The organism is Curtobacterium sp. MCJR17_043 (assembly GCF_003224315.2).
In the GTDB taxonomy this organism is placed as follows: Bacteria; Actinomycetota; Actinomycetes; order Actinomycetales; family Microbacteriaceae; genus Curtobacterium.
The window spans coordinates 2,747,907-2,858,630 of sequence record NZ_CP126259.1; the positions used below are offsets into that span (position 1 = coordinate 2,747,907).

General features: G+C 73.2%; 100 protein-coding genes, 36 pseudogenes and 1 riboswitch (1 of these 137 cut by a window edge). Of the genes and pseudogenes, 55 read left to right on the top strand and 81 right to left on the bottom strand.

Annotated features, from left to right (window positions below):
* Window positions 1–84: 84 nt before the first annotated feature.
* From ribH to DEJ15_RS14205, 5 genes and pseudogenes are all read right to left on the bottom strand, one after another.
* On the bottom strand, window positions 85–564 hold the full coding sequence (ribH, locus tag DEJ15_RS14185; protein WP_110824669.1) for a 6,7-dimethyl-8-ribityllumazine synthase: 480 nt from the start codon (window positions 562–564) through the stop codon (window positions 85–87).
* Window positions 561–1,289 carry a 3,4-dihydroxy-2-butanone-4-phosphate synthase gene (gene ribB / locus DEJ15_RS14190; protein WP_110824670.1) on the bottom strand — a complete coding sequence of 243 codons (729 nt, stop codon included), beginning with the start codon at window positions 1,287–1,289 and terminating at the stop codon, window positions 561–563. Before ribB ends, ribH begins: the two co-directional genes overlap by 4 nt.
* Window positions 1,289–1,949 (bottom strand): annotated as a pseudogene (locus DEJ15_RS14195) (riboflavin synthase). The gene ribB and the pseudogene DEJ15_RS14195 overlap by 1 nt, the downstream one beginning before the upstream one ends.
* 87 nt (window positions 1,950–2,036) lie before the next feature.
* Window positions 2,037–2,170: riboswitch (FMN riboswitch) on the bottom strand.
* A 300-nt stretch (window positions 2,171–2,470) separates the two neighbouring features.
* Window positions 2,471–4,552, bottom strand: coding sequence for a chaplin family protein (locus DEJ15_RS14200; protein ID WP_110824672.1), 2,082 nt, complete (start codon window positions 4,550–4,552; stop codon window positions 2,471–2,473).
* 89 nt (window positions 4,553–4,641) lie between these two features.
* The gene (locus DEJ15_RS14205) at window positions 4,642–5,463 is read right to left on the bottom strand and encodes a hypothetical protein (RefSeq protein ID WP_284175156.1); all 822 of its coding nucleotides are present in this window, start codon (window positions 5,461–5,463) and stop codon (window positions 4,642–4,644) included.
* A gap of 931 nt (window positions 5,464–6,394) precedes the next feature.
* Between DEJ15_RS14205 and DEJ15_RS14210 the strand changes: the two are divergent.
* Window positions 6,395–6,628, top strand: a pseudogene (locus tag DEJ15_RS14210) (GNAT family N-acetyltransferase); the annotation flags it as partial.
* A gap of 138 nt (window positions 6,629–6,766) precedes the next feature.
* Here DEJ15_RS14210 and DEJ15_RS14215 read toward each other — a convergent pair.
* The 3 genes from DEJ15_RS14215 to DEJ15_RS14225 are packed head-to-tail and all read right to left on the bottom strand — an operon-like array spanning window position 6,767 to window position 8,252.
* The gene (locus tag DEJ15_RS14215; RefSeq protein ID WP_110824847.1) at window positions 6,767–7,297 is read right to left on the bottom strand and encodes an Lrp/AsnC family transcriptional regulator; all 531 of its coding nucleotides are present in this window, start codon (window positions 7,295–7,297) and stop codon (window positions 6,767–6,769) included.
* A gap of 58 nt (window positions 7,298–7,355) precedes the next feature.
* A complete protein-coding gene (locus DEJ15_RS14220; protein WP_110824674.1) occupies window positions 7,356–7,865 on the bottom strand; it encodes a hypothetical protein in 510 nt (169 codons plus the stop codon).
* A gap of 9 nt (window positions 7,866–7,874) precedes the next feature.
* On the bottom strand, window positions 7,875–8,252 hold the full coding sequence (locus DEJ15_RS14225) for a DUF5997 family protein (RefSeq protein ID WP_110824675.1): 378 nt from the start codon (window positions 8,250–8,252) through the stop codon (window positions 7,875–7,877).
* A gap of 85 nt (window positions 8,253–8,337) precedes the next feature.
* Between DEJ15_RS14225 and DEJ15_RS14230 the strand changes: the two genes are divergently transcribed.
* Window positions 8,338–9,552 (top strand): GNAT family N-acetyltransferase, encoded by a 1,215-nt coding sequence (locus DEJ15_RS14230; protein ID WP_284175157.1) that lies wholly within the window; start codon window positions 8,338–8,340, stop codon window positions 9,550–9,552.
* A 20-nt stretch (window positions 9,553–9,572) separates the two neighbouring features.
* On the opposite strand, the gene DEJ15_RS14235 is transcribed toward DEJ15_RS14230, so the two are convergent.
* Together DEJ15_RS14235 and DEJ15_RS14240 are read right to left on the bottom strand one after the other, a co-directional pair.
* On the bottom strand, window positions 9,573–10,169 hold the full coding sequence (locus tag DEJ15_RS14235; protein WP_110824678.1) for a DNA-3-methyladenine glycosylase I: 597 nt from the start codon (window positions 10,167–10,169) through the stop codon (window positions 9,573–9,575).
* A 36-nt stretch (window positions 10,170–10,205) separates the two neighbouring features.
* Window positions 10,206–10,622 (bottom strand): VOC family protein, encoded by a 417-nt coding sequence (locus DEJ15_RS14240; RefSeq protein WP_110824848.1) that lies wholly within the window; start codon window positions 10,620–10,622, stop codon window positions 10,206–10,208.
* A 102-nt stretch (window positions 10,623–10,724) separates the two neighbouring features.
* On the opposite strand from DEJ15_RS14240, the gene aroQ reads away from it, so the two are divergent.
* Window positions 10,725–11,159, top strand: coding sequence for a type II 3-dehydroquinate dehydratase (gene aroQ, locus DEJ15_RS14245; RefSeq protein WP_110824679.1), 435 nt, complete (start codon window positions 10,725–10,727; stop codon window positions 11,157–11,159).
* Window positions 11,160–11,296: 137 nt separating this feature from the next.
* Here the strand turns inward: aroQ and DEJ15_RS14250 are convergent, their stop codons facing one another.
* The gene (locus DEJ15_RS14250) at window positions 11,297–11,893 is read right to left on the bottom strand and encodes an NAD(P)H-dependent oxidoreductase (RefSeq protein WP_110824849.1); all 597 of its coding nucleotides are present in this window, start codon (window positions 11,891–11,893) and stop codon (window positions 11,297–11,299) included.
* 88 nt (window positions 11,894–11,981) lie between these two features.
* On the opposite strand from DEJ15_RS14250, the gene DEJ15_RS14255 reads away from it, so the two are divergent.
* Window positions 11,982–12,446 carry an MSMEG_6728 family protein gene (locus DEJ15_RS14255; protein ID WP_110824680.1) on the top strand — a complete coding sequence of 155 codons (465 nt, stop codon included), beginning with the start codon at window positions 11,982–11,984 and terminating at the stop codon, window positions 12,444–12,446.
* 191 nt (window positions 12,447–12,637) lie between these two features.
* Here DEJ15_RS14255 and DEJ15_RS14260 read toward each other — a convergent pair whose 3' ends face one another.
* The 9 genes and pseudogenes from DEJ15_RS14260 to DEJ15_RS14295 form a co-directional block, all read right to left on the bottom strand.
* Entirely contained in the window at window positions 12,638–12,901 is a 264-nt protein-coding gene (locus DEJ15_RS14260) for a hypothetical protein (RefSeq protein ID WP_110824681.1), read from the bottom strand.
* 83 nt (window positions 12,902–12,984) lie between these two features.
* A pseudogene (locus DEJ15_RS14265) lies at window positions 12,985–14,125 on the bottom strand (cysteine desulfurase family protein).
* 4 nt (window positions 14,126–14,129) lie between these two features.
* A pseudogene (gene nadC / locus DEJ15_RS14270) lies at window positions 14,130–14,973 on the bottom strand (carboxylating nicotinate-nucleotide diphosphorylase).
* A gap of 113 nt (window positions 14,974–15,086) precedes the next feature.
* Window positions 15,087–15,899 carry an FAD-binding protein gene (locus tag DEJ15_RS14275; protein WP_284175158.1) on the bottom strand — a complete coding sequence of 271 codons (813 nt, stop codon included), beginning with the start codon at window positions 15,897–15,899 and terminating at the stop codon, window positions 15,087–15,089.
* Window positions 15,900–15,975: 76 nt separating this feature from the next.
* Window positions 15,976–16,167: pseudogene (locus DEJ15_RS14280) on the bottom strand (FAD-binding protein); the annotation flags it as partial.
* Window positions 16,168–16,231: 64 nt separating this feature from the next.
* A pseudogene (locus DEJ15_RS18765) lies at window positions 16,232–16,634 on the bottom strand (FAD-binding protein); the annotation flags it as partial.
* A gap of 40 nt (window positions 16,635–16,674) precedes the next feature.
* A pseudogene (locus DEJ15_RS18770) lies at window positions 16,675–16,761 on the bottom strand (FAD-binding protein); the annotation flags it as partial.
* A pseudogene (gene nadA / locus DEJ15_RS14290) lies at window positions 16,761–18,048 on the bottom strand (quinolinate synthase NadA). The pseudogenes nadA and DEJ15_RS18770, both read right to left, overlap by 1 nt.
* 14 nt (window positions 18,049–18,062) lie before the next feature.
* Window positions 18,063–18,758, bottom strand: coding sequence for an NUDIX hydrolase (locus DEJ15_RS14295; RefSeq protein WP_110824686.1), 696 nt, complete (start codon window positions 18,756–18,758; stop codon window positions 18,063–18,065).
* A gap of 131 nt (window positions 18,759–18,889) precedes the next feature.
* Between DEJ15_RS14295 and DEJ15_RS14300 the strand changes: the two genes are divergently transcribed.
* The 4 genes and pseudogenes from DEJ15_RS14300 (at window position 18,890) to DEJ15_RS14315 (ending at window position 22,205) form a co-directional block, all read left to right on the top strand.
* Window positions 18,890–19,174, top strand: a complete 285-nt coding sequence (locus DEJ15_RS14300; RefSeq protein WP_110824687.1) for an acylphosphatase — start codon at window positions 18,890–18,892, stop codon at window positions 19,172–19,174.
* Window positions 19,175–19,298: 124 nt separating this feature from the next.
* Window positions 19,299–20,924, top strand: coding sequence for an MDR family MFS transporter (locus DEJ15_RS14305; protein ID WP_284175159.1), 1,626 nt, complete (start codon window positions 19,299–19,301; stop codon window positions 20,922–20,924).
* A 147-nt stretch (window positions 20,925–21,071) separates the two neighbouring features.
* A pseudogene (locus DEJ15_RS14310) lies at window positions 21,072–21,329 on the top strand (FAD-binding protein); the annotation flags it as partial.
* 111 nt (window positions 21,330–21,440) lie between these two features.
* Window positions 21,441–22,205: a D-arabinono-1,4-lactone oxidase gene (locus DEJ15_RS14315; RefSeq protein WP_284176219.1), complete on the top strand. Its 765-nt coding sequence runs from the start codon at window positions 21,441–21,443 to the stop codon at window positions 22,203–22,205.
* Between the two features lie 27 nt (window positions 22,206–22,232).
* On the opposite strand, the gene DEJ15_RS14320 is transcribed toward DEJ15_RS14315, so the two are convergent.
* Window positions 22,233–22,730 (bottom strand): 2'-5' RNA ligase family protein, encoded by a 498-nt coding sequence (locus tag DEJ15_RS14320; protein ID WP_110824690.1) that lies wholly within the window; start codon window positions 22,728–22,730, stop codon window positions 22,233–22,235.
* 169 nt (window positions 22,731–22,899) lie between these two features.
* On the opposite strand from DEJ15_RS14320, the gene DEJ15_RS14325 reads away from it, so the two are divergent.
* Genes DEJ15_RS14325 through DEJ15_RS14335 form a run of 3 tightly spaced genes read left to right on the top strand, consistent with a single transcriptional unit; the run spans window position 22,900 to window position 25,567 of the window.
* Window positions 22,900–23,862, top strand: coding sequence for a MetQ/NlpA family ABC transporter substrate-binding protein (locus DEJ15_RS14325; protein ID WP_110824691.1), 963 nt, complete (start codon window positions 22,900–22,902; stop codon window positions 23,860–23,862).
* Window positions 23,862–24,899, top strand: a complete 1,038-nt coding sequence (locus DEJ15_RS14330; RefSeq protein ID WP_110824692.1) for a methionine ABC transporter ATP-binding protein — start codon at window positions 23,862–23,864, stop codon at window positions 24,897–24,899. Before DEJ15_RS14325 ends, DEJ15_RS14330 begins: the two co-directional genes overlap by 1 nt.
* A complete protein-coding gene (locus tag DEJ15_RS14335; protein ID WP_110824693.1) occupies window positions 24,896–25,567 on the top strand; it encodes a methionine ABC transporter permease in 672 nt (223 codons plus the stop codon). Before DEJ15_RS14330 ends, DEJ15_RS14335 begins: the two co-directional genes overlap by 4 nt.
* Window positions 25,568–25,842: 275 nt before the next feature.
* Here DEJ15_RS14335 and DEJ15_RS14340 read toward each other — a convergent pair whose 3' ends face one another.
* On the bottom strand, window positions 25,843–26,619 hold the full coding sequence (locus DEJ15_RS14340) for an endonuclease/exonuclease/phosphatase family protein (RefSeq protein WP_110824694.1): 777 nt from the start codon (window positions 26,617–26,619) through the stop codon (window positions 25,843–25,845).
* A 441-nt stretch (window positions 26,620–27,060) separates the two neighbouring features.
* Window positions 27,061–28,332 carry an MFS transporter gene (locus DEJ15_RS14345; protein ID WP_284175160.1) on the bottom strand — a complete coding sequence of 424 codons (1,272 nt, stop codon included), beginning with the start codon at window positions 28,330–28,332 and terminating at the stop codon, window positions 27,061–27,063.
* Between the two features lie 23 nt (window positions 28,333–28,355).
* On the opposite strand from DEJ15_RS14345, the gene DEJ15_RS14350 reads away from it, so the two are divergent.
* On the top strand, window positions 28,356–29,597 hold the full coding sequence (locus tag DEJ15_RS14350; RefSeq protein WP_110824696.1) for a putative hexosyltransferase: 1,242 nt from the start codon (window positions 28,356–28,358) through the stop codon (window positions 29,595–29,597).
* Window positions 29,598–29,654: 57 nt separating this feature from the next.
* Here DEJ15_RS14350 and DEJ15_RS14355 read toward each other — a convergent pair whose 3' ends face one another.
* The 3 genes and pseudogenes from DEJ15_RS14355 to DEJ15_RS14365 all read right to left on the bottom strand — a co-directional run bounded on the left by DEJ15_RS14355 (window position 29,655) and on the right by DEJ15_RS14365 (window position 32,143).
* Window positions 29,655–30,146, bottom strand: a complete 492-nt coding sequence (locus DEJ15_RS14355; RefSeq protein ID WP_110824697.1) for a pyridoxamine 5'-phosphate oxidase family protein — start codon at window positions 30,144–30,146, stop codon at window positions 29,655–29,657.
* Window positions 30,143–30,943, bottom strand: coding sequence for a hypothetical protein (locus DEJ15_RS14360; protein WP_284175161.1), 801 nt, complete (start codon window positions 30,941–30,943; stop codon window positions 30,143–30,145). Before DEJ15_RS14360 ends, DEJ15_RS14355 begins: the two co-directional genes overlap by 4 nt.
* An 87-nt stretch (window positions 30,944–31,030) precedes the next feature.
* Window positions 31,031–32,143, bottom strand: a pseudogene (locus DEJ15_RS14365) (LLM class flavin-dependent oxidoreductase).
* A gap of 122 nt (window positions 32,144–32,265) precedes the next feature.
* On the opposite strand from DEJ15_RS14365, the gene DEJ15_RS14370 reads away from it, so the two are divergent.
* A complete protein-coding gene (locus tag DEJ15_RS14370) occupies window positions 32,266–33,183 on the top strand; it encodes an SDR family oxidoreductase (RefSeq protein ID WP_110824700.1) in 918 nt (305 codons plus the stop codon).
* A 447-nt stretch (window positions 33,184–33,630) separates the two neighbouring features.
* Here the strand turns inward: DEJ15_RS14370 and DEJ15_RS18775 are convergent.
* Window positions 33,631–34,068 (bottom strand): annotated as a pseudogene (locus DEJ15_RS18775) (NRDE family protein); the annotation flags it as partial.
* A gap of 187 nt (window positions 34,069–34,255) precedes the next feature.
* Between DEJ15_RS18775 and DEJ15_RS19685 the strand changes: the two are divergent.
* The 7 genes and pseudogenes from DEJ15_RS19685 (at window position 34,256) to DEJ15_RS19695 (ending at window position 39,890) form a co-directional block, all read left to right on the top strand.
* Window positions 34,256–35,514, top strand: a pseudogene (locus tag DEJ15_RS19685) (bifunctional phosphopantothenoylcysteine decarboxylase/phosphopantothenate synthase).
* Between the two features lie 97 nt (window positions 35,515–35,611).
* A complete protein-coding gene (locus DEJ15_RS14380; protein WP_110824702.1) occupies window positions 35,612–36,013 on the top strand; it encodes a DoxX family protein in 402 nt (133 codons plus the stop codon).
* Between the two features lie 62 nt (window positions 36,014–36,075).
* Window positions 36,076–37,287, top strand: coding sequence for a DUF1810 family protein (locus DEJ15_RS18790; RefSeq protein ID WP_349814722.1), 1,212 nt, complete (start codon window positions 36,076–36,078; stop codon window positions 37,285–37,287).
* A 69-nt stretch (window positions 37,288–37,356) separates the two neighbouring features.
* On the top strand, window positions 37,357–38,007 hold the full coding sequence (locus DEJ15_RS14395; protein WP_110824705.1) for a GntR family transcriptional regulator: 651 nt from the start codon (window positions 37,357–37,359) through the stop codon (window positions 38,005–38,007).
* 350 nt (window positions 38,008–38,357) lie between these two features.
* Window positions 38,358–38,651, top strand: a complete 294-nt coding sequence (locus DEJ15_RS14400; RefSeq protein ID WP_502866112.1) for a MarR family winged helix-turn-helix transcriptional regulator — start codon at window positions 38,358–38,360, stop codon at window positions 38,649–38,651.
* Window positions 38,652–39,613: 962 nt separating this feature from the next.
* Window positions 39,614–39,700 (top strand): annotated as a pseudogene (locus DEJ15_RS19690) (aggregation-promoting factor C-terminal-like domain-containing protein); the annotation flags it as partial.
* 58 nt (window positions 39,701–39,758) lie between these two features.
* Complete coding sequence (locus DEJ15_RS19695; protein WP_502866174.1) at window positions 39,759–39,890, top strand: aggregation-promoting factor C-terminal-like domain-containing protein; 132 nt, start codon at window positions 39,759–39,761, stop codon at window positions 39,888–39,890.
* 118 nt (window positions 39,891–40,008) lie between these two features.
* Here the strand turns inward: DEJ15_RS19695 and DEJ15_RS14410 are convergent, their stop codons facing one another.
* Window positions 40,009–40,152, bottom strand: coding sequence for a hypothetical protein (locus tag DEJ15_RS14410; protein WP_284175163.1), 144 nt, complete (start codon window positions 40,150–40,152; stop codon window positions 40,009–40,011).
* A gap of 225 nt (window positions 40,153–40,377) precedes the next feature.
* On the bottom strand, window positions 40,378–41,619 hold the full coding sequence (locus DEJ15_RS19700) for an RNA polymerase sigma factor (protein ID WP_502866113.1): 1,242 nt from the start codon (window positions 41,617–41,619) through the stop codon (window positions 40,378–40,380).
* Between the two features lie 163 nt (window positions 41,620–41,782).
* On the opposite strand from DEJ15_RS19700, the pseudogene DEJ15_RS18805 reads away from it, so the two are divergent.
* Together DEJ15_RS18805 and DEJ15_RS18810 are read left to right on the top strand one after the other, a co-directional pair.
* Window positions 41,783–42,073 (top strand): annotated as a pseudogene (locus tag DEJ15_RS18805) (MOSC domain-containing protein); the annotation flags it as partial.
* 88 nt (window positions 42,074–42,161) lie between these two features.
* Entirely contained in the window at window positions 42,162–42,419 is a 258-nt protein-coding gene (locus DEJ15_RS18810; RefSeq protein ID WP_349814723.1) for an MOSC domain-containing protein, read from the top strand.
* A 15-nt stretch (window positions 42,420–42,434) separates the two neighbouring features.
* Here DEJ15_RS18810 and DEJ15_RS14430 read toward each other — a convergent pair whose 3' ends face one another.
* Window positions 42,435–42,818: an MmcQ/YjbR family DNA-binding protein gene (locus DEJ15_RS14430; RefSeq protein WP_110824711.1), complete on the bottom strand. Its 384-nt coding sequence runs from the start codon at window positions 42,816–42,818 to the stop codon at window positions 42,435–42,437.
* A 167-nt stretch (window positions 42,819–42,985) separates the two neighbouring features.
* On the opposite strand from DEJ15_RS14430, the gene DEJ15_RS14435 reads away from it, so the two are divergent.
* Window positions 42,986–43,285: an excalibur calcium-binding domain-containing protein gene (locus DEJ15_RS14435; protein WP_110824712.1), complete on the top strand. Its 300-nt coding sequence runs from the start codon at window positions 42,986–42,988 to the stop codon at window positions 43,283–43,285.
* Window positions 43,286–43,324: 39 nt separating this feature from the next.
* On the opposite strand, the gene epsC is transcribed toward DEJ15_RS14435, so the two are convergent.
* The 5 genes and pseudogenes from epsC to DEJ15_RS14455 form a co-directional block, all read right to left on the bottom strand.
* Window positions 43,325–43,909, bottom strand: a complete 585-nt coding sequence (gene epsC, locus DEJ15_RS14440) for a serine O-acetyltransferase EpsC (protein WP_258365921.1) — start codon at window positions 43,907–43,909, stop codon at window positions 43,325–43,327.
* Window positions 43,906–44,845 (bottom strand): annotated as a pseudogene (cysK, locus tag DEJ15_RS14445) (cysteine synthase A). Before cysK ends, epsC begins: the two are co-directional and overlap by 4 nt.
* 152 nt (window positions 44,846–44,997) lie before the next feature.
* On the bottom strand, window positions 44,998–45,486 hold the full coding sequence (locus DEJ15_RS18815; RefSeq protein ID WP_349814724.1) for a dipeptidase: 489 nt from the start codon (window positions 45,484–45,486) through the stop codon (window positions 44,998–45,000).
* Window positions 45,487–45,553: 67 nt separating this feature from the next.
* Window positions 45,554–46,048 (bottom strand): annotated as a pseudogene (locus tag DEJ15_RS18820) (dipeptidase); the annotation flags it as partial.
* A 43-nt stretch (window positions 46,049–46,091) separates the two neighbouring features.
* A complete protein-coding gene (locus DEJ15_RS14455; RefSeq protein ID WP_110824715.1) occupies window positions 46,092–47,213 on the bottom strand; it encodes a YeiH family protein in 1,122 nt (373 codons plus the stop codon).
* Window positions 47,214–47,249: 36 nt separating this feature from the next.
* On the opposite strand from DEJ15_RS14455, the gene DEJ15_RS14460 reads away from it, so the two are divergent.
* Complete coding sequence (locus tag DEJ15_RS14460) at window positions 47,250–47,768, top strand: SRPBCC family protein (RefSeq protein ID WP_110824716.1); 519 nt, start codon at window positions 47,250–47,252, stop codon at window positions 47,766–47,768.
* Here the strand turns inward: DEJ15_RS14460 and DEJ15_RS14465 are convergent.
* From DEJ15_RS14465 to DEJ15_RS14520, 12 genes and pseudogenes are all read right to left on the bottom strand, one after another.
* Window positions 47,735–48,562 (bottom strand): MurR/RpiR family transcriptional regulator, encoded by an 828-nt coding sequence (locus DEJ15_RS14465; RefSeq protein ID WP_110824717.1) that lies wholly within the window; start codon window positions 48,560–48,562, stop codon window positions 47,735–47,737. The two genes, DEJ15_RS14460 and DEJ15_RS14465, sit on opposite strands and share 34 nt — an antisense overlap.
* Window positions 48,559–49,779, bottom strand: coding sequence for a hydantoinase/carbamoylase family amidase (locus DEJ15_RS14470; protein WP_349814903.1), 1,221 nt, complete (start codon window positions 49,777–49,779; stop codon window positions 48,559–48,561). The genes DEJ15_RS14465 and DEJ15_RS14470 overlap by 4 nt, the downstream gene beginning before the upstream one ends.
* A 385-nt stretch (window positions 49,780–50,164) precedes the next feature.
* Window positions 50,165–51,022 (bottom strand): annotated as a pseudogene (locus tag DEJ15_RS14475) (pyridoxal-phosphate-dependent aminotransferase family protein); the annotation flags it as partial.
* A 158-nt stretch (window positions 51,023–51,180) separates the two neighbouring features.
* Entirely contained in the window at window positions 51,181–52,401 is a 1,221-nt protein-coding gene (locus DEJ15_RS14480) for an amidase family protein (RefSeq protein ID WP_284175164.1), read from the bottom strand.
* Between the two features lie 169 nt (window positions 52,402–52,570).
* Window positions 52,571–52,744 (bottom strand): annotated as a pseudogene (locus DEJ15_RS14485) (AtzH-like domain-containing protein); the annotation flags it as partial.
* Complete coding sequence (locus DEJ15_RS14490; protein WP_284175165.1) at window positions 52,741–53,073, bottom strand: acetamidase/formamidase family protein; 333 nt, start codon at window positions 53,071–53,073, stop codon at window positions 52,741–52,743. The gene DEJ15_RS14490 and the pseudogene DEJ15_RS14485, both read right to left, overlap by 4 nt.
* An 85-nt stretch (window positions 53,074–53,158) precedes the next feature.
* Window positions 53,159–53,356, bottom strand: a pseudogene (locus DEJ15_RS18825) (acetamidase/formamidase family protein); the annotation flags it as partial.
* Entirely contained in the window at window positions 53,346–53,693 is a 348-nt protein-coding gene (locus DEJ15_RS14500; protein ID WP_284175166.1) for an acetamidase/formamidase family protein, read from the bottom strand. The gene DEJ15_RS14500 and the pseudogene DEJ15_RS18825, both read right to left, overlap by 11 nt.
* A gap of 188 nt (window positions 53,694–53,881) precedes the next feature.
* Window positions 53,882–55,187: pseudogene (gene allB / locus DEJ15_RS19705) on the bottom strand (allantoinase AllB); the annotation flags it as partial.
* A gap of 153 nt (window positions 55,188–55,340) precedes the next feature.
* A pseudogene (locus tag DEJ15_RS19710) lies at window positions 55,341–55,946 on the bottom strand (aspartate/glutamate racemase family protein); the annotation flags it as partial.
* 138 nt (window positions 55,947–56,084) lie between these two features.
* A complete protein-coding gene (locus DEJ15_RS14515) occupies window positions 56,085–56,735 on the bottom strand; it encodes a cytosine permease (RefSeq protein ID WP_284176221.1) in 651 nt (216 codons plus the stop codon).
* Window positions 56,731–57,762 (bottom strand): annotated as a pseudogene (locus DEJ15_RS14520) (cytosine permease); the annotation flags it as partial. The gene DEJ15_RS14515 and the pseudogene DEJ15_RS14520, both read right to left, overlap by 5 nt.
* Before the next feature lie 83 nt (window positions 57,763–57,845).
* On the opposite strand from DEJ15_RS14520, the gene DEJ15_RS14525 reads away from it, so the two are divergent.
* Complete coding sequence (locus DEJ15_RS14525) at window positions 57,846–58,775, top strand: ABC transporter ATP-binding protein (RefSeq protein WP_110824725.1); 930 nt, start codon at window positions 57,846–57,848, stop codon at window positions 58,773–58,775.
* Here the strand turns inward: DEJ15_RS14525 and DEJ15_RS14530 are convergent.
* Window positions 58,721–59,299 (bottom strand): hypothetical protein, encoded by a 579-nt coding sequence (locus DEJ15_RS14530; RefSeq protein WP_284175169.1) that lies wholly within the window; start codon window positions 59,297–59,299, stop codon window positions 58,721–58,723. The two genes, DEJ15_RS14525 and DEJ15_RS14530, sit on opposite strands and share 55 nt — an antisense overlap.
* Here DEJ15_RS14530 and DEJ15_RS14535 point away from each other — a divergent pair.
* The gene (locus tag DEJ15_RS14535) at window positions 59,298–59,681 is read left to right on the top strand and encodes a hypothetical protein (RefSeq protein ID WP_284175170.1); all 384 of its coding nucleotides are present in this window, start codon (window positions 59,298–59,300) and stop codon (window positions 59,679–59,681) included. The two genes, DEJ15_RS14530 and DEJ15_RS14535, sit on opposite strands and share 2 nt — an antisense overlap.
* On the opposite strand, the gene DEJ15_RS14540 is transcribed toward DEJ15_RS14535, so the two are convergent.
* Both DEJ15_RS14540 and DEJ15_RS14545 read right to left on the bottom strand, forming a co-directional pair.
* Window positions 59,638–60,087: a hypothetical protein gene (locus tag DEJ15_RS14540; RefSeq protein ID WP_284175171.1), complete on the bottom strand. Its 450-nt coding sequence runs from the start codon at window positions 60,085–60,087 to the stop codon at window positions 59,638–59,640. The genes DEJ15_RS14535 and DEJ15_RS14540 overlap by 44 nt on opposite strands.
* Before the next feature lie 7 nt (window positions 60,088–60,094).
* Window positions 60,095–60,766, bottom strand: a complete 672-nt coding sequence (locus tag DEJ15_RS14545) for a FadR/GntR family transcriptional regulator (RefSeq protein ID WP_284175172.1) — start codon at window positions 60,764–60,766, stop codon at window positions 60,095–60,097.
* Window positions 60,767–61,407: 641 nt separating this feature from the next.
* Here DEJ15_RS14545 and DEJ15_RS14550 point away from each other — a divergent pair.
* The 3 genes from DEJ15_RS14550 to DEJ15_RS14560 all read left to right on the top strand — a co-directional run bounded on the left by DEJ15_RS14550 (window position 61,408) and on the right by DEJ15_RS14560 (window position 64,435).
* Window positions 61,408–61,908: an alpha/beta fold hydrolase gene (locus tag DEJ15_RS14550; protein ID WP_284175173.1), complete on the top strand. Its 501-nt coding sequence runs from the start codon at window positions 61,408–61,410 to the stop codon at window positions 61,906–61,908.
* Window positions 61,909–62,306: 398 nt separating this feature from the next.
* Window positions 62,307–63,485, top strand: a complete 1,179-nt coding sequence (locus DEJ15_RS14555) for an APC family permease (RefSeq protein WP_284175174.1) — start codon at window positions 62,307–62,309, stop codon at window positions 63,483–63,485.
* The gene (locus DEJ15_RS14560) at window positions 63,482–64,435 is read left to right on the top strand and encodes an acetamidase/formamidase family protein (RefSeq protein ID WP_110824730.1); all 954 of its coding nucleotides are present in this window, start codon (window positions 63,482–63,484) and stop codon (window positions 64,433–64,435) included. The genes DEJ15_RS14555 and DEJ15_RS14560 overlap by 4 nt, the downstream gene beginning before the upstream one ends.
* Window positions 64,436–64,663: 228 nt before the next feature.
* On the opposite strand, the gene DEJ15_RS14565 is transcribed toward DEJ15_RS14560, so the two are convergent.
* Window positions 64,664–65,386, bottom strand: coding sequence for a VIT1/CCC1 transporter family protein (locus DEJ15_RS14565; protein WP_110824731.1), 723 nt, complete (start codon window positions 65,384–65,386; stop codon window positions 64,664–64,666).
* A gap of 164 nt (window positions 65,387–65,550) precedes the next feature.
* Here DEJ15_RS14565 and DEJ15_RS14570 point away from each other — a divergent pair, with 164 nt between their 5' ends.
* The gene (locus DEJ15_RS14570) at window positions 65,551–66,342 is read left to right on the top strand and encodes an SGNH/GDSL hydrolase family protein (RefSeq protein WP_110824732.1); all 792 of its coding nucleotides are present in this window, start codon (window positions 65,551–65,553) and stop codon (window positions 66,340–66,342) included.
* Window positions 66,343–66,372: 30 nt separating this feature from the next.
* On the opposite strand, the gene DEJ15_RS14575 is transcribed toward DEJ15_RS14570, so the two are convergent.
* The 4 genes from DEJ15_RS14575 to DEJ15_RS14590 all read right to left on the bottom strand — a co-directional run bounded on the left by DEJ15_RS14575 (window position 66,373) and on the right by DEJ15_RS14590 (window position 69,325).
* The gene (locus DEJ15_RS14575; RefSeq protein ID WP_110824733.1) at window positions 66,373–66,870 is read right to left on the bottom strand and encodes a GNAT family N-acetyltransferase; all 498 of its coding nucleotides are present in this window, start codon (window positions 66,868–66,870) and stop codon (window positions 66,373–66,375) included.
* A gap of 68 nt (window positions 66,871–66,938) precedes the next feature.
* Window positions 66,939–68,339: an LLM class flavin-dependent oxidoreductase gene (locus tag DEJ15_RS14580; RefSeq protein ID WP_258365919.1), complete on the bottom strand. Its 1,401-nt coding sequence runs from the start codon at window positions 68,337–68,339 to the stop codon at window positions 66,939–66,941.
* Between the two features lie 87 nt (window positions 68,340–68,426).
* On the bottom strand, window positions 68,427–68,795 hold the full coding sequence (locus DEJ15_RS14585) for a hypothetical protein (protein ID WP_284175175.1): 369 nt from the start codon (window positions 68,793–68,795) through the stop codon (window positions 68,427–68,429).
* A 161-nt stretch (window positions 68,796–68,956) separates the two neighbouring features.
* Window positions 68,957–69,325 carry a VOC family protein gene (locus tag DEJ15_RS14590; protein WP_110824735.1) on the bottom strand — a complete coding sequence of 123 codons (369 nt, stop codon included), beginning with the start codon at window positions 69,323–69,325 and terminating at the stop codon, window positions 68,957–68,959.
* A gap of 61 nt (window positions 69,326–69,386) precedes the next feature.
* Between DEJ15_RS14590 and DEJ15_RS14595 the strand changes: the two genes are divergently transcribed.
* Window positions 69,387–69,854 (top strand): MarR family winged helix-turn-helix transcriptional regulator, encoded by a 468-nt coding sequence (locus tag DEJ15_RS14595; protein ID WP_110824736.1) that lies wholly within the window; start codon window positions 69,387–69,389, stop codon window positions 69,852–69,854.
* A 33-nt stretch (window positions 69,855–69,887) separates the two neighbouring features.
* On the opposite strand, the gene DEJ15_RS14600 is transcribed toward DEJ15_RS14595, so the two are convergent.
* From DEJ15_RS14600 to DEJ15_RS14645, 12 genes and pseudogenes are all read right to left on the bottom strand, one after another.
* Window positions 69,888–70,232 (bottom strand): alpha/beta fold hydrolase, encoded by a 345-nt coding sequence (locus DEJ15_RS14600; RefSeq protein WP_284175176.1) that lies wholly within the window; start codon window positions 70,230–70,232, stop codon window positions 69,888–69,890.
* A gap of 468 nt (window positions 70,233–70,700) precedes the next feature.
* Window positions 70,701–70,916, bottom strand: coding sequence for an iron-sulfur cluster assembly scaffold protein (locus tag DEJ15_RS18830; protein ID WP_349814725.1), 216 nt, complete (start codon window positions 70,914–70,916; stop codon window positions 70,701–70,703).
* Window positions 70,883–71,080, bottom strand: coding sequence for an iron-sulfur cluster assembly scaffold protein (locus DEJ15_RS18835; RefSeq protein ID WP_349814904.1), 198 nt, complete (start codon window positions 71,078–71,080; stop codon window positions 70,883–70,885). Before DEJ15_RS18835 ends, DEJ15_RS18830 begins: the two co-directional genes overlap by 34 nt.
* Window positions 71,081–71,148: 68 nt before the next feature.
* Window positions 71,149–72,475 (bottom strand): annotated as a pseudogene (locus DEJ15_RS14610) (aminotransferase class V-fold PLP-dependent enzyme).
* A 93-nt stretch (window positions 72,476–72,568) separates the two neighbouring features.
* A complete protein-coding gene (locus tag DEJ15_RS14615; RefSeq protein ID WP_110824740.1) occupies window positions 72,569–72,781 on the bottom strand; it encodes an antitoxin in 213 nt (70 codons plus the stop codon).
* A gap of 220 nt (window positions 72,782–73,001) precedes the next feature.
* The gene (locus DEJ15_RS14620) at window positions 73,002–73,817 is read right to left on the bottom strand and encodes a chloride channel protein (RefSeq protein ID WP_284175177.1); all 816 of its coding nucleotides are present in this window, start codon (window positions 73,815–73,817) and stop codon (window positions 73,002–73,004) included.
* A gap of 7 nt (window positions 73,818–73,824) precedes the next feature.
* Window positions 73,825–73,986, bottom strand: a pseudogene (locus DEJ15_RS14625) (chloride channel protein); the annotation flags it as partial.
* A 468-nt stretch (window positions 73,987–74,454) separates the two neighbouring features.
* Window positions 74,455–75,774, bottom strand: coding sequence for an alpha-galactosidase (locus tag DEJ15_RS14630; RefSeq protein WP_284176222.1), 1,320 nt, complete (start codon window positions 75,772–75,774; stop codon window positions 74,455–74,457).
* A gap of 90 nt (window positions 75,775–75,864) precedes the next feature.
* A pseudogene (locus tag DEJ15_RS14635) lies at window positions 75,865–75,912 on the bottom strand (hypothetical protein); the annotation flags it as partial.
* A 91-nt stretch (window positions 75,913–76,003) separates the two neighbouring features.
* Window positions 76,004–76,273 (bottom strand): annotated as a pseudogene (locus DEJ15_RS19715) (glycoside hydrolase family 36 N-terminal domain-containing protein); the annotation flags it as partial.
* A gap of 124 nt (window positions 76,274–76,397) precedes the next feature.
* Window positions 76,398–76,607 (bottom strand): annotated as a pseudogene (locus DEJ15_RS19720) (hypothetical protein); the annotation flags it as partial.
* A gap of 140 nt (window positions 76,608–76,747) precedes the next feature.
* Window positions 76,748–77,732, bottom strand: a pseudogene (locus DEJ15_RS14645) (magnesium and cobalt transport protein CorA).
* A 260-nt stretch (window positions 77,733–77,992) separates the two neighbouring features.
* Between DEJ15_RS14645 and DEJ15_RS14650 the strand changes: the two are divergent.
* Window positions 77,993–78,625 carry a TspO-related membrane protein gene (locus DEJ15_RS14650; protein ID WP_349814905.1) on the top strand — a complete coding sequence of 211 codons (633 nt, stop codon included), beginning with the start codon at window positions 77,993–77,995 and terminating at the stop codon, window positions 78,623–78,625.
* Between the two features lie 132 nt (window positions 78,626–78,757).
* On the opposite strand, the pseudogene ald reads toward DEJ15_RS14650, so the two are convergent.
* From ald to DEJ15_RS14670, 4 genes and pseudogenes are all read right to left on the bottom strand, one after another.
* Window positions 78,758–79,856: pseudogene (gene ald, locus DEJ15_RS14655) on the bottom strand (alanine dehydrogenase).
* Window positions 79,857–80,084: 228 nt separating this feature from the next.
* Complete coding sequence (locus DEJ15_RS14660; RefSeq protein ID WP_284175178.1) at window positions 80,085–80,876, bottom strand: AraC family transcriptional regulator; 792 nt, start codon at window positions 80,874–80,876, stop codon at window positions 80,085–80,087.
* A 4-nt stretch (window positions 80,877–80,880) separates the two neighbouring features.
* Entirely contained in the window at window positions 80,881–81,087 is a 207-nt protein-coding gene (locus DEJ15_RS14665) for a hypothetical protein (RefSeq protein WP_284175179.1), read from the bottom strand.
* Window positions 81,088–81,167: 80 nt separating this feature from the next.
* On the bottom strand, window positions 81,168–82,130 hold the full coding sequence (locus tag DEJ15_RS14670; protein ID WP_110824855.1) for a sugar-binding transcriptional regulator: 963 nt from the start codon (window positions 82,128–82,130) through the stop codon (window positions 81,168–81,170).
* 193 nt (window positions 82,131–82,323) lie between these two features.
* On the opposite strand from DEJ15_RS14670, the pseudogene DEJ15_RS14675 reads away from it, so the two are divergent.
* Window positions 82,324–84,068, top strand: a pseudogene (locus DEJ15_RS14675) (glycerol-3-phosphate dehydrogenase/oxidase).
* Window positions 84,069–84,249: 181 nt separating this feature from the next.
* Here the strand turns inward: DEJ15_RS14675 and DEJ15_RS14680 are convergent.
* On the bottom strand, window positions 84,250–84,741 hold the full coding sequence (locus DEJ15_RS14680) for a histidine phosphatase family protein (RefSeq protein ID WP_349814726.1): 492 nt from the start codon (window positions 84,739–84,741) through the stop codon (window positions 84,250–84,252).
* 196 nt (window positions 84,742–84,937) lie between these two features.
* The gene (gene ykgO / locus DEJ15_RS14685; protein WP_110824747.1) at window positions 84,938–85,060 is read right to left on the bottom strand and encodes a type B 50S ribosomal protein L36; all 123 of its coding nucleotides are present in this window, start codon (window positions 85,058–85,060) and stop codon (window positions 84,938–84,940) included.
* A gap of 44 nt (window positions 85,061–85,104) precedes the next feature.
* On the opposite strand from ykgO, the gene DEJ15_RS14690 reads away from it, so the two are divergent.
* Entirely contained in the window at window positions 85,105–86,118 is a 1,014-nt protein-coding gene (locus DEJ15_RS14690; RefSeq protein ID WP_110824748.1) for a GTP-binding protein, read from the top strand.
* A gap of 59 nt (window positions 86,119–86,177) precedes the next feature.
* The gene (locus tag DEJ15_RS14695; RefSeq protein ID WP_110824749.1) at window positions 86,178–86,702 is read left to right on the top strand and encodes a DinB family protein; all 525 of its coding nucleotides are present in this window, start codon (window positions 86,178–86,180) and stop codon (window positions 86,700–86,702) included.
* A gap of 25 nt (window positions 86,703–86,727) precedes the next feature.
* Here DEJ15_RS14695 and DEJ15_RS14700 read toward each other — a convergent pair whose 3' ends face one another.
* The 3 genes and pseudogenes from DEJ15_RS14700 to DEJ15_RS14710 all read right to left on the bottom strand — a co-directional run bounded on the left by DEJ15_RS14700 (window position 86,728) and on the right by DEJ15_RS14710 (window position 88,674).
* Window positions 86,728–87,267 (bottom strand): sugar-binding domain-containing protein, encoded by a 540-nt coding sequence (locus tag DEJ15_RS14700; protein ID WP_284175180.1) that lies wholly within the window; start codon window positions 87,265–87,267, stop codon window positions 86,728–86,730.
* A 281-nt stretch (window positions 87,268–87,548) separates the two neighbouring features.
* Window positions 87,549–87,740 (bottom strand): annotated as a pseudogene (locus tag DEJ15_RS18840) (sigma factor-like helix-turn-helix DNA-binding protein); the annotation flags it as partial.
* 73 nt (window positions 87,741–87,813) lie between these two features.
* Entirely contained in the window at window positions 87,814–88,674 is an 861-nt protein-coding gene (locus DEJ15_RS14710; RefSeq protein ID WP_110824750.1) for a GolD/DthD family dehydrogenase, read from the bottom strand.
* Window positions 88,675–88,835: 161 nt separating this feature from the next.
* On the opposite strand from DEJ15_RS14710, the pseudogene DEJ15_RS18845 reads away from it, so the two are divergent.
* From DEJ15_RS18845 to DEJ15_RS14745, 7 genes and pseudogenes are all read left to right on the top strand, one after another.
* A pseudogene (locus DEJ15_RS18845) lies at window positions 88,836–89,354 on the top strand (MFS transporter); the annotation flags it as partial.
* A gap of 449 nt (window positions 89,355–89,803) precedes the next feature.
* Entirely contained in the window at window positions 89,804–90,031 is a 228-nt protein-coding gene (locus DEJ15_RS14720) for a hypothetical protein (protein ID WP_284175183.1), read from the top strand.
* A 51-nt stretch (window positions 90,032–90,082) separates the two neighbouring features.
* Window positions 90,083–91,858, top strand: a complete 1,776-nt coding sequence (locus DEJ15_RS14725; protein ID WP_110824752.1) for a dihydroxyacetone kinase family protein — start codon at window positions 90,083–90,085, stop codon at window positions 91,856–91,858.
* Complete coding sequence (locus DEJ15_RS14730) at window positions 91,855–92,316, top strand: ribose-5-phosphate isomerase (protein WP_110824753.1); 462 nt, start codon at window positions 91,855–91,857, stop codon at window positions 92,314–92,316. The genes DEJ15_RS14725 and DEJ15_RS14730 overlap by 4 nt, the downstream gene beginning before the upstream one ends.
* Window positions 92,317–92,387: 71 nt before the next feature.
* On the top strand, window positions 92,388–93,518 hold the full coding sequence (locus DEJ15_RS14735) for a LolA family protein (RefSeq protein WP_284175184.1): 1,131 nt from the start codon (window positions 92,388–92,390) through the stop codon (window positions 93,516–93,518).
* Window positions 93,515–94,504 (top strand): ABC transporter ATP-binding protein, encoded by a 990-nt coding sequence (locus DEJ15_RS14740; protein WP_110824755.1) that lies wholly within the window; start codon window positions 93,515–93,517, stop codon window positions 94,502–94,504. Before DEJ15_RS14735 ends, DEJ15_RS14740 begins: the two co-directional genes overlap by 4 nt.
* Window positions 94,491–95,378 carry an ABC transporter permease gene (locus tag DEJ15_RS14745; protein WP_110824756.1) on the top strand — a complete coding sequence of 296 codons (888 nt, stop codon included), beginning with the start codon at window positions 94,491–94,493 and terminating at the stop codon, window positions 95,376–95,378. Before DEJ15_RS14740 ends, DEJ15_RS14745 begins: the two co-directional genes overlap by 14 nt.
* A gap of 33 nt (window positions 95,379–95,411) precedes the next feature.
* Here DEJ15_RS14745 and DEJ15_RS14750 read toward each other — a convergent pair whose 3' ends face one another.
* Window positions 95,412–96,473 carry an NADP-dependent oxidoreductase gene (locus DEJ15_RS14750; protein WP_110824757.1) on the bottom strand — a complete coding sequence of 354 codons (1,062 nt, stop codon included), beginning with the start codon at window positions 96,471–96,473 and terminating at the stop codon, window positions 95,412–95,414.
* 31 nt (window positions 96,474–96,504) lie between these two features.
* Window positions 96,505–97,542, bottom strand: a complete 1,038-nt coding sequence (locus DEJ15_RS14755; RefSeq protein WP_284175185.1) for a metallophosphoesterase — start codon at window positions 97,540–97,542, stop codon at window positions 96,505–96,507.
* 60 nt (window positions 97,543–97,602) lie between these two features.
* Here DEJ15_RS14755 and DEJ15_RS14760 point away from each other — a divergent pair, with 60 nt between their 5' ends.
* Entirely contained in the window at window positions 97,603–98,814 is a 1,212-nt protein-coding gene (locus DEJ15_RS14760) for a threonine aldolase family protein (protein WP_284175186.1), read from the top strand.
* Here the strand turns inward: DEJ15_RS14760 and DEJ15_RS14765 are convergent.
* Both DEJ15_RS14765 and DEJ15_RS14770 read right to left on the bottom strand, forming a co-directional pair.
* Window positions 98,721–99,161, bottom strand: a complete 441-nt coding sequence (locus tag DEJ15_RS14765; protein ID WP_284175187.1) for an ROK family protein — start codon at window positions 99,159–99,161, stop codon at window positions 98,721–98,723. The genes DEJ15_RS14760 and DEJ15_RS14765 overlap by 94 nt on opposite strands.
* 246 nt (window positions 99,162–99,407) lie before the next feature.
* A complete protein-coding gene (locus DEJ15_RS14770) occupies window positions 99,408–99,839 on the bottom strand; it encodes a hypothetical protein (protein WP_284175188.1) in 432 nt (143 codons plus the stop codon).
* Window positions 99,840–100,511: 672 nt separating this feature from the next.
* On the opposite strand from DEJ15_RS14770, the gene DEJ15_RS18850 reads away from it, so the two are divergent.
* The 8 genes and pseudogenes from DEJ15_RS18850 (at window position 100,512) to DEJ15_RS14815 (ending at window position 107,176) form a co-directional block, all read left to right on the top strand.
* Window positions 100,512–101,273 carry an ABC transporter substrate-binding protein gene (locus DEJ15_RS18850; protein ID WP_349814727.1) on the top strand — a complete coding sequence of 254 codons (762 nt, stop codon included), beginning with the start codon at window positions 100,512–100,514 and terminating at the stop codon, window positions 101,271–101,273.
* Window positions 101,274–101,284: 11 nt separating this feature from the next.
* Window positions 101,285–102,217, top strand: a complete 933-nt coding sequence (locus tag DEJ15_RS14780) for a carbohydrate ABC transporter permease (RefSeq protein WP_181419553.1) — start codon at window positions 101,285–101,287, stop codon at window positions 102,215–102,217.
* A complete protein-coding gene (locus DEJ15_RS14785) occupies window positions 102,217–103,134 on the top strand; it encodes a carbohydrate ABC transporter permease (RefSeq protein ID WP_181419552.1) in 918 nt (305 codons plus the stop codon). Before DEJ15_RS14780 ends, DEJ15_RS14785 begins: the two co-directional genes overlap by 1 nt.
* A 162-nt stretch (window positions 103,135–103,296) precedes the next feature.
* Window positions 103,297–103,515 (top strand): annotated as a pseudogene (locus DEJ15_RS19725) (alpha-amylase family glycosyl hydrolase); the annotation flags it as partial.
* Between the two features lie 137 nt (window positions 103,516–103,652).
* Window positions 103,653–104,867, top strand: coding sequence for an alpha-amylase family glycosyl hydrolase (locus DEJ15_RS14790; protein ID WP_502866115.1), 1,215 nt, complete (start codon window positions 103,653–103,655; stop codon window positions 104,865–104,867).
* Between the two features lie 177 nt (window positions 104,868–105,044).
* Window positions 105,045–105,524 (top strand): annotated as a pseudogene (locus tag DEJ15_RS18855) (ABC transporter ATP-binding protein); the annotation flags it as partial.
* A gap of 622 nt (window positions 105,525–106,146) precedes the next feature.
* Window positions 106,147–106,917: pseudogene (locus tag DEJ15_RS18860) on the top strand (ABC transporter permease); the annotation flags it as partial.
* A 103-nt stretch (window positions 106,918–107,020) separates the two neighbouring features.
* A complete protein-coding gene (locus tag DEJ15_RS14815) occupies window positions 107,021–107,176 on the top strand; it encodes a hypothetical protein (protein ID WP_284175192.1) in 156 nt (51 codons plus the stop codon).
* Window positions 107,177–107,220: 44 nt separating this feature from the next.
* Here DEJ15_RS14815 and pnuC read toward each other — a convergent pair.
* A pseudogene (gene pnuC, locus DEJ15_RS14820) lies at window positions 107,221–107,887 on the bottom strand (nicotinamide riboside transporter PnuC).
* 316 nt (window positions 107,888–108,203) lie between these two features.
* Here pnuC and DEJ15_RS14825 point away from each other — a divergent pair.
* The 4 genes from DEJ15_RS14825 to DEJ15_RS14840 form a co-directional block, all read left to right on the top strand.
* Window positions 108,204–108,752 (top strand): alternate-type signal peptide domain-containing protein, encoded by a 549-nt coding sequence (locus DEJ15_RS14825; RefSeq protein WP_110824764.1) that lies wholly within the window; start codon window positions 108,204–108,206, stop codon window positions 108,750–108,752.
* A gap of 113 nt (window positions 108,753–108,865) precedes the next feature.
* Window positions 108,866–109,462 (top strand): TasA family protein, encoded by a 597-nt coding sequence (locus DEJ15_RS14830; protein ID WP_110824765.1) that lies wholly within the window; start codon window positions 108,866–108,868, stop codon window positions 109,460–109,462.
* Complete coding sequence (locus tag DEJ15_RS14835) at window positions 109,459–110,223, top strand: hypothetical protein (RefSeq protein ID WP_284175193.1); 765 nt, start codon at window positions 109,459–109,461, stop codon at window positions 110,221–110,223. Before DEJ15_RS14830 ends, DEJ15_RS14835 begins: the two co-directional genes overlap by 4 nt.
* A 112-nt stretch (window positions 110,224–110,335) precedes the next feature.
* Window positions 110,336–110,724: the 5' portion of a signal peptidase I gene (locus DEJ15_RS14840; RefSeq protein WP_110824861.1), read on the top strand. 307 nt of this gene lie beyond the right edge of the window; only the first 389 of its 696 coding nucleotides appear in the window; its start codon is at window positions 110,336–110,338; its stop codon lies beyond the right edge, outside the window.

Here is a 110,724-nt window from a genome sequence, read left to right on the forward strand (position 1 = left end):
CGCACCGGACGGTGCGGGGCCGTTCTGCGTCGTCCGGACCGGAGTCCAGGTCCGGAGTCAGGTCCGAGCCAGGACCCGGCGGCGTTACGCGGGCGTGCGCAGCCCGCGCAGCGTGACGGCCGTGGCGACCGCGGCGTGCGCGGCCTCGGCGCCCTTGTCCTCCTTGGACCCGGGCAGCCCGGCGCGGTCGATCCCCTGCTGCTCGTCGTCCAGGGTGAGCACCCCGAACCCGACGGGCTTGCCGGTGTCGATCGCCACCCGGGTCAGGCCGCTCGTCGCCGCGTCCGAGACGTACTCGAAGTGCGGGGTCCCGCCGCGGATGATCACGCCGAGGGCGACCGCCGCGTCGTAGCCGGCCTCGAGGGCGGCCTTCGCGACGACCGGCAGCTCGAAGCTCCCGGGGACGGGGAACACCTGACCGGTCGCTCCGAGCCGTTCGATCTCGCGCTGGGCGCCGTCGAGCAGCCCCGCCGCGATGACGTCGTGCCACTGGCCGGCGACGATCGCGACCCGGATGCCGCTGCCGTCGACGTGCTCGCGCTCGGCCGCTCCTGCTCCGCTCATGCGTGTGTCCCTTCGGTGTGGGCGGCGTCGTCCGCCGCCCGGTTGGCCGCGTCCAGCCAGGAGGCCAGCGCGGCGATGGTGATGACGGGGACGCCCTCGCGTTCCCCGAGTCCGACGAGCTGCGGCAGACGCATCATGTCCCCGCGCTCGTCGACGATCTCGCAGATCGCCGCGGCCGGCCGCAACCCCGCGGCGGTGACCAGGTCGATGGCTGCCTCGGTGTGCCCCGCGCGCTCCCGGACGCCGCCCGGTCGCGCACGCAGCGGGACGATGTGCCCCGGGCGGTGCAGGTCGTCCCGGACGGACGCCGGGTCGGCGAGCACCCGGAGCGTCCGTGCTCGGTCGTGGGCGCTGATGCCGGTGGTGACCCCGACGGCGGCGTCCACGGTCACGGTGTAGGCGGTCCCGCGGACGTCCTCGTTGTGCTCCACCATCGGCGGCAGGTCGAGGGTGTCGGCGATCGCGGCGCTGACCGGCGCGCAGATGAAGCCGGACGAGTGCGCCACGGTCCAGGCGATCCACTCCGGGGACGCGAGCTCGGCGGCGAGGACGACGTCGCCCTCGTTCTCGCGGCGCTCGTCGTCGGCCACGATGACCGGCCGGCCTGCGGCGATCGCGGCGAGGGCGTCCTCGACGGTCGACAGTCCCGGGTTCGGCCGGGATCTGGTCGGGCCCGCACCCGTGGTCGGCCCGGCGTTCGTGACGGGGGCGGTCTCGGCGGTCATCACCGGGCCTCCGCTCCGGCGCCGGCCACGCCTGGTGCCGCCGCGGCGGCGTCGAGGCGCAGCATGCGGCGGACGTGCCGTGCCAGGACGTCGGTCTCGATGTTGACCCGGTCGCCGGGCACCCGTGCGCCGAGGGTCGTCGCCGCGAGCGTCTCGGGGATGAGGCTGACCTCGAACCACGCGGCATCCGGGGCGGTCGACTCCAGGGACACGGCGCTGACGGTGAGCGAGACGCCGTCGATCGCGACCGATCCCTTGTCGACCACGAGCGGGCTCAGCTCCGGGGTCAGCGCGAAGCGCACCCGTCGCCACCCGTCGCCGTCGTCGGTCTCGAGCACGGTCGCGGTGCCGTCGATGTGTCCCTGCACGATGTGTCCACCGAGCCGGTCCCCCCACCGAGGCCGCTCGCTCCAGGTTGACGCGGTCGCCCGACCGCAAGGACCCGTGCGCGCTCATGTCGAGCGTCTGCTTCATGACGAACGCCGTGAAGGTCTCCGGGGTCTGCTCGACGACGGTCAGGCACACGCCCGAGACCGAGATCGAGTCGCCGTGCCGAGCGTCGGAGACGACGAGCGGACCGCGGACGGTCAGGGCGACGGAGTCGCCGCGTTCGTCGACGGCGGTGACGGTGCCGAGTTCCTCGATGATGCCGGTGAACACTGGTGTCCTCTCAACGGGACTCCGGGTGCGCGCGACGGTCGTCGGCGGACGGGAGGCTGGGGTCGCGGAACGACCGTCACCTTCCGTCAGCGCTTCCTCCCGTCCGGACTCTCACCGTCGGTCCTGGGATTGCACCAGGTCAACCCCACACCGGGCGGACCCGGCGCGGCGCTCGTGGACTGTCACCACCGGTTCGGACTTGCACCGACCCCGGAGCGCTTGCGTGCTCCCGACGATACCCCAGGCCTCCGACCGCTGCCTCCGGCGCTGCACCGGACGTCACACAGCGTCGCGGGCGGCGGCCGGATCTGCCGTCCTCGACGTGTGTCCCGCCTCACGTGCGCCGGTCCGAGCGACCGTCCTGGAGGCGCGACCCGCTGCCACGCACCCGGGTCGCGCCTCCGGACGACGTGACCCGGCGGCACGTTCGGTCGCGATGCACCGGACGCGGCATCGGCCGGAGCGCAGGTGGGTGCGGAGCGCCGGTCACCCGGCGCTCCGCACCCGCTCTCATCGGGCCGTCAGTGGCGGCGTCGCAGGGCGAGCGTCCCGAGGCCGGCGAGCAGCAGCAGGAGCGCCGCCAGTGCCGGGAACGCCGGGTCGTCCGCGCCCGTGTAGGCGAGGGCACCGTCGGCGTCCTCCGTCGCACGGTCGGCCGTCGCTGCCGGTGCCGCCTGACCTGCGGTGACCAGCGTCGCGGTCGACCGGAGCCCGTCGGTCACGAGCACCGGGGTGGTGCCGGCGTCCACGATCGGGACGGTGTCGGTGACCGGGGTGGTGCGGACGCCGGGAGTGGTGCCCACGACCGGGTCCGTGCCGACGTCGGGCGTGCTGCCCGTGCCGCCGGGGGTGGTGCCGGTGTTCGGCGTCGAACCCGGGACGGTACCCGGCGTCGTACCCGGGTCTGTGCCGGGCGTCGTGCCCGGGTCGGTGCCGGGCGTCGTGCCCGGGTCGGTGCCCGGCGTCGTGCCCGGGTCGGTGCCCGGCGCCGTCACGATCGGGGTCGTGGAGCCGTCGCCGATGATGCCGATGCCGTTGTCGCCGATCGTGATCGGGACGTCCACCACCGGGATCACCTGGGTGCCGGAACCGATGCCGTCCTCACCCGAGGTCGTCCCACCAGCCGCCGGAGCGGTACCCGTCGTCGGGGTCGAACCGGTCGTCGAGCCACCGGTGCTCGTGCCGTCACCGACGACACCGATCCCGTTGCCGCCGACCGTCACCGGGACCGACACCACCGGCGAGACCTGCGTACCGGAACCGATGCCGTCCTCACCCGAGGTCGTCCCACCAGCCGCCGGAGCAGTACCCGTCGTCGGGGTCGAACCGGTCGTCGAGCCACCGGTGCTCGTGCCGTCACCGACGACACCGATCCCGTTGCCACCGACCGTCACCGGGACCGACACCACCGGCGACACCTGCGTACCGGACCCGATGCCGTCCTCACCCGAGGTCGTCCCGCCAGCCGCCGGAGCAGTACCCGTCGACGGGGTCGAACCGGTCGTCGAGCCACCGGTGCTCGTGCCGTCACCGACGACACCGATGCCGTTGCCACCGACCGTCACCGGGACCGACACCACCGGCGAAACCTGCGTGCCGGAACCGATGCCGTCCTCACCCGAGGTCGTCCCACCAGCCGCCGGAGCGGTACCCGTCGTCGGGGTCGAGCCCGTCGAGCCACCGGTGCTCGTGCCGTCACCGACGACACCGATCCCGTTGCCCGTCACCGTGATCGGGACCGAGACGGTCCCGAGCAACTGCGTGCCGGAGATGAGCCCGTCCGACCCGGAGGTCGAGCCGCTCGTCGTGCCACCGGTCGGAGCTGCCGGGGCCGCGGAGGTCCCGGTGGCCGATCCGTCCCCGAGCACGCCGATCCCGTTGCCCGAGACCGTGACGGGGACCGTGATGTCCGGCAGGACCTGGGTGCCCGAGAGCACGCCGTCCTCCCCGGAGGTCGAGGCGGTCGTCGTGTCACCGGCCGGAGCTGCCGGAGCCGAGGACGACCCGGAGCGCGAGCTCGTGGCGGCAGCGTCACCGAGGACACCGACGGCGTTGCCGGTCGCCGTGACCGGCACGTCCACCGCACCGGCGACCTGGGTGCCCGAGAGCACGCCGTCCTCGCCGGATGTGGTGGGCGAGGAGGCCACCGGAGCAGCCGGCGCGGGAGCGGGAGCAGCCGGCGCGGGAGCCGGGGCAGCCGGCGCTGGGGCCGGTGCCGCCACCGCGTCCCCGACGACGGCGACCGCGTTGCCGGTCACGTCGACGGGAACGCTGACGTCGGGTACGACCTGGGTGCCGGACGCGACGCCGTCGGCCCCGCTGGTGGTGGGCGCTGGTGCTGCCTGCGCGGGGTCCGCGGGTGCCGGCGCAGGTGCCGCCGGCGCAGGTGCGGCCGGAGCGGTCGTGGAGACCGCGTCGCCGACGATGCCGAAGGCGTTGCGGGTGACGGAGACGGGCGCGTCGACGGTCGGCGCGACCTGGGTTCCGGAGACGGTGCCGTCCTCACCGGTGGTCGTCGCCGCGTTCGCCGCGACGGCTCCACCGAAGGTCAGCCCGCCCACACAGAGGGCGAACCACAGCCCTCGGGAGACGTTCTTGTTCATGGTCGTTCACTCCTGATCGAGATGGATGGTCGACCGCACACAGAGGCGGTCGGTGGCGCGTCCTGCCGTGACGGGCAGGTGCGCCGATCTCAATCGGGAGCGACGTCGTGGTCGCCGGTGACCGACGCTGGGAGGGCGTCGTCGGAGACCGAGCCGCCAAGGCCCGCGGCGAGGGGGGAGGTCGGGTTCGCGGCGCCCACGGTGCCGAGGACGTTCGCGCCGGCCGAGCCACCGGAGGCGGACCCGCCCGTGGAGCTGCCTGTGGCGCCGTCGAACGGGGCCCGCGTGGGTGCGCCGCCCTCGGGGAGGACGAGGGCCTCGCCGCCGAACGTCGCCGTCGCGGGAGCCGGGACGAGGACCTCGTCAGCGACCGTCCCGACCATCGACCGCGACGAATTTTCTGCTGCGACGGCGACGGCGGTCGCCGAGCGCTGTCCCGCAGCGGGTGTCACGGACGCATCGTCCGTCGTCCCCACCGACGGCACGACGGCCCCGACCTCGCCGCCGTCGCGGCCGACAGGACCCTCGCGGTCGACCGGGAGGGTCGGGGCCGAGGTCGGGGCCGGCCCGGGCCCGACGACCGGGGCCCCCGGCAGCGCACCGCCGGAGCCGGGGAGCACCGGGCGGACGGGGACGTCGACGACGGGGAGCGGGCCTCCAGGCAGGAGCCCATCGCCGACGGACGGGAGTCCGCCGACGACCCCGGGCACCCCGGCCACCACGTCCGGCACGACGGCGACGGTGTCGCCGACGATGCCGAGGGTTCCGTCGACGATGCCGGTCACGGGGTCGGTCACCCCGCCCAAGGCGTCGTCGCCGAGCAGCGTGCCGACGACCGGGAGGCTCCCGACCACCCGGTCGACGGTCGCCACGATGGAGGTCACCGGGCCGACGGCCGTCACGGTCTGCACCGTCCCGGTGACGGGGGGCCAGTGCCCCGGAGACGCCGTCCGCGACCGGCCGGGAGGCACTGGTCACGTCCGGCACGAGGCCGTCGACGAGCGACGTGCCCGGACGGTTCGTGTCCGGGCCGGTCGTGCCCGGACGGGTCGGGCTCGGACGGCTCGTGCCCGGACGGCTCGGGGTCTCCGCCGGAGTGCCGACGGCGGTGGTCGCGGGTGCCGCTGGCGCGGGCCCGGAATCGTCCCCGGCCGGCCGGGAGGTCGTCGGTGCTGCAGGCGTCGCCTCGGCCACGGGGGGTCGTGACGGGGGCAGCGGGGGGCCGGCGCGACGGGAGCCGGCGCAGGTGCCGCCGGGGCGGATGCGACGGGTGCCGGAGCGGCCGGCGCGACGGGGGGCCGGGGCCACAGGAGCCGGAGCGGCCGGTGCCGGGGCGACCGGGCGCGGAGCCGGCGGGACGGGGGCAGGAACGGCGCTGCGGACCGGTGCCACGGCGCGGTCGACGACGTCGCCGACCCCGCTCGTCACGCGCTGGGCAGCACTGCCGACGCCAGAGACCACTCCGCCGACCAGGCCGTCGGGCCGCGGTGCCGCCTGGGTCTGCGCCCCGCTCCCGAGCAGGGAACCACCGACAGCGGCAGCCGGTCGGGCGCCGAGGACGATCGAGAGCAGCACGACGGCTGCGACGATCCCGCAGGCCATGAGCGCCCATCGCAGGACCGTGCGCCAGGGTGCACGCATCGTCGCGTCCATGCGCTCACCTCCTGATCTCGGCTGCGCACGTAGAGTGGTTGACCGGCACGGTAGACCAGCACCGGTGCCCTGCTCCTCATTCACATCGAACAGTCAGGAACGGCGTGACCTCGACCTTCAGTGCCCCCCACTCGCAACCTCGACATCGTCACGCTGCACGAGATCCTCCGTCTGCGGCAGGACGTGTTCGTGGTCGAGCAGGAGTGCGCCTACCCGGACATCGACGGCCGCGACCTCGAGCCGGGCACGGTGCAGTTCTGGGCCGGGACCGGGTCCGTCGACGCCACCCTGCGACTCCTCCGCGAGCCTGACGGCACCGAGCGGATCGGCCGCGTCGCGACCGCGGCACACGCCCGCGGCAAGGGGCTCGGGGCGGCGCTGATGACGGCGGCGATCGCCGAGAGCCGGTCCCCCAGCATCGCGATCAACGCGCAGGCACACCTCGGCGAGTGGTACGCGCAGTTCGGCTTCGTGCGCTCGGGGGGAGGACTTCCTCGAGGACGCCATCCCGCACACCCCCCATGGTCCGCACGCGCTGACCCGGCCGGAGCGGCTGCGGCGCTAGGCCTGCCAGCGGCGCAGCTCGCCGTACGAGCGGGCCTGGTGCTCCCGGTCGGCGACCAACCGCTCGAACACGATCGAGGTCTGCGTCGTCGCGACCGAGGGGTCACCGCTCAGCTCGTCGGCGACGAAGTCCCGCAGTTGCTCGGTGGACGTGCACGCGATGTGCACGAGGAAGTCCTTGTCGCCGGCCAGGAACGACACGTCGAGCACCACCGGCACCCGGAGCAGGCGCTTCGCGAACTCCCGGAGCTCGTGGCGTGCGGCCGCGTGCACCCGCACGGACACCATCGCCTCGATCGAGAACCCGAGCCGGGCGATGTCCACCTCGGCCCGGTAGCCCGCGATGACGCCGGCGTCCTCGAGCGCACGGACCCGGACCAGGCACGTCGACGGAGCGATGCCGACCGCTGCTGCGAGTCGGTTGTTCGGGATCCGGGCATCGGCGGCCAGCACCCAGAGGATCCGCTCGTCGACCTCGTCGAGTCGGGGCGACGGAGCGTCGGGGCGGCGGACGATGCGGTCGGACACCACGCAACCGTAACGCGGTGCTCCCGTGACGCCGGGCAACCGCGTCGGCGGGACCGGGTCACATCGCCAGGGTCATCCCGACGACGGCGACGGTCATGGCGAACACCTCGCCGCTGCGGACGGCACGGCGGTCCTCCCGGGCCCACTCGTACCGGAGCAGCCAGCCGCTGAAGGCGCAGTACCCGATCACCCCGGCTCCGAGCACCGCCGTCAGGACGAGCGCGTGCGCGTGCACGGCACCGCCGACGAGTTCGGAGGCGTGACCCATGAACAGCATGCCGGCCATGACCACCGCCGAGAGCGCCCGGTGCACGTCCATCGGTTCCGCGCGACGGCCGTCACCCCGACGCCGTCGCACGACGGGCAGCGGCGCGAGGAACAGCAGCAGCGCCGCGGCGAGGATCGTCCACGACGGCCCGGCCTGGACCACGGGCATGAGCATGGCGACGAGCATGACCGCCGCGGGCACGATGACCCCGGGCCGCGGGCGGTACCGGTCCCCGACGATGCAGCAGACCGAGGCGAACTGCGGCACGACGAGCACCGCGTCGGCGACGGTCGCGTGCATCGGGGGGTGTCAGCCCTCGGTGCGGGCGGCGCGCTCCTGCTTCACGCGCACGTTCTCGGAGCGGACCGCGGCCTGGGTCGAGCGCTCGCGGACGAGCCACTCGGGCATCTCCTGCAGCAGCTGCTTGATCTGCTCGGTGGTGAGGACGTCGTCGACGCCGGCGCGGGCGAGTCCGGAGATCGAGACGCCGAGGCGCGCGGCCACGACCGGGCGGGGGTGCGGCCCGTCGCGACGGAGGTCCTGGAGCCACGTCGGCGGCTCGCTCTGCAATTCGTCGAACGTCGTGCGAGCGATCGGGCCCGCGCGGAACGACTCCGGGGTCGCCGAGAGGAGGACGCCGAGCTTCTTGGCAGCGGTCTCGGGCTTCATGGTCTGTTCCTGGGCCATGGTGACAAGGGTACGGCCCGTATGCTCGGGTGCATGACCGCGCTCGCCATCGCCTTCGTACCCGGGGTCTCCCCCCGCCAAGTGGGTGCGGGTGTGGCGGGAGCGTCGTCCGGACGTCGACCTGGTGCTCCTGCCCGTGGAGGCCGACGGCGTCACCGCGGCGATCGAGGGCGACGCGGACATGGTGTTCGCCCGGATGCCCGTGCCCGAGCAGCACCACGCGATCCCGCTCTGGACCGAGACCGCGGTCGTCGCTGCCCCGAAGGACTCCCCGCTCGCCGACCTCGACGAGGTGACCGAGGCGGACCTCGCCGACGTCACGGTCCTCGACGCCGGCCCGGTGCCGCCGGACGTGTCCGCTGCGCTCGACCTGGTCGAGGCGAACGTCGGCGTCGTCGTCCTACCGCAGTCGCTCTTCCGCGCGGCGAGCCGGAAGGACCTCGTGTCCCGACCGCTGGCCGGCTCCCCCCGGCACCCGCGTCGCCCTGGTCTGGCGCGACGAGGACGCCTCCGAGCTGACCGAGGAGTTCATCGGCGTGGTCCGCGGCCGCACCGCCAACAGCTCTCGGAACCAGGCGGACCAGCCGGGAGGCCCGGATCCCGACACCGCGGACCGTGCCCGCCCGGCGAAGGGCGGTGGCAAGGCCACGGCGTCCAACGCGAAGACCGTCGCCAAGCGGAGTGCGACGAAGGGCACCGGCGCGAAGAGCGGCGGCGGGAAGAACTCCACGGGACGCGGCCGGACGCCGCGCGGCATGTCCGGCAAGCCGAAGCGCGGCTCGAAGGGCAACCGGTGACGGCCCCGGACGACGGGCGAGCGGAGCGGCCGATGCGTGCCGTCCGCCTCGTGCCGATGCCCGCGGACCGACTCCCCGGGTGGCTCGACCGTTCCATGGCGGAGTACGTCGAGTCCCGCGTGCGGTCCGGTGAGAGCCGCGAGCAGGCCGACGCCAACAAGCAGCGCTCCCTCGACACCTGGTTCCCCGGCGGGTCACCCGCGGCGGGGCACCACGTGTGGGAGCTGACCGACCAGGACGACACGGTCGTCGGGCACCTCTGGATCGGCCCGTTCACCCCGGGCAGCAGCGACTGGTGGGTGTTCGACATCGAGGTCGACGTCGACCACCGCCGGCAGGGGCACGCGCGACGAGCGTTCGAGCTCGCCCACGAGGTCGCCCGCAGCGAGGGCGCGACGAGCATCGGTCTCAACGTCTTCGGCTACAACACCGGCGCGCGCGAGCTCTACGAACAGCTGGGGTACGAGGTCGCCTCGCTGCAGATGCGGCTCCCGCTCGACTGACGCCGGTGCGGACGGGCTCGTCAGTCGGGCCAGACGCCCGACGTCCCCCGGCGGTGGCTGCCGACGAGGTGCGTGTCGACGATCCCCAGCGCTTCCATGAGCGCGTGCATGGTGGTCGGTCCGACGAAGGCGAACCCCCGTTTCCGCAGCGCCTTCGACAGCGCGGTCGATTCGGGACTGGTGGTCGGGACCTCGGCGACGGTCCGTGGCCTCGGGGTGTCGGCGGGCCGGAAGGACCAGACGAAGTCCGCCAGCCCGCCGTCCGCCCGCAGCGCGATGGTCGCGCCGGCGTTCGTGATCGTCGCGGCGATCTTCGCCCGGTTCCGGACGATGCCCGCGTCACCGAGCAGCCGTGCGACGTCGTCCTCCCCGAACCCGGCGACGACGTCGGGGTCGAAGTCCGCGAAGGCCGCCCGGAACGCCGGGCGCTTGGCCAGGATCGTCCGCCACGACAGGCCGGACTGGAACGCCTCGAGCGACAGCCGCTCGAAGACGCCTCGTTCGTCCCGGACGGGCATGCCCCACTCGGTGTCGTAGTACTCCCGCAGCATCGGGTCGACCGATGCCCACAGCGGTCGGGCGCGGCCGTCCTCGCCGGTCACGAGATCCGTCGTCATCGTCCCATCCTGGCGGACGGCACGACCGGTGCGGCGTCAGTCGGCGTGCGGGCCGTCCTCGGCCGCGGCCGGGTCCATCCAGACGTACTCCCAGCGGTGGCCGTCCGGGTCGACGAAGCTGCGCTGGAACATGAACCCGAGGTCCATCTCCGGTCGGTCCTCGGTCCCGCCGGCCTCGACCGCGGCGTCGACGATCCGGTGGACCTCGTCCTTCGTCTCGGCGCTCAGGGAGTTGATGACCTCGATCGTGTCCGACGCGGCGATGGTCTTGTCCGTGAACTCGGAGAACTTCGCGTGCGTGAGGAGCATCACGTACACGGTGTCGCTGATGACGATGCTCGAAGCGGTGTCGTCACTGAACACCGGGTTCAGTGGGTAGCCGAGTGCCCGGTAGAACCCGGTCGCCCGGTCCAGGTCGGACACCGGCAGGTTGATGAACACCATGGTCGACATGTGCGGTCCCTTCGTCGAGACCAACCTGACCCCTCGTGCCCGCTCGCGCAACCGTTCCGTGGCGGAACCGCCCCGGCCACGGCCGCTCGCTAGGCTCGGAGCATGCGCATCCTCGTCCTCAACGGCCCGAACCTGGACATCCTCGGCCGCCGTGACCCGGAGCAGTACGGCACGGTGACGCTCGCCGAGATCGAGGCGATCGTCCACACCGAGGCCGCGGTGCACGAGCTCCAGGCCGACTTCCGACAGACGAACCGCGAGGGTGAACTCGTCGAGTGGCTGCACGAGGCGCTCGACGACTTCGCGGGCGTCGTCATCAACCCCGCGGCGTACGCGCACACCTCGATCGCACTGCACGACGCCGTGGAGGCACTGCGCGTCCCCGTCATCGAGGTGCACCTGTCGAACACGTGGAAGCGCGAGCCGTTCCGGCACGTCGACCACGTCGCCACCGCGGCGACCGCCGTCATCGCCGGCGCGGGCGCCGACGGGTACCGGCTGGCCGTCGCGCACCTCGCGTCGCTGCTGCCCCGCTGACGGCGGCGTCCCGCCGAGACGCCGAGAGCCGAGACGCCGCCACGTCGTCGCGGCGCCGCCGGATCCGGAGGCGTCTCGCGCCTCCCGGGGCGTCTCACCGTGACGGGGGGCGTCCGGCGAGCCGGCCGGGAGGCCCGTCAGAAGTCGGCCGGCCGCCGCACGTCGTCGACGCCGGCGGCGACGAAGCCGCCGCGGATGATCGGCAGCGCCCGACGGACGGCCTGGTCGATCCGCAGCTCGAGGTCGACGCTCGCGATGTCGTACCCGCCGGCCCGCTTCGTGAAGTCGCGCTCGTTCCCGAACACCGCGAGCGGGAGCGTCGTCGACTGGAAGAACCCGAACAGCGGTCGCATCTGGTGCTCGACGAGGAGCGCGTGGCGGTCGCTGCCGCCGGTCGCCGTGAGCAGCACCGGGGTGTCGACGAGGTCGTACTGGCCGATCCAGTCGAAGAACAGCTTGAACGCACCGGAGTACGCGGCGCGGAACGCCGGGCTCCCGACGACCAGCACGTCCGCCGCCTCCACCGCCGCCAGTGCGGCCTGGGTCTCGGCGGCCATCTGCTCCCGCCCGGCGGCGGCACCGAGGTCGGCCAGGAGCGGCCCGATCTCCACGGTGACGGACTCGGCGTCGGGCAGCTCGGCCACGAGCCGCTCCACCGTCGCCCCGACGAGCGTCGAGGTACGGGACGGGTCCGATGGGCTGCCGCTGACACCGACGACGAGGGTTCCGCTCATGCGCTCGATGCTCACACGTGCCCGCCGAGCAGGGTGTCGTTGTGACGACTTGTGTCGGTTCCCGGCCCGCCGGCGTACCGTCCGACAGATGCAGACCTTCCTGCCGTTCGCCGACTTCCGGGCCTCTGCCGAGGTGCTCGACGACAAGCGTCTCGGCAAGCAACGGGTCGAGACGCTGCAGGTCATGCGTGCGTTGACGCTGCCGGACTACGGCTGGCAGCACCACCCGGTCACCGCGATGTGGCGTGGCTTCCGGCCGGCGCTGATGGCGTACCAGGACGCGACGTGCCGGGTCTGGCTCGAGCGCGGCCACGCGGACACGTGCCTCGAGAAGACCCTCGCGGACCTGGCCCTCGTGCCGGAGGACCTCGTGGCGTACGAACGCGGGGACTTCGAGGTCCCGTCGTGGAACACGGACGAGCGGGTGCACCTGTCGCACCGGTCCAAGCTCGTGCAGAAGGCGCCCGAGCACTACCGACCGTTGTTCCCCGACGTCCCGGACGACCTGGACTACCACTGGCCCGGCACCGTGGCGCACCGCACCTCGGCCTGACGGGACCGGACCCGCCGCAGATCTCAGGGGGGAACGGGAGCGATCGTTCAGGGGTCGATCGTCCCGGATCCGCAGCGGGCCCGGTCGTTCCGGGAGCAGCACGGCAGGGGCCGGCGTCCCGGCCGGACGCGCATCAGGGGGGTGCGTCCGGTCCAGCGCACCGCCAGCACGGCGGTGCAGACCTCGGGTGGTCAGTGGTGGAGCCGGCCCTCCCGGTACCGGTCGGCCTCCGTCGGCGCCGCCATGGACCGTCCAGCCCGGTCCAGGTGCGCCGGCAGCAGGGCACTCGCGAGGGTGGCGAGGGCACCGACGACGGCGATGACGCCGAGGGGCAGCGCATCGAGGCCGTGCGTTGCGCCGACTGCCAGCGCGAGGACCGTGGCGGGCGCAGGCAGGAGCTGGACCGCTCGGAAGCGGTCGTCCTGCGTCGCCGGTCGGATCGTCACGTTGGCCATGTGACCACTCTGCCGGACACCTCCTGTCCGCAGAAGGGGGGGACACGGCCCCAGAGCTGGAGTAGAACGTCTAGTACACGGGGTCAGCCGAGCATCCGGACCGCCGCGACGGCCGCCACGACGGCGTCCACCACCTGCTCGCCGTCCGCCCGGGTCAGCGTCTCGTCGAAGGTCAACCGCACCGCCGAGCGGGCCACGTCCTCCGACAGGCCGAGCGCCGTCAGCACGTGCGACGCCTCGGTGCTGCCCGCGGCACAGGCGCTCCCTGACGACGACACGACGTCCCGGCGCTCGAGTTCGAGCAGCACCGTCTCGCCGAGCACGCCCGCGAAGCAGAACGACGCGTGTCCCGGCAGTCGGCGGTCCGGCGACCCGGTCAGCACGGCGCCGGGCACCCGGGCGAGCACCCCGGCGACGACGGCGTCCCGGACCGTGGTGGCCGTTCCCGCGGCTGCGTCCCGTCCGGCGAGGACACTCCCCCCACGCCGCCGCGAGACCGACCGCACCCGCGACGTCCTCCGTGCCCGAACGTCGGCCGCGCTCCTGTCCACCGCCGTGCAGGAGTGGCTCGAGCGCGACACCGGCCCGGACCGCCAGGGCCCCGATGCCCTTCGTCGCACCGAGCTTGTGCCCGGACACCGAGACCGCGTCGACCCCGAGCACGTCGAGCCCGACCGGCAGCCACGGTGCGGACTGCACGGCGTCGGTGTGGAACCGCGCACCCACGGCGTGCGCGACCTCTGCGAGTGCCCGCACGTCCTGCACCGTGCCGATCTCGTTGTCCGCGTGCGCGACGGTCACGAGCGTCGTGTCCGGGCGGAGTGCCGCGCGCAGGGTCTCGGGCAGGACGGTGCCGTCCGCCGTGACCGGCACGACCGTGACCGTGAAGCCGTGGTGCCGTTCGAGGTACCGGCAGCTCTCGAGGACGGCCTCGTGCTCGACGGCGCTCGTCACGACGTGCCGCCCGCGGGGTGCACCGAGCGCGATGCCCTTCACCGCGGTGTTCGCACCCTCGGTGCCGCCGCTCGTGAAGACGACCTCGCCGGGCCGACAGCCCAGGGCGCGGGCGACCGCCGAGCGCGCACCTGCCAGGCCCCGGGCCGCGGCGTCCCCGACCTCGTGCGTGGAGGACGGGTTGCCGAAGGTGCCGGTCAGGTACGGCCACATCGCCTCGAGGACCTCGCGGCGGACGGGCGTTGTCGCGGCCCGGTCGAGGTAGAACACGGCGTCAGACCGGGCGGACGTCGACGTCGAGCCCGAGGTCGAGCGCCCGCGCCGAGTGCGTGAGGGCGCCGACGGACACGAGGTCGACCCCGGTCGCGGCGATCGCGGCCACCGTGTCGAGCGAGACCCCGCCCGACGCCTCGACGAGCGCGCGGCCCGCCACGAGGGCCACGCCCTCCTCGAGCATCGGCACGGTGAAGTTGTCGAGCATGACCGTGTCGACGCCCGCGGCGACGACGGGTTCGATCTGGTCGATGCGGTCCACCTCGACCTCGAGGTGCACGGTGTGCCCGAGACGCCGTCGTGCGGCCCGGATCGCGTCGCCGATGTCCGTGCCGCCGGCCAGGAGCACCGCGAGGTGGTTGTCCTTCGCCAGGACCGCGTCCGACAGCGACGTCCGGTGGTTGTGGCCGCCGCCGCAGCGCACCGCGTGTCGTTCGAGCGCGCGGAGGCCGGGCGTGGTCTTCCGGGTGTCGACGACCCGGGTACCGGTCCCGGCGACGGCGGCGACGTACTGCGCGGTGAGGGTCGCGATCCCGGACATGCGCTGCACGAGGTTGAGGGCGACCCGCTCGGCACGGAGCACGGACCGGGCCGACCCGGTCACGCTCGCGATGACGTCCCCCCGCGGCGAAGACGTCCCCGTCGCGGAGTGCCACGGACACGGCGAGGTCGGGGTCGACGGCGTGCATCACGGCGACGAACACCTCGCCGCCGGCGAGCACGCCGGGCTCACGCGCCGCGAGGCTCGCGGCCGCGGCCGCCGTCGCGGGGATGAGGGTCTCGCTCGTGACGTCACCCCACGGCGCGTCCTCCTCGAGCGCGGTGTCGATCACCCGCCGGAGCACGTGCGGCGGGACCGTGCCGGGGTCGGTGACGGCGGGCACGGCCGGGGCGGTGGCAGCGGCCTGGGCGGCGGGAGCGGCCTGGGCGGTGGGAGCGGCCGGGGCGGCGGGAGCGGTCATGCGAGTACCTCCTGCAGGGCGGTGGGCGCGGCGTCGGACGGGCCGGCCGGTCGGGCCCGGACCCATGCGGTCGTCATCGGCGCGGTCGGGTCGGTGTCGGGGTGGTCGGTCCGGGCGTGGGCACCGCGGGACTCGGTCCGGGCCTCGGCGGCGAGCGCCGTCACCCGGGCGAGGTCGAGCAGCGCCCGGTCCTCGGCACGGCGCACGGTCGTCGGCAGCGGCGCCGGCACCACGGCGAGCACCCGCCGGGCCTCCGCCAAACCGGCGGCGTCGCGCAGCAGGCCGACGTGCTCGGTCATCACGGCCTGGACCGCGTCGCGGACGGCGGTGTCGGTGCCGACCCGGCCCGGGCCTCCCGGCCGGTCGCCGACCGACAGACGCACGCCGTCCACCGGACGGGAGGCCCGCCTGCCGTCCGGCGGATCGGCGACGACGGTCGGCGCGAGCGTCGCGTCGCCGCGCAGCCGCGGCCGGTCGGGGCGCGGGGACCCGAGTGCGTCGGCGGCGCGGACCGCGAACACCAGGCCCTCGAGCAGCGAGTTCGAGGCGAGGCGGTTGGCCCCGTGCACGCCGGTGCAGGCGACCTCCCCGACGGCGGAGAGCCCGGGCAGGCTGGTGCGGCCCTCGGTGTCGGTCGCGACGCCGCCCATGGCGTAGTGCGCGGCGGGTGCGACCGGGACGCCCTCCCGGGTCCAGTCGACGCCGACCGCCCGTGTGGCCCGGGTGAGGCCGGGGAACCTGGCGAGCAGGAACGCGGGGTCGAGCCCGGTCGCGTCGAGGAGCACGGGGCGCCCGCCCTGGGCACGCATGGCGCTCGCGATCCCCCCGCGCGACGACGTCCCGCGGCGCGAGCTCGGCGTCCGGGTGCACGTCGCGCATGAAGCGGTGCCCGCGCTCGTCCCGCAGGACGGCTCCCTCACCGCGGACGGCCTCGGAGACCAGCCCACCGCCGGGCACGGCGAGACGCGTCGGGTGGAACTGGACGAACTCGAGGTCGGCGAGCACGGCGCCGGCCCGCCAGGCCGCGGCGGCACCGTCCCCGGTGGCGACGAGCGGGTTGGTCGTCTCGCGGTACAGGTGGCCGGCTCCCCCCCGAGGCGAGCAGCACCGCGTCCGCGTCGATCCGCCGCGGTTCGCCGAGCAGGTCGAGGACGTCGACGCCGACGACCTGTCCGTGGCGGACGACGAGGTCGGTGAGGCAGGTCCGCTCGAGGATGGTGACGTGCCGGCGGTGCAGTGCGGCGACGAGGGTCCGTTCGACCGCGGCCCCGGTCGCGTCGCCGCCCGCGTGCAGGATGCGCCAGCGCCCGTGGGCGGCCTCGCGCCCCCCGCGCCAGGTCGTCGCCGTACCGGTCGAGTGCGGCCGGGTCCGGCGTCCGGTCGAACGGCACCCCGAGGGCGACCAGGTCGCGCACGCGGGCCGGACCGTCGGTGCAGAGGACGTCGACGGCGCGGGCGTCCGCCGTGCCCGCGGCTGCGACGTGCGTGTCGTGCTGGTGGAGGGCGGCGGTGTCGTCGGCCCCCCAGGGCGACCGCGATGCCACCCTGCGCGGACGCCGTGGCGCCGTCGGTCAGGGTGCCCTTCGTGACGAGGGTGACGTCGTGCTCGGTGCTCGCGCGGATCGCGGCGGTCAGGCCGGCGATCCCCGACCCGACGACGACGACGTGCATCAGGCCCGGGTCCCCAGCGGGCGGGGCTTCGCGGCGAGCATGCGTTCCAGCGCGACCTTCGCGTCGACTTGGACGTCGGCGGGGACCACGATCTCGTTGAGCACGACACCGTCCACGAGCGCCTCGAGCACCCACGCCAGGTAGCCGGGGTGGATGCGGTACATGGTCGAGCACGGGCACACCACCGGGTCGAGGCACGTGATCGTGTGCTGCGGGTACTCGGCGGCGAGCCGGTTGACCATGTTGACCTCGGTGCCGATCGCGAACGACGTCGGCTCGGTGGCCGCGGCGACGGTCTTCCGGATGAGGTCGGTGCTGCCGGCGACGTCCGCGGCGTCCACCACGGCCATCGGGCACTCCGGGTGCACGATCACGCGCACGTCGGGGTCCTCGCGGCGGGCCTGCTCGATCTGGTCGACCGTGAAGCGGCGGTGGACGGAGCAGAACCCGTGCCACAGGACCACCTGGGCGTCGAGCAGCTCGGCGGCGGTGTTGCCGCCCCCCGGCCAGGCGCGGGTTCCACATCGGCATCCGGTCGGTGCTGATCCCCATCGCCTTCGCGGTGTTCCGGCCCAGGTGCTGGTCGGGGAAGAACAGCACGCGCTGCCCCCGCTCGAACGCCCACTCGAGCACCGTCGCGGCGTTCGACGACGTGCACACGATCCCGCCGTTCCGACCGCAGAACGCCTTGAGGTCCGCGGCGGAGTTCATGTACGTGACCGGGATGACCGGGACACGGCCGTCGGCGTCGGGGTCGGAGCCGTACAGCGCGGTCAGCTCCGCCCAGGCGGCCTCGACGCTGTCGATGTCGGCCATGTCCGCCATCGAGCACCCGGCGGCCAGGTTCGGCAGGATGACGCGCTGGTCGTCCCGCGCCAGGATGTCCGCCGTCTCGGCCATGAAGTGCACACCGCAGAACACGATGGCCTCGGCGTCGGGCTTGGTCAGGGCGGCGTTCGCGAGCTGGAACGAGTCGCCGAGGAAGTCCGCGTGGCGCACGACCTCGTCCCGCTGGTAGAAGTGCCCGAGGACGACCACCCGGTCGCCGAGGGTCGCCTTCGCCCGCTCGATCCGCTCGTGCAGCTCCTCGTCGGGCGCGTGCTTGTACTCGTCCGGCAGCACACCCTGGCGGGGCGCCGTCGTCGGGATGACGTCGGACATCGACGACCCGGGGCCGTACCCGGGCACGGCGTCGAAGTCCCAGGTGGGAGCGGCGAGGTCGGGCGTGCAGGTGGTGCCGGCCGCCCGGCCGTTCGAGATCAGTTCGATGGTGGTCGCGATGGACACGGTTCCGTCCCCGTTCAGTGCGCGGTGGTGGGTCGGGTCGTCAGCGGGCCGTTGTCCGCGTACGACAGGTCGGGGTTCGAGCGGTACAGGCGGGCCGGTCGGTGCCGGTCGCCGCTCGTGGTCTCGTCGGTGGGCAGGACCGCGTTGCTCTGCGCGACCTGCCGCCGGAAGTTCGCCGGGTCGAGCGTCCGGCCGAGCACGGCCTCGTAGACACCGCGGAGCTCGGCGAGGGTGAACCGGTCGCCGAGGAACGCCTGCGCGATCCGCGAGTACGACACCTTGTTCCGGAGCCGCCAGAGGGCGTACTCCACGATGCGGTCGTGGTCGAACGCGAGCGGCGGGTGCTCGTCGGCGAGGAACCACCGCACGTTCCAGTCGTCGGGAACGACGTTCGCCTCGTCCGGGTGCACGAGCGCCCAGTAGACGACCGACACCACCCGGCTCGGGGAGCGGCCGACGTCCCCGAACGCGTAGAGCTGCTCGAGGTACCGCGGCTGCACCTTCGTCGTCTCGCGGAGGCGCGCGGCCGCGGAGTCGTCGAGGCCCTCGTCCGCGCCCACCCATCCGCCCGGCAGCGCCCACGAGCCCTCGTGCGGTTCGGTCACGCGGCGGACGAGCGGCATCCAGAGTGCGGGGACGCCGGTGTCGGGATGTGGGCGGAGCGCCACGATGACGGTCGAGACGGCGACGCGGATCCCGGGCTCGGACATCGCGATGCCCCCCTCTTGTTCAGGTCCTACTGACCCGATCTGTTCGGGTACTGATGACCGTATCACGAGGGTCACCGCACCGGAACGTAGCCGGAACGTTGGCGAAACACACCCCGCCTAGCATCGGCCGCATGGGCAGCACGACCACGAGGAAGCACGCCGTCGTCAGTGGCACGGTTCAGGGCGTCGGGTTCCGGTGGTGGACCGCGCGGAAGGCCGACGGACTCGAACTCGCCGGGTACGCCCGGAACCTGTTCGACGGCACCGTCGAGGTCGAGGCCGAGGGCCCCGCACCCGCGGTCGACGCGCTGGTCGTCATGCTCCGCTCCGGCCCGCCCTCGGCGAGCGTCACCGACGTGGCCGTGCGGGAGGTCGCGCCGCACGGCGACGAGGACGGCTTCCGCATCCTGCACTGACCGTCCACACGCCGTTCCACCCGACGTTCCCCGGCTCGGGAATGATCGGGACCCGTCAGTGCTTCCAGCCTCGGCACCCGTCCGTCCGGGTGCGCGCCACACCACGATCCTCCAGGAGCCCCCCTTGACCCAGGCCGTCGACTCCGCGCCCCGTACCGGGAGCCTCGAAGCCCCCTCCCCCGCCGGCACCCGACTCGTGATCGGGCTGCTGCTCGTCTCCGCGTTCGTCGTCATCCTCAACGAGACGATCATGGGTGTGGCGCTGCCGCGGCTCATGGACGACCTCGACATCAGCGCCGCGACCGGCCAGTGGCTCACCACCGGCTTCCTCCTGACGATGGCCGTGGTCATCCCGGTCACCGGCTACCTGCTGCAGCGGTTCGACACCCGCCCGGTGTTCGTCTGGGCGATGAGCCTGTTCTCGGCCGGCACCCTCGTCGCGGTGCTCGCGCAGGGCTTCACGATGCTGCTCGTCGGGCGCATCGTGCAGGCCAGCGGAACCGCGATCATGATGCCGCTGCTCATGACCACCGTCCTCACCCTCATCGAGCCCGCGCACCGCGGCCGCGTGATGGGCAACATCTCCATCGTCATCTCGGTCGCCCCGGCGATCGGGCCGACGATCTCCGGCCTCATCCTCAACGCCTTCTCGTGGCGCTGGCTGTTCGGCTTCGTGCTCCCGATCGCGCTCGCCGCGCTCGTGCTCGGCATGGTCAAGGTGCGCAACGTCTCGACACCCCGCAAGTCGGCCATCGACGTGGCCTCGGTCATCCTGTCCGCCTTCGCGTTCGGCGGGATCGTCTACGGCCTGTCGAGCATCGGCGAGAGCGGCACCACCGGTCCGGCGCTGCCGATCACCTCGCTCGTCGTCGGGTTCGCAGCCCTCGCGGTGTTCATCGTCCGCCAGACCCGACTGCAGCGTCGCGACGCCGCCCTCCTCGACCTCCGCACCTTCAGCACGAAGGGCTTCACGATCCCGATCGTCGCGATGGCGATCAGCTTCATGGCGATGTTCGGCACGCTCATCCTGCTGCCGATCTACCTGGAGCGCGTGCTCGGTCTCGAGGTCCTCAGCGTCGGCCTGCTGCTGCTCCCGGGTGGGCTGCTCATGGGCCTGCTGTCCCCGATCGTCGGTCGCATCTACGACCGCCACGGACCGCGCGTCCTGCTCGTCCCGGGCTCCGTCATCATCAGCGCCGTGCTCTGGGCGCTCTCGACCGTCACGGCGGACACCAGCGTCTGGTTCGTGCTCGGTGCCCACGTCGTGCTGAGCCTCGGCCTCGCGCTCACCTTCACGCCGCTGTTCACCTCGGCGCTCGGCGGACTCCCGCCGCGGCTGTACTCGCACGGCAGCGCAGTGCTCGGCACCGCCCAGCAGCTCGCGGGCGCCGCGGGCACGGCACTGTTCGTCACGCTCCTCACGATCGGGGCCACCAGCGCGGCCACGAGCGGTGACGCCGCGGACACGGCGACGGCCACCGCGTCCGGAGTGCACCTGGCCTTCCTGGTCGGCGCCGTGATCTCCCTGTTCGGGATCGTCGCCTCGTCGATGGTCCGGAAGCCCGTCACCCCCCGAGGGCGCCCCGGCACCCGTCATGCACTGACACTCTCCACCGCACACGAGGCGCACCACGCGCCCCGGCACGCACATCGCGCCCCGTCCCGACGGGGCGCGATGTGCGTCCGGGGGCGCGATGCCGGGTCACGCCGTGGCATCGTGGGCGCATGCGGTCGACGACGAGCGAGCTGAACTGGTCCGGCACGGTCACCTACACGGCCGAGCGCGTCGTCCGGCCGACCTCGCTGGACGACGTCGCCGACCTCGTCGCCCGGAGTCCGCGCGTCCACGGACTCGGCACACGGCACTCGTTCAACGACGTCGCGGACACCCCCCGGCGTCCTGCTCGACCTCACCGCCGTGCCCACCGACCTCGTCGTCGCCGAGGACCGCCGCACGGCCACCATGGGCGCCGGCACCCGGTACGGCGTCGTCGCACCCGACCTCGACGCCGCCGGCGTCGCCCTGCACAACGAGGGCTCGCTGCCGCACATCTCGCTCGGCGGTGCGGTCGCGACCGGGACGCACGGCTCCGGCACCGCGCTCGGGTCGCTCAGCACCGCGGTCGCCGCGCTCGAGGTCGTCGGACCGGACGGCACCACGAGCACGATCCGCCGCGGTGACCCGGCGATGCAGGGCGCCGCGATCCACCTCGGCCTGCTCGGCATCGTCACGCGGGTCACCGTCGACGTGCAGCCCTCGTACCGGATGCGGCAGGACACGTACGGCCCGATCGCCTGGGACACCTTCACGGCCGGTGCCGCCGAGGTCTTCGCCGCCGGGTACTCGGTCTGCGCGTACACGGTGTTCGGCGACACCGTCTCCGAGGTGCTCGTGAAGTCCCGCGTGCCGGACGGTGCCGACGACGTCGCGGTCCCCGCCGACCTCCTCGGTGCCCCACGTCTGCCGGGTGCCCCGGGCGACGGCCACCACACGGCGCGGGACGGCTCGGTCGGGCCGTGGTGGGACCGCCTGCCGCACTTCCCGATCGACGCCGTGCCCTCCGTCGGGTCCGAGGTGCAGAGCGAACACTTCGTCCCGCTCCGGCACGCCGCCGCCGCGCTCGACGCCCTGCGGGGGCTGGCCCACCGGATCCAGCCGCACCTGCACGTGTCGGAGCTCCGCACCATGGCCGCGGACGACCTCTGGCTCAGCCCGACACAGGGCGAGGACGTGCTCTGCATCGCGTTCACCTGGAAGAAGCACCCCGCGGAGGTCGCCGCCCTGCTGCCCGACCTGGAGGTGCGGCTCGCCCCGTTCGGCGGTCGCCCGCACTGGGGGGAAGATGAGCTCCCTCGACGCCACGGCGGTCGCGGCGCTGTACCCACGACTGCCGGACTTCCGCGCCCTGGTCGCGACCCGCGACCCGGACCGGAAGTTCGCGTCCGCGTTCGGCGAGCGGGTGCTCGGGACCTGAGCCGTGCCTCCCGGGAGGCCCGTGGCGCGGCCGGTGCGTCGGCTGCGGCGACCTGACGGAGCGCCTGCGACCGGTCGCCGACGTCAGCCGACGGTGGTGACCGTCTTCGTCTCCCCGTCCCAGTGACGCACCCCGGCGACGCCGAGTTCCTCGGGGAGCGGCACGGCCGCGAGCACCTCGAGCATCCGGGGCAGGTCGACGTCCCGTGGGTGCCGGGCGAGCGTCAGGTGCGGTGCCCACCGGCCGGGCAGCGAGGTGTCGACGCCACCGGGGGCCACGCGGTGCACCGCCTCGTGGAAGGCGGCGAGCGCGCGGTCGACCACGACGCCGACCCCGAGCACGTGCCGACCGGGGCCGGCCGGGAAGAGCAGGAGCCCGGCGGGGCGCACGGTCGACGGCAGCGCCACGTCGAAGCCGGGCGGCACGGGCAGGGTGTCCCCGGCCGCGAGCGTGACGTGCGGCGCGTTCGTCGCCGAGGTGTGGCGGCCCATGCTCGGCAGGTCGGCGTCGACCAGCGCATCCCAGAGGTCGCGCACGGCCCGCTCGGCGGCCGGGTCGAGGACGAGTTCGATGCTGCGCACACTCCGAGCCTGCCCGCCGGGGACGCCGCCCGTAACACGACGGAACGCGAATCGACCGTGTCCGCGTCGCCGTGCACACTCGTGGAGTCCCCGCCGGACGACACCGGACCGAGGACCCGACAGCACCCGTCCCTGCCACCAGGGCGACCCCCCCTCACGAGGAGCACCCATGACCGCCGCACCCGTCCTGCCCGACCGTCCGAAGCGCAAGCGCCCCATCGGGTGGATCGTCGCGGCCGCAGTCGTCGTCGTCGCGATCGTCGTCGCCCTCGTGGTCGTCGCCGTCCGCGGTGGCGGCTCCGAGCAGGCCGGAGCCGCCGGGTCCGGGTCCGACCGGAAGGCCCAGACCGTCACCATCGGCGTCGCGGACAAGGCGCTGCCCTACTGGAAGACCTACACGGAGCTCGCGAAGGAACGGTTGAACGTCACCGTCGAGCTGACGAACTTCGCCGACTACTCGCTGCCGAACCCCGCGCTCAAGGACGGGCAGGTCGACATCAACCAGTTCCAGCACATCCAGTACCTGGCGAACTACAACGTGACCTCGAAGGACGACCTGCAGCCGATCGGCTCCACCGCCGTCTACCCGCTCCCGCTGTACGCGACGAAGGTCGACGAGCCGTCCGAACTGCCCGAGGGCGCGAAGGTCGCCATCCCGAACGACGCCATCAACGAGGCCCGCGCCCTGCTCGTGCTGCAGGCCGCGAAGCTGCTCGAGTTGCAGGACGGCGGCAGCGCCTTCTCGACCACGGACGACATCGAGTCGGCCAAGGTCGACGTGCAGCCGCTCGACGCCTCGCAGACCGCCAACGCCCTGCAGCAGGGTTCCGTGCAGGCCGCCGTGGTCAACAACAACTTCGCGACCGCCGCCGGGCTCCCCGCGTCGGACAAGGTCTTCACCGACGACCCGACGAGCTCCTCCGCCGCCCCGTACGTGAACGTCTTCGCGGTCCGCAACGAGGACAAGACGAACAAGACGTACCTCGAACTGGCCGAGCTGTTCCAGGACGACGCCGTGCAGAAGGCGTTCAAGCAGGACTACCCGGACGCGGTCTCCCGCGACCAGGACGCCGCCGAGCTGCAGGACGAGCTCGCCACCGTCGAGCAGGACGCGAAGGCGGCAGCGGAGTAGTGGCCGCCCTCGTCGAACTCCGCGGCGTCACCAAGAGCTACCGCCGCGCCGACACCGGAGAGACCGTCACCGCGGTCGAGGGTGTCGACCTCGACGTCCACCAGGGAGAGGTCCTCGGCGTCATCGGCTACTCCGGTGCTGGCAAGTCCACCCTGGTCCGACTCGTCAACGCACTCGAGCTGCCCACCTCGGGCACGGTCACGGTCGCCGGTCAGGAACTCACCGCGATCCCCGAGCGCGACCGGCGCACCGCACGTCGCCGGATCGGGATGGTCTTCCAGCAGTTCAACCTGTTCCGCTCCCGCACGATCGCCGGGAACGTCGCGTACCCGCTCAAGGTCGCCGGCGTCGCCAAGGCCGAACGCGACCGCCGCGTCGCCGAGCTGCTCGACTTCGTCGGTCTGCTCGACCGTGCACACGCCTACCCGGAACAGCTGTCCGGCGGTCAGAAGCAGCGCGTGGGCATCGCCCGTGCCCTCGCCTCGAACCCCGAGCTGCTCCTCGCCGACGAAGCCACGAGCGCCCTCGACCCGGAGACCACGTCCGAGGTGCTCGCGCTCCTCCGCCGCGTGAACCGCGAGCTCGGTGTGACGATCATCGTCATCACGCACGAGATGGACGCCGTCCGCCGGATCGCCGACCGGGTCGCCGTGATGGAGCAGGGCCGGGTCGTCGAGGTCGGGGACGTGTACGACGTGTTCTCCGCCCCGACCACCGGCGCCGCCCAGCGCTTCGTGCGCACCGCACTCCACGACCGCCCGTCCGCCGAGACCGTCACCCGGTTGCGCGAGCGCCACCCGGGACGCCTCGTGTCCGTGCGGATCACCGACGAGACCGGTCTGCAGGCGCGCATCGACCAGGCGTTCCGCGATGCCGGGGTCACCGCGGAGCTCGTGTTCGGCGGGGTCACCGAGATCCGGGAGCGCCGGATCGGGTCGCTCACCTACGAACTGGGCGGGTCCGACACCGCCACCGACCGGGCCGTGGCAGCACTGCGAGCCGGCGGCATCACCGTCGACGAGGAGGCACGCGCATGAACAACTCGTTCCAGAGCGTCATCGACACCTTCGACGTGTTCCTCGCCGCGATCCGCGACACGATCGTCATGTCCCTCGTGTCACTCGTCATCGCCGGGGTCATCGGACTCGCGCTCGGCCTGCTGCTCTACGCCACCAGACCGGGCAACCTGCTCGGCAACCGCGGCGCGTACACGGTCATCAACCTGGTCGTGAACCTGGTGCGACCGATCCCGTTCGTGATCTTCCTGGCCGCGATCGCCCCGCTCTCCCGCGTGGTCGTGCAGACGACGATCGGTGTCCCCGCGGTGACGTTCGCGATCTCGCTCGCGGCGGCGTTCGCGGTGTCGCGCATCGTCGAGCAGAACCTGCTGGCGGTCGACCCCGGCGTCGTCGAGGCGGCACGGGCCTCCGGGGCGCACCCGGTGTCGATCCTGCTGACGGTGCTCATCCCCGAGGGCCTCGGGCCGCTCATCCTCGGCTACACGTTCATCTACATCGGCATCGTCGACATGACCGCGCAGGGTGCGCTCGTCGGTGGCGGTGGCCTCGGTGAGTACGCGATCACGTACGGGTCGCAGCGGTACGACTGGTGGGTCGTCTACGTGTCCGTGGCGGCGATCGTCGTGATCGTCCAGCTCGGCCAGTTCGTCGGCAACCGGTTGGCGCGGGCGACGCTCCGCCGCTGAGCCGACCCGCCGGCCCGCCAGGTTCCGCGATTCCGGCATCTCGCGCGCCGAGATGCCGGGATCCCGGAACCTCGGCGGCACGCGCGCGGCATGTCGTGCGACCCCGGCGGACGCTGACGCGGCCTGGAGGCCCTGCCTCCGCCACGGGACCGCCGTCGGCCCGCCAGATGGACCGGGTGGGGTCGCACGATGTGCCGCCGACCGGCAGGGGCAGCGGCAGGTCGTGCGACCCCGCGCAAGGTGCGCGGCGCGTCGTTCGGCTACGCGGCGGGCGGCTACGCGGCGGGCGCGTCCTCCGCGGCCGGGGCCTCCACCGCGGCGGGCTCCTCGTAGTCCGCGCGGACCAGGATCGGCCGGTGGTCGGAGATGCCCGCGGGCAGGGTCTCGACCCCGGCGATGTGCAGGCCGACACTCGTGGCGAAGTCGAAGTGGCCGGTGAACTTGCGGTAGCGCAGGTACGTCGGCTGGTCGGACAGGGACAGCGCGAAGCCGGACTCCTCGATCTTCCGACGCAGGTTCGTCTGGAACCACGGGTAGTTGAAGTCGCCGACCATGATCGCCGGGGCCTCGCTCGACAGGTCGCGGACGAAGTCGTGCGCGGCCTCGATCTGCTTGCGGCGCAACGAGTTCGTCGCCGTCAGGGGCGAGGCGTGGAAGGACGCGACGATGACCTCGGTGTCGGCTTCCCGGTCGTACAGGTGCATGGCGATGAGGCGCTCGTGCGCGGGTGACAGCACCCGGTCGTGCAGGGACTTCTGCAGCGAGTGGATGCCGAGGTCGCGGACGTCGAACCGGTCGTCGCGCTTGTAGATGGCGAGGCCGAGCCGGTTCGCCTGGGTGGACGCGGCGAGGGTCAGGCCGCCGACGGACGTGGCGAGGTCGGTGCTGTCGCACTCCTGCACGCAGAGCACGTCGGCCTGGGAGGACTCGGCGAGAGCCGCGAGCTCGCTGTTCGCGGTGTGCTCACGGAGGTTGTAGCTCACGACGCGCAGGGCGGTCTGCCGGACCTCGGTGGTCGAGTCTGTCGTTGCCTGTTCCTGTGGCGCCGCCATGCTGCCTTCCGTTCCGGGCCCGATCGGCCCTCTCTCCTGCGGCGGTCACGGTACTCGGACACCGCAGCAGGTTGCTGAGACTGTAGCGCGGTGCGGATCGCGGACACGTGACGTGGCGGTGGACGATCGGTGACGACCCGACCGCGTGCCGGTCGACCCCGCCGCTGGCGCCCCGCACCGCCCCGTCAGCGCCCCGCCGGCTCCCGTACGCGGCGGGTCGGACGGACGGTCTCCCCCCGCGGTCCGGCTCATGAGCAGCCCCTCGACGCAGGCGACGAGCAGCAGGACCGTGATCACGCCGAAGGCGACCTCGTACGGCGCCGTACCGGCGAGCCCCTCCCCCGCCGACGCCCGACGCGGCCCGGAGCACGACGGCGACGACGGCGACCCCGAACCCGGCCGCGGTCTGCTGCAGCGTCGAGGACAGCGTGTTCGCGGCGGTCATGTCCGGCTGCTCCACGTCCGCGAACGCGATCGTGTTGTACGCGGTGAAGCCCACCGACCGTGCGGCACCGCTGACGACGAGGAGGACCGCGAGCAGCCAGAACGGCGTCTCCGGTGTGAGGAACACCATCGCCAGGACGGACAGCGCCGCGAGGGCGGAGGACACGACGATGACCGGACGGTACCCCCCACCAGCGCAGGAACGGCGTGGTCGCGGGCTTGATGCCGAGGTTGCCGACGAAGACCCAGAGGACGGCGGACCCGGCCTCGAGTGCGGTCCACCCCCCAGGCGTCCTGGAAGAGCAGCGGCAGCACGAACGGCACCGCGGACACCGCCAGGCGGAACAGGCTGCCGCCTGCGTGTGAGACACGGAAGGTCTCGAGCCGGAACGCGTCGAGCCCCATGATCGGGTGCGGTGCCCGGCGGAAGTGCCGGATCGCGAGCCAGGTGCATCCCGCACCGACGACGCCGGCGACGACGGCCGGCACGACGGGCACGGTCTCGAGGGCGAGCAACGACGCCATGACGACGAGCGCGCCGAGCCCGAGGCAGGCGAGCACCGACCCGCGCCAGTCGAACGGCACCCGCTCCGGCGCACGCTCCTGCGGGACGAGGACGAGCGCCGCGACGACGGCCACCACCCCGAGCGGGATGTTGACGAGGAAGATCCAGTGCCAGGACAGCGTGTCGACGAGCACCCCGCCGAGGAACGGCGCGATGATCGGCGCCGCGAGCGCGGGCCACGTCAGGATCGCGATCGCCGTGACGAGCTGGTCGCGACCGGCGCTGCGGAGCACCACGAGCCTCCCGACCGGCACCATCAGCGCACCGCCGAGGCCCTGCAGGATCCGCCACAGCGTCAGCTCGACGAGTCCGGTCGAGGCGGCGCAGAGCGCCGAGGCGAGCGTGAACAGCGCGATCGCGCCCACGAAGACGGTCCGGGACCCGACGCGGTCGGTGATCCACCCGCTGACCGGGATGAACACGGCCAGGGTGACGAGGTAGGCGGTGATCGCGACACCGACGGCGGCGGAGTCGACGCCGAGGTCGCGCCCCATCGCCGGTGCCGCCGTGGCCAGGATCGTCCCGTCCAGGAGCTCCATGAAGAAGGTGCCCGCCACGAGCACGGCGACCGCCGTGCTGCTCGTCCGTCGTGTCGTCGTCGTCATCGCTCCGGATGCTAGTCGGACCGCTGCGTGATCCGTGACGCGAGGTGTCCCCCTTCCCCAGCGAGCGACGACTACCGTGGAGTTGTGCCGTCTGCCCACCCCGACCTCTGCGGACCGCGCGCATGAGCCGCCTGGACGGGGTCCTCACCGGCTCGGTCGCCGCGGGTCGTCGCCGCGTGGTCGACACGGTCGTCAGCCTGCCGGCGTGGTCGGCGGTCCTGCTGCTCTGGACCGTCGGGCGCCTGGTGTCGACGATGTGGCTGATGGTCGTGTACCCACTCGTCTCGCGCGTGCAGCCGGACAATGCCATCTGGGGCAACGACCACGGGTTCACGGCGTTCCTGACGTCGTGGGACGGGCAGTACTACGAGGCGATCTCGCTGCACGGGTACCCCTCGGTCCTGCCGATCGACGCCACCGGACACGTCGCCCAGAACGCCTGGGCGTTCCTGCCCGCGTTCCCGTTCACCATCCGGCTCCTCACCGTGTCGACCGGTCTGCCGTTCACCATCGGCGCCCCGACCGTCGCGATCGTCGCCGGCCTCGTCGCGACGTTCCTGCTGCACCGCCTCGTCCAGGAGCACGCCGGTGCGACCGCGGCACTGTGGGCGGTCTTCTTCTTCACGTGCGGTCCGCTGTCGTTCCTGCTGCAGGTCGGGTACGCCGAGACCGCCTTCCTGGCGCTGACCTTCGGGGCGCTGCTGGCGATGGAACGACGGCGGTACGGGCTGCTCACCGTCCTCGGGGTCGTCGCCGCGTTCACCCGTCCCGGTGCGCTCGCCATCCCGCTGACGCTCGGTGTGCTCGCGCTCCTCCGGTACTTCGCGGCGCGGCGGACGGGCGCCCGGTCGCTCGACGGGTTCCCGGTCGCGGAGCGGGTCAAGGTCGTCGTCGCCGGGCTCGTCATGGCGGCGGCGGGATCGGCGTGGCCGGTCATCGCGGCCTGGGCGACCGGTCGTCCGGACGCGTACCTCGCGACCGAGATGTCCTGGTGGGTGAACTTCATCGGCCGGGTGCACTTCGTGCCGCTGTCGCCGTGGTTCCTCACCACCGCGAAGTGGCTCGGCGTCGGCGGCGTGCTCCTCGTCGTGCTCCTGCTCGTCCTCTACCCGCTGTGGTTGTCGCGCCGCTCCACCCGGCAGCTCGGGACCACCACGGTGGTGTTCGCCGCGGGGTACGCGCTGTACGTCTTCGCGGTGTCGCTGCCGATGGCGTCCACGCCCCGGCTGCTCATGCCCCTCGCGCCGCTGATGGGGTCGCCGGAGCTGGTTGCGAAGCCGGGACTGCGGTGGACGCTGGTGGCCGGCGCCCTGGTGCTGCAGCCGGTGTTCGTCGCGCTCCTCTGGCTGCTCGGCCCGCCCTGACGGGACCGTCGCCGGCGCCCGGGCTCGTGTCGGACACGACCCGGGCGGCGACGTCCGTCAGACCTCGATCGTGCCGTGACTGCCGACGTCCGGCTGGGACTGGTGCCCGATCGCGGCCTTGAGGGTCTGCACGAGGCCTCCGACCGGACCGGCGTCCTGCGTCCAGTACTCGACCGAGACACCCTGCACCGTGAGCAGCCGGATCGACGGGTCGTCGCGCCCGTCCGGGAACCACGCCTCGGCGAACGGTGACCAGAGTTCGTCGACCACCGCGCGGTCCTCGGTGACGGTGGCCGTACCGGCGATGGAGAGGTACCCGCCCTGCGACTCGATGGCGACGTTGACGTGCGGGTTCCGGGCGATGTCCTCGACCTTCTCGCTGCCGTCCTGCACGAGGAACCGCAGCGTCCCGTGGAAGGACTTGTCCTGCACGGCGAGGGGTCGGGCGTGCAGCTGGCCGTCCGCGCTGACGGTCGTGAGGAGTGCCGTCCGTGCTCCGTGGACGATGTCGGAGATGGCGGCGCGGTGGTCGGTCTGGGTGTCGGTCATGATGCTCCTTTGCGTCGTGCGCCCCGACTGCCGGCACGAGGCCGGCTCCGTGACGCGAACCGTTCCCTCCAGTCTGCCCCGATCGGCTCGGGATGCGCGAGGGACATCTGCCGGGAGGCCCGTCCCACCCCCGCGACGCCGCTCCGGCCGCGTCGGCGCGGACGGCAGCGGTCAGGCGCGCTCGCGGATGGTCGTCTCGACGTCGACCACCTGCGGGATCCGCGGCAGCGACGCGAAGCCGAACCGCACCGGCGGGTCCAGGGGCGCGAGCTCCCCGAGGGGCTCCCCCCGCCCAGGTGCCACGGACACCCACCACGTCGTGCGCCCCGGTGACGCCGTAGTACTCGCGGCGGCCGCCCCCCCGCGGTGCCGGCGGTGCCCGCTCCGGGAGCGACGAGCTTCGCGACGGGGTCGATCACGGTGAGCCACCGCGGGTCGCGGGCGATGCGCTTCGGGACGATGCGGAGCACCCGACCGAGCGGGGAGATCGTGCCGACGTCGACCGAGGCGACGAGGGGCCCGGCGTCGAGTTCGAGTCCGCGCGCGGTGCGTCGGGCGCTGATGTCCACGACCGACACCGCGTCGAACCGGTAGGTGCCGGAGACGTAGGCGGCGACGATCTCGTCGGGAGCGAGGAGCACGCTCGACCCGTCGGGCAGCTCGACGAACACGTCGGTGAACGCGCCGAACGGGGACGACTCCCACATGCCGACGACGAACCGGACGCCGGAAGTGCTCCCGGCGCCGAGGATCCGTCCGCGGAACCGTCGTTCGGTGGTCTCGTTGCTCGGCGACATGCGGCAGACGGTACGCGGAGCAGCCCGGGAACCGCCGGGCGGACCGCTCAGCCCGTCCGGCGACGGGTCAGCCCGTCCGGTGGTGGATCAGGGGACGGGGACCGGCTCCGCGAGCAGCTCGCGGACGCGCGGCGCGACCCGCGTGCCGTACAGCTCGATCGACCGCATCATGTCCTCGTGCGGCAGGCGACCGGTCGCGTACCGCATGTCGAACCGGGTGACGCCGAGGATGCGCATGTTCCGCGCGATCTTGCGCGCGACGGTCTCCGGCGACCCGACGTACAGCGACCCGCCCGCGGAGAGCCCGGCGCGGTAACCCGCCTGGTCGAGGGGCGGCCAGCCACGCTCACGACCGAGCTGGTCGGTGACGGCCTTGTGGAACGGCCAGTACCGCTCGGCGGCCTCCTCGTCGGTCTCGGCGACGAACCCGGGCGAGTGCATCGCGATCGGCTGCTGCGGGAGCTCGAGCTGGTCGAGCGCCTGGCGGTAGAGCCGGGCGTACGGGGCGAACTGCGCCGGCTGCCCCCCCGATGATCGCGAGGAACAGCGGCATGCCGTAGGACGCGGCTCGGATGACCGACTGCGGGGACCCGCCGACGCCGATCCAGGTCGGGATGGGGCCGTGTTCGAGCTTCGGGAAGACGTCCTGCTCGACGAGCGAGGCGCGCTTCGTGCCCTGCCACGTGACGGTGTCGCCGCCACGGAGGGCGCTCCAGAGCTGCAGCTTCTCCTCGAAGAGCACCTCGTAGTCCTGCAGGTCGAAGCCGAACAGCGGGAAGGACTCGGTGAAGGACCCGCGGCCCAGGACGACTTCGGCGCGCCCGTTGGAGATCGCGTCGACGGTGGCGAAGCGCTCGTACACGCGGACCGGGTCGTCGGAGGACAGCACGGTCACGGCGGAACCGAGGTGGATGCGCTCGGTCCGAGCGGCGATCGCTGCGAGGACGACCTCGGGGGGCGCTCACGGAGTAGTCGGCGCGGTGGTGCTCGCCGACGCCGATGAAGTCGATGCCCACCTGGTCGGCGAGGACGGCCTCCTCGAGTAGGTTCCGCAGCGTCTGCGCGTGGGTGAGGGGGGCTACCGGCAGGACCGTCGGTGACGTCGCCGAACGTGTCGAGGCCGAGCTGCACCGGGCCGACCCGGTCGGGTGCGGGCGGCGGGACGTCCGAGGGTCGGTTCGTGCCGAAGGCGTTGCTCATGGGACCCTCCCGGATCTCGCAGTCGATCAATGCGAACGCATGAAAACTAGCACGATCGCCCGCCGACCGCACCCCCTGCCGCGGGCGAGCCGGGCACAGCGCCGCTGTGTACGGTCCACCCCATGGTGCAGTCCTCGACCCTCCCCGACCAGACCGGCCGACGCATCGTCGTCACCGGGTCCAACAGCGGCACCGGCAAGGAGGCCGCCCGCCGGCTCGCCGGGGCCGGCGCGAGCATCGTGCTCGCGGTCCGCACCCCGTCGAAGGGCGAGGACGCCGCCGCGGAGATCCGTCGTGAGCACCCGGACGCCGACCTCGAGGTCCGGGAGCTCGACCTCGCCGACCTGTCGAGCGTGCACCGCTTCGCCGACGGCGTCATCGCCGACGACCGACCGCTCGACGTCCTCGTCAACAACGCCGGCGTGATGGCCCCGCGGGAGCGCTTCGAGACCGTCGACGGGTTCGAGCTGCAGTTCGAAACCAACTTCCTCGGCCCCTTCGCCCTGACGAACCTGCTCCTGCCGACGCTCCTCCGCGCCGAGGCGCCCCGCGTGACGACCATGTCGAGCATCGCCGCGGTGCCGGGGAAGATCCACTTCGACGACCTGCAGTGGCAGCGCAGCTACCAGCCGTGGCTCGCCTACGCGCAGTCGAAGCTCGCCGACCTGCTCCTCGGGCTGCACCTGCACCAGGTCGCGATCACGCGGGAGTGGGGCCTCAGCTCGACGCTCGCGCACCCCGGCTTCACGCGGACGAACCTGCAGGCGGCGGGCCGCTCCCTGGGCCGCGACCGCCCCGTCCACGCGAGCGACCGGGCGTTCCCCTGGACGCAGGGCGTCGAGCAGGGGTCTGAGCCGCTCCTCTACGCCGCCGTGGGACCGGGTGCGGTGTCCGGCGCCTACTATGGACCGGCCGGGCCGCTCGGCCTCACCGGGCCGACGACGCTCGCGCCGATCCCGCGCTCGGCACGGGGCGTCGACCTCGCCCGCTCGCTCTGGGCGGTCGCCGAGGACCTCACCGGGACCCGCCTGCCGGACTGACGCCGGTCCGCGGGACCCGGGACGGGCCTCCCGGCGGACACCGCACCAGTCGCCCCCGCCGGGAGGCCCGTCCTGAGCCCTCGGAGGACGGTCGCCTACGCGTGGTCGTGCGTCAGCGGCCCGTGCAGGACCCCCCGGCTGTGCGAGCCGGGTGTGACGCAGCACCGTCCGCTCCGGTCCGACCGCCGCGGCGACGATCGACAGGGTCGCGAAGTGCCCCTCGGGTTCGACCGTGTCCCGCAGGATCGCGTCCGGGTCGTCGGCGGGCAGGACGGTCGAGCCGTCGAGCACGTCGAACCACGGACCCCAGCCGTCCTCGTCGGCAGCCGGCCCCGTGCGGCCCACCTCGTCGGAGGGGTCCCGAGCGGGCGGGCCCGTCGGCGCCGGCGCGGCGCGGAACGCGTCGAGCCACCGGCCGATCCGGGGCGCCGCCGGGTCGTCCGGCTCGCCGTGCGTGACCATGTGCACGCCGGGCCCGAGCACGGTCGTGCGGACGGCCGACCCGTCCCAGGTGACGACCTCGGCCCCGTCGGCCGTCGCGCGCACGAGGTTGAAGGCCCGGCTCGTCGGCGCGGTGCCGGCCGCGCCCGGCAGGACGCCGTCGACCACGGCGTCGAGCGGCAGCGTGCCACGGGTCGTCCAGGACCCGTCGACTCCCGGGGTGTCCTCCCACCGGTTGAGCACGACCGCGAGCCCGGCACGGTCCGACGCGGCCAGCCACGCACCCCCGGCCTGCTGGTCGCGGACGCCCCGGACCCCGGGATCGCGGTCCGGCCACCACGCCGCCGGCGGGTCCCACGGCCGGTCCGGCGACTCGTCCCGCAGCGCGAGCATGGTCACGGGCCAGGCCGCGGCGGGATCGACACGGACGACGACGGTGCACATGACGGTGATCCTGCCACCCGGCGTCGGCGTTCCCCGCCACCGCCGGCGCTCTCCGTGGTCGCTGCTCGCACGTTCCCCCCGCCGGTCGCCCGTGCGACGGCCGCACGCGTCCGCTCGGCGGGTAGCGTGAGCGCCGTGAACGAGGCAGCCCTGCAGACCGTCCGCCCCCCGCACCGTCGTCGTCGGGATCACCGGCGGGATCGCCGCCTACAAGGCCGTCGGCGTCGTCCGCGACCTCGTCAAGCGCGGCCACGACGTGCACGTCGTCCCGACCGAGGGCGCGCTGCGGTTCGTCGGGCTGCCGACCCTGGAGGCACTCAGCCGCAACCCCGTCTCCACGAGCGTCTGGGACGACGTCGCCGAGGTGCGGCACGTCGCACTCGGCCGTCGCGCCGACCTCGTCGTGATCGCCCCCGCCACCGCGGACAGCCTCGCGAAGATGGCCGCGGGCCTGGCCGGCGACCTGCTCGGCACGACCCTGCTCGCGACCGAGGCACCCGTCGTCGTCGCCCCCCGCGATGCACCCGCAGATGTGGGAGCACCCGGCCACCAGGGCGAACCTCGCGACACTCCGCGCCCGTGGCGTGCACGTCGTCGGTCCCGTCGTCGGCGCCCTGACCGGCGACGACGCCGGTATCGGCCGGATGTCCGAACCGGAGGACATCGTGCGGGCCGCACTCGCCGTGCTCGACGGGGACAGCGGGGACACCCACGGGGGGTGCCGACGGAACGGACGCGGTCCCGGGTCGCCACACCGGCGCCCGCGGCGAGCAGGGCGACCTGGCCGGCGTCCGCGTGGTGGTCAGCGCGGGCGGGACCCGCGAACCGCTCGACCCGGTGCGGTTCGTCGGCAACCGGTCGAGCGGCCGGCAGGGCATCGCGCTCGCCGCGGAGGCCGCGCGCCGGGGTGCGGACGTGACCCTCGTCGTCGCGAACACCGACCCCGGGCTCACCGCGGACCTGCCCGTCGAGGTCGTGCGCGTCGGGTCGGCGCAGGAGCTCGCCGCTGCCGTGCACGCCGCCGCGCCCGCAGCCGACGTCGTCGTGATGACCGCGGCGGTCGCCGACTACCGGCCGGCCGAGGTGCTCGAGTCGAAGCTCAAGAAGGAGCAGCAGGGCGACCGGATGACGCTCGAACTCGTGAAGAACCCGGACGTCCTGGCCGAACTCGTCGCCGCACGGCGGGTCGGGCAGGTCATCGTGGGGTTCGCCGCCGAGACCGAACCCGACCGCGAGGCGCGCATCGAGCTCGGGCGCGCGAAGATCGCCCGGAAGCCGGCCGACCTGCTCGTCGTCAACCACGTGGGCTGGTCGCACGGCTTCGAGCGCGAGGAGAACGCGATCGAGGTCCTGGTGCCCGGCGGCGAGGTCGTCCGCGAGACCTCCGGTTCGAAGGCCGACGTCGCCACGGCCGTCCTCGACCTGGTCGCGACCGCGCTGGCCTGACGCCGACGCCGTCCGGGCACACGCGCCCTCCCGACCCGCGATGCCGACCCCGGACCGACCTGGGCGTGCGCCGGGGCACGACGGGCACGATGGAGCGATGCGACGGCGGACCAGACGTGCACGGCGTGCGACGAGGACCGCCGGTGTCCTCGCCCTCATCCTCGGCGGTGCGGGCGTGACGCACTTCCTCCGGCCCCGCGGGTACGACCGCATCGTGCCGGACGCCCTCCCGCCACGGACGACCACCCTCGCGTCCGGCGTCGCCGAGCTCGGCATCGCCGCCGGGCTCCTCGTCCCGGCGACCCGACGCGGTGCCGGCTGGGCCGCTGCCGCGCTCTTCCTCGCCGTCTTCCCCGCGAACCTCAAGATGGCCGGGGACCTGCTCAACAGCCCCCGGTCCAGCCGGACCGCACGCCTGGTCGCCGTCCTCCGCCTGCCCCTGCAGGCCCCGCTCGTCGCGTGGGCCGTGCGGGTGGCCCGACACGCCCCACGCCGATGAGCGAGGCCGCGCCCACGCCGGCGCCGGGACGGGGTGCACCGCGGTCCCGGGCCTCTGTCGCGTTGCTCCACCGACCGGTCACGGTCCACGCCTGGGACGACATCGTGTTCGCGCACTGGCGCTGCGAACCCGAGACGCTCGCACGGCTGGTCCCGCGCGGCACCCGTCCGGACGTCGTCGACGGCAGCGCCTGGGTCGGGCTCGTCGCCTACGTGTTCCGTGAGACGCAGGTCCCACCGCTCCCGCCGTCCACCCGCCTCGGCAGGATGACCGAGGTCACGATCGAGATCCTCACGGTCGACGACGCCGGCCGCCGCGGGATCGCGTACCTGACCGTGGACACGCCGAACGTCCCCGCCATCGTCGCCGCCCACGCGCTGCTCGGCGTGCCGTACACGTTCGCCTGGGCACGCTCCCGTCGCCGCGGCGAGACCGTCGGCCACCGGTCCGTCAGGCACCCCGGGCGCGTGCGGCACCCGATCCGTGCGGTCCGCCTGGCCCGCGCGGCCCGCCGGACGCCAGGCCCGTCCACCGTCCGGCACGCCGCCTCGGTGCGCGCCGTCGCCGGCGAGGTCGACCGCTCACCGTTGGCCGCCGAGCTGACCACCCGTGCCGGCATCCACGCACGGCTGCTCGCGCAGACCCTGTTCTGGCAGCGCCAGCACCCGCCGCTCACCGTGCGGTCCGCCCGACTCGAACGGCTCGAGGGCGACCTGCCCGACGCGGTCGGCCTGCCGGGCCTGTTCGACCGGGCTCCCGACTCCGTGCTCGTCGTCGACGGCACCACCGTCCGCTACGCCTGGGGGGGACGTCGTCCGATGAGCACCGTGCACGACGGGTCGGACGGCGACGACCCGTTCGACCTCGACCGCTTCGTGACGGCCCAACACGGCGTGCACGAGACCGCGCTCGCCGAGCTCCGGTCCGGGCGGAAACGGTCGCACTGGATGTGGTTCGTGTTCCCGCAGGTCGCCGGCCTCGGTCGGAGCTCGACCGCCCGCCACTACGCGGTGACCGGCCTGCCGGAAGCCCGGGCGGTCCTCGCACACCCGGTGCTCGGACCGCGACTGCTCGACGCCGCGGCCGCGGCCGTCGACGCGCCGGCGGACTCGGCCGAGGACCTGTTCGGCGGCATCGACTCCGTGAAGGCCCGGTCGTCGATGACCCTGTTCGCCCGTGCCGCCGACGACCCGGCACCGTTCCGGGCCGTCCTGGAGCGGTGGTTCGACGGCCACGAGGACCCCGCGACGCTGCGCCTGCTCGACCTGGGCTGACCACATCCTGCCGGTAGCACATCAGGTACGGTGAGGAGGCCCCCGCCCCCCGATCCGGAAGGTCCTCGCATGCCGGTCCCCAGCACCGCCCCGACCGAGCACAAGCTGCTCCGCGACACCGTCCGGCAGAAGATCCACGAGGCGATCATGGACGGGACCCTCGAGCCCGGGGAGCGCCTGAACGACGAGGAGCTCATCGCCTGGCTCGGCGTCTCCCGGACCCCCATCCGCGAGGCCCTCAGCCAGCTCGCCCGGGCAGGGCTCATCGAGATGGCACCGAACCGGTACACGCGCGTGACGACGCCGGACCCGGCGCAGGTCGTCGAGGCCATGCAGACGCTCGGCGTGCTGTTCGGCGGCGTCGTCCGGCTGGCCGTGCCGCGTCTGTCGGTGGCCGCGCGGAAGCGGATCCTGTCGGCGCTCGACACGACCGTCACCGAGCTCGAGGCACACGACGTCCCGGCGGTGAACCGTGGCGCCCTCGGGGTGTTCGCGCTGTACGTCGACGAGTGCGGCAACGCGGACCTGCAGCGTGTCTGCCGCGACACGATGGACGGCCTGGCCTTCCGGCTGCGGTTGCCGGACCTCGACCGGCTCGTCGACTGGGACCGGATGACCGAGGACTTCCGGCGGCTCCGGACGGCCACGGCCGACGGGGACAACGTCGCCGCGGAGCTCGCCACCGAGGCCATCCACCTCCTCCCGGGCGAGAAGCGCTGACCCCGTAGCCGTCCATTCCCTGAACGTCCGCACAGGGTCGGAGTGGGCCGACCGGGAGCAGGGCCTGACCTCGTCACCGGACATGGTCCCGCCGATCCCGGCGGTCACGCTCGTGTCCCCCGATCTGCACCGCCCCGGCGACCGCTACGATCGTGCTCACCACCCGACCGATCCCCGCGGAGCAGCCATGACCGACCTCGACCCGGACCGCACCGAGGTCGCCGCACGACTCGCCGCGGCGGTCGGTCGGATCAACCGGCGGGCGCGCACCGACTCCGCGTCACTCGGCTACGGCATCGTGTCGGCACTCGCCTCCATCGTGCAGCACGGCCCCCCTCCGCCCCGGCGACTTGTCGCGGATCGAGGTCGTCACCAAGCCGACGATGACCCGCATCCTGACCGAGCTCGAGCAGCGCGGCTTCATCGAGCGCGACGCCGATCCGCGTGACGGCCGGGCCTTCATGGTGAGCGCGACACCCGCTGGCGTGGACGCCGTCGACGCGGCCCGTTCGGAGCGCACCGGCATCGTCGCCGGCCTCATCGCGGAACTGTCCCCCGACGACGTCGACGCGATCGCCCGCGCCCTCGACGCACTGGAGCGCGTCGCCCAGAGTCCGACCGCCCGGGCGGCCGGGTCTTCCTGACCGCTCGCGCCTCGTTACCGAACCGTTACCGGGCCTCCGGCCGGTCTCCGGTGCGCAGGTGCTGACGACACGTCCAGGATCACGGGTCATCGTGGCGGCTTCGCCCCGCGGGTGACCTGAGCGTCACCGCGCCGCGGCGGAACGGACGGGCCCCACACCACCGTCCGCTCCTCCCCCCGGCTCGCGGGTCCACGCGACGACGCGGACGGCAGGGTCTCCCGCCCCTGTCGTCTCCCCGGTGCGCCCGACCGTCCCCGACGCTCGGCCGCACCGGTGTCCGGCGTGCGCCCCACCCGCGCACCCGTCCGGACAGCCGTCCACCGAGGACCCGCACCACGAGCCGGCCGACCCCCCGGAAACCATGACGCGAACCACTCCCCGCACCGGTGCCCCGGCACCCGGCACCCGCCGCGCCGCCCTCGACACCCCCCTCCCGTCGCATGCGTCGGACCCTGCGCAAGCACGGCGTCCTCCTCGCCGGCGGGGCCGCGGTCGTCGCGATCGCCGGCGGCGCCCTCACCGTGACGCAGCCCGCGCTCGGCGACGCGCTCGGCGTGCCCAGCGCCTCCGCGACCCCCGGCCTGAGCGGCACCGACCTCGGCCGGGCCCAGGCCGCAGCGACGGTCGCGACCGCCCGCACCGTCGTGCAGGACGCCAACGACGAGACCGACACCGCCGAGCTCGAGCAGCACATCGCATCGCTGGCGGACATCCGTTCGCTGTCCGGCTCGGCGCTGACCGAACGCATCGCCGCGACCGTCGACACCACGCAGGAGGTCGCTCAGGCGAGCGCCGACCAGGACGCGCAGGACGCCGCCGACCGGCAGGCGGCAGCGCAGCGGGCTGCCGACCGGGCGGCCGCGGCGGAGGCAGCCGCCGCTCGTGCCGCGGCGGAACGGGCTGCCGCCGAAGCGCAGGCCCGCGCGAACACCCCCGCCGGGGCGAAGACCGTGGCGGCGTCGATGGCGGCGTCCGAGTACAGCTGGGGCGCGGACCAGTTCCAGTGCCTCGACAGCCTGTGGACGAAGGAGTCCGGCTGGGACTACCGGGCCGTCAACCCGGACGGCGGCGCAACCGGCATCCCGCAGGCGCTCCCCCGGCTCGAAGATGGCCTCGGTCGCCGCCGACTGGCAGACGAACGCCAGCACCCAGATCACCTGGGGCCTGCGCTACATCGACGCCTCCTACGGCACCCCGTGCAGCGCGTGGTCGCACTCGCAGGCGGTCAACTGGTACTGAGCCGGGCAGCCCGCTGACGCGACCGCCCGACGACCCGGGCCGACCGGGTGGCGAGCGAGCGACGCGACGGGCCGGTGTCGGGCCTCCCGTCCGGCGCAGCCCGGGCCGAGGACGACCGTCAGCCGATGCGCGCGACCCGCACGTCGATGCGGGTCGGTGTCCGGCCCGCGGCGGAAGCGACCGCGAGCGCGGCGTCGTGGACGGCATGTGCGACGACGGGTGCCGGCGCGCTCCCGTCCGTCCCGATCACCAGGTGGAGCACTGGACCGTCGACGCCGACGCGCGCACCGGCCGGGCCCGCACCGGCAGCGCCGGGGGGCGAGGCGCCGGACGGCCGCGACGGCGCTGCCGATGGTCGGCCGCGGCCGGTAGAGGTCGGTGACGCCGGGGACGGCGAGCACGGCGGCCTCGACCGCCAGGAGCGTCTCCGCGGTCCAGGGTGTGGCGGTCTCGTCGGTGACGTCGCCGCCGGTGGTGGTCTGGTCGGTCATCGCGAGGTCTCCTCGTCCGTGGTCCGCTCGTCCGTCGTCCGGGGTGTGATGAGGTCACGGACGACGACGTCCACCGCGACCACGGTCAGGTCGGTCTGCGTGGCGAGTGCCTCCTCGACGGCCAGCCGCACGGCGTCCGCGGTCGGGACGAGCCGGTGGCCGGCGACCACGGCGATCTCCACCGAGACCCGCACGGGTGCCGCGAGCGCCGTCACGTCACCGTCGAGCAGACAGCGGGAGACGACCACGCCGGGGACCTCGTCGCCGGCACGACGCACGAGTGACCGGACGGCGCCCTCGGTCAGGACCGGGCGCTCGGTCGGGGCCGCGGCGCGCAGCGGGATGTCCCGTCCGGCGCGGACCTCGAGCGAGATGTTCGCCAGGACGCCGCCGATCCAGGACTCGTCGGCGGGCGGCTCGGCCTCGGCCGCCTGGTCGAGCGACGCGAGCGAGGCGTGTCGCACCCGCAGGATGGCGGCGAGGGCGTTCTGGCACGCGGGGCTGTCGTCGATGGTGGGGTCCGCCGGCTGCATCCCGGCGTCGAGGTAGTCGGAGAGCTCGTCGATCGTGTGCCCGTCCAGGTCCTCGGGCTCGAGGGTCGCGAGGCCGGGCTCGTCCGGCACGGGCGCGCCGTCCGGTCCGGACGCGGCGGTCGGTTCGGGTGCGGCGGTCATCGCCATCCCTCCATGAGTCGGATCATGTTCTTCCGGGCGCGGGACAGGATCCCGCGGACGGTCGACGTCGGCAGGCCGAGCTCCTCGGCGATGTCCTCGTAGCGGTACTCGAGGACCTCCTTCATCACCCAGCACCGGCGTTGGTCGACGGGCAGTGCGCTGAGAGCGCGGTCGACGGCGTCCTCGCGGGAGTGCGCCTCGGCGACCCGCTCGGGGGGCCGCGTCGGACGGTGCAGCGACCTCGAGTTCGGTGACGTCGTCGTGGTCCCGGCGCGACCGGATGCGGTCCAGGCACTTCCGGCTGAGGATGCGCATCAGCCAGGCCTTGACCCGCCGGCGGTCCTCGAGCCCATCAAGTCGGTTCCAGGCGGTGATGAAGGTCTCCTGGACCACGTCGTCGAGTTCGTCCGTCGACCCGAGCGTGCGTCGCGCGTAGGCCCGGAGCAGCGGCGTGTGTCGTCGGATGAGGACCTCGAACGCCCGGACGTCACCGTCGGTGGCACGGTCGGCGAGCACCTCGTCGTCGAGGTCGACGAGATCCGTCCGGTGTTGCTGCGGCTGCACGGTTTCCTTCTACTGGGAGCGGTTGCGAACGGCCCGCGTGTCGGCGGACCGGAGCGCTCGGGCACCGATGAGACGCACGCCGGCGCCGGATCGTCACACCGGATCCGGCCGTGCCCGATGCCCACGGGTGCGCGCCCGGGCCGATGTACGGCAGGCTGTCCCCATGTCCGTCGTCACCGCCGTCTGCCGCGTCGACCAGCTGCTCCGGGACTCGGGCACGATCGGTGTCACCGCGATCGACAAGCGACCGGTGCCGGGTCCGGTCCGCGTCCGTCCCCTCGGCCTGCACGCCGACGTGCAGGCGGACCGGAAGCACCACGGCGGTGAGGACCAGGCCGTCTACGTGTACGCCGACGAGGACGCCGCGTACTTCGCCGGACAGCTCGACAGGCCGATCCCGCCCGGGCTCTTCGGCGAGAACCTGCGCACCTCCGGCATCGACGTCACCGGCCTCGTGATCGGCGAGCGGTGGCGGATCGGCGAGGTCCTGGAACTCGAGGCGACGATCCCGCGGACCCCCCTGCGGCACCTTCGCCCGGCGGATGGGGATCGACAAGTGGGTGAAGCGCTTCGCGGAGGAGGGCCGCCCCGGTGCGTACTTCCGCGTGAAGCGCTCCGGCCCCGTGGCCGCGGGCGACACCGTGACGGTGCTGGCGCGCCCCGAGCACGGCGTCACGATCGGGCAGATGTTCGCCGGACTCAGCGCGGACCAGGCAGCTGCGGTGCTCGCCTCGGGTGACGGGCTCGCTCCGAAGGTCGTCCGGGAGGCCCAGCTCGCGCTCCGGCGCTCCGCCGTCTGACCGGGGACGGCCGGGTCAAGGCTGCTGTGCACCGCGGGTCGGGTCGAGTGGACGACGGGCACGGGGCAGGCCCGCGACGACGAGGTCCCACGCGTTCGCGACGAGGTCCTCGACGAACGCCTCGTCGAGTCCGGGTCCCGGGGAGAGCGTGATCCAGTGGCGCTTGTCCATGTGCCAGCCCGGCGTGACCTCGGCGAGGTCCCGCACCAGCGCGGCACCGTGCGGCGGCGCGCACTTGAGGGTGACGATCGCGACGCCGCGGAGTTCGGTCGTCATCACGAACATCTTCTCGACGACCTTGTAGACGTCCGTGCCCTCGCCGAAGGGCTGCGTCTCGGTCACTGCCGGGAGGGCCATCGCCGTCCGTGCGGCGACCGACTGCAGGGTGCTGCCGTCCATGCACCCATGATGACGGGGACCAGGGACACCGACGGGACGGAACGGGTCGCGGTGTCGAGGCCGGGTCGGTGCATGCCTCGATCGGGGGGTGAAGATGCCTCATTGATTCGCAGTACCCTCGTCCTGCCTGCGTACCCGACGCCGGTCATCGCTCCGGAGGAACCGCCATGAAGACCACCCGCACCCTCGGCGTCACCGCCCTCGCGCTCGCGCTCACCGTCGGCGGCGTCGTCGGCACCGCGACCAGCGCCTCCGCGGCCCCGAAGACCTACGCGAACTGCACCGCCGTCCACAAGGTGTACTCGGGCGGCATCGCGAAGAAGTCGGTCACGAAGAACAAAGTGACCTCCGCCGGGAAGACGTCGTACCGCGCACTCAAGGGCACGGTGAAGAAGGACGACGCGCTCTACAACGCGAACAAGAAGATGGACCGCGACGCCGACGGGATCGCCTGCGAGAAGAGCTGACCGCTCCGACGCGCACCGGGGCCGGCCGGGCGGGACGGTTCAGAGTTCCGGCACGCCCTCGTGACCGGAACGTGGCCGGGCCGTCCCGGCGACGCCGGTGACGACGGAGCCGGGCGGCACGTCCTTCGTGACGACCGTGCCGGCTCCGACGACCGAGTCGTCGCCGACCGTGATCCCGCCGATGACGGCGGAGCCCGCCCCCAGGACGACCCGGTCGCCCACCGTCGGGTGGCGCTTGGAACCCAGCCCCGGGCCTCCGCCCCGACCCCCGAGCGTCACGCCGTGGAAGACGAGGACGTCGTCGCCGATCACGGCCGTCTCCCCGATCACCACGCCGATGCCGTGGTCGATGAAGAACCGCCGTCCGATCCGTGCGCCCGGGTGGATCTCGATCCCCGTCAGGGTCCGGGTGGCCTGCGCCAGGATGCGCGCCACCGTGCGGGAGCCGGGCAGGCCGCGCGCGTGCCACAGCCGGTGCGCGACGCGGTGCGACCAGACGGCGTGCAGGCCCGAGTAGACGATCGCGTTCTCGAGGTCCCCGCGCGCGGCGGGGTCACCGCGGCGTGCTGCGGCGAGGTCCTCCCGGACCGTCCGCAGCACGCCGCGGCGTGGAGCCGTCGTCACGCAGAGAGCCCCTCGAAGAGCACCGTCGACAGGTAGCGCTCCCCCCGTGTCGCAGACGATCGCGACGACGCGCTTGCCGGCGTTCTCCGGCCGCGCCGCGACCTGCAGGGCTGCGTGGATGATGGCACCCGAGGAGATGCCGGACAGGATGCCCTCCTCCGTGGCCAGCGCGCGGGCGACCCGCAGGGCGTCGTCGAGCTCGACGTCGATGACCTCGTCGATCACCGAACGGTCGAGCACCTCCGGGACGAAGTTCGCCCCGATGCCGGCGATCTTGTGCGGTCCGGCCGTGCCCTTGGTCAGGAGGGGCGAGTCGGCCGGTTCGACGGCGATGACCTGCACGCCGGGGACGCGCTCCTTGAGGACCTGCCCGACACCGGTGATGGTGCCGCCGGTCCCGACACCCGCGACGAACACGTCGACGTGCTCCTCGGTGTCGCGGAGGATCTCCTGCGCCGTGGTCCGGCGGTGGATCGCCGCGTTCGCGGTCGTCTCGAACTGGTGGGCGAGGATCGCGCCCGGGGTCTCGTCGACGATCTGACCGGCGCGTTCGACGGCGCCCTTCATGCCCTCGGAGCCCGGGGTCAGGACGATCTCCGCTCCGTACGCGCGCATCACGGCCCGGCGCTCGACGCTCATGGTCTCGGGCATCGTGATGACGACCTTGTACCCGCGGGCCGCACCGACGAGGGCGAGGGCGATGCCGGTGTTGCCCGACGAACCCTCGACGATCGTGCCGCCGGGCTTCAGCTCGCCGGACTCCTCGGCGGCGTCGATGATCGCGACACCCAGACGGTCCTTGACGCTCGCACCGGGGTTGTAGAACTCGAGCTTGGCGAGGACCTCGGCCCCGCCCTCCTGCGGCAGACGGTTCAGCCGCACGAGCGGGGTGTTGCCGAAGGCCTGGGAGATGTCGTCGTAGATGGTGCCGCTCATCGGTTCCGTCCTCACGTCGGTTGCCGCAGCCCCTCCCGTGGAGGCGCGGTGCGCTCGCGATCCTAGCGACCGCACCCAGGGCGGTCCTGTTCCGTGACGGAACGGTCCGCGGAGCGGTGCCGAGCGTGCCGGCGACCCGCGCCTCCCGTCCGTCAGCGCGGAGCGACCGCGAGGTGCGCCGTCCGCGCGAAGCGCTCGTCCGTGGCCTCGAGTACCCGCAGGACGTTGCCGCCGGCGAGTGCCCGGAGGTCCGCGTCGCCCCAACCGCGGCGGCGCAGCTCCTCGGCCAGCACCGGGTACCGGGACACGTCCCGCAGGTCCGGCGGCAGCACCGGGGTGCCGTCGTAGTCGCCACCGAGCCCGATGTGCGCGGCTCCTGCCACGTCCCGAGCGTGCTCGACGTGGTCGGCGACGTCAGCCACGGTCACGTGCGGCGGCTCCCCGACCGACCCGCTCTCCTCCCAGTCCGCCCACGCCCGCGAGACGAACGCCGGCACGAACGTCACCATGACCACGCCGCCGTTGTCCGCGAGGCGGGCGAGCACGTCGTCGGGGACGTTCCGCGGGTGGTCGGCGACCGCGACGGTCGACGAGTGGCTGAACACGACCGGTCGTGTGGCGACGTCGAGGGCGTCCCGCATCGTGGCGGGGGGCGGTGTGCGACAGGTCGACGAGCATGCCGATGCGTTCCATCTCGGCGACGACCTCTCGTCCACGATCGGTCAGTCCGTCGTGCGCCCGCGCTCCCGTGGCCGAGTCGGCCCACGGAGTGTCCTCGGTGTGCGTCAGGGTCATGTAGCGGACGCCGAGCCGGGCGAAGTCGCGGAGGACCGCGAGGTCGTCCCCGATGGAGTGGCCGCCCTCCGCGCCGAGGAGCGAGGCGATGCGGCCGGAGGCAACGGCGGCGCGGACCTCGTCCGCCGTGCGGGCGAGCGCCAGGTCGTCCTGGTACCGGTCCACCATGCGGTGCACGAGGTCGATCTGCTGGAGGGTCGTCCGGACCGGGTCCGGCTCCTCGACGGGTACGTAGACCGACCAGAACTGTCCGACGACCCCACCGGCCCGGAGCTTCGGCAGGTCGGTGTGGAGGGAGTCGGTCTCGGAGTCGATGCCGTCCAGACCGGATGCGTGCGTGTCGCGGCGTTCCGACGGCAGGTCGTTGTGTCCGTCGATGACGGGGAAGGCGAGGGCGTCGAGGTCCATCCCCCCGACCGTAGCGCCAGGTCAGCGGCAGCTCGGCGGCGGGTCAGAGGCTGCCGGTGAGGGCCTGCAGGCCGAGGCTGGACAGGGACACCACGACCCACAGGGCGCCGCCGAGCAGCAGCGGTCGGAACCCGGCCCGGCGGAACCCGGCCAGGTCGGTGGAGAGCCCGATGGCGCTGAGCGCGACGGTGATGAGGAACGCGGCGACCGCGGCGATCACCGGGTGCGCCGGACCGGGGACGAGACCGGTGGAGTTCACCGCGGCGGCCAGCACGAAGCCGATGAGGAACCAGGGCACGAGGCGGGTCACCCGACGCGCCGACCAGCGCGGTCTGCCGGACGGTGACGTGGCACCCGGTCGAGCCCCGGCGGGGACTCCTCCGCTCGACTGCGCCGTGCCGTCGAGGGCGACGCCGTCGGTCGCGACCGTCGTGGGGTCCGAGCGACGCCCGACGAACCAGGCCAACCCGAGCACGACCGGGATGATCATCAGGGTGCGGACGAGCTTCACGACGACCGCGGAGTCCGCAGCGCCCGCCCCGTAGGTGCTCGCCGCGGCGACGACCGACGAGGTGTCGTTCACCGCGGTTCCCGCGAACAGACCGAACGCGTGCTGGCTCATCCCGAGCGCGTGCCCCACCACGGGGAAGACGACGACCGCGGCCACGTTGAACAGGAAGATCGTCGACACGGCGTACGCCACCTCGATCGACACCGCGCCGATCACCGGGGCCACCGCGGCGATCGCGGAGGCGCCGCAGATCCCCGTCCCGACCCCGATCAGCATCCGCAGGTTGCCGACGACGCCCAGCGCGCGACCGATGCCCCACGCTGCGAGCAGGCAGACGACGAGGGTGCCGAGCATCACCGGCAACGACGCCACCCCGACGCGCGCGACCTGCAGCAGGGACAGCTGGGCGCCGAGGAGCACCACCGAGCACTGCAGGACGGTCTTGCTCGCGGTCGAGATGCCCGGCCGGAACACCGCGCCCGGACGACGGATCGTCCCGATGACGGCCCCGATGAGGACGCCGCTGACCGGAGCGCCGACGACGGGCAGGAAGCGCCCGATCACGGTGGCGACCAGGGCGATACCGGTGGCGAGTGCGAGTCCGGGCAGGAGCCTCCCGGCACGGTCCAGCGGGCGCACGGCGGCTTCGGTCACGTGACCATCCTGCCGCCCGTACGGCAGGATCGTCGCGTGAGCGCTGTCTTCCGGATCGTGACCGACCTGCCGGTGCCGCCGGAGCGCGCCTTCGCGCTCTCGCTCGACATCGGCGCGCACCTGCGGTCGATGGCCGCGAGCGGGGAGCAGGCGGTCGCCGGACGGACGAGCGGCGTGATCGGGCTCGGTGAGTCGGTCACGTGGCGCGCGCGTCACCTCGGCGTCGTCTGGCGGATGACGAACGAGGTCACCGTCCTGGAGGCGCCGCACCGGTTCGTCGACGAACAGGTGCGTGGGCCGTTCGCCCGGTTCCGGCACGAGCACCGGTTCGAGCGCACGGCGGACGGGACGCGGATGGTGGACGAGATCGCGTTCCGTGCCCCTTTCGGGCCGCTCGGGACGATCGCCGAGGGGCTCGTGCTGCGCCGGTACCTCCGGGCGCTCATCGTCGAGCGCAACGGCTCGCTCCTGTCGGAGCTCCGTGCGGAGCGGGAGCCCCGGGTGGTGCAGGACGACGCTTCTCAGGACCCGGCGAGCTCGCCCAGCGTGTCGTAGGCGTCCGCGACCGCCTCGACCCGGGTCCGGCCGGACGGCCCGGAGGCCTCGTAGACGTCGTTCGCGATCGCCGCGACCACGGCGAACAGGGCCGCCATCGAGTCGAACGCCGACGGTGAGTCGACCGGGCACAGGACCGCGGTCGCAGCGGGTGCCGCGATGACCGCCGCGGTGGGGTCGCCGAGCACGACCACGTCGGCGCCCGTCCCGACGCAGTGCCGCACCACGCGGTCGACCCCGGCCGCGTGCCGTCGCACGGTGACGATGAACACGAGGTCCCGGCGGTCGAGGTCGGCGACCTCCTCGCCGAGACGTTGCCCCGGCGAGGGGCCGATGCGGACGTCCGGACGGACCTGCGCGAGCTGCGCGCGCAGTTGCAGGGCGATCGGGTACGCACCGCGCTCGCCGACCACCAGGACCCGGCGGGCGCGCATCACGCGGCGGGCGAGTCGGGGACGGTCGGCCCGGGCGAGCGAGGCGAAGGCGGCGTCGAGGTTCCGCGCCTCCACCGCGCGCTGGTCCACGTGGGCGGCGTCCTCGGCGGCCCAGGGCAACCCGGTGCCGCGGGCGGACATCAGGTTCTGCCGGACCTCGGCGGCGTCCTGGAAGCCCAGGGACCGGACGAGCCGCGAGACCGTCGCCTTCGAGGTCCCGGACTCCGCGGCGAGTTGCGCCGAGGTACCGACGAGCAGCAGTTCCGGGTCGTGTCGGATCATCGCGGCGACCCGGCGTTCGGCGGGCGAGAGGCGCTCCCACACCCGGTCGATCCGCCCGCGGACGTCCGGGACGGTCACGCGTCGGCTCCGTCGGCGAGGAGGTGCTCGTCAGCGAGCCGTTCTACCGCCGTGGCGAGCGCGTCGAGGCCGAGGGCGACGTCCGCCGCGGAGACGAACTCGTCCGGGTGGTGGCTGATGCCGTCCGGGTTGCGGAGGAACAGCATCGCGACGTCGGTGACGAGGCCGAGGGACATCGCGTCGTGTCCGGCACGGGAGAACAATTCGAGCGGTGCGGATTCGCCGGTCGCGACGATGCCGGCCCGGACGGCGTCCATCAGCCGCGGCGCGCAGAACACCGCGGGGGCACGGTGCACCTCGGTCGGTGTCACGTCGACCCCGCGGCGCTCCCCGATCTCGCGGAAGGCGTCGGCGACGGCGTCCCACACGCGGTCCCGTCCGTCGTCGAACTCGCCGCGCAGGTCGACCGCGAAGGTCGCAAGGCCCGGGACGACGTTGACGGCCCCGGGTTCCACCGTCATGGTGCCGACCGTGCCGATGTGCTGCTCGGTACGGCAGATCCGTTCGACGGCGAGTGCTGCCTCGGCGGCGGCGAGCAGTGCGTCGTGGCGTCGTTCGTAGGGCGTCCCGCCGGCGTGCCGGGCCTCCCCGACCGCCTCCACCGTGAAGCGCCGGGCGCTCGCGATGCTCGTCACGACACCGAGCGCCTGGTCGGCCTGCTCCAGGTACGGTCCCTGCTCGATGTGCGCCTCGAGGTACCCGACGAGGGACGCCGGTGCGACCGCGGCCTCGGCGATCCGGCCGGGGTCGAGGCCGAACGACTCGAAGGCGGACCGGAGGGTGGTGCCGTGCGCGTCCTGCAGGTCCCACCACGCCTCGTCCCAGACGCCGGCGACCGCGGAGGACCCGAGCAGCGCCTTGCCGAACCGGGTTCCCTCCTCGTCGGAGAACGCGATCACCTCGAGGGCGAACGGCAGCGCCCCGTGGTCCTGGACCAGGCGGGCGACGACCTCGACGGCCATGAGGACCCCGACGACGCCGTCGTAGCGACCGGCGTCCACGACGGTGTCCAGGTGGGAGCCGAGCAGGAGCACCGGCGCGTCCGGTGTCGCCCCCCGCGGCGCGTCCGTGCAGGTTGCCGGCGGCGTCCTGCCAGGTGCGCAGCCCGACGTCCCGCATCCAGGCCCCGACGGTCTCGTTCGCCCGGGCGTGCTCGGGTGACAGGTACACGCGGGTGATCCGCCCGGGCGTCTCGGTGACGTCCGCGAGCTCGTCACAGCGGGCGATGATGGTGTCCGCCGCGGCCCGCGCTCGATCGCTCGCCAGCGGCACCTGCACGACGGCGCTCACGCGGGCGCTCCGGCGGGGACGAACGTCGCTGCGTCCGGGATCGGGGGGCACGGCCGCGGGTGCGCTGTCGGCCGCTGCCGCGTACACGTCGAGCGCGGCGTCGACGCCGCCGCCCTGCGGAACGGCCACCCCGCCGCGCCGCAGGCACTGTTCGAGGGCGGCGAGCGTCGTCACGACGGTGTCCTTCCGGGCGTTGTAGCCCATCGTCCCGATCCGCCAGACGCGCCCGTGCAGGGGTCCGAACGAGGTGCCGATCTCGATGCCGTGGTCCTCGAGCATCGCGGCGCGGACGGCGTCCCCGCTGACCGTGTCCGGGATCTCCACCGCGACGACGTTGTGCATCTTGTGGCCGACGTCGCCGAAGACCGTCAGGCCGAGTCCGCGGACGCCCTCGAGCATCGCCCGCCCGGCGAGCGCGTGCCGCTCGACGACGGCGTCGCGGCCCTCCTCGAGCAGGATGCGGGCGCACTCGTTCGCGGCGTAGAGCATCGACGCCGCCTCGGTGTGGTGGTTGAGGCGCCGGGGACCCCAGTAGTCGAGGATCATCGCGAGGTCGAGGTAGTTCGACCGGATCGGGTCGTCGGAGACGTCGTCGCCGGGCTCGCGGATGCCGGCCTCGATGCTCCGACGGGCGTCCAGCACGGCGACCGCGGCCGGGGAGAGGGACAGCGGCGCGCTGCCGGAGGGACCGCCGAGGCACTTCTGCAGGCCCGCACTGACGGCGTCGATGCCCCACGCGTCCACCTCGAGCGGGTTGCCGCCGACCGAGGCCGTGACGTCGGTGTAGAAGAGCACGCCGTACCGGGCACAGATCGCGCCGAGTTCGTCGAGCGGCTGGTTCATCGTCGTCGAGGTGTCGCCCTGCACGATCGCCAACACCTTCGGACGGACACGGGCGATCGCGTCCTCGATGACCGAGGTCGGGAACACCTGCCCCCACTCGGTCTCGATCGTGTGCACGGTGGCGCCGGCTCGTCCGGCGATCTCGGCGAGCAGGTGCCCGAACCGTCCGAACACCGGCACGAGCACCGCGTCGCCCGGGGCGAGGAGGGAGACGAGGGCGGCTTCGATGCCGGCGCGCGAGGTGCCGTCGACCAGGACGGTGGCGTCGTTCCGCGTGCCGAGGACCTGCCGGTACAGCTCCTGCGTCCGGTTCATGGTCTCGGTCATCCACGGGTCGTACTGGCCGACGAGCGGTGTGGACAGGGCGCGGAGCACGCGGGGGGTCGGCGGTGATCGGCCCGGGCCCCATGAGGAGCCGTGTCGGCGGGTTGACGGGATGCATGTTCGTACCTTCCGTTCCTTGCACGATCCTATTGGAACGCTCGTTACAGCAGTGTTGCGACGGCCAGTCCGGCAGCACGGTCGACGAGCGCCAGGTCCGACCCGACCGGACCGACGAGGGAGACGCCCACCGGGGCTCCGTCGACGACCAGGAGCGGAGCGCTCACCGCCGGCAGGCCGCCGACGCCGGCGACCGCGGTCATCCGCAGGGTCGACCGCCGTGTGGCGAGGACCGCCGGGCCGTCGGCCGTCCGGAGCGGCGCGGGGCCGGGCACCGTCGGGAGGACCAGCGCGCCGTCGGCGACCACGGCCCGGACCGCGGAACGCAGTCGCCCGAGCCCGTCCCGCGCAGCGGCCTCCTGCTCGGCGGTGATCCGGGCGGCCGCCGCGAACCGATCGGCGACGTCCGGGCCCAGGGCACCGGGATGCGCTGCGACCCACGCCCCGTGGTTCCGGCGTGCTTCGGCACCCTGCACGATCCGCACCGTCTCGGCGAGGTCGTCAAGGTCCGGCAGGTCGACGACCCCGACGCCCGTCCCGGTCCGTGCCAGCCAGTCCTCGAACGCGCGTCTCGTGGCGGGGTCCGCCGCAGCGAGCAGGGCCTCGCAGACCAGCAGCGGCGTCGCGAGGCTCCGCACCGCGGTACCGACCGCCACCGTCGCGACCGCTCGGAGCGTGTCGGGCCGTCGCGTCAGCCACCCGACCGTGTCGAAGCTCTGCGCGAGTGGCAGGACGCCGTCGCGCGACACGAGTCCGTGGGTCGTCCGCAGACCCCACAGCCCCTGGTACGAGGCGGGGACGCGGATGCTGCCTGCGGTGTCGGTGCCGAGCCCGACGTCCGCCTGCCCGAGCGCCACGGCCGTCGCGGGGCCGGAGGTCGAGCCACCGCTGATGCGCGCCGGATCGGCCCCGTTCGGCGGGGCGCCGGTGTGGGCGTTCCGCCCGGCGAGCGCGTAGGCGAACTCGTCCGTGCGGGCGATCCCGGTCACGTCGGCCCCGGCCTGCAGGAGCACCGAGACGGCCGGGGCGTGCTCCGTCTCGACGCGGGCTGCGGACTCCCACGTCGGGTTGCCGGCGCCGATCACGTGGCCGGCGACGGCGAAGAGGTCCTTGACGGCCACCCGGACCCCGGCGAGCGGACGGGCGTCGGACGCACCGGCGACCGCCTCCGCACCGGACGCGGCACCGGCACCGGCGCCGCGGACGAGCGGGTCCCCGACGGCCCGCCACACCGTCCGGTCGAAGGCGACCGCACGGCCCGTCACGTGCGCCGTCCGGATCCGCCACGCGCCCGCCGTGCGACGCCAGAGCTGCGTCTGCAGGCCGCGCCCACCGTCCGTGAACCGCGACTCCCCCCACGACGAGGACCTCGTCCGCGGTCAGTTCCTGCACGTCGACGCCGACGAGCGTGCGCCGGGCGACACCACCACGGGCGGACCGGAACGCGCTGATCCGGTCGTGCCCGCGGAGCAACCCGGCTCCGTCGCCGCGCAACGTGTCCGGGCCGGGCTCGAACAGCGCGTCCAGCACCGCGGTGTCGTCCCGCATGAGGGCGTCCTCGTAGGCCCGGAACGCCGTCTCCAGTCCGTCCGGCCACGTCCCGGTCATCCGCACGTCGGTACCGCCTGGAAGTCGCTCTTCCGCACCGTCGCGTGCACACCGCACACGAGGTCGACGACCTGCGAGATCCGGAAGTCGGTCGCGGCGCTGAGGTAGGCGTACGCCAGGTGCTCCTCCACGCCCCACCGCGCCCGGAGCAGCGTGATCGCGGCACGGACGCACCGGCGCACGGCGTCGTCCAGGTCGGCGTCCATGCCCGTCGGGACGAGGTACTCCGTGGTCTCCGCCAGGGGTCCGACCAGCGCGCCGAAGCGCGCGAGCGCCACGGCCCGCGGGACCACGTCGAGGCGCAGGGTCAGCCGGAGCGAGGCCTCCATCGCGGTGAGCGCGACCTCGCCGTCCCCCCTGCGCGAAGTGCGGATCGCCGACGGAGACGCCGGCCCCGGGCACCTGCACGGGCAGGTGCAGTGTGGCGCCGGCGGTGAGCAGGGCGATGTCGACGTTCCCGCCGTGCGGCCCCGGTGGGACGGAGTGCGGCCGGACCTCGCTGTCGACGGTCACGCCGACGATGCCGGGGAACGGCCGGAGTGGGAAGGTGACCACCCGGGGCCCGCCCGTCACGACCGGCAACCGCCCGAAGTCGACGCCGTCACGGGTCACGACGTCCGCGAAGACCGAGACGGGCTCGTCCCCGCGCGGGAGTTCCCCCCGGCAGCGCTCCGCGACCGTGCCGGTTGGAGATCACGCCGTACGGCACCCGCGGGACGGCCTCGAGCACCGTGACGGAGACGACGTCGCCGGGCTCGGCCCCCTGCACGGCGACCGGGCGGGACACCACGTGCGGACCGTCGGCCGCGTCGCGCTCCACGTGCCGGACGATGTCGACCGCGTCCGCCAGCACGTCCGCCGCGGCCACGCCGTGCCGCCCGAAGAACGCCACCGGGTCGGACCCCTGGTCGGGCAGCAGGCCTTCGTGGCTGACGGTGTCGATCGTCACGACGGTCCCGGGGGCGACGGTGCGGACCGGCTCGTCGTCCCGACTCGGCAGCCGTCCCCAGAGGACGTCGTCGGGCGTGGAGCCGAGGTGCACGTCGGCTGCGGCGAGCGTCTCAGGCACGGTCCACCAGCTCTCCGGCGACCACGTCCACGGTCGTGACGTCGTCCGCGGTGGAGGTGATCCGCCTCCCCCCGCAGCCAGGTCCCCGTGACCCGACCGCGTACCGACAGCCCGTCGAAGGCGGAGACGGGGTTGCGGTGTGCGAGCGCGTCGGCCCGGACCGTGGACTCGGCGTCGGGGTCGAACACCGCGAAGTGCGCGAGGGCGCCCGGCGCGATCCGACCGCGGTCGGTGAAACGGGCGAGCGCCGCCGGTCCGGTCGTGACCGCGGGCACGACCGCGTCGAGCGGCAGGCCACGGCGAGCGGCCTCGGTCCACACGGCACGGAAGCCGACCTGGAGCCCGGCGATGCCGCCCCACGCCAGACCCCAGTCGTCGACCTTGAGGTCGACGGTCGACGGGGAGTGGTCGGACACCACCATGTCGATCGTGCCGTCGAGGAGCCCCGCCCAGAGCGCGTCGCGGTTCGCGTCGTCACGGATCGGCGGGCAGCACTTGTACGCGGTGGCTCCGTCCGGGATCGACCCGGCCTCGAACGCCAGGTAGTGGGGGGCAGGTCTCGACCGTGATGCGCACGCCGTCGTCCTTCGCCGCACGGATCATCGGGAGGGCGCCTGCGTCGGAGAGGTGCAGGACGTGCACCCGGGCGCCGGTCTCCCGTGCGCCGTCGATCACCCGGGCGATGGCCGAGCGTTCGGCCTGCGCGGGTCGGGTGGCGAGGAAGTCGCGGTACCGGCCGCCGAGCGCGTCGTGGTCGACGAGGTGCTCCGGGTCCTCGGCGTGCACGATGAGCAACGCGTCCAGGGCAGCGACCTCGCCGATCGCCTGCCGCAGCGCACCCGGGTCGAGGTGCGGGAACTCGTCCACGCCGGACGGTGCCGTGAAGCACTTGAAGCCGAAGACCCCGGCGTCGTGCAGGTCGCCGAGGGAACCGGCGTTGCCCGGGACCGCGCCGCCCCAGAAGCCGACGTCGACCGCCACCCGGCCGGCCGCACTCGCCCGCTTGACGGCGAGGGCGGGCACGTCGACCGTCGCCGGGATCGAGTTCAGCGGCATGTCGATGATCGTCGTGACACCACCGAGTGCGGCCGCGCGCGTGGCGGAGGCGAAGCCCTCCCACTCGGTGCGGCCGGGCTCGTTGACGTGGACGTGGGTGTCGACGAGGCCCGGCAGCAGGACGTGCCCGTCCGGCACCGTCTCGTCACGCTGCCCGTTCGCCACGGCGTCGACCGGTCCGACGGACACGATCCGGCCGTCACGGACGACGACCGACGCGGGGCGGAAGGCACCGTCGACCCAGGCGCGCTGCGCGCGGAGCACGAGGTCGGCGGGCGCCAGGCCCTCGTCCACCGTCACGGACCCGAGGCTCGTCATGCGCCCGCCCCCCACCGTCACGCGGGCGTCCGCGAGCGCGAAGGACGCGAGCGCCCCGGAGAACGGCTTCGGTGGCGGCGGGGCGTACTCGCCGTGCTTCCCGGTCGTCAGCCCGAGGCGGACGAGCGACTCGGCGAGCAGCGTCGTCGCGCTGACCCCGTCGACGACCGGGGCCCCGATCTCCTCGGACACGGAGGCGCAGAAGTCGGCCATGCCCGCGCAGCCGAGCACGACCGCGTCGGCGCCGTTCGCGATGACCTCGCGACACTCGGCGACGACCAGGTCCCGCGCGCCGGACGTCGGGTCCTCGAGCCGGAGCACGGGCACCTCGCACGCCCGCACCTCCGTCAGGAGCGCCGCACACCCGTAGCGCTCGGCGAGTTCCCGTGCGCGCCCGGTCGTCCGCGCGAGCGTCGTGACGACCCCGAACCGCCGCCCGAGCAGCACCGCCGTCCGGTAGGCGCCCTCGGCGATGCCGATCACCGGGCCGCTGGCGAGCTCCCGGGCCGCGTCGATGCCGGGATCGCCGAAGCACGCGACGACGGTGGCGTCCACCCCGTCCCGCTCGCCCGCGGCGATCTGCTCGAGGAGCCCCGGGACGGCGAGCGCTTCCTCGTAGTGGCTCTCGATCGAGGCCGGCCCCATCGTGGGCTGCACGGCCTCGACGACCGTGCCCGGACCGACGACGGCGGCCGCGGCCCTGCCGATCGCCGCCGTCATGGACGCGGTGGTGTTCGGGTTGACGACACGGATGCGCATCGCGGGTCCTTCCGATGGAGCTGGTGGTGCTGGGTGGTGACGATCCTCGACGGACCGGGGGGCGGGCCTCCCGGCTGTCCACAGGGGCACCGGCTCAGAGGGCTGCGCCGGCGCCCCTGTGGACGAGTGGGCAGCCGTTCAGGCGCGGCCGGAGGCGGCGCCGTCGTCGACCGTCGGGTCGTCCGCGGCGAGCGCGGGCATCCGCGGCGACCGACGTTCCAGCGCCCAGAAGACGACGAGCCCGAGTCCGCAGCCGATGAACCAGCTGTAGGTGCTCAGCCAGGGCAGGACGCCGAGGGCCGGCGGGAGCACCGCGCTGCCGACCGAGACCGCCCCGGTGGTGACGAGCGTCCAGATCGCGTTCGGGTTGAAGCCCTTCCGGTACCAGTACCGCGCGGACGGGTCCATCGAGTACATGTCGTCGACCGCGACGCGCTGCTTCCCGACGATGTAGTACCCCGCGATGAGGATCCCGAACAGCGGACCGATCAGCGCACCGAGCACGCCCAGGGTGTACAGGATGGCCTGGTCGTTGCCGTACCAGTTCCACGGGGTGAGGAGCACCGACCCGACCGCCGCGATCATGCCGCCCGCCCGCCAGCTGATCCGGCGCGGGGACACGTTCGAGAAGTCGAAGGCGGGGCTGATGAAGTTCGCGACGATGTTGATGCCGACGGTGGCGATGACGAACGTCAGCCCGCCGAGCAGGATCGCGAAGGGGGGCGTCGATCGCCTGGACGGTCGCGATCGGGTCGGTGATGAGCTCGCCGAAGACCGGCACGGTGGCACTCGCGCACAGCACGGTCAGGATCGAGAAGAACAGGAAGTTGACCGGCAGCCCGAGCAGGTTGCCGCGCTTCACGGCCGCGAACGACCGCCCGTACCGCGAGAAGTCGCCGAAGTTGAGCATCGGGCCGGAGAAGTAGCTGACGACCAGGGCGATCGCGGACAGCATCACCGGGATGCTCTCGGCGAAGGACATCGGCTCGCCGACCGAGAGCGTCAGCGAGATGTTGCCGATGCCGGCCCGTGCGACGAGGTACACCGCGAGGGCGATCATGACGACGTAGACCGCCGGCCCGGCCCAGTCGATGAACTTCCGGATCGCGTCCATGCCCATCCAGAACAGGGCTCCCTGAGCGACCCACAGGACGGCGTAGGAGATCCAGCCGAGCGCGTCGAGGCCCAGGAAGGACGGCTCGAGGAGGGCCGCGGCACCCGGGATGAACTTGAGGAACACGATGTTCAGCGACTGCGCCGCGAGGAACGTCTGCACGCCGTACCAGGCCATCGCGATGAGACCGCGGATGATCGCCGGGACGTTCGCACCGAGCACGCCGAACACCGCGCGGTTGATCACCGGGTACGGGACCCCGGTCCGCTGCGACGGCTTCGCGACGAGGTTCGCGAAGACCTGCACGACGAGGATGCCGACGACCAGGGCGACGAGCACCTGCCAGCTCGCGATGCCGAGCGCGAAGAGCGACCCCGCCGTGACGTAGCCGCCGACCGAGTGCACGTCGGACATCCAGAACGCGAAGACGTTGTAACTCGACCAGGTCTGCTTCCGCAGCGGCGCGAGGTCCTCGTTCGTGAGGGCCGGGTCGTACCCGGGCTTGATCAGGCCGGCGCCCGCGGGGGGCGGTCGACGTGACGGGGGCGTGGGGCGGTGCGACGGGTGCCGCGACTTCGGTTGCCATGACGTCCTCCGGAGTGGGAGAGGGTGAGGTCGGCGTCTGCCTGGGAAGGAAGCTACGGACCCCGGTCGCACCGCCCGTTTCCCCTGTGTGACGACCGTGTGACATGACACCTGCATCGGAACGATCGTTCCAGGAGGCGCCGATCTCCTCCTCGAGGGGGGAGGCACCGGCCGGACGGGCTCCCCTAGCGTGGCCACCGATGATCGAAGTACAGCACCTCTCCAAGCGCTACGGCCCGAAGACCGCGGTCGACGACGTCTCGTTCGTCGTGCACCCCGGGATGGTGACCGGCTTCCTCGGCCCGAACGGCGCCGGCAAGTCGACCACCATGCGGATGATCATGGGGCTCGACCGCCCGACCTCCGGCAGCGCGACGGTGAACGGGCGGCCGTACCAGGACTTCCGCGACCCGCTCCGGCAGGTCGGGGCCCTGCTCGAGGCGAAGGCGGTGCACTCCGGGCGCAGCGCGCACAACCACCTGCTCGCGCTCGCGGCGACGCACGGCATCCCGAAGCAGCGCGTGCACGAGGTCATCGAGATGACCGGCCTCGAGTCGGTCGCCCGCAAGCGGGTCGGTGGGTTCTCGCTCGGCATGGGCCAGCGGCTCGGCATCGCGGCGGCACTGCTCGGTGACCCGCACACGCTGATCCTCGACGAGCCGGTGAACGGCCTCGACCCGGACGGGGTGCTCTGGGTCCGTCAGCTCGCGCGCCGTCTGGCGGCGGAGGGGCGCACGGTCTTCCTCTCCAGCCACCTCATGAGCGAGATGGCGCAGACCGCCGACCGCGTGGTCGTCCTCGGTCGCGGCAAGGTGCTCGCCGACGCCCCGATCGCGGAGTTCGTCGCCGGCGCCGGTGGTCCCGCCGGCGGCACGGCACTCGCCCGGGTCGTCGTCCGGACCCCGATGCCGGACCAGCTCTTCGCCGCGATCGGCCCGGCGGCCACCGTCACCCAGCGTGAGGACGGGTCGTTCCTCGTGGTCGGGCCGGACGCACCGACGGTCGGTGACATCGCCGCCCGCGCCGGTGTCGTCCTGCACGAACTCACCCCGACCGGCGCCAGCCTGGAGGAGGCCTACATGGCGCTCACCCGCGACGACGTCGAGTACCGATCGGAGGGCACGCGATGAGCGCGCCGCAGCAGACCGACCACCGCGGGACCGAGCAGCACCGCCACCGCGGCAAGGCCTCCCTGGAGGGCAAGCGCCTCGGGTTCGCCCGACTGGTGCGCAGTGAGTGGATCAAGTTCTGGAGCATCCGGTCGACGTTCTGGTGCTTCGCCGTCATCGCCGTGCTGACGATCGGCCTGGCGACCCTCCTCGGCGCCCTGGCCGAGGCCGGCGCGACCACCACCACCGACGCGGCGAACGAGACCATCGTCGGGATGAACACGATCAGCGTGTACCTGTCCGCTCTCGTGGTCGGGGTGCTCGGCGTCCTCATCATCTCCGGCGAGTACACCACCGGGCAGATCCGGTCGACCTTCACCGCGGACCCCGGACGCCTCGGCGCCCTGCTCGCCAAGGCCACCGTGCTCGCCGTCTCGACGTTCCTCGTCAGCGTCGTCGCCACCTGGATCGGCGTCGCGATCTCGACCGCGCTGCAGGCGGGCAAGGGGGGTCCACCCGGACCTCGCCGACCCCGCGGTCTTCATGCCGCTCCTCGGTGCGTCCGTGTACGTGACGCTCGTGGCACTGCTCGCGTTCGGCATCGGCCTGCTCGTCCGCTCGAGTGCCGGCGGCATCGCCATCACGCTCGGCATCCTGCTGGTGCTGCCGATCGTGCTCAGCCTGGTGTCCGTGCTCGCGGGCATCGACTGGCTCGGCACGGCCGCCGGGTACCTGCCCGACGCAGCCGGCGGGCAGCTGTACGCCTACGCGTCCGACGCACCCGCGGGCGCGACCGGAGCCCCGGCGACGGCGACGGCCGAGGGCGGTTCCGACCTGAACGGGTGGAGCGGTGCGGGCGTCCTCCTCGCCGAGGTGGTCGTGGTCAACGCCCTCGCGATGGTGGTCGCGCGACGCCGCGACGTCTGAGCACACCGGCACACCGGCCCACCGGCCCACCGATGACCGGTCGCTGCCGACGGGAGGCCCGTGGCGGGTCCGCCGCGGGCCTCCCGTCCGTCAGGCGACGACCGGAGCGGTCATCCCCCCGACCCGGGGGGTCCGAGCCACCGCGGGCGCGCAGCAGCCCGCCGACGACGAGGGTCACGAGCCCGCCGACGGCGACCAGCAGGGCGGCCAGGGCTGCCACGCCGGCGCCGATGTTCGCTCCCGTGCCCTCGGACAACGGGATGCTGTTCCACCACAGCGCGAGCTGGTGCCCGACGAGCCCGATGACCGTCAGCACCACCCCGATGACCATCAGGCGATGCGACGACCCCGGGCCCCTCCGCGGTCGGGGCGATCGCTGGAGGCGCGGCGGCGGCAGGTGGGTCATGTGCTCATCATGCCCGTGTCGTGCCGGCGCCCGCGGACGCGGTCTTCGCCCTCACCGTGGTGCGGGATCCGCCGTCGGGACCTGCCCCGCGCGCAGCATCGCCTGTTCGAGCAGCTCCACGTCGATGCCGACATGCCGGCGTGCGACCTCGCCGGCCTCCGCCGCCCGCCCCGCACACACCGCCTCGACGAGGACCTCGTGGTCCCGCGTGGCACGTGCCTCCATGTCCGCCATGCCCTCCTCGGTCCCCCCAGAGGTGTGCCGGTGCCGCGATCGAGATCTGCGCCTCGAGGGTCGCGAGGGTCGCGCGGAGGACGTCGTTGCGCGCCGCGTCGATGATGCTCCGGTGCAGGACGGCGTCCGCCTGCTGCTTCGCCGCGCCGCTCGAGGCCTGCCGGAAGGCGTCGAGCCGGTCCCGGAGCGCAGCCGCCTCCGCCGGGGTGATCCGCTCGGCTGCCGCGGCGGCCATGGCCCCGTGCAGCAGGGCGATCGCGTCGGCGGTGTCCTGGATGCCGGCCCACCGGGCGAGCAGGGTCCGGCCGACCGACTCGGACGAGCTCGCCGGCCACTGCGTCCGGACGAACGTGCCGCCACCACGTCCGCGTCGGGTCTCGAGCAACCCGCGGTCGACCAGGCGAGCGAGGGCGCTCCGCACGGTGACACGCGCGACGCCGAGCAACGCCGCGAGTTCGCGTTCGGGCGGGAGTCGCGCCGCGGGCAGGTACTCCCCCCACGGCGAGCGCGGTCACGAGCCGGTCCTCGACCTCGTCCACCCGTGTCTCCGTCGCGCGATCCGTCACGGCACCCCTCTCGACGGCCCTCCGTGGGCCGGCGCTGTTACGGCCACGTTAAACGAGCAGAAAAGGTCTTGCCTGGGACCTTTCGAAGGGCCATGCTCACCCCATGTCCCGCATCACCGAGAGCACGATGCCGTTCCTGGACGGCGAGACCTGGTACCGGATCACCGAGCCCGACCGCCCCGTCCCGGGGGGCGCTGCCCCTCGTCGTCCTGCACGGCGGCCCCGGCATGGCGCACGACTACCTGCGGAACCTCGAGGCGTTCGCCGACGAGACCGGCCGCACCGTCGTCCACTCCGACCAGTTCGGCTGCGGTCGGAGCAGCCACCGTCCGGACGCCCCCCGCCGACTTCTGGCAACCGCAGCTGTTCGTCGACGAGTACCGCGCGCTCGTCGCCCACCTCGGCCTCGGCGACCACCACGTGCTCGGGCAGTCGTGGGGCGGCATGCTCGGCGCCGAGATCGGTGTCCGCCGTCCGGGTGGCATCGCGAGCCTGTCGATCTGCAACTCCCCCCGCGTCGATGCAGCTGTGGGTCGACGGTGCCGCGGAGCTCCGCAGCCGTCTGCCCGAGGACGTGCAGGACGCGCTCACCCGGCACGAGGCCGCCGGCACCACCGAGGACCCGGAGTACCTCGCCGCGACGCAGGTGTTCTACGAGCGCCACGTCTGCCGCGTCGTCCCGATGCCCGCCGACTTCATCGCGTCCGAGGAACAGATGGAAGCCGAGCCGACGGTCTACCACACCATGAACGGGCCGAACGAGTTCCACGTCATCGGGTCCCTGCGCGACTGGTCCGTCGTCGACCGCCTGGACCAGGTCGACGTCCCGACCCTCGTCGTCGCCGGTGAGCACGACGAGGCCACCCCCGCCACCTGGCAGCCCTTCGTGGAGCGCATCCCCGGGGCCCGCCAGCACGTCTTCCCCGGCGCCAGCCACTGCACCCACCTGGAGCAGCCGGAGGAGTTCCGCCGCGTCATCGGTGCGTTCCTCGCCGAGCACGACGCCCACCCCACCGACTGACTGACACCGCCGGCACCACCCCGGCCGGCCGTTCGCCGGACAGGAGGCCCGTCACCGACCCGTGCCGCGCCTCCCGTCCGGACCCCCACCCCCCTGCACCGTCCCTCCTCCCCGAAACGGAACCGACATGTCGCAGCAGCACAGCGAGCTCTCCGCACAGCAACAGCTCGAGGCCTACGGCTACAAGCAGGAGCTCGACCGCTCCGTCTCCACCACCGACCTGCTCGTGTACGGGCTCGTCTTCATGGTGCCGATCGCCCCGTGGGCGATCTTCGGCACCGTCTACAACGCGTCGAGCGGCATGGTGCCGCTCGTCTACATCGTCGGCCTCGTCGCGATGATCTTCACGGCCCTGGCCTACGCGCAGATGGCGAAGTCGATCCCCCCTCGCCGGCAGCGTGTTCTCGTACGTCGGCCGCGGCATCCACCCCACCGCCGGCTTCTTCGCCGGCTGGGCGATCCTGCTCGACTACCTGCTCGTCCCGACGCTGCTCTACGTCTTCGCCGCGGAGAGCATGGTCGGCATCTTCCCCGGCACCCCGCGGTGGCTGTGGGCGCTCGTCTTCGTGGCGATCAACACCGTCATCAACCTGGCCGGGGTGTCGTCGCTCAAGCTGGCGAACCGGATCTTCCTGCTCATCGAGCTCGTCTTCGTGGTGGTCTTCGTCGTGATCGCGATCGTCGCCCTGACCGGCGGCACCGTGCCGGGAGCGTCCTTCAGCACCGACCAGGTGTTCGACCCGGCGAAGGTGTCGGCACCGCTGATCGCGTCGGCACTGTCGATCGCGGTCCTGAGCTTCCTCGGCTTCGACGGCATCTCCACCCTGTCGGAGGAGTCGACCGGCCGCCGTGGTGGTGCCGGGCTGGCGATGATCCTGGCGCTCGTCATCGTCGCGTTCCTGTTCGTCGTGCAGACCTGGCTCGCGAGCGCCCTGGCCGCCGGTCGGGACTCGTTCTCGGACAGCGAGGCCGGGAACGCGTTCTTCACCGTCGTCGAGCAGGCCTCGTCGAGCGGGTGGGCGACGGCCTTCTTCGCCGTCAACGTCCTGGCCGTGGGCATCGCGAACGCCATGGCCGCGCAGGCCGCGACGAGCCGCCTGCTCTTCTCGATGAGCCGCGACCGGCAGCTGCCCGCGTTCCTGCACAAGCTCAACGGCCGTCGGGTCCCGCAGAACGCGATCCTGGTCGTCTCGGTGCTCTCCGCGATCCTCGTGCTGTTCTTCGTCGGACAGATCGACACGATCTCGTCACTGGTGAACTTCGGCGCGCTGTTCGGCTTCATGCTCCTGCACGTGTCGGTGTTCGTGCACCACGTCGTGAAGGGGAAGTCGCGCAACTGGCTGCTGCACCTCGTCGTGCCGCTCATCGGGTTCCTCATCATCGGGTACGTGCTGCTCAACGCGGCCGTCGAAGCGAAGGTCGGCGGCGTCATCTGGCTCGTCGTCGGCGCCGGCGTGTTCCTGTACTACCGGGCGACCGGGCGCTCCACCGAGGTCGGTTCGGAGGAGCCGGGCACGCTGGGTGAGGGCGACCGCACCGCCGCCACCACCCTGACGAAGGACGAGGACCACCGATGACCGCGGACCACCACCTCCCGAACACGCTCGGCCGCCCCGGCTACGCGGCCGACCGCGACCCCGTGCTGACCATCGCGCCCGGCACCGGCGAGACGATCGGGTTCGAGACGACCGACGCCGTGTACGCTGAGCTCGACGACCACCACGACATGGCGCAGCTGCAGGCCCCGATCAACCCGGTCACCGGCCCGGTGTACGTCGAGGGTGCGGAGCCGGGCGACACCCTCGCCGTGACGATCCACGACATCGAGCTCACCACCCACGGCTGGTCGGTGTCGCTGCCGGGCTCGGGCGCCCTGCAGCACGTCATGGGCGACCGCGTCTTCACCCGACGCTGCCCGATCGAGGACGGGGTCGTGCACGTCACCGACCGGCACGCGTTCCCGGTCCGCCCGATGATCGGCTGCATCGGCACCGCCCCGGCCGCGGGCGAGAACTCGACGATCATGCCCGCGTACGCCGAGGGCGGGAACATGGACGTCACCGAGGCCCGCCCCGGCTCGACGGTGTACCTGCCGGTCCGGGTGCCCGGCGCCCTGCTGTCGATCGGCGACATCCACGCGATCATGGCCGAGGGCGAGTCCTCCTTCGTCGCCATCGAGGCGCAGGGCACCGCCGTCGTGTCCGTCGACCTCGTCAAGGGCGGACCCGAACTGCGTGCCCCGCGCATCGAGACCGCCGACGAGTGGCTGTTCGTCGGCCTCGGTGAGCCCGTGCAGGAGAGCATCCGCCGCGGGTACGAGGACGCGTACGCGTTCCTGGTCGACGAGCACGGCTGGTCCGGGGACGACGCCTACGCGGTGCTCAGCGCCGTGGGCGACTCGAAGCTCGGTGGGCCGACGGGCTCCGGTGCGCCGGACCGGCTGCACCCGTTCGACGCGGTCGGTGCGGTGACGCTGCACCGGGTGCCGAAGGCGGTGCTGGAGCCGGCCGAGGCGCCGACGCCGTAGCCACCGGCCGCCGCTTGCCGGACGGGAGGCCCGGACCGCGTGACCGACGTCGGTCACGCGGTCCGGGCCTCCCGTCCGTGCGTCCGTGCGGTGCGTGCGTCCTGCTTGCTCGCTTGCGCTCGGGGTTCCGCAACACGCCGCCGTTGGCTCGTCCCGGTTCCGCAATTCACGCATCTCGCGGCGCTAGATGCGTGAATTGCGGAACCGCGGGGACGGGGCCCGGGCGCGTCAGAACGCATGTGCTCCGAGGAGCGTCCCGGCGGCGTAGGTCGCGGCGAGCGCGAGCGCCCCGCCGAACACCACGCGGACGGTGGCGCGGCCGCGGCGAGCACCACCGAGTGCGGCGCCGGTCGTCCCGGTCACGGCGAGTGCGACGAGCACGGCGACCACCGTGACCGCGATCTGGATCGACGTCGGGGCGAGGAGCATCGCGAGGAAGGGCAGCGCCGCGCCCGCGGTGAAGGTCGCGGCCGAGACCCAGGCCGCGCGCCACGGGCTGACGACCTCCTCCTCGGCGTCGCGGAGTGCGGCGGCGGCGCGGCGGTCCCGGACCTCGGGTCGGACGAGTTCGGCGGCGACGGAGGTCGCGACGTCGTCCGTGACCCCGAGCGCGCGGTAGTGGTCGGCGATGGTGACCGCGTCCTCGGACTCGGCCTCGAGCTGGGCCTGGTGGGCGGCCTGGCCGGTGCGCTGGGCGTCGCGGGCTCCGCTCACCGACACGTACTCGCCGAGCGCCATCGACACGGCGCCGCCGACGAGTGCTGCCGTGCCCGCGGCGAGGACGGGGCCGGTCGTGGCACCGGCACCGGCGACCCCGACCAGGACGGCGGCGACGGACACGATGCCGTCGTTCGCGCCGAGGAGACCGGCGCGCAACCAGTTGAGGCGGGCGGCGCTCGTGGCGTCGTCGTGCTCGGTGCCGGGGAGCGCGAGGTCAGCTGCGGTCGACATGGGGAGAGCCAAGCACCTGCGCGGGGATCGCACCAGCAAGGGAAGGCTCCCCTGACCGGGGCGTTCCCCACCGAGGACGACCGGTCCGCACCGGCCGCGCAGCGGGAGGAGCACGATGGACGCGACCGCACGCTCCGCCGCCACCGGCTGTTCAGAGGAGGACCATGTCCACCGTCCCCGCCCGCACCGACCCCGTCCGCTACGTCGCCATCGGCGACAGCTTCTCCGAGGGCGTCGGCGACGACGGGGACGTCCCCTTCCCTGGGTGGGCCGGACGACTGGCCTCCGGGCTCGCCGACCACCTGTCGGGCCCGGTCTCGTACGCGAACCTCGCGATCCGCGGTCGCCTGCTCGCCGGGGTCCTGGACGAGCAGCTCGACGCCGCGCTCGCCCTCGACCCGGCGCCGACGCTCGTCACGTTCTGCGGCGGCGGGAACGACATGCTCCGTCCGGGCTACGACGTGGACGTGCTGCTCGGCCGGCTCGCGACCGCGGCGGACGCGGTCGCCGCCCGCGGGATCCGGTTGGCACTCCTCAGCCCGGCCGACCCGAGCGCCCGACTGCCGCTCGGCAAGCTCATCAACGCCCGCGGGGACGCCTGGGCGGAGGCCCTGACCGGCTTCGCGCGGGAGCGGGGCCTGCCCTACGTCGACGTGTCCCGCGACCCACACCTGCGGCGCGCCGAGTTCTGGTCCGAGGACCGGCTGCACATGAACCCGCTCGGACACCAGCGGGTCGCCGACCTGGCCCTCCACGAGATCGCGGGTGGACCGACCGTGACGGCGCCGGTCGTCCCGGACGCGACGCGCACGTCGGTCACCGAGGAACTCCGGTACTACCGGGACCACGTCGTGCCGTGGGTCCGGCGGCGCGTGACCGGCCGGTCCTCCGGTGACGGGCGGGTCGCGTCCCATGGCGACTGGACCCCCGTGCCGCCGAGCGGCCGACGACGCTGATCCGGGCGGGGTGCGGCCCCGCAGCCGCGGTCAGACCACGAACGTCCGGGTCGGGCGGCCGCTGAGAGCGTGCGGGAACGACTCGCCGACCGGGCGGAACCCGGCGCTGCGGTAGAGGCGCACGGCCGGCGCGTTGTCCTCGAGCGCGTGCAGCATGCAGTGCTCGTACCCGGCGTCCCGGGCAGCGTCGACGGCCGCGACGAGGAGCGCTCGACCGAGCCCGCTCCCCTGCGCGGCCGGGTCGACCGCGAGCAGGCTGAGGTAGGCGGCGTCCGCGGGTCCCACTCCCCCTCCGGTGCCCGGCGCGGTGACGAGTGCGAAGCCGCGGACGCCGTCGTCGGAGTCCCCGGGCGCGACCACGAGGGCGACGCGCTCGGCGGCGAACTTCGCGGCCGCTCGCGCCCGGACCGCCGGGTCCCGGGGACGATCGTCGCGCGCGGCGACGGCGGCGACCCACAGGTCGATGCACGCGGTGTCCGTCCCGGCCTCCGCCGTCGCGACCCGCACGGCTGCAGAGGACTCGATCACCGGACCACCCTACGACCGGGCTCCTGCGTGCGCGGGACGCCAGGGCACGGCGTCACGAGGACCACCCGTCACGCGGTCGCCGGCACCCGTACCCGGAACGACGCTCCGCGGTGTTCGTCCGGCAACCGGTCGCCCCGTCCGAGCAGCTTGTGCCGCAGGGAGCCCTCCTCGTACCCGTCCGGGTAGGCGTTGCGCGCCCGGAGTTCGGGGACGACGAACTCGATGACGTCCTGCCACGTGCCCGGCGTCACCGCGTACGCCAGGTTGAAGCCGTCGACGTCGGTCTGCTCCTGGATGTCGATGAGGCGCTGCGCGATCGTCGCCCCGCTGCCGACCTCGACCGGACCGAGTCCGCCGATCGCAGTCTGCCGGGCGATGTCCCGGACCGTCCACGTCGTCCCGTCCTCACCGGTCGCGGCGGACAGGTTCGCAGCGGCCGACTGGATCGCGTTCGACTCGATGTTGCCGAGCGGCTCGTCCAGGTCGTACTGCGACAGGTCCACCCCCATCCAGCCGGAGTTCAGCACGAGCGCACCCGCCTCGGACGCGTACGACAGGTAGTCGCGGTACTTCGCCTGCGCGGCCTCGTCGGTCTCGTCCGTGATGACGGTGAGCAGCGTGTACACCCTGGCGCCGTACCGGTCGCGACCAGCGGCCTCCAGGGCGTCGCGGATCTTCCCCACCGTCGCGGCGAGCTGCGGCAGGGTCGGCGCCCCGACGAACACGGCCTCGGCGTTCTCGGCGGCGAAGCGGATCCCGCGCGGCGAGGCGCCCGCCTGGTAGATGACGGGCGAGCGCTGCACGGACGGTTCGGACAGGTGGATGCCCGGCACGTCGAAGTGCGCACCGTGGTGCTCGATCGGGTGCACCTTCGCGGGGTCGGTGAAGACACCGGTCTCGCGGTCCTCGACCACGGCGTCGTCCTCCCACGAGCCCTCCCACAGCTTGTAGAGGACCTCGAGGTACTCGTCGGCGACGTCGTAGCGGTCGTCGTGGCTGAGCTGGTCCGTCTGGCCCATGTTGCGGGCGGCGCTCGGCAGGTACCCGGTGACGACGTTCCAGCCGACACGGCCCTTCGTCAGGTGGTCGAGCGTGGACATGCGTCGGGCGAACGGGTACGGGTGCTCGTAGGCGGTGCCCGCGGTGATGCCGAAGCCCAGGTGCTCGGTGACGGCGGCCATCGCGGACACGAGGAGGATCGGGTCGTTCACCGGTACCTGCGACCCGGTGCGGAGCGCGGCCTCGTTCGTCCCGCCGTAGACGTCGTAGGTCCCGAGGACGTCGGCGATGAAGATGCCGTCGAACGCCCCGCCTTCGAGGATCTTCGCCAGGTCCGTCCAGTACGACAGGTCGTTGTAGTGCCGGGATCGGTCGCGCGGGTGGCGCCACAGCCCGGAGGACTGGTGCGCGACGCAGTTCATGTCGAACGCGTTGAAGCGGATCTGCCGGGGCTCGCGGTTCGTGGTCACGACGCGACCGTACGTCGGCCGTCCCCGCCGCGTCACGGAGGATGACGCCGCATGACACGGGCATCCGGGTGCGGGACGTGCCGGTGGTCAGCGGGGCGCCCGGACCGTGACCTCCGCCGTCGACGGGCCGCCGCACTGCTCGGAGCCGCCGTACCGGATCCACCGCGTGCGAACCGTCTCCGTCAGGAGCGGCCGGTCGGCGGCGTCCCGCAGCTCGACGACCGCCCGGTCCGGCGTGCCCATCAGCACGGGGAGCCGCCAGACGGCTCCGGCGGCGGTCGACGTCGGCGACGGGGCCGGCGCGACCTCGAGAGGCAGGACGGGCGGGTCGCTCGGCGCGGGCGGCGTGCATCCGGTCCCGGTGCAGACGGCGACGTCACGGACCGCGTCGACCGGTCCGCTGACCGTGACCACCACGGTGTTCGTCCACCCGATCGCCGGACAGGCCGTGGGCACGATGCCACACGCCGCTGTCGTCAGCACCGACAGCGCAGCCCCGGTCGCTGCCCACACCCGTCGCCCCCCGCACGCCCCCATCGTCGGCCCTGAGGAGCGGTGGTGGGGACACGATGTGGTCACGACCACCGGTCGGGGACGACCGGCGGTCCGCGCGACGCTCAGGCGCGGTCGTGGAGGGTGACGTGGTAACCGTCGGGGTCGGCGAAGGTGAACCTCCGGCCGAACGGGCCGTCGATCGGTGCCGCGACGATCCGGTGCCCGTCGGCCTCGAGGGCGTCGTGGACCGCCTGGACGTCGGTCGCGTGCAACCAGAGGGCGACGCCGAGTCCCGGCTGGTCGACCGACGCGAGGTCGGTCCCGGGGAGGACGTCGCGCAGCGCGAACGCGATCGGCGTCGTGGTGAACACGACGGCGTGCGGTGGCCCGGCGGGCGAACGCTCGAGCCCGAGGTACCGCTCGTAGAACGCCTGCGAGGCATCGAGGTCGCGGACCTGCAGGGAGAGGAAGTCGGGGCCGGTGGCGGGCATGGGTGCTCCTTCTGGTCATGTCAGTTGTCTGACACCAAGCAGCGTATGTCAGACTTCTGACATGAGTCAACAGGACGGCGTCGACCTCCCGACCTCGATCGGGTACCTGCTCAAGGAGACCGCGACGGCGCTCCGGACCGCGATGGAGGCCGTGCTCCGCCCGCTCGGCATGACCGTGACGCACTACTCCTGCCTGGAACTCCTGGCGCAGCGTCCGGGGTCGTCGAACTCCGAGCTCGCCCGCGGCACCTTCGTGACCCGGCAGTCGATGAACGTCCTGCTGCAGACCCTCGAGCGCGACGGCGTCGTCGAGCGCCCGCCCGGGGCCCGCTCGGGTCGGGTCATGCCGGCGCAGCTCACCGACCGCGGACGCCGGGACCTCGCCGCCGCGACGGCCGCCGTCCGCTCCGTGGAGGACCGGATGCTCGCCGACCTCGACGAGGACGACCGCGCCGCGGCGAGGTCGCTGCTGCGGCGCATGGTGCGCGCACTGCGCAGCGACGCGGCCGACAGCGCCAGCGCTGGCTGACCGTGACTCGTCGCGGCGCAATCCGGCGCGACGTCACCCGTGATGCGACAGGAAGTCGCGAACGACCCGCGCGGCGTCGGGATGGTCCTGCGGTCGGTGGCCGTGTCCGACGAGGGTGACGTGACGGGCGTCGGCGATCCGGGAGGCGATCGTCTCGTACTCGTCGTTCCATCCTCCTGTGATGACCAGTGTCGGCACGCCGGGACGCTCCGGGGTGTCCAGCGTCCACGGTCCCGGCAGCCGACGTTGCCGCTCCGCCGCGAGGAGTGCATCGGCGTCCCTCGGTGGTGCGGGGCTCCGACCGGTGAGTGCCGCGGTGAACGCGACGGCGAACTGCGCAGGCGGGAGCAGGCTCGCCTGGTCGAGGACCGGCTGCACACGTCGGACGTGCTCCTCGACCGATGCGTGCCCCCCGCGCCAGCGCGTAGGCGGCAGGCTCGAACAGCACGAGCACGGTGACGAGGTCCGGACGACGCGCAGCGGCGCGCATGGCGACCGGTCCGCCGAAGGAGTGGGCGACGACCGCACTGCCGGTGCCGCACGCACGGAGGAGCCGCCGCTCCCACCGGTCCTGCTCGAACCGCACCGGTGGACCGGCGTCGTACCCCGGCATCGCCGCGAAGCGGGCGCCGGGCAGTGTCCCCACCGAGGACCAGGCCCGACTCGGACTCCGGTTCGACGCGTGCAGGAACACGAGCTCGCGCGCGGTCCGCTCGTGCCCCTCTTCCACCATGCGGTGCAGGCTACGGGAAGCAGGACGCCGGACGGGAGGCGCGGCACCCGCTGGCACCGCGCCTCCCGTCCGGTGGACCGCCGCCGAGGGCCGCGCCCGCCCTGCGCCCGTCGTCAGCCCGCCGCGACCGCCTGCTGCGCCGCCGCCTCGGCGGCGACCCACGCGAGCATGCCGCACTTGACCCGCATGACGAACTTCGAGACACCCTGGAAGGCGACGAGGTCCTCGAGCACGTCCTCGTCCGGCTCGCCGACGCCCCGGGAGCGCATCATCGTGCGGAACGCCTCGGTCAGGGTCAGGAGTTCCGGGACGGTCCGGCCGACGGCCATGTCGGTGAGGACCGAGGCCGACGCCATCGAGATCGAGCAGCCGTCCCCCCCTGCCAGGCGACGGCGGCGATCCGGTCGGTCCCGGGCTCGAGTCGGAGCCGCACGGTGATCTCGTCACCGCACGTCGGGTTCCGCTCGAAGTGCTCGGCGTCCGCATCCGGCATCGGACCGTCGCCCCGACGGGCTCTCGCGTGGTCGAGGATCACCTGCTGGTAGAGCCCGTCCAGGCCGGTCACGCGGGCTCCTCCGCACCGAAGTAGCCGCGGATCCCGCCGACCGCGGTCACGAAGCGGTCGACGTCCTCCTCGGTCGTGTACACGTACGTGCTCGCGCGGCTCGTGGCCGTGAGCCCCAGACGACGGTGGAGCGGCTGCGCGCAGTGGTGGCCGGAGCGCACCGCGATGCCCTGCGCGTCGAGGTACTGGGACACGTCGTGCGCGTGCACGCCGTCGACGACGAAGGACGCGAGTCCACTGCGCGGGACACCGGCCGCGGGTCCGACGACGGAGACGCCGGGGACGGTGGCGAGGCCGGTGAGCATCCGCTGCGCCAGGTGCTCCTCGTGCTCCTGCACCCGGTCCATCCCGATGCGCTCGAGGTAGCGGACGGCCTCGGCGAGCGCGACGGCCTGTGAGACCGGCTGCGTGCCGGCCTCGAACCGCTCGGGGGGCCGGCATGAAGTCGGTGTGCTCCATCGTCACCGTGGTGATCATCGAGCCGCCGGTGCGGAACGGCGGCAGTGCGTTGAGCAGGTCCTGCCGACCCCAGAGCACGCCGATCCCGTTCGGGCCGAGCATCTTGTGCCCGGAGAACGCGGCGAAGTCGATGTCGAGGGCGCGGACGTCGAGCGGCCGGTGCGGCGCGGACTGGCAGGCGTCGAGCACGACGAGCGCCCCGACGGCGTGGGCCGCCGCCACGAGCTCGGCGACGGGGGCGATCATCCCGGTGACGTTCGACACGTGGGCGAACGCGACGACCCGGGTGTGTTCGGTGACGAGCGCGACGGCGTCCTCGGCGCTCCAGCACCCGGTGTCGTCGACCGGCACCCAGCGCAGCGTCGCACCGGTGGCGGCGGCGAGCTCCTGCCAGGGCACGAGGTTCGCGTGGTGCTCGGCCTCGGTGACCAGGACCTCGTCCCCGGGGCCGATGCGGAAGCGGTCGGCCTCGGCACCGCCGCGGCCGGCGCTGGCGTTGCGGATGCCGTAGGCGACGAGGTTGAGCGCGTCGGTGGCGTTGGCCGTCCAGACGACCTCGGACGGGCTCGCGGCTCCGATGAAGCGCGCGACGGTCGCACGGGCGTCCTCGTAGGCGTCGGTGCTCAGCGCGGCGAGGGTGTGGGCACCGCGGTGCACGGCCGCGTTGTCCTGCTCGAGGAAGCACCGTTCGGCGTCGAGGACCTGCACGGGCCGCTCGGCCGTCGCGCCGGAGTCGAGGTAGGCCAGCGGCTGCCCGTTCACCTCCTGCTGGAGGATCGGGAAGTCCGCCCGGATGCGGAGGACCTCGTCCTCGGTGAGCGGTGCGACGAAGTCGTCCGTCGGCGTTGGTGCAACGATCGTCACGGTGCTGGCCCTCCTGTACGTCTCCGGGAGACAACCCGTCAATGGTGGTCGTTCTTCCCGGCAGCGTCCAGTCGGGCCGGCACCGCGCGGGCGCTACTCGTTCCCGACGCGCTTGTCGGCCTGCTCGCGGGCGGCGTCGATCTTGTCGTCGTACTTGCCGCCGGTGGCCTTCTTCACGGCGTCGGCGACCCCTTCGAACACCTTGTCGCTGACGCCCTCGGCCTTCTCGCTCTTCAGCGCGTCCTGCACCTTGCCGTTCTGCAGCAGCGCCTGGGCCTTCTTCGTGATGTCGTCGAACCCTGCCATGACCTGCTCCTCGTCGATCGGGCGGAACCTCGTGCCCCGCGTCCTGGCGCCGATGCTAACCAGCGTGCGGCCACCTGGTCCGGGCCGTCCACCGGATGCCCAGCACCGGACCGGTCGACGGTGCCGCGGGGCGGCGCGGCGCGGCGCGGCTCGGCGCGGCTCGGCGCGGCTCGCCGCGGCGCGGCGCGGCGCGGCTCGGCTCGGCTCGGCTCGGCTCGGCTCAGGCCATCTGCGCACTGCGCCGACGGGCCAGGACGTAGCCGACGGCGACGGCTCCGCTCACCGCCAGCAGCGAGGGGATGAGGATGTCGGTGCCCTCCTGCGTGAACTCGACGACGAGCACGAGGGCCGTGAACGGCGCGCGCATGGTCGTGGCCAGGAACGCGGCCGCGCCGACGAACGCGAAGGCCGCCAGGCTGCCGCCGTCGGTCGGCCAGAGCAGCATCCAGGCGGCCCCGAGGAAGCCGCCGAGCGCCGACCCGACCGCGATCGAGGGGGTCAGCGTGCCGCCCACGGCGCCGGCACCGATCGTCGCCGCGGTCGTCACGGTCTTCAGCAGTCCGAGGACGAGGAGCGCGAGCAGGGGCGCCATGCCGAGCAGCGTCGGCCCGTCGAGGTCGGCGTTCATCGCGGCGAGTCCGAGCGCCCGGCCGTTCCCCATCACCTCCGGGAAGGGGATCGCGACGAGGCCGACGAGTGCGAACACGACCGGCAGCACGACGAGCAGCTTCCACCCGGTCGGGGCGATCGCCTGCAGCCGGTTGGTGGCCCGCACGAACCCGACCCCGGCGAGCCCGAGCAGCGGCCCGACGACGACCGCCCAGACGAGCAGCGAGGGCGAGAGGTGCATCGCGGGCACGTGGTACAGCACCTCGTCCGGGATCACGAGCCGGGCGACGAACGCGGCGACGGCACTCGTGACGAACGCGGGCAGGGCCGTCGCCAGGGTGAGCTCGCCGAGCAGCACCTCGACCGCGAACAGCGCACCCCCCGAGCGGTACGTCGTAGACCGCTGCGAGCCCGGCGGCAGCACCACAGGCCACCAGGACCTTCGTCTCGCGCGGCGTCAACCCGGCCCGGACGGTGAGCAGCTGCGCGGCCCACGCACCGAGTTCGCGCGGTGCGACCTCCTTGCCGATCGAGGCGCCGAGACCCACCGCGAGGATCTGCACGCCCGCGTTGCCGACGGTCACCAGGGAGGGCATCCGCCTGCCCGCGACGGCGGCCTGGACACCGACGACCGGACGCCCCCCACCGCCGGATCGCCCACCACGCGACGGCCGTCAGGACGCCGGCGGCCAGGACCGCGAGGAACCGGTTCAGCGCCGACGGTGCGTCCGCCGCCTCACGGTGCCCGCCGAAGGCGTAGCCGAAGGCGACGAACTGGATGAGTTGGAGCGCGAGCCACACGGCGATCCCGGCGGCCCCGCCGGCGACGCCGACGAGCCCCGTGACCACGGCCAGCTTGAGCGCCCAGGCCGGAGCGGCGAGACCGTTGTGTGGCATGTCGGCAAGCGTAGCGGTCGCGCGTCGGCGTGCGTCGCGCGCGTCGACGCGCTCGTTCGACGGTTCTTCGCGCTCGTCAGTGGGTTGGCCGGGAGGCCCGTCCCGCCGTCCCGGCTCCGGCACCGGTCCGGAGGCGGTGATCCGGGCCTCCCGACCGGGCTCCGACGTCAGACCGCGGCGACGCGGTAGGGCACGACGGTCTCCGGGTACGTCATCGGCGCCTGGACGCCGACGACCTCGAGCACCCGGCCGGAGAACACCCGGTCGCCGGACTCCCACGGCGCGGGCTCGAGGCCCGGCACGTCCCCGATGACGACCGGGTCCACGCGGTACCGGGTCTCCGGGTCGAGGCCGCGCAGCGTGATCCGGCCGCGCGGGCTGACCTCGGAGCGGCCGACCACGGCGAGGAAGAACAGCGCCTCCCGCCGGTCCGGAGCCACCGCGCCGTAGACCAGCTGCGTCTCGTCGGCCTGGTCGACACGCACCAGGTCCCCGTGGTGCAGGAGCTCCCGGCACTGCCGGTAGGTCGCGACCCACTCGGTGAGCTCGCGCTCCTCGGCCTCGGTCGCGGTCGCCAGGTCCCACTCGATGCCGAGGTGCCCGTAGAGCGCGGTACCGGCCCGGAAGGCCAGGGTGTGGCGGCGCCCGGTCGTGTGGTTCGTGCCGCTCGCGATGTGCGACCCGAGCATCTCGGGCGGCAGGAGCTGCATGGTCCAGCGGTTCATCTGCTGCCGCTCGAGCGGGTCGATGCAGTCCGAGGTCCAGACGCGGTCGGTGTGCTCGATGACGCCGAGGTCGACCCGGCTACCGCCCGACGAGCACGACTCGATCTCGAGCCCCGGGAACCGGTCCTTGAGCGCCGCCATCAAGCGGTACGCGGCCAGGGTCTGCTCGTGCACGGCAGCACCGGCGCCCCGGGTGCCTGCCTCGATCAGGTCGCGGTTGTGGTCCCACTTGACGTAGTCGACACCGACCTCGCCGATCACGGCGGTCAGCCGTCCGAGGACGTGCTCGTACGCCTCCGGGATCGCCAAGTCGAGCACCTGCTGGTTCCGGGCGCGGACCGGGAGTCGGCCGTCCGCCTGCATGATCCACTCCGGGTGCTCCCGGGCCAGGTCGCTGTCCTCGTTCACCATCTCCGGCTCGAACCACAGCCCGAACTCCATGCCGAGGGCGCGGACGTGGTCGACCAGCGGGGCGAGCCCGTCGGGCCAGACGTCCTCGTCGACGTACCAGTCGCCCAGCCCGGCACGGTCGTCGCGACGGCCGCGGAACCACCCGTCGTCGAGGACGAACCGCTCGACGCCGATCCGGGCGGCCCGGTCCGCCAGGTCCGTCAGGCGGGTGAGGTCGTGGTCGAAGTAGACGGCCTCCCAGACGTTGATCGTCGTCGGCCGCGGCCGGGTGGGGTGCTGCGGGCGCCGTCGGAGCCAGTCGTGGAACCGGTGGGCCTGGTCGTCGAGGCCGTCCCCGTAGGCGCCGTACACCCACGGGCCGGCGTAGGTCGCTCCCTGGTCGAGCCGGACCTCGCCGGGCAGCAGGAGCTCCCCACCGCCGACCACCTGTCGGCCGTCGTTGCCGCGCTCGGCGTGGTGCCGGTGGTTCCCGCTCCAACCGACGTGCACGCCCCAGACCTCGCCGCTCGCGAAGCCGAAGCCGGGGGGTTCCGACGCTCAGGACCGTGGCGGCGTCGGGGCCCGTCCGACCACGACGGCCCTCGCGCTGGTGCGTGCCGACGACGAGTTCGTGCCGCTGCGGGGTGCGCTCCTTGCCCCAGCGTCCGGCGAAGTCGAGGACCTCGCGAGCACGACCCGGGACCGGGAGCGCGACGGTGACGTCGTCGACGGTGTACGTACCGGGGGCCGTGTTCGTGACCGCGGCGCGGAGTCGGACCAGGCCGGAGGACAGGAGCTCGATCTCGATGCGGATGGACAGGCCGGCGACGCGGTCCTCGGCGTCGGCGACGAGGCGTCGGCCGGGGGTGATGTCGGTGCCGGGGGGCGCTGGTCCGGCCGGGGTCGCTCGCGGCGGTGCCGTCCGTCGGCAGGTCGCTGACGTCGACGGCGGTGAGCGTGAACGCCGGCGACCAGTCGCGGCCGTCCCGGTGCCCGACGAGCCCCGGGCGCCCCGTCCACCCCGTGTGCGCTTCCGGCAGGACGCTGAGGCGCACGGGGACGTCGGGTGTGCTCGGTTGCAGCGGGAGGACGTCCGCGGCCGCGAGCGCGGACAGCTCGGCGTCGGACAGGTCCCCGAGGGCGGCGCCCCAGTGCACGACGGCGGGGGAGCTGGCCGTCCGAGCAGTCGAGCACGAGGGACACACCCCCCGGCGCTCAGGTGGACGGGGACGGTGGGGAGCGACGACATCGGTTCTCCTCGGAGCGGGCGGGCAGGCAGGCGGGCAAGCGGGCGGGCGCGTGGCCGGGCGGGCGCGCGGCCAGGCGTGTGTTCGGGCGGGTGGCCTCAGAACCAGCGCTTGACCTTGAACACCGCGTAGAGGACCGCGGCGAACAGGACCATCAGCACGATCGACAGCGGGTACCCCCCACGTCCAGGACAGCTCCGGCATGTGCTCGAAGTTCATCCCGTAGACCGCGGCGATGAGCGTCGGGGCGAACAGGATCGCCGCCCAGCCGGAGATCCGCTTCGTGTCGTCGTTCTGCTTCTGCGCCGCCAGGGTCGAGTCGACCGTCAGCGCGTTCTGCAGGAGCTGCCGGAAGGTGTCCAGCCGCTCCACGACCCGGATGACGTGGTCCAGGACGTCCCGGAACCGGCGCTGGAGCTCGACGGGCAGGTGGTACTTCTCGGCGCCGCGGTGCAGGTCCTCGATCATCCGGATGAGCGGGCGGGCGGCACGCTGGAAGTCGACGACCTCGCCGAAGAGCTCGTAGACGCGGCGGGAGACGCCGGCCTCGCCCGAGAAGAGCTGCCCCTCGATCTGGTTGATGTCCTCCTCGAGCCCGTCGATGACCGGCCGGTAGTCGTCGACGATCGAGTCCATCAGGGCCCAGAGCTGCGCCTGGGGCCCTGCGGTGACGAGCCCGGGCTTGCCGCTCATCCGCTGCAGGGCGCGCGGGACCGCTCGTCCGCCCCGCGGGTCTGCCTGCACCACCGCGAGGAAGAAGTCCTCGCCGACGAAGGCGTGGACCTCGCCGAACTCGACCTCCTCGGCCGCGTCCCGGTACACCGCGGGCTTGAGCACCGCGAAGAGCGTCGAGCCGTACCGTTCGAGCTTCGGTCGCTGGTGCCCTTCGGCGGAGTCCTCCACCGCGAGCTCGTGCAGGCCGAGGGCGACCGCGACGTCACCGAGCTCCTCGGCGTCCGGCCGGTCGAGCACGATGCAGGCCGAGGCACCGTGCTCCGCGATCATCGTGAAGCTCTCGTCGAGCGAGGGACTCGTCGTCGGGGCGATCCGGTCCACGTACACGGTGTTCAGCTCGACGGTCACGGCACCACCGTACGCACCCTGGGCAGCGGCTGCGTGATCGCGGACGGGGCGGCGTAGCGTCCTGGTCATCAGCATGCTGACGAAGGGGAGCACGATGCGCTGGATGCGGAAGGTCATGATCGCCGTGAGCACGGTGGTCGCCGTGGTGGGTTCGTTCATCGGGTCCGGGGCCGCGGGCGGCACCCCGATCGCCGAGGCGGCCGACGGCGCGCTCTCGGCATCGTCCGCGGCGATCGCCCCCCGGTGGGCCCGCGTTCGGCATCTGGAGCGTCATCTACGTCGGGCTCGTCGCCTTCGCCGTGTGGCAGTTCCTCCCGCGTCGGGACGACCAGGCCCGGCACGACCGCCTCGCCGTGCCCGCGACCCTGTCCCTGCTCCTCAACGCGGCGTGGATCCTGTCCGTGCAGTTCGGCTTCCTCTGGCTGAGCGAGCCGATCATCGTCGCCCTGCTCGGCGTCCTGGCGTGGGCGTTCGTGGTGCTCCGGCGCACCAGGCCGTCCGGCCGTGTCGAGGCGGTCGTCACGGACGGCACGTTCGGGCTGTACCTCGGATGGGTCTGCGTGGCGACGGCGGCCAACACGGCCGCGGTCCTGACGGCTGCGGGGTTCCGGGGCTTCGGCCTCGGCCAGGACGTGTGGGGTGTGGCGGTCGCAGCGGTCGCCGGCCTCGTCGGCGTCCTCGTCGGGGTGACCGGCCGTGGTCGCATCGCCCCGGCCCTGTCGCTCGGCTGGGGGCTCGCGTGGGTCGCGGTCGCGCGGCTCGACGGGCCGCTCGTCTCGGTGCCCACCGCCCTCACCGCGCTGGTCGCCGTCGCCGCGGTGCTCGTGGTGACGGTCGTCGCGCGGGCCCGTGCAGGCTGGACCGCAGGGTCGGCCGCGCCCCGCACCGCCTGAGCGCGCTGGCGCAGCGCCGGACTGCTGCGCGGAACCGACAGATCGACGCGGACCTTCCGCATCGATCTGTCGGTTCCGCGTCCATGACCGGCCGGGTCGGGCCGGGGCGGGTCGGGCCGGGGCGGGTCGGGTTCAGCGCCGCGCGACCGCCATGCCGTGCGCGGCGGCGACGGCCTCGTTCGTCACGCGGCCGTCGTGCACGTTGAGCCCGGAGGCGAGTGCCGGGTCGGACTCCAGCGCCCGCTCCCACCCCTGGTCCGCGATCGCCACGGCGTACGGGAGCGTCGCGTTCGTCAGCGCGATGGTGCTCGTCCGCGGGACCGCGCCCGGCATGTTCGCCACGCAGTAGTAGACGGCGTCGTGCACGGCGAACGTCGGGTCGTCGTGGGTGGTCGGCCGCGACCCCTCGAAGCACCCGCCCTGGTCGATCGCGATGTCGACGAGGACGGACCCGGCGCGCATGTCGGCGACCATCGCGTCCGTGACGAGCTTCGGAGCCGACGCCCCGGGGATGAGGACGGACCCGATCACCAGGTCCGCCTCGGCGACGGCGTGCGCGATCGCGAGCGGGCTCGACCGGAGGGTCGTCACCCGGCCGTCGAACCGCGCGTCGAGGGCTCGGAGGCGCGGCAGGCTGATGTCGAAGACCGTCACCTCGGCACCCATCCCGACCGCGATCGTCGCGGCGTGCTCGCCCGCGACACCACCGCCGATCACCACGACCCGCCCCTTCGGCGTGCCGGGGACACCCCCCGAGCAGGAGCCCGCGGCCGCCGTTCGCACGCATGAGGTGGTGGGCGCCGACCTGGGCGGACAGCCGCCCGGCGATCTCCGACATCGGCGACAGGAGCGGCAGCGAACGGTCGGGGAGCTGCACGGTCTCGTACGCGATCGCGGTGGCGCCCGACTCGACCAGCGCCGCGGTCAGCGGGCGGTCGGCGGCGAGGTGCAGGTACGTGAAGAGGACCTGTCCCGCGCGCAGGAGCGGGTACTCGGCAGCCACGGGCTCCTTCACCTTGAGCACCATCTCGGCGTCCCAGGCCGACCCAGCATCCGACACGATCACGGCACCAGCTGCGGTGTACTCGTCGTCGGAGAACGCCGACCCGGTCCCGGCGCCGGACTGCACGAGCACCTCGTGCCCGTGCATCGTCAGCTCGGCGACGCCAGCCGGGGTCGCGGCGACGCGGAACTCGTTGTTCTTGATCTCGGTGGGGACGCCGATGCGCATGACGGACTCCTTCGTGGGCAGGTGCTCGGACACCGCCCATCCAGCCGCACGTTCGCCGCGAGTGCTCGCGCACCGAAGGATCACCCGCTCACCGGGTGTTCCGTTCCGCTCAGTTCGGCATCACGCAGGATGGGAGCGCTCCCACCGAACGATCTGGTCGCTCCCCCCGGACCGACGCAGCACCTCGGCTGACGGCGACGAGCCAGCCGTCGGCGACCGGGTCTGCCCTCAGCGGCGCGACCTGGTCCGCAACGTGTCGCTCGGCAGCTCGCCGAACCGGGACCGGTACGCGGCCGAGAACCGACCGAGGTGGCCGAAGCCCCACCCGCGGGCGATGTCCGCGACCGAGGTCTCGTCCCGCTCCGCCCGTCGCAACTCGTGGAGGGCGCCGTCGAGCCGGACCGAGCGCAGCAGCTCACCGGGCGTCTGGTCCAGGTGACGGCGGAGCGACTGCTGCAACCCGCGCGGGCTGAGCCCCGCCGCCGCGGCGATCTCCGGCGTGCCGATCGGCTCCCGGGCGTGCGCCTGCACGTAGTCGAGCGCGCGTCGCAGCCGCTGGTGCTCCGGCCCGGACCCGGTCACGGCGGCACGCCAGGTGCTGCGGCGTGGGAACGCCCGGAGCGCCGCGTCCGCGAAGGTCTCGGCGACGTCACGGCGGACGGTGGCGGTCAACGGGGTGTCCACCTGCAGCCACGTCGACGAGAGCCGGCGGACCGTGTCGCGCCAGACCGCCATGCCGTCGGCGGTCGGCCGTTCGAGGGGTTCGAACGAGAACGTGTCGTCGCCGACCAGGCTCGTGACGAACGGGCGGTCGAGGTGCACGAAGTTGAGGCCGATGTCGCGGTGGTGCAGGTCGTACGGCTCCGACGGCAGGATGACCGGGACACCGGGCTCGAGGTCCACGGAGCGGCCGTTGAACGTGATGGTGCTGCTCCCGCTGCGGAGCCACGCGACGATGAAGTCGTCGGACTGGCTCTGACTGCGCAGGTCGACGCCGAAGCGGGAGGTCCGCAGGGACATCCGTTCATCGGTGACACCGGCGAAGTCCCACGCTGTGTCGGCGTGCGTCCGCCGGATCGCGGGGGGCCTTGAGGTCGTAGTCGGAGGTGAAGAACGCCATCGCCTGGTCGATGTCCGTGCCTGCCAACCGCCGGTACGACCGGGTGTCGGCACGCTCGACGCCGACGGGCGGAGCGGACGGAGCGGGACCGGCATCGGGAGTGAGCACCATGCTCCGACCGTACGCGACACCTCCGACATCCGACCCGACGGGCCTCCCCCCAGAGCCGGGGCCACGCGCGTCCCGTCCGGTCAGTTCTGCAGGATCGCCTGCCCGACGCTCTCGTCGAGGATGAGGTCCGTCACGAGCCCCGCGGCCAGGGCGCCACGCAGCGACGCGGCCTTCCCCCGCCCGGCGACGACGCAGATCCGACGCGGTGCCCGCTTGACCGTGTCGAGGTCGGGCGCGCCGGCGCGGGCGTTCACCCCGATGTCCTTCCACGACCCGTCCGCGCGGTAGAACACGGTGGACACGTCGCCGACGACCCCGGCCTGTCGCAACTCGTCCTGGTCCGCCGGGTCGAGGTACCCGCCGGAGTACACGTGCGACGGCACCGGGGCCTGCGGAGCGCCGACCCCGAACACGACCAGGTCCATCCGCTCGTGCAGGTCGAGCACGCGTCGGATCGAGCGCTCGCGGAACAGCGCGGCCTTCGTGGCGGGGTCGTCGAAGAACGCCGGCACGGGGAACTGCTGCACGAGTGCGCCGTAGGCCTCGCCGAACCGCCGGAGGATCTCCGACGCGTAGACGATGCCCGTCGTGCGGGTGTTCGCGGCGCCGTTCACCTGCACGACGGTCGACCCGTGCGTGGTCTTCGGCACGAGGTAGCGACTCACGGCGCTGACCGTCGAGCCCCACGAGATGCCGATGACCATGTTCGACTCGATGTACTGCGTCAGGATCCGGGCGGCGGACAGGGCCACCCGCTCCAACCGGTCCACGTCGCTCGTGTGGTCCGGGACCGGCACGACGTGTGCGTGCACGCCGAAGCGCGCCCGGATGCTCCGGCTCAGCGCGGCCGCCTGGTCGAGCGGTGAGCGGATCTGGATGTCGACGAGCCCGGTGTCACGGGCGTACTTGAGCAGGCGGGACACCGACGACCGGGACGTGCCGAGCTCGTCGGCGATGGCGTCCATCGTGAGGTCCTGCAGGTAGTAGAGGTGCGCGGCCCGCAGGGCCTGCTGGGTGCGCACGGGCTGGGCGGCGTCGCTCATGGGTCCGAGCATGCACGGACGTGCACGCGCTCTGCAACCCCGTCCGGCCCTCCCGTCCGCCGTCCGCCGACCCGGACGGGAGGCGCGACAAGCGTTCTGCACGTCCGTGCACCGAGGTTGCCCACACGTTCCGACGAGCGCACGATCGATGGAGTACCAACGGAATCGACCCCAGAAAGCGATGCGAACGACCATGTCGAAGAAGACGCAGCCCAGGAACACGGTCACCGCCCTCACCGGACGCCCGAATGCACAGGTCCTCATCGTCGGTGGCGGGATCAACGGCATCGCCACCTTCCGCGACCTCGCACTGCAGGGCGTCGACGTCGCCCTCGTCGAACGCAGCGACTACGGCTCGGGCGCATCCGCCGCGTCGAGCCACATGATCCACGGCGGCATCCGCTACCTCGAGAACGGCGAGTTCCGTCTGGTGCGCGAGAGCGTGCAGGAGCGCAACGGCCTCATCCGCATCGCCCCGCACTACGTCAAGCCGCTGCAGACGACCATGCCGGTCTTCTCGACGTTCTCCGGCATCATGAACGCCCCGCTGCGCATGCTCACGCACAAGCAGCGCTCCACGAAGGAGCGTGGCGCGATGCTCATCAAGATCGGCATGACGATCTACGACTCCTTCTCGCGCGACGGCGGTTCGGTCCCGAAGCACGTCTTCCGCACGAAGAAGGCGGCGCTCGAGGACATGCCGGCCCTCAACCGCGACCTCAAGTACACGGGCACGTACTACGACGCCTCGGTGCACGAGCCGGAGCGCCTGGCGCTCGACGTCCTGAAGGACGGGCTCGCCGCGAGCACCGGCACCGGCTCGGACGCGACCGCCCGTGCGACGAACTACGTCGAGGCCGTCGGCAGCCGTGACGGCGGCGTCCTGCTCCGTGACCGCGAGACCGGCGAGGAGTTCGTGTTCACCGCGGACGTCGTCGTGAACGCGTCCGGTCCCTGGACGGACCTGACGAACGAGGCGTTCGGTGGTGGCACGAAGTACATGGGCGGCACGAAGGGCTCCCACATCGTCGTCGACAACCCCGAGCTGCTCGAGGCGACGAAGGGCCGCGAACTGTTCTTCGAGAACAACGACGGCCGCATCGTCCTCATCTACCCGCTCAAGGGCCGGGTCCTCATCGGCACGACCGACATCGACGCCGACCCGTCGCAGCCGGTCGTCACGACCGACGAGGAGATCGACTACTTCTTCGGGCTCGTGAAGCACGTGTTCCCGCAGATCGAGGTCACGCGCGACCACATCGTCTACAGCTACTCGGGCATCCGACCGCTCCCCCCGCCACGAGGACACCGCCCCCCGGGTTCGTGTCCCGCGACTACCGGATCGTCGACACCCCGATCGCCGGCCTGCCGGACACGACCGTGCTGTCGCTCGTGGGCGGCAAGTGGACGACCTTCCGGGCCCTGGCCGCGCACCTGTCGACCGACGTCACGAAGAAGCTCGGCGTCGCCCGCACGGTCGACACGACCGGCATGCCGATCGGTGGTGGCAAGGACTTCCCGACCACCGACGGCCAGCGTGCCCTGTGGATCAAGTCGCACCGTGACGGCCTCGCGTCCGAGACCGTCGACCGCCTGCTCGACCGCTACGGCACCCGTGCCGCCGAGGTCGTCGACGCGCTGGTCACCGGTCCGGTCGAGCCGCTCGAGTCGGACGGTACGCTGACCCGCGCCGAGGTCCGGTACTTCGCCGAGCACGAGCAGGCCGTGCACCTGGTCGACGTCGTCCTCCGCCGCACGAACCTCGCGTTCGTCGGTGGCGTCACGATCGACCTGCTCGACGAGCTCGCCGACGTCATGGCCGAGACCCTCGACTGGACGGCCGAGGAGCGCGCCGACGAGGTCCAGCGCACGCTCGACGTGCTGCGTGAGTCGCACCGCGTCATCGTGCCGCTGACGTCCGCGTCGCAGCTCGCGTAGTCCACGCGACGCACGACGGACGGGAGGCACGGTGCCAGCTGGCACCGTGCCTCCCGTTCGTCTCCCCCGCCACCTGCCCGGTGCGAGACGCCCCGATGCGCCGAGACGCCGCCGGATGCCGCGGCGTTCCGCCGTCGGAGCGGCGTTCTGCCGGCCCGGCGGCGTCGCGCCGTCGGTGCCGTCAGAACCGCTCGCCGGTCGGGTCCTGCGCGGCCAGGTCGGCGAGGTCGTCGCCGCCGACGGGCTCGCCCGCCCAGTCCACGAGGCGCCACCCGTCGGCGGTCGAGCCCTCGAGCTCCACGACGCCGGTGTTCTCGAGGTGCCGGTTCCGCCCGAGGTCGTCCGGCACGTTCTGCGCCGTGACCGCGGCCCAGATCCGGATCGCGGCACCGTGGCTGAACGCCGCGACGACGTCCGCCCCGGTCTCCTCGATCTGCCGCACGGCGTCGTCGTACCGCGCGAAGAACGCGTGGCCGTCCTCCGCGCCGGGCAGGTGCTCGTCGCGGTCGCCGGCGGCCCAGGCGTACACGGCCGCGAGGTAGCTCTGGACGGCGACCGTGTCCCGTCTGCCCTGCAGGTCGCCGGCCTCGATCTCCCGGAGGCCCGGCAGCACCACGGGTGCGAGGTCGAGCGCACGCGCGAGCGGGGCCGCGGTGATCTGCGTCCGGACCATCGTCGAGGTGAACAGGCGCTCGATGCCCCGGTCCCCCCAGCGCGGCGGGGAGCGCGTCGGCCTGCTCCTGTCCGAGCTCGGTCAGGCCGGGTCCGGGCACCTCCGCGTCGAGCAGGCCGGTCACGTTCGCGGGGGGTCTGTCCGTGTCGGACGAGCAGGAGTCGCATCCCCTCACCCTACGGAGCGGCTCCCCCCACTAGCCCTGACGGGTGTTCCAGCGCGGGTCCTTCTTGTTGATGACGTACACGCGCCCGCGCCGCCGCACGACCTGCGAGCCGGGGATCTTCTTGAGCGCCTTGAGCGAGGTGCGGACCTTCACGTGGACCTCCTTGATGAGAACGGTTTTCATGTACCGTACTGCACATGGCCGCAGTCCCGATCACCCTCGTCTCCGCCCTCCACGACGTCGACGCCGCACGCATCGCCGCACGACTGTCCGACGGGCACCGGCTGCACGCCGCCGGCAGCGCGATGGCCGCGGCGCGGGCCGTCGCGGACCGGGCCGGGCGCCTCGCCGACGTCTGCGGGCCCGGGGCCCGGCACGCGCTCGTCGTCACCCTGCCCGTCGGCGGTGACGCTCGGGCCGTGGGCATGATGCTCGCGAACGCGGCCCGGGCCGAGACGGGCGACGACCGGGTGCTCCGGCACGTGGTGTCCGTCCTCCGCGCCGACGAGGTCGAGCACCTGTTCTGGTCCGGCGTCGACGACGCGTTCGTCGCCGGCGAGCGCCTCGCGGCCCTGGTCGAGTACGCGACCGTCATCGTGCTCGACCGCACCGACCGCCTGCCCACGGCACGGCGTCGCGCCCTCGTCGCCCTCGTGCACCGCTGCGCGCCGTCCGCCGTGGTCCTCGCCGACGAGCGGGTCCGCAGCGCCGACGACCTCCCGACGTCGAACGGCGGCGCGGCCCGCATGCTCGCCGGGAGCGCCGGGTGGATGCGGGCCCTGTCGACCGGGGCCGACGACGCCCACCGGCGGTCCGCAGACGGGCTCACCGCCGTGTGCTACCGGGACCCGCTGCCCTTCCACCCGTCCCGACTCGCCGACGTCGTGGAGCACGACCTCGCGGCCGGCCCGGACGGACGGGTCTTGCGCTCCCGCGGGTTCTTCCGGCTGGCGTCCCGGCCCGACCACGTCGGCTCCTGGTCGAGCGTCGGGGCGATGCTCGCGCTCGACCCGACCGCGAACCCGTCCTGGGACGAGGACGCCCCGATCGGCCAGTCGCTCTGGTTCGTCGGCGAGGACCTGGACGCGGTCCGGCTCACGCGGGCGCTCGACGGAGCGCTCATCACCCCGGACGAGCTGCTCGCCGGGCCGGACCTGTGGCGCGCCTGGGCCGACCCCTTCCCGGTGTGGCCCGTCCTCGACCGCGACTGACGACATCGTCCCCGCGACCGACCCGCCACCGAGCCGACCGGGACTGCTACCGTCTGGCCGTGGCGATCGAACCGGACACGAAGAACTGGACCTGGGTCATCGAGGCGGCGTGCCCGGACTGCGGCTTCGACGGCAGCGCGGTGACGTTCCGGGACGTGCCCGCGGTCATCGACGCGAACACGGACGGCTGGCCAGAGCAGCTCCGCCGCCCGGATGTGCGGGAGCGCCCGGACGAGTCGACGTGGTCACCGCTCGAGTACGGCGCCCACGTCCGTGACGTGCACCGGAAGATGACGGAGCGCCTCGAGCTGATGCTCGCCGAGGACGACCCGCTGTTCCCGAACTGGGACCAGGACGCCACCGCCGTCGCGGACCGCTACGCCGAACAGGACCCGGCGACCGTCGCCCGGGAGCTCGTCGCCGCCGCCGACCGCGCCGTGTCGGCCTTCGGCGGGGTGCCCGACCACCAGCTCGCCCGGACCGGGCGCCGCTCGGACGGCAGCGTCTTCACGGTCGCGACGCTCGCCGTCTACTACGCGCACGACCCGGTGCACCACCTGTGGGACGTCCGCCGGTCGCGCTGACCTGTCCGGGCCTCGCGGCCGGGCGTCAGGCGAGCGCGTCGAGCAGTGCCCGCGCCGTCGCCGCGTCGGTGACCAGCTCGTTGACGAGCCGGCCACGCACGGCGCTGATGATGCTCGGCACCTTCACGGCACCGACGGCCACGCCGACCGCGTGCGGCACCGCGGCCAGGACCTCCCGCGAGGTCCGGACCATCCGCTCGCTGCCGGGGAACTCGATCGCCTCGCCGTCGGGGCCGGTGAAGTTCAGGCACACGTCCCCGGTCGCCCGGTCGAAGACCGCGTGGTCCACGGGCAGGCCCCTGGCCATCGCGTCGCGGGTCGCGACCGGCGCACCGATGCCGAGGATCGCGCCCGTCGCACGCTCCCAGAGACCGACGACGTGTTGGAAGGCCGGGTCCTCGTCCAGGGAGGCCCGCAGCGCCTCCGACGGGAGCGCCTGCGCGAACAGGAAGGTCGGGATCGCCCCCGACCGCTCGGCGGCCGCCCGGGTGATCTCGTTCGTCTGGAACCACTGGTTCGGGTCGGCCTGACCACCGACGGTCGGGACGAGCTGCACGCCCGGCATCGGGGGGCACGACGCCGTGCGCGATGGCGTGCACCGTGCTGCCGGAGGACACCAGGACCGCGTCCCCCCGGGGCGAGGTGCATGGCCTCGACCGCTGCGGCGACGGGCTCGGCGAGGTCGACGCCGAGGGTCGCCGTGTGCGTCACGGCCGCGAGGTACACGGCCTGCAGACCGAGCACGACCCGCAACCGCTCGGCCAGGACGGCGGTCTCGTCCTGGAACGGGTCGACGACCTCGATCCGGACGAGCCCGGCGCGGCGGGCCTCGGACACCAGGCGGCTGACGGTCGGGCGGGAGACGCCCAGGCGGGCGGCGATCTCGTTCTGCGTCGCGTCCTCGAGGTAGTACATCCGGGCCGCCTGGTACACCGTGTCGAGCGGGAACCGGGAGCGGGGACCGTCGCCGGCGGGGACACCGCCCTCCGTCGGCGGACCGCTGGCGGGTGCGGGGTCGGACGGACTCGTTCCGGACATCGAGCGCGGGCCTCCCGGGGTGGTGCCGTCGGCCGGGTGCCGGGACGACACCGCGATCGTAGCGCCGCCCGTCCTACCGGATGGTGAAGCCACCGTCGACGCGGAGGTCGGCGCCGTTCACCATCGCGGCCGACCCGCCGGCGAGGAAGAGCACCGCCGCCGCGACCTCGTCGGGCGTCGCGAACCGTCCGGTCGGGATCTCGTCCTGGTGGCGCAGGCCCGCCTCGTTCGCCCACGCGGACCGACCCAGGGCGGTGAGCACGACCGTCGGCGACACCGTGTTGACGGTGACGCCGCGGCGCCCCCACTCGAGGGCGAGCACGCGGGTCAGCCCGAGCAGACCGGCCTTCGACGCGCAGTAGGCGGCGTGCCCGTCGATCCCGACGTGTGCAGCCTGGGACGCGATGGTCACGACCCGTCCGTACCCCGCGGCGAGCATGTGCCGTCCGACCGCCTGCGTCACGCGGTGCGTGCCGGTGAGGTTCACGTCGAGCGTCCGCGCCCAGGCGTCGGGCCCGAGGTCCTCGGCGGGGGCCAGGGCGACGATGCCCGCGCAGTTCACCAGGACCTCGACGTGCCCGGCGCCGGCGAGGACCTCGGCGACGGCCGTGTCCACCGAGGCCTGGTCCGTGACGTCGCACCCGATACCGAGGTGCCCGTCCCCGGGCAGCTCGGACGCAGCCGAGGCCGACGCGTCGGCGCGGACGTCGATGACGGCGACCCGTGCACCGCGGCCGGCGAGGGCGCGTGCGACCGCGTTGCCGATGCCGGACGCGCCACCGGTGACGACCGCGACGCGGCCGGTGAACGGGTTCGTGTGGTCGAGGTGGGCCGGACCGGGCCGCAGCAGCGCGGCGAGGTCGTCGTCGTCCGGCAGCGCTGCCGGGGCCGACGCGGGACCGGTGGACGGGTGGTGGTTCTGGAACGCGGACATGACGGGTAACATACTCGATGTCAGATACCACTGCGATCGAGAGAGCCCATGTCGACGACGACGCCCCCCACTCCTGCGCACCGCTCCCGCCCCCGGCCGCCTCGACCGACTCGGGATCCCCCCGCCCCATCGCCCTCGGCTTCCTCGGCGTCCTGGTGATGATGACCGGGGTCGGCGTCGAGTCGAACTTCGTCACCCCGCACATGGTCGCCGTGCTCGGCAGCCCTCCGGCCACGGTCGCGACGATCGTCACCGGTGCGAGCCTCGCGACCCTCATCGGCAGCTACCTGTCCGGCGCGCTCGCCGACCTGGTCGGCCCACGCCCCGTGATGACCGTCGGCGTCGTCGTCTGGGTCGTGTTCGAGGTCCTGTTCCTCGGTGCCCTCCACCTCGGCAGCGTCCCGCTCACCGCGGTGGCCTACACACTCCGCGGACTCGGGCACCCGCTCGCCGCGTTCGCGTTCCTGGTCTGGGTGAACGTCACCGCACCCGTCGAACGCCGTGGTGCGGCGGTCGGGTGGTTCTACGTCGCCTTCACCGGCGGCCTGCCCACGCTCGGCTCGTTGTTCGCCCTCGGGACCATCCCGGCCCTCGGCGGCGGGGTCGTCGGCGAGACCGGAGCGATGACCGCCTCGATCGCCCTCGTCGTCGCCGGGTGGGCGCTCGCGCGCTTCGGTGTCCGGCTGCCGAGCGGCACGCAGCGGATCGCCCCCCGCCGGCGAGAGCCCCTTGCGGGTCGTCACGAGCGGGATCCGCCTGACCGCGACACGGCCGCGCGTGCTCATGGGGTTCCTCGTCCGACTCGTCAACACCGCACCGGAGTTCGGCATGTTCGTCGTCCTGCCGGCCGTCATCGCCGACGAGCGCGGCTGGGGGCAACAGCGCTGGCTCCTCATGACCGTGTGCGTGTACGCGACGAGCATCCTCGTGAACGCCCTGTTCGGCTGGGTCGGCGACCGCATCGGATGGGTCCGCACGGTCCGCTGGTTCGGCGTCGTCGGGTCCGCGGTCGGGCTGCTGGCCTGGTGGTACGTCCCGCAACTCGTCCCCGCCGGCTCCGACTGGGGGGTACGTCGCCGCCGTCGTCGCCGGGTGCGTCTTCGGGTGCTCGCTCGCGGGGTTCGTCCCGATGGGCGCGATCATGCCGGCGCTCGAACCGCAGCACCGGGGTGCGGCCATGGCGATGTACACGACCGCGGCCGGCGGTGCCGCGTTCCTCGGCACCGGTGTGGTGGCCGTCGTCCTCGCGCTCGGCGGGGGCGGTGCCGCCGTCACCTGGACGTTCGTGGGGCTCTACGCCTGCGCCTTCCTCATGGTCGGCCGACTCCACGTCCCGCAGCACGACGAGGCCCACTGACCGATGTCCCCGTCCCTTCCCACCCACCCGTCCCCCCGAGGAGGACCGCACATGACCACAATCTGCGACGACCCCGACGAGTTCGCCGAGGACCAACTCGCCGGTTGGCTCGCCCTGTACGCCGACCGCGTCCGCGGTGTGACCGGCGGCGTCGTGACGCTGCCGACCGCCGACACCGACCCGCAGGTCGCCGTCGTCGTCGGAGGCGGCTCCGGCCACTACCCCGCCTTCAGCGGTCTGGTCGGCCCCGGGCTCGCGACCGGCGCGGTCGTCGGGAACGTATTCACGTCACCGTCCGCCGCCCAGGTGTACTCCGTGGCCAGGGCCGCCGACCAGGGCCGCGGCGTCGTCCTGTGCTTCGGGAACTACGCCGGCGACACGATGAACTTCGGGATCGCCGCCGAACGACTCCGCGCTGCCGGTGTCGACACGCGGATCGTGGTGGTCACCGACGACGTCGCCTCGGCGGACGAGGTCGACCGACGACGGGGCATCGCGGGCGACTTCGCGGTCGTCAAGGCCATGGGCGCCGCGGCGGCCGCCGGGGCCTCGCTGGACGAGGTCGAACGGGTCGGCCGGCACGCGAACGACCGAACGCGGACGATCGGCGTCGCCTTCTCGGGCTGCACGCTGCCCGGAGCCGACGAGCCGCTGTTCACGGTGCCGGACGGTCACCTGGGCCTCGGCCTCGGGATCCACGGGGAGCCGGGCATCCGCGACGTCCCGCTCGTGCCGGCCCGCCAGCTCGCGCACCTGCTCGTGGACCGGTTGCTCGCCGAGCGTCCGGCCGACGCCCCCGCCGGTGGCCGGGTCGCCCCGGTCCTCAACGGCCTCGGCGACACCAAGTACGAGGAGCTGTTCGTGCTCTGGGGACGGATCGCGCCGCTCCTCGAGCAGGCCGGTCTCGCGGTCGTCGAGCCCGAGGTCGGCGAACTCGTGACGAGCCTGGACATGGGCGGGTGCTCGCTCACCCTGCAGTGGCTCGACGACGACCTCGAGCGACTCTGGTGTGCCGACGCCTACGCGCCCGCCTACCGCAAGGTGGCAGCGCCCGTCGCCACACTCGTCCCCGCGGCCGTCGGGACCGAGTGCGCTGCGGACGCGACGGTCGTGCCGGACGCGAGCCGGGCCTCCCGGCAGGCCGCCGACACCGTGCGCGTGGTCGTCGCGGCGACGGAACGGCTGCTCCGCGAGCAGGAGCACGAACTCGGCCGCATCGACGCCGTCGCCGGGGACGGCGACCACGGACGCGGGATGGTGAAGGGCATCGGTGCGGCCCGGCGGGCGGTCGACGGCACGGACGCGACCGCCGGCGTCGCGTTCCTGCTCGGACGCGCCGGCGAGGCCTGGGCGGCAGAGGCCGGCGGGACCTCGGGCGTGCTCTGGGGCGCAGCCCTCGAGGCGTTCGGCGCCGCGATCGGCGACGACGTCGACGAGGTCACCGCGTCGCTCGTGGTCGACGCGGCCCGGGCCTTCGCCGACGCGGTCGTCCAGCTCGGACGGGCGCGGCGTGGCGACAAAACCCTGCTCGACGCCCTGCTGCCGTTCGTCGACGCCCTCGACGCGGCGGTGCGCTCCGGCGTGCCGCTGCCGGAGGCCTGGACCGCTGCCGCCGAGGTCGCCCAGCTCGAGGCGACCGCCACCGCGGCGCTGTCGCCACGTGTGGGACGAGCCCGGCCGCTCGCCGCGAAGAGCGTCGGCACCCCGGACGCCGGAGCCGTCTCGATGGGCATGGTCCTCACCCGGGTCGGCGAGGTCCTCACCGCCCGACGTGACACCACGAACACCACCATCACCACCACCACCACCGGAGGAGTGCACGCATGACGTTCCGCATCGCGATCGGGTCGGACGACGCCGGTTTCACGCTCAAGGAGGTGCTGCGCGCCGACCTCATGGCCGATCCCCGTGTCGTGGACGTCGTCGACGTGGGTGTCGACGCCGACGGCCACACGGCCTACCCCCACGTCGCCGTCGAGGCCGCGCGGCTCGTCGCCGCCGGGTCCGCCGACCGGGCGCTGCTCGTCTGCGGCACCGGACTCGGGGTGGCGATCAGCGCGAACAAGGTCCCCGGCATCCGGGCGGTGACCGCGCACGACCCGTTCAGCGTCGAGCGGTCGGTGCTGTCGAACGACGCGCAGGTCCTCTGCCTCGGGCAGCGGGTGATCGGCACCGAGCTCGCCCGCCGCCTGGTGCGCGAGTGGCTCGGGTACACCTTCGACCCGGCATCGGCGAGCGCCGGGAAGGTCGACGCGATCCGGTCGTACGAGCAGTCCGCCGGATGACCCGGTGAACGCTGTGCTCCGGCCGCCGGACCTGGCCGGAGCACAGCGTTCTGTCGGTTGTCGGACGTACCGTGCACCCGACTCCGATGCACCACCGCGGGTCCGATGCTCGACCGAGGGGAACCCCCCATGAAGAAGTCCGTCTGGCTGCCGGCACTGATCGCGCCCGTCGTCGTCGCCGGGGCCGTCGCCGCTCCCGCGCTGGCGAACGCCGCCGCTCCTCCCGTCGCCGGGGAGCACCCGACCGCCGCCGCGGTCATCGCGAGCATCGCCGGCTCCTCGGACGCGCAGTACTCGGGCAAGCTGGCGCAGACGAGCGACCTCGGGCTCCCGGAACTGCCCACCGGCTCCGGCGGCTCCTCGCTCGAGGGGGGGACGCCTCGGACGCACTCGGTCTGCTCACCGCTCCGCACACCGCCCGCGTCTACGTCGACGGAGCGACGAAGCAGCGGGTGCAGGTCACCGAACAGCTCGCCGAGCGGGACGTCATCCGCAACGGCAGCACCGTGTGGACGTGGGACTCCGAGGAGCGCGCCGCGACGAAGGTCACGCTCCCGAGCCGCTCCGCGGAGACGCCCGGGTACGGCACCACCACACCGGGTGACGTGGCCGAGCGCGCGATCGACGCCATCACCCCGACCACGGAGGTCTCGAAGCCGGTGGCGACCTCGGTCGCCGGTCACGACGCCTGGCTCCTCACGCTCACCCCGAAGTCCTCCGACACCCTCGTCGGCACGGTGCAGCTCGCCGTCGACCAGCAGACGGGGCTGCCGCTGCGCGCGTCGGTCACCGCCGCGGGGAAGGACGACCCCGCGTTCCAGGTCGGCTTCACGAGCCTGTCGTACGGCGCGCCGGCGGCACGGCTGTTCGCGTTCACGCCGCCGAGCGGTGCGGACGTGACCACGAAGGACCTCTCCGACGCCGATCCGGGTACGCACGGGAACGGCTCCGGGCACGGTGTGGCCGACCACGGCGCCACGGTCACCGGCAGCGGGTGGGACACGGTGGTGGCCCTGCCCGCCGGCACCGCCGACAGCACCGGTCTCGGGTCGGAGGCGTCCGGGCTCCTCGACCAGCTCACGACGGCGGTCGACGGCGGTCGCGCCCTGCAGACCTCGCTCGTCTCGGTGTACCTGGCCGACGACGGCCGTGTCCTCGCGGGCGCGGTGCCGGTCGCGACGCTGGTCGCCGCCGCGAAGTGACGACGGGGACGGACACCGCGGCCGCACCCCGGGACACCACGGACACCGCAGCCGGGCTCGCCATCCGGACGGTCGGCCTCCGCAAGGTCTTCCGGAAGCAGCGGGCCGTGGACGGCATCGACCTCGCGGTGCCCCGCGGCTCGGTGTTCGGGTTCCTCGGGCCGAACGGCAGCGGCAAGACCACCACGATCCGGATGCTCCTGGGGCTGTCGACCGCCACGAGCGGGAGGATCGAGGTGCTCGGCGAACCGATGCCGCGCGGGCTGCACTCGGTGCTCCCCCGGGTCGGCGCCCTGGTCGAGGGTCCGGCCTTCTACCCCTACCTGTCCGGCCGGGCGAACCTGTCCCGCTTCGACGCCGCCGATCCGACCTCCGACCCGCGGACGCGGCGGGAGCGGGTCGCGAGCGCACTCGACCGGGTCGGGTTGAGCCACGCCGCCGACAAGAAGGCGCACGCGTACTCGCTCGGGATGAAGCAGCGCCTGGGCTTGGCGAACGCGCTGCTGTCCCCGCGCGACCTCCTCGTGCTCGACGAGCCGACGAACGGCCTGGACCCGCAGGGGACCCGGGAGGTCCGCCACCTCATCCGGTCCTTGGCGGACGACGGCACGACGGTGTTCGTGTCGAGTCACCTGCTGGCCGAGATCGAGCAGGTCTGCACGCACGCGGCCGTGATGCGCACCGGCTCGATCGTCGCGCAGGGCCCGCTCGACGAGCTGCGAGCCCGCGGCGCCCGGACCGTCACGGTCCGGACCCCCGACATCGGGCAGGCCGGTGTCGTCCTCTCCCGCCTCGGACTCGCGCCCCGGCGGGAGGGCGGGTCCGACGTCCTGGTCGCCGACCTCACCACCGACGTCGAGCCGGAGACGATCACCGCCGAACTCGTCCGCGCCGAGGTCCGGGTGCGCGGCATCGCGGTCGGCGGCGGCACCCTCGAGGACCTGTTCGTCGCACTCACCGGAGAGGGATTCGATGTCGCAGGGTGACACCGTGGACACGACGACACGACCCGCTGGTGCCCGGTCCGCTCCGGGCGCTGCGCGGCGGACCCGCACGTTCGCCCTGCTCGGGTCCGAACTCGCGCTCGTCTTCCGTCGGCGTCGGACCTGGGCGATGCTCGGGGCACTCGCCCTCGTGCCGATCCTCATCGCCGTCGCGGTCCGGCTCACCACCGACGGCGACGACGGTGGCCCGGCGTTCCTCGGCGACATCACGAACAACGGCCTGTTCGTGTCCTTCACGGCGCTGACGGTGTCGATCCCGCTCTTCCTGCCCCTCACGGTCGGGGTGGTCGCCGGCGACACCGTCGCCGGCGAGGCCAGCCACGGCACGCTGCGCTACCTGCTCGTCGCCCCGACCGGGCGGGTGCGGTTCATCGTCGTGAAGACGATCGGCGCGGTCGCGTTCTGTCTCGCCGCCACCCTGCTCGTCGTCCTCGTCGGGGCGGCGATCGGTGCGGCGCTGTTCCCGGTCGGTCCGGTGACGCTGCTCTCCGGTACGCAGGTCGACGGCTGGTCGTACGCGGGCCGTGCGGTCCTGCTCGCGCTCTACGTGACGCTGTCGATGCTCGGCCTGGTGGCGATCGGTCTGTTCGCGTCGACGCTGACCAACGTCCCGGTCGGGGCGATGGCCGCGACGGTCGTGCTGGCCGGGGCATCGCAGGTGCTCGACCAGCTCCCGCAGCTCGACTGGCTGCACCCGTTCCTGTTCTCGCACCTCTGGCTCGGGTTCGGCGACCTGCTGCGGGACCCGATCTCGTTCGACTCGTTCGGCAGCAACGCGGTCCTGCAGCTCGGGTACCTGGTCGTCTTCGGCGCGCTGGCGTACGGCCGGTTCGCCAGCAAGGACGTCCTCAGCTAGGTCCGGCCGGGCGCCAGCGCTGCGCCGCCGCCGTCAGTCGGCGCCGCGGGACGCCGGGGAACCGCTCTCGAGCGTGCCCTCGGCCTTCTCGTGCGCGTACACGTCGCGGAGGTCACGCGCCTTCTCGGACCGGTACCAGTCCTGCCGGGCCCCGGTCTCGACGGGCTGCATGCCCACGACGACCTTGCCGCGGGAGTGCATCTCCGCCAGGTCCTCGTACGCCTCGACGATGTACTCGAACGGGTAGAACCCGGAGATGAGGACCTGCACACGGCGGTCCTCGACGGCCTTCACGAGGTACGTGATGAGCTCGCGCGCCTCCGGGTCGGACGCCGGGGCCCGGAGGAACCGGAGTTCGGCGTCCCGCCGGTCGTCCGACGACACGAAGCGCTTCTCGTCCACGCCGAGCCGGACGGCGAGCTCGCGCGCGGACTCGTCGCCGTGGTTGTCGATGAAGGCGGTGACGGGCCGGCCCTTCGCGATCTCGGTGATCCGGGCCTCCTCACCGTCCCCGTAGGCGACGGGCAGGATGCCGATCTGGCGGAGGTAGTCGTGGTTGCGCGGGCTGCCGAGTCCGATGACCGTCGCACCGGCGTCGCGGGCGAGCTGGCACTGGATGTGACCGACGCCGCCGGCGGCCGCGCTGATGACGACGGTGTCGTCGGGTCCGAGTCGGAGCTTCCGGACGACGTCGACGGCGGTGCAGCCCGCCAGGTACAGCCCGCCGGCGACCTCCCACCCGACGTGGGTCGGCTTGATGACGACGGCGTCGCGGGGCACGACCACCCAGGTGGCGTGCGAGCCGCCCTCGGGCGCGTGCCCCATGACCTCGTCGCCCACGCGGAGGTCCTTCACCCCGTCGCCGCGCGCGCGCACGATGCCGGCGAGGTCGACTCCCTGCCGTGCCGGGAAGTCGACGTGGACGTGGTCCTGGAGCTTGCCCTCGCGGAGGAACCGCTCGATGTGGTTGAGGCCCGCCGCGATCACCTCGACGAGGACCTCGCCGGGGCCGGGCGTGGGGCGTTCCTGCGGCACGACCTCGACCACGTCGAATTCGCCGTACCGCTCGTACTGGACTGCGCTACCGGTTCGCATGTCATCCTCCTCGGGACGTCGTGCGTCCGTCCTACTCGCCGCACCCCGGTCGGTGCGCGGGGATGAGGGGTACTCGCAGGGACGGGTCGGACGGGAGGCCCGGGGCGGCCCGGAGCGCGCCTCCCGTCCGGTCCGGCGACCGGGGGAGGACGCCGGTCAGGACGGACCGAAGGCCGCCGCGATGCGGGCAGCGGTGTCGGCGTCGAGGTGCAGCGCCCGCTGGTCGGCGTCCGGACGCGGCACGCGGACCGGCGTCGACCAGAGCGAACCGTCCTCGGCGAGGTCGACGACGAGGGCGCCGGTGCCGACGAGGGCGGTCTCCTCGTCGTACCGACCGGTGACGTCGGCGTCGTTCGCGACCCCGGGCGCGACGAGGACGGGGACGCCGCCGGTCGAGCCGGCGAAGTGGTGGTGGTAGTGGCCGGCGAGCACGACCCGGACGTCGGTCCCCCCGCAGCACCGCGGCGAGGTCACCGGGGTTGCGGAGCTTCAGCGCGTCGTGCAGCGACGTCGGTGCGGTCAGTGGCGGGTGGTGCAGGACGACGACCGACCCGTGCGCTGCCGGCTCGGCGAGGGCGGCCCGCAGGTGCTCGGTCGCGGTCGCGGACAGCTCGCCGTACCCGGCGCCCGGGACGCTCGTGTCGACGGTGACGATCCGCCGGCCCGCGACGACGGACCGCCCTCGGACCGGGACCGCGGGGTCGTGGTGCTCCATCGTGTGCATGAGCGGTCTCCCGCCCTCGCCGAGGACGTGCCCGTCGAACAGCACCCGTCGGAAGCCGTCGCGCTGGTCGTGGTTGCCGGGGACCGTCACGAACGCCGCGCCGTGCCGCTCGGCCCAGCCGCCGACCAGGTCGCGGACCGTCGCGTACGACTCCGGCGACCCGTCCTCGGACACGTCGCCGGAGACGACGACCAGCCCCACGCCGTCGAGGCCGTCCAGGTGGTCGAGCAGGGCGCCCAGCGCCGCCGTGGTGTCGACGGTGCCCTGGTGCAGCGCGCCGTCCCCGGTCACGTGCGTGTCCGACAGGTGCAGGATGCGGAGTGTTCCGGGAGCGGGAGGCTGCATGTCGCACACCGTAGCCGGGCCGGACGACCGGGGTGCGTCGCCGGGGGGTACCGTTGTCCGGTGATCGACCTGCGCTCCGACACCGTGACCCGTCCGACCCCGGCGATGCGCCGCGCCATGGTGGACGCCGAGGTCGGTGACGACGTGTTCGGCGAGGACCCCGAGACCACCGCGCTCGAGCAGGAGGTCGCCGCGCTCCTCGGTCACGAAGCCGGGCTCTTCACCCCGTCCGGCTCGATGGCGAACCAGCTCGGGCTCCGCCTGCTCGTCGGCCCCGGCGAGGAACTGCTCGCCGACGTGCAGGCCCACGTCGTCCGCGCCGAGCTCGGCGCGGCGGCCGTGTTCTCCGGCATCACCACACGGACGTGGGCGTCCGACCGCGGCCGCCTGGTGGCCGACGCGGTGCGCGCGATCGCGGAGCCGAACGCCGGCGCCTACTCGGTGTCGACGACGGCGATCGCGGTCGAGAACACGCACAACTTCGGCGGCGGCACCGTGCAGCCCGTGGCCGAGGTCCGCGCCGTGCAGGAGTTCGCCCGCGAGCACGGCATCGGCCTGCACCTGGACGGTGCCCGGTTGTGGAACGCCCACGTGGCGTCGGGCACCCCGTTCCCCGACCTGGCGAGCGGGTTCGACACGGTGTCCGTGTGCATGTCGAAGGGCCTCGGTGCGCCCGTCGGGTCCGTGCTCGTCGGATCGGCCGACCGGATCGCGGCCGCGCGGATCTGGCGGAAGCGCTACGGCGGGGGCATGCGGCAGACGGGCATCCTCGCCGCCGGCGCACGGTACGCCCTGCACGAGCACGTCGACCGCCTGGCCGAGGACCACGCGAACGCCCGGGTGCTCGCAGCGGCGCTCGACGTCGACCCGGAGTCGGTGGACACGAACATCGTCTTCGCGCAGGTGTCCGACCCCGACACGTTCGTCGCCGCCGCCGAGGCCGCTGGCGTCCGGGTGATGCGGCTCGGGCGGACGACGGTGCGCCTCGTCACCCACCTGGACGTGTCCGCGGAGGACGCCGCGCGGGCCGCCGAGGTGCTCGCCGCACTCCCCCCGCTGACGTCGGAGCCGGCCCAGCACCCGTCAGCCGACGGCCGCCGCCGCCGCGGGTGCCGTCCGCAGGTCGAACGACAGCGGATCCGCGCGGACCGTGTCGAGCGCGAGCGCGACGGCACCCGTCACGACGACGTCCGCCCCCCAGCGTCGAGGCCACGATCTCCGGCACCGGGTCGAACCGCCCGCTGCCGAGCACGGCCGAAGCGTGGTCGATGACGGCACCGGCGTGCCCCGCGATCGCCCCCCGCGACGACCACCCGGTCGATGTCGAGCAGGCTCGCGAGCAGGACGCACACCCGGGCGAGCAGGTCCCCGAGCTGATCCACGACCTCGAGCGCGACGGGGTCGCCGTCGTCCGCGGCGCGGAAGACGGCGGCCGCGTCGAGGCCCTCGCGGGCGACGGCACGGCCGAGCGGGCTGTCCGGGTCGACCCGGCCGGCGTCGACCGCCGCGGTCACCGCGGTGCGCGCCGCCGCGCCGAGTCCGTCCGACGACCCGACACCGACGACGAGTCCGAGTGCGCGCAGCTCGCCCGCGCCGCCCCGTGCACCGCGGAGCAGCACGCCGTCGACGACGAGGCCGGCGCCGAACCGCTCCCCCCGCGAGCAGTGCGGCGAAGGACGCCTCCGGCGCGGACGGCCGTTCGGCGATGGCCGCCAGGTTCGCGTCGTTCTCGACGACGACGCGGGCTCCGGGGGGCGACCGCGTCGAAGCCGGGGTTCATGCTGACCCAGAAGCCGCCGTCGTCCGGTGAGACACCGCGGGCGTCGACGGGTGCGGGGACCCCGACGGTGGTCACGAGGACCCGGTCAGCGTCCGTCCCGGCTGCGGCGAGCGCGGCGGCGACGGTGGTCGCGACCGCGTCGAGGCGGAACCCGACGTCGAGCCCCCCGCGTGCCGAGGTCGGTCTCCGCACGCGCGAGCACGGCACCGCGCAGGTCGGCGACGAACGCAGCGACCCGGTGCTGTCCGGCGTCGACGCCGACGACGCACCCCGCGGTCGGGTCGAGTTCGTAGCGCCGTGCGGGTCGACCGATGCGGTACTCGCCGGCGGTGCGCGCGTCGTCCAGCTCCGTCAGCCAGCCGCGTGCGACGAGGTCCTCGCACGCCGCGAGCACGGTGGAGCGGGTCAGTCCGGTCGACTCCATCGCCTCGGTCGCAGTGAAGGCGCCGACGTCGAGTGCGTGGTCGAGGACGGTCTCCGCACTGGAGGCACGGGGCGACGCTCGACGCTGCGGCATGTGGCGAGACTACCGCGGCACGATCAGCTTGTGCGAGTAGATTTTGTTCGTATATTTAGTCGGGCGGGCTGCATCGGAGCAGCGCGCACACCGGGACGGCGACGGTGCCGGTCCCGGCGAACGGAGACGACGTGCAACCACGCGCCACACGAGCCGGCAGCGCATCCGCGCTGAGCCGGCGGTCGTTCCTGCTCGGGGCGGGCGGCATCGCCAGCGGCCTCGCACTCGCGGGCTGTGCACCGGTCGGGTCGACCGGCTCACGGCCGGAGACGATCAGCTTCTACGTGTCCAAGCCCGAGGTCATCGGGTACTTCGACGACCTCATCGCGCAGTTCCACCAGGCGCAGTCACGGATCCGGGTGGTCCGGGACTCGACGTCGAGCATGTCGGCGAACTTCGTGCGGAACAGCCCGCCGGACCTCGGCTGCTGGAACTACAACTTCTCCGTCGTGCCCTTCGTGGAGCACGGCGCACTCACCGACCTCTCGGACCTGCCCGAGGCCGCGACGATCAACCCCGACCTGTGGCCCCTCATGGAGCAGACCGCCGACTACCCGGGCCGCAGGAGCGCGCTGCCGTACTCCGTGACCGCCGCGTCGGTGATCTACGACCGCGCCCTGTTCGCCGAGCGGGGGGCTCGACGTCCCGACGACGTGGTCCGAGTTCGCCGCCGTGTGCCGCCGGCTGCAGGAGGCGGGCATCGCACCGGTGTACGGCACGTTCAAGGACAACTGGACGATCGCGCAGGGCATGTTCGACTACAGCATCGGCGGGATGATCGACACCCCGGCGACGTTCGCGGCCCTCCGCGCGGCCGGCACCCGTGTCGGCACGGGATCCGCGCCGTCGTTCGCGGAGGACTTCGCGGCCCCGATGGAACGCATGGCGCAGCTGCGCGAGTGGCACCAGCCCGGTGCGGTCAGCCGCGGGTACGGGGACGGCAACCTGGCCTTCGCGCAGGGGAAGGCCGCGATGTACCTGCAGGGGCCGTGGGCGCTCGGCGAGATCGCCAAGACCACGCCCGACATGGACCTCGGGACGTTCCCGCTGCCCGTGACCGAGGACCCCGCCGACCGGAAGGTGCGGGTCAACGTCGACCTGGCGCTCTGGATCCCTGAGGCCTCGCGCAAGCAGGAGGCGGCGCGGGAGTTCCTGTCGTTCCTCATGACCCCGGCCGTGAACGACCGGTACAACGCGGACAACAACGGGTTCGGGGTCCGGCGAGACGCCCCGCCCGCGTCGAACCCCGCCCTGCGCGGCATGCAGTCGTACTACGACGACGCCGCCTTCTACCTCGGCGCCTCGCAGCTCATCCCCGCCGAGATCCCCGTCGCGAACTACGCGCAGTCGATCGCGTTCGGCGGCGACCCGCAGCGACAACTCCGCACCCTCGACTCCGACTGGGCGCGCCTGGCGCTCCGCTCGGCCGCGTGAAGGAGACGACCATGACCCTCACCACCAAGGCGGACGGCGGCCGCACGCACGGCCGGACCACGAGCCTCCCGGCCGGACGCCGGAGGCGACCGCGGATCGACCCGCTGTTCCTCGCGTTCCTGCTGCCCACCCTCGTCCTGTTCACGCTCGCCATCACGCTCCCCGCCGTGATGGGCATCGTGCTGAGCTTCACGAACTCCGTCGGGTTCGGCGAGTTCCGGTTCATCGGCTTGACGAACTACGTGGCGGTGTTCTCCGACCCGGCGATCCTGCAGGCGTACCTGTTCACGATCGGCTTCTCGCTCGTGACCGTGCTCGTCGTGAACGCCGTCGCGTTCCTGCTCGCGATCGCCCTGACCGCGAAGGTGCGCGGCAAGATCGCGCTGCGGGCGGTGTTCGTGCTGCCGATGGTGATCTCCGGCATCGTCATCGCCTACGTGTTCTCGTTCCTGTTCGCGAACAGCCTGCCGGCGCTCGCAACCACGCTCGGGATCACGCCGCTCGAGCAGAGCATCCTGGCGGACCCGGACCTGGCGTGGATCGCGATCGTCGTGGTCACCGCGTGGCAGGCGATCCCGTCGACCCTGCTCATCTACATCGCCGGTGTGCTGTCGATCCCGGGCGAGGTGTACGAGGCGGCGTCGCTCGACGGTGCCGGTGGGTGGCGCCAGCTGCTCTCGATCACCGTGCCGCTGACGGCCGGGTACATCCTCATCAACCTCGTCATCGGGTTCAAGAACTTCCTGAACTCGTACGACATCATCGTCGGGCTCACCGACGGTGGCCCCGGCACCTCGACGACCAGCGTCGCGATGTCGATCTTCAAGGGCTTCAACGGTGGCGACTACGCCTACCAGATGGCCAACGCGACGATCTTCTTCGTGATCGCCGTCGTGATCGCCGTGATCCAGCTGCGGGCCACCCGCGGGAAGGCAGCGCTCTGATGTCCCTGCAAGCACCCCTGCGACCGGGGACGACGGCGACCGGCAGCATCCGGTCGGTGGACGCCGACCGGACCACCGGCAGCCGCGGCGCCGGCCGGCGCGAGCGTGCCAACTGGCCGGTCACGATCGTCCTCGTCCTCTGCGCGCTGTCCGTGCTCGTCCCGCTCTACGTCACGCTGACGATGGCGTTCAAGACCACCGGACAGGCGGTCGACGGCAACGCCTTCTCGCTCCCGGCACCGTTCAGCGTCGACGGGTTCGTGCAGGCGTGGGAGCTCACGGACTTCCCGCGGGCCTTCGGCATCTCCGTGCTCGTCGCGGCGATCACCGTCGCCGGCACGATCCTGCTCGCCTCGTTCACCGCGTACGCCATCGCCCGGAAGTGGGACCGTCGGTTGTTCCGCTGGTCGTTCTTCTACCTGCTCGCCGCGATGTTCCTGCCGTTCCCGGTGCTCGCCCTGTCGCAGGTGAAGCTCACCGGTCTGGTCGGGCTCGACAACCCCGTCGGCGTCGCGATCCTGCACGTCATGTTCCAGCTGTCCTTCAGCGTGCTGCTCTTCACCGCCTTCCTGCGCTCGATCCCGGCCGAGCTGGAGGAGAGTGCCCGCATCGACGGTGCGAGCACGGGGCAGGTGTTCTGGCGACTCGTGTTCCCGCTGCTGGCACCGATGAGCGCCACCGTCGGCATCTTCGCGTTCCTCGCGTCCTGGAACGACTTCGTGATGCCGTCGCTGATCACCTCCGACCCCGCGCTGCAGACCCTGCCGGTCCTACAGCAGATGTTCCAGACCCAGTTCAGCAACAACTACAACGTGTCGTTCGCCTCGTACCTGATGGCCATGGCCCCGGCGATCATCGTCTACCTCATCACGCAGCGGTGGGTCATGGCCGGCGTGACCCAGGGCGCCATCAAGTGACCGACACCCGCCCGACCCCGACCGAAGGAAGCAACCCCATGACCGACGTGCTCGACCCGGCCGTCCAGCCGACGACCCCCCGCGACCGACGAGACCTGGTGGCGGCAGGCGAGCGTCTACCAGATCTACCCCCGGTCCTTCGCGGACGCGGACGGTGACGGCATCGGCGACCTCCGCGGGGTCACCGACCGGGTGCCGTACCTGGCGTCCCTCGGCGTCGAGGCCGTCTGGCTCAGCCCCTTCTACCCGTCCGCCCTCGCCGACGGCGGCTACGACGTGGACGACTACCGGGACGTCGACCCGCGGCTCGGGACGCTCGACGACTTCGACGACATGGTCGCGGCGCTGCACGGTGCCGGCATCCGGGTGATCGTCGACGTCGTCCCGAACCACACGAGCGACCGGCACGAGTGGTTCCGCGAGGCGCTCGCGTCCCCGAAGGGCTCCCCCCGCCCGGGCACGGTACGTGTTCCGCGACGGCTCCGGCCCGTCCGGCGCGGACGCCCCCCGCCGACTGGGTGTCGATCTTCGGCGGCCCGGCGTGGACCCCTGTCGGGGACGGCCAGTGGTACCTGCACAGCTTCGCGAAGGAGCAGCCGGACCTGGACTGGACGAACCGGGAGGTCCGCGACGACTTCCTCCGGACCCTGCGCTTCTGGTCGGACCGCGGGGTCGACGGGTTCCGCATCGACGTCGCCCACGGACTGGCGAAGGACCTGCCCGCGGGTGACCTGCCGACCTGGGCCGAGGTCACCGCGATGCCGAAGGACGGCACGCACCCGCTCTGGGACCGCGACGAGGTGCACGAGATCTACGCCGAGTGGCGCCGGGTGTTCGAGGAGTACACCCCCGCCCGGACCGCGGTCGCCGAGGCCTGGGTGCCGGCGGACCGGCGTGCCCGCTACGCCAGCGCCGAGGGGCTCGGTCAGGCCTTCAACTTCGACCTGCTCGAGGCGGACTTCGACGCCGGGCAGTTCCGGTCGGTCATCGAGTTCAACCTCGGCCTGGCGGAGCAGTCCGGGTCCTCGACGACGTGGGTGTTCTCGAACCACGACGTCGTCCGACACGCGACCCGGTACGCGCTGCCCCCCGCGCAGCGGCGACGCCGCGCACGCCCCCCTCCACCGACAAGCAGGGCAGCGGCTGGCTGCTCGCCGGCGGGTCACAGGACGACCTGGACCGGGGCCTCGGCCTGCGTCGTGCCCGCGCCGCGACGCTCCTCGAGCTCGCGCTCCCCCGGCTCCGCGTACCTGTACCAGGGCGAGGAACTCGGCCTGCACGAGGTCGGCGACGTCCCGGACGCCGACCGCCAGGACCCCGCGTACTTCCGCAACCCCGGCGTCGACGTGGGCCGCGACGGCTGCCGGGTGCCGATCCCGTGGACGCGGACGGGCGAGAGCTTCGGGTTCGGGCCCGGCGGCGCCCACCTGCCGCAGCCGGCCTGGTTCGCGGAGTCGAGCGTCGAGGCCGAGGACGCCGACCCCGACTCCACCCTGAACCTGTACCGCGCGGCGCTCCGGCTGCGCCGCGAGCTGCAGGCCGCGGAGCACCTCGAGTGGGTCGAGACCGGACGCGACGACGTCCTGGCGTTCCGCCGCCCGAACGGGTGGACGAGCGTCACGGTCTTCGGCGAGGAGCCGTTCCGGCTGCCCGAGGGCGAGCTGCTGCTCGCCAGCGCGCCGTTGACGGACGGTGTGCTGGCGGGCGTCGGGACCGCCTGGCTGCGTCCCTGACGGGACGGCACGACCGGACCGGGAGACGGACGGGAGGCCCGGTGCGCGTCGCGTGCCGGGCCTCCCGTCCGTCCTGGGTCGCCCCGACGCCCGGACCCGTCAGACGGGCTCGGTAGGGTCGGCACGTCGAGAGGAGGCCGCGTGGCCGGAGCAGCCGTCACCGTGCGTGACTTCGTCATGCGGTTCGGGGACAGGACCGTGGTCGACGGTCTCACCTTCGACATCGCTCCCGGCGAGACGTTCGGGCTGCTCGGCAGCAACGGCTCGGGCAAGACCACGACGATCCGCGCCCTCCTCGGCATCACGGCTCCCACCTCCGGCACACTGACCATCGACGGCGGGGCGTACCGACCGGCCACCGGCGGCATCGGGTACCTGCCCGAGGAGCGTGGGCTCTACCGCAAGGAGACCGTCATCGACGTGATGACGTACTTCGCAGCGCTCCGCGGCATGCCCAGGGGTCCGGCGACGCGGTGGTCGACCGAGTACCTGGAGCGCGTCGGGCTCGCGGACAAGGCGAAGGTCCGGATCGACAAGCTCTCCGGCGGCCAGCAGCAGAAGGTGCAGCTCGGCATCACGATCATGGACCGCCCGCGACTGCTCATCCTCGACGAGCCGACGAAGGGTCTCGACCCGGTGAACCGACGGCTGCTGCTCGACCTCGTGGCCGAGCGGAAGGCCGACGGCGCGACCGTCGTCCTCGTCACGCACCAGATGGACGAGGTCGAACGGCTCTGCGACCGGATCCTCCTCCTCAAGGACGGCGTCGCCGCCGCGTACGGCACCATCCCCGAGGTGCAGGACGCGTTCGGCGGCGCGATCGCGCAGGTCGGGCTGACCGGCTCCGTGCCCGCGTCGGACCTGTACCGACTCGCCCGGCACGAGGGGCACGTCGCCCACCTGGTGCCCACCGCGGCCTCGGCCCGCGACGGGTCCGACATCCTCGCCGAGCTCGTCGGGGCCGGCGTGCACGTCACCGCGTTCGCGATGCGCCGCATCCCCCCTCGAGGAGATCTTCGTGCAGCTGTACGGCCACGACGCGGCGACCGACGCCGCCCCGGTCGGAGCAGCACGGTGAGCCGCCTCGGCACCGTCGTCCGGTTCGAGTTCGTGCGGGCGGTGAAGAAGCCCGCGTTCTGGATCGGCACGCTCGCGCTCCCCCCTCGTCGTCATCGTCGTCTCGCTGCTCGTCGGCATCGGGCAGGCGGCCGGCACCGACTCGGCGGTCTCGAGCGGCTCCGCGGCGAGGACGCCCTTCCACTACGTCGACCACTCCGGACTGGTCTCGGAACCGATCGCCGCGAGGTGGGGCGGGTCGCCGTCCGAGGACCCGGCGGCCGACCGCGCGGCGGTGCGGACCGGACACCTCGACGCCTTCATCGAGTTCCCCGCGAAGCCGTCCACGTCCCCGGTCACCGTCCTCGGGGCCGACCGCGGGCTGTTCGCGAACAACGGCTACTCGGCGCTCGCGCAACGGGTGCTCGAACAGAGCGTCGCCGCCGGGGTCGACGACGCTGAGGCCGTCCGCATCCTCCGGTCGCCACCGACCACCGACGTCACGACCTACGCCGACGGTCGTGTCGCGCCGGGCTGGCTGTCGGTCGTGCCGCCGCTGCTCTACGTCGCCGCGTTCTTCGGGCTCGTGGTCCTGCTCGCCGCCCGGATGGTGACCGTCGTGGTGGAGGAGAAGGAGAACCGGATCTCCGAGATGATCCTGACGACCGTCACGGCCGGCACGCTCATCCGCGGCAAGGTCCTCGCGATGCTCCTGGTCGGACTCGTGCAGGTCGGGGTGTTCCTGGTTCCGGGCCTGCTCTCGCTGGCCGTGGTCCTACCGCTCGTCGCGGGACGGGTCGGCGCCCTCGCGGTCGACCCGTGGCGGATGGTGGCCGGGGCGCTCCTCCTGGTCGGCGGGGTGCTGCTGGCGTCCGCACTGTTCGTCGCCGTCGGCGCGTCGGTCCCCACGATCAAGGACGCCTCCACGCTGCAGTCCGCGGCGCTCTTCGCGGTGATCATCCCGCTGTACGCCGCGTTCTTCGTCACGACGACCCCCCGCGTCGCCGATCGCCGCGTTCTTCACGTACTTCCCGACGTTCACCCCGGTGACGGCGATGGTGCGGAACGCGGTCGGCTCGCTCTCCGTCCTCGAGACGGTGGTGTGCATCGTCGAGGTGTTCGTCGTCGCGGGTCTGCTGCTCTGGTTCGCCGAGTACCTGTTCCGGCACTCGGTCGCGCAGTACGGGTCGAAGGTGACGCTGCAGCAGATCGCCGGGTGGCGCCGGACGCGCACGCTGCCGCGCTCCCGCTGACGGGAGGCCCCAGGCGGGCGGGCAGCCAGTCGGCCGTCGGTGGGTCAGCCGACGGTGACCGGTGCCGCCGACGGCCTGCGGCGCTGCTGCATCCAGACGAAGAAGCCGGCCAGCGTGAACGCGCCGTAGACGACGTACATGAGGCCCGAGGCGTAGTACCCGGCCGAGAACAGCAGGGGCACGCCGACCAGGTCGACGGCCACCCAGATGAGCCAGAACTCCACCCACCCCTTCGCCATGCCGTAGGTGGCGAGGAGGGACCCGACGAAGATCCAGGCGTCGCTCCACACCGGCTCGTAGGACCCCAGGGCGCGGAAGACCGGGGTCAGCAGGGCCGTGCCGCCGACCAGGCCGACGACGAGGAGTGCGCGGGACCGCCAGGAGGCCCAGTGCGGCTCGAGCACGGTCGCGGTGTCGTCGGCCCGGTGGGTCCAGCGGTACCAGCCGTACACGCTGACCAGGATGAACATCACCTGCCGACCGGCCTGGCCGAGCAGGTTGACGGGGTTGGGCGTGTCGAAGAGCGCCCCCCATGAAGACCGTGAAGAGGAGGGCGTTGCCGGCGATCCCGACGGGCCAGGCCCAGACCCGGCGTCGCATGCCGCCGAGGGCGCTGAGCAACCCGAACGCGTTGCCGATGACCTCGCGCCACAGCACCGTCTGGTCGCCGATGACGAGTTGTGCGTCGAACAACCACCGCACGAAGCCCATGTGACCCTCCTCGATCCGGTCGATGCAACTGCAAGGATCCGGTGTGCATTCCGGGGCCGACGCGCGCGGCAGGAGCTCCGCCCCCCGAACTGGGGCCGATGCAAACGCATAGTGCCCTGTCCGCAGTATGGGGGGACCGGGTAGGTTCGACCACAGGACGACCGAGCCCGAGTTTCCCTCACTCCTGGGCACCGGCCGTCCTCCGGCACCGGTCAGCCGCGCCCCCCTGCACGCAGGGGTCGATGACAGCCGTCCCGTCGGGCTCTCCCGAAGTCCATGACGCCAACAGCGCTGCCCGCGCAGGAACGGAAGAACCATGCACAAGATCGTGACCGGCACCATCGCGAGCGCCGCCGGCGTCGCCCTCCTCCTCGGCGGAGCGGGTTCCTTCGCCCTGTGGAACGCGCAGGCCAGCAGTGCCGCGACCGGGGTGAGCTCCGGCACCTTCACCCTGACGGCGGACGACGACGGCTCCTGGACCGACATCACGAACGGGAGGTCCGCGTCCATCGACCCGACGCAGGTGCTCATGGTCCCGGGCAACACCTACCGCTTCACGCAGACCCTCGTGGTCGGCGCGACCGGCACGGACCTCCGCGCCCTCCTCACCTACGCGCCGCAGAGCATCACCGGCGACCAGGAGCTCATCGACGCGAGCACCCAGCACCTCGAGGTCACCTCGACGAGCACCGCGCTCCGCAGGACCTCCGACACGGCCTTCGAGGTCACGCCGTCCCAGGCCCGGTCGACCGTGCAGGTCGTCTTCACGATCAGCCTGCCCGAGTCCGCGACCACCGGCCAGGGCGGCACCGTGGACGTCGGCGCGCTCGCGTTCACGCTCACCCAGACCGCCATCGGTTCCTGACGCACCGACGCCGCCCGGGAACGGACGGCGACCCGGACACGGCGGACGGCGGGCCCCTCACCCGCCCGTCGTCCGTCGCACCACGAGGACCGCGACGTCCAGGGGGGACGACCATGACGAGGACCACACCGACGACGGGACGCCACCGCGCGCCCCGTCGTCGGCGCTGGGTCTGGACCCTCGGGATCGCTCTCGCCGCCGCCGTGAGCGCTGCTGTCATGGGCAGTGGCAGCACCTACGCCCTGTGGAACAGCTCCGCCGAGACCGACGCGGTCACGATCCGGTCGGGCACGGCGACCCTCGCCGTCACGGCGATGCGCGTCACGGACGCGGCACCGCTCGCGCCGGGGACGAGCACGACGGGGACGTTCACCGTCCGGAACACCGGCACCGTCCCGCTCTCCATCCGGCTCGCGCTGACCGGGACGAAGGTGGCCTACGTCCCCTCCGTCCCCGACGCCGCCGTGCTCGACGAGCTCACCGTGCGTCTCGCCGCGGTCGCGCGGGCGTCCGACTGCCGGGCCGGGCTCGGCGGCTACAGTGCCCGCCCGACCGCGTTCGACACCGGGAGCGGCTACTACACGCTGCCGGTCGGGGTCACGGGCACGGCCTGCGTCGAGGTGGTCCTCGACGCGGACGCGCCGCAGACCGTCTCAGGTGCCGTCACCGACTTCACCCTGACGGTCACGGGGACGCAGGTGGCAGGGTGAACGGCCGCCTCCGGGTCCTGCTCGCCGTGGTGCTCGTCGCCGCGTTCGTCGGCGGTGGCTCCTCCGTCGCCTGGGCGCTGTGGACCGCGACCGGGACCACCGCGTCGAGCGTCACGAACGGCAAGGTGGTCGCGGGCATCACGGGCACCGAGGCCATCACGACCACCTTCACCTCCGCCGACCCGACCGCCACCCGCCCGGTCACCCTGCGGAACACCGGGAACATCGCGGGCACGACCGCGACGCGCGTCCTGGTCGCCGCCGGGTCGGTCGCCCTCGCCCAGGCCGTCGACGTCGTGGCGTGGCCCGTCCCGTCGGCCGACGGGTGCACCGCGACCGGGGACGTCGGCAGCGGTGCCGTCCGAGGGACCTGGGCCGCGCTCCCGAGCCTGGTGTCCCACCTCGGGCCGCGGGCCGATGCCGTGTGGTGCATCCGGTCGACTGTCCGGGCCGACGCACCCCCCGCAGGCGACCACGGACGTGCACCTCGAACTGACGACGGCGAACGGGAGTTGGGTTTCCGCCACCGTGTCGGGCGGGCTGTACCTCAACACGGGCAACGGCCTCCCCGCGTTCACCTGCACGGACCACGACGGCAACTACGTCGACGTGGCCTGGGCCCGCGGTACCCGGCCGGACGCCACCTACTACGCCGCCTACGTGGGCGAGAAGCGGGTCGGCGCGTCCGACCAGGGCTACCACGGAACCCTCCAGATCGCTCCGGTGGACCTCCCGCCGGGCACCCCCCGCCGGGCCCGTGACCGTGGACGTCCGCGTCCTCGACGACGCCGGGCAGCCGACCGACGACATCGCCGGTTCCGGGCCGGTGACCCTGTTCACGCAGCAGGACGGCCCCGCCATCCGGTGCGGCGCATGACCGCGATCAGCAGCGGCACCCGGGCCGGAGGCGCGACCCGGCCCCGCCACGCCGCCCGCCCCGCCGTCCGTCGTGTCCCGACCGGCTTCCCGGCACTCCTCCGCGCGGTCGGACTCGGTCTGAGCACCGGGCTGGTCCTGCTCGTGGCGGCGCTGGCCGTCGTGCTCGTCGTGCTCCCGAAGGCCACCGGCTCGGTGCCGCTCTCCGTCCTGACACAGTCGATGGAGCCGACCCTGCCGCCGGGGACGCTCGTCGTCGTCCGTCCGGTCGCACCCGAGGACATCCGGGTCGGGGACGTCGTCACCTACCAGCTCGTCTCCGGGCGGCCCGAGGTGGTCACGCACCGGGTCGTCGCGATCGGTGCGTCCTCGGACGGCTCCCGGAC

Bases quoted from the DNA above. Each gene is read 5' to 3' on its own strand.
- DEJ15_RS14255 (WP_110824680.1), top strand. From the start codon at position 11,982: ATGCAGACCTTCCTGCCGTTCGCCGACTTCCGGGCCTCTGCCGAGGTG.
- DEJ15_RS14710 (WP_110824750.1), bottom strand. From the start codon at position 88,674: ATGTCCGCGTTCCAGAACCACCACCCGTCCACCGGTCCCGCGTCGGCC.
- DEJ15_RS14275 (WP_284175158.1), bottom strand. From the start codon at position 15,899: ATGCGTGCCCAGGGCGGGCGCCCCGTGCTCCTCGACGCGACCGGGCTC.
- DEJ15_RS14295 (WP_110824686.1), bottom strand. From the start codon at position 18,758: ATGTCCGAGCCCGGGATCCGCGTCGCCGTCTCGACCGTCATCGTGGCG.
- DEJ15_RS14225 (WP_110824675.1), bottom strand. From the start codon at position 8,252: ATGGCCCAGGAACAGACCATGAAGCCCGAGACCGCTGCCAAGAAGCTC.
- DEJ15_RS14730 (WP_110824753.1), top strand. From the start codon at position 91,855: ATGACGTTCCGCATCGCGATCGGGTCGGACGACGCCGGTTTCACGCTC.
- DEJ15_RS14430 (WP_110824711.1), bottom strand. From the start codon at position 42,818: ATGGACGGCAGCACCCTGCAGTCGGTCGCCGCACGGACGGCGATGGCC.
- ribH (WP_110824669.1), bottom strand. From the start codon at position 564: ATGAGCGGAGCAGGAGCGGCCGAGCGCGAGCACGTCGACGGCAGCGGC.
- DEJ15_RS18810 (WP_349814723.1), top strand. From the start codon at position 42,162: ATGGGGATCGACAAGTGGGTGAAGCGCTTCGCGGAGGAGGGCCGCCCC.
- DEJ15_RS14670 (WP_110824855.1), bottom strand. From the start codon at position 82,130: ATGAGCGACGCCGCCCAGCCCGTGCGCACCCAGCAGGCCCTGCGGGCC.
- DEJ15_RS14665 (WP_284175179.1), bottom strand. From the start codon at position 81,087: ATGGTGCTCACTCCCGATGCCGGTCCCGCTCCGTCCGCTCCGCCCGTC.
- DEJ15_RS14830 (WP_110824765.1), top strand. From the start codon at position 108,866: ATGACGAGGACCACACCGACGACGGGACGCCACCGCGCGCCCCGTCGT.
- DEJ15_RS14315 (WP_284176219.1), top strand. From the start codon at position 21,441: ATGCGGCAGGACACGTACGGCCCGATCGCCTGGGACACCTTCACGGCC.
- DEJ15_RS14745 (WP_110824756.1), top strand. From the start codon at position 94,491: ATGTCGCAGGGTGACACCGTGGACACGACGACACGACCCGCTGGTGCC.
- DEJ15_RS14250 (WP_110824849.1), bottom strand. From the start codon at position 11,893: ATGAGCGGAACCCTCGTCGTCGGTGTCAGCGGCAGCCCATCGGACCCG.
- DEJ15_RS14355 (WP_110824697.1), bottom strand. From the start codon at position 30,146: ATGACCGACACCCAGACCGACCACCGCGCCGCCATCTCCGACATCGTC.
- DEJ15_RS14565 (WP_110824731.1), bottom strand. From the start codon at position 65,386: ATGTCGACCGCAGCTGACCTCGCGCTCCCCGGCACCGAGCACGACGAC.
- DEJ15_RS14560 (WP_110824730.1), top strand. From the start codon at position 63,482: ATGACCGCGGACCACCACCTCCCGAACACGCTCGGCCGCCCCGGCTAC.
- DEJ15_RS14380 (WP_110824702.1), top strand. From the start codon at position 35,612: ATGCGACGGCGGACCAGACGTGCACGGCGTGCGACGAGGACCGCCGGT.
- DEJ15_RS14435 (WP_110824712.1), top strand. From the start codon at position 42,986: ATGAAGACCACCCGCACCCTCGGCGTCACCGCCCTCGCGCTCGCGCTC.
- DEJ15_RS14680 (WP_349814726.1), bottom strand. From the start codon at position 84,741: ATGGTCCGGACGCAGATCACCGCGGCCCCGCTCGCGCGTGCGCTCGAC.
- DEJ15_RS14550 (WP_284175173.1), top strand. From the start codon at position 61,408: ATGCAGCTGTGGGTCGACGGTGCCGCGGAGCTCCGCAGCCGTCTGCCC.
- DEJ15_RS14260 (WP_110824681.1), bottom strand. From the start codon at position 12,901: ATGGCCAACGTGACGATCCGACCGGCGACGCAGGACGACCGCTTCCGA.
- DEJ15_RS14350 (WP_110824696.1), top strand. From the start codon at position 28,356: ATGAGCCGCCTGGACGGGGTCCTCACCGGCTCGGTCGCCGCGGGTCGT.
- DEJ15_RS14720 (WP_284175183.1), top strand. From the start codon at position 89,804: ATGGGCGCGATCATGCCGGCGCTCGAACCGCAGCACCGGGGTGCGGCC.
- DEJ15_RS14755 (WP_284175185.1), bottom strand. From the start codon at position 97,542: ATGCAGCCTCCCGCTCCCGGAACACTCCGCATCCTGCACCTGTCGGAC.
- DEJ15_RS14530 (WP_284175169.1), bottom strand. From the start codon at position 59,299: ATGAAGACCGCGGGGTCGGCGAGGTCCGGGTGGACCCCCCTTGCCCGC.
- DEJ15_RS14240 (WP_110824848.1), bottom strand. From the start codon at position 10,622: ATGTCGACCATGGTGTTCATCAACCTGCCGGTGTCCGACCTGGACCGG.
- DEJ15_RS18830 (WP_349814725.1), bottom strand. From the start codon at position 70,916: ATGGCCGTCGGCCGGACCGTCCCGGAACTCCTGACCCTGACCGAGGCG.
- DEJ15_RS19695 (WP_502866174.1), top strand. From the start codon at position 39,759: ATGGCCTCGGTCGCCGCCGACTGGCAGACGAACGCCAGCACCCAGATC.
- DEJ15_RS14660 (WP_284175178.1), bottom strand. From the start codon at position 80,876: ATGTCCCTGCGGACCTCCCGCTTCGGCGTCGACCTGCGCAGTCAGAGC.
- DEJ15_RS14370 (WP_110824700.1), top strand. From the start codon at position 32,266: ATGGTGCAGTCCTCGACCCTCCCCGACCAGACCGGCCGACGCATCGTC.
- DEJ15_RS14780 (WP_181419553.1), top strand. From the start codon at position 101,285: ATGACCCTCACCACCAAGGCGGACGGCGGCCGCACGCACGGCCGGACC.
- DEJ15_RS14700 (WP_284175180.1), bottom strand. From the start codon at position 87,267: ATGCCGGGCGTGCAGCTCGTCCCGACCGTCGGTGGTCAGGCCGACCCG.
- DEJ15_RS18835 (WP_349814904.1), bottom strand. From the start codon at position 71,080: ATGCCGGATGCGGACGCCGAGCACTTCGAGCGGAACCCGACGTGCGGT.
- aroQ (WP_110824679.1), top strand. From the start codon at position 10,725: ATGCGCATCCTCGTCCTCAACGGCCCGAACCTGGACATCCTCGGCCGC.
- DEJ15_RS14490 (WP_284175165.1), bottom strand. From the start codon at position 53,073: ATGGAGGCCTCGCTCCGGCTGACCCTGCGCCTCGACGTGGTCCCGCGG.
- DEJ15_RS14360 (WP_284175161.1), bottom strand. From the start codon at position 30,943: ATGTCGCCGAGCAACGAGACCACCGAACGACGGTTCCGCGGACGGATC.
- DEJ15_RS14535 (WP_284175170.1), top strand. From the start codon at position 59,298: ATGCCGCTCCTCGGTGCGTCCGTGTACGTGACGCTCGTGGCACTGCTC.
- DEJ15_RS14770 (WP_284175188.1), bottom strand. From the start codon at position 99,839: ATGCCGCAGCGTCGAGCGTCGCCCCGTGCCTCCAGTGCGGAGACCGTC.
- DEJ15_RS14220 (WP_110824674.1), bottom strand. From the start codon at position 7,865: ATGCACGCGACCGTCGCCGACGCGGTGCTCGTCGTGCCGCAGTTCGCC.
- DEJ15_RS14395 (WP_110824705.1), top strand. From the start codon at position 37,357: ATGCCGGTCCCCAGCACCGCCCCGACCGAGCACAAGCTGCTCCGCGAC.
- DEJ15_RS14525 (WP_110824725.1), top strand. From the start codon at position 57,846: ATGATCGAAGTACAGCACCTCTCCAAGCGCTACGGCCCGAAGACCGCG.
- DEJ15_RS14235 (WP_110824678.1), bottom strand. From the start codon at position 10,169: ATGACGACGGATCTCGTGACCGGCGAGGACGGCCGCGCCCGACCGCTG.
- DEJ15_RS14750 (WP_110824757.1), bottom strand. From the start codon at position 96,473: ATGCGAACCGGTAGCGCAGTCCAGTACGAGCGGTACGGCGAATTCGAC.
- DEJ15_RS14335 (WP_110824693.1), top strand. From the start codon at position 24,896: ATGAACAACTCGTTCCAGAGCGTCATCGACACCTTCGACGTGTTCCTC.
- DEJ15_RS14325 (WP_110824691.1), top strand. From the start codon at position 22,900: ATGACCGCCGCACCCGTCCTGCCCGACCGTCCGAAGCGCAAGCGCCCC.
- DEJ15_RS14570 (WP_110824732.1), top strand. From the start codon at position 65,551: ATGTCCACCGTCCCCGCCCGCACCGACCCCGTCCGCTACGTCGCCATC.
- DEJ15_RS14540 (WP_284175171.1), bottom strand. From the start codon at position 60,087: ATGACCCACCTGCCGCCGCCGCGCCTCCAGCGATCGCCCCGACCGCGG.
- DEJ15_RS14825 (WP_110824764.1), top strand. From the start codon at position 108,204: ATGCACAAGATCGTGACCGGCACCATCGCGAGCGCCGCCGGCGTCGCC.
- DEJ15_RS14615 (WP_110824740.1), bottom strand. From the start codon at position 72,781: ATGGCAGGGTTCGACGACATCACGAAGAAGGCCCAGGCGCTGCTGCAG.
- DEJ15_RS14725 (WP_110824752.1), top strand. From the start codon at position 90,083: ATGACCACAATCTGCGACGACCCCGACGAGTTCGCCGAGGACCAACTC.
- DEJ15_RS14785 (WP_181419552.1), top strand. From the start codon at position 102,217: ATGTCCCTGCAAGCACCCCTGCGACCGGGGACGACGGCGACCGGCAGC.
- DEJ15_RS14590 (WP_110824735.1), bottom strand. From the start codon at position 69,325: ATGCCCGCCACCGGCCCCGACTTCCTCTCCCTGCAGGTCCGCGACCTC.
- ribB (WP_110824670.1), bottom strand. From the start codon at position 1,289: ATGACCGCCGAGACCGCCCCCGTCACGAACGCCGGGCCGACCACGGGT.
- DEJ15_RS14340 (WP_110824694.1), bottom strand. From the start codon at position 26,619: ATGGCGGCGCCACAGGAACAGGCAACGACAGACTCGACCACCGAGGTC.
- DEJ15_RS14300 (WP_110824687.1), top strand. From the start codon at position 18,890: ATGGGCAGCACGACCACGAGGAAGCACGCCGTCGTCAGTGGCACGGTT.
- DEJ15_RS18815 (WP_349814724.1), bottom strand. From the start codon at position 45,486: ATGCGGGACGCCCTCGACGTCGCCACACGACCGGTCGTGTTCAGCCAC.
- DEJ15_RS14200 (WP_110824672.1), bottom strand. From the start codon at position 4,552: ATGAACAAGAACGTCTCCCGAGGGCTGTGGTTCGCCCTCTGTGTGGGC.
- DEJ15_RS14690 (WP_110824748.1), top strand. From the start codon at position 85,105: ATGGCCGCAGTCCCGATCACCCTCGTCTCCGCCCTCCACGACGTCGAC.
- DEJ15_RS14595 (WP_110824736.1), top strand. From the start codon at position 69,387: ATGAGTCAACAGGACGGCGTCGACCTCCCGACCTCGATCGGGTACCTG.